Here is a 115,343-nt window from a genome sequence, read left to right as displayed (position 1 = left end):
TCCAGTCGAGTTTTCTCTCATTTACACGCTTTTACCTGCCTTTAGTTAGGCATTTAGCGACCCGTCACGTAATATTAAGATACAAATATCATTGCTGACAGGAAGTTAAATATGTTTACGGTCATCCCTGTTCTTATCGTTGTCGCCCTGATTGTGGTGTTCTCTTCAATCAAAATTGTCCCGCAAGGTTTCCAGTGGACTGTCGAACGTTTTGGTCGCTATACCAAAACGCTGATGCCGGGCCTGAATATCGTTGTGCCATTTATGGATCGTGTTGGTCGTAAAATCAATATGATGGAGCAAGTCTTGGATATCCCATCCCAAGAGATCATCTCCCGCGATAACGCCAACGTGGCGATCGATGCGGTCTGCTTTATCCAGGTTATTGACCCGGTGAAAGCCGCTTATGAAGTCAGCAATTTGGAATCGGCCATCATCAACCTGACCATGACCAACTTCCGTACCGTTTTAGGCTCCATGGAGCTGGATGAAATGTTGTCCCAACGCGACAACATTAATGGCCGCCTGTTGCATATCGTTGATGAAGCTACCAACCCATGGGGCATCAAAGTCACCCGTATTGAAGTCCGTGACGTGCGCCCACCTGCTGAATTGATCTCTGCGATGAATGCGCAGATGAAAGCAGAACGTACTAAACGTGCCGATATTCTGGAAGCCGAAGGGGTTCGTCAGGCCGCAATTCTGCGTGCTGAAGGTGAGAAGCAATCACAGATCCTGAAAGCGGAAGGTGAGCGTCAATCTGCATTCTTGCAGGCGGAAGCCCGTGAACGTGGCGCTGAAGCTGAAGCTCAAGCCACCAGAATGGTTTCTGAAGCCATCGCTGCCGGTGATATTCAAGCCATCAACTACTTTGTGGCGCAGAAATATACCGACGCACTGCAACACATTGGTTCTGCCAATAACAGCAAAGTGATCATGATGCCGCTGGAGGCCAGCAGCCTGATGGGTGCTATCGGTGGTATTGCAGAACTGATTGGTGAGAGTAAAAACAGCCGGGGTAAATAACCATGCTGGAGGAAATTGCAGCGAATCCAAGCTGGTTTTGGCTATCACTCGGCGGGCTATTACTCGCCGCTGAGATGCTAGGTGCCAGTGGTTATATGCTGTGGAGCGGTGTTGCCGCCGTGGTGGTGGGTGCTTTGGTCTGGCTATTTCCCTTTAGCTGGGAGATGCAAGGTGTGCTGTTTGCCATCCTGACGGTGGTCGCCGCCTTCCTGTGGTGGTATTGGTTAAGTAAACGCACCAAACCGCAACCGGCGATGCTCAACCAACGTAATCATCAATTGCTGGGGACGCGAGCCACCCTGACCGAACCGACGATTGATGGCTATGGCCGCATGAAAGTCGGCGACAGCAGTTGGCGTATTTATTGCGCTAATGAGCTGAGTGTTGGCACTGAAGTTGAAGTGATATTAGTGGAAGGCAATACCTTGCATGTGCGGGCTGTTCATCACTAATTATTGATATAAAGGCGTATTTATCTCAATACGCCTTTAGCTATATTCCATACCCACTGTTTTATTCCACATCCACAATTTTCCATCCCAACAGTATCCCCCCTAATAATATTCCCCCCATCAACCCACTTTCTGCTGATCAGCCATGTGGCAACATCCCGCCAGATTATTGATAATCGGGCAATCAGCGCCATCATCCCCCGGACACTCATCCGCCAGGGCCAACAACCGCAAGCGCATCTGATTGAGATCATTAATATGTTGCTCAATTTCCGCTACTTTTAGCAAAGTTGCGGCTTTTACATCTGCGCTGTGTCTGGCCGGGTTATGGAACAGTGCCAACAACTCGCGACACTCATCCAATGTGAAGCCCACCTGCCGCGCCTGACGCAATAGTGTTAGCTCTTCAATATGTTTGGCGCTGTAGCTGCGGTAACCGTTATCGGTACGGATGGGTGCGGTCACCAGTTTTTTTTCTTCGTAAAAACGTATGGCTTTGCTGGTTAAACCCGTTTTTTTTGCGACATCACTAATGTTCATACTCCCCCTTGACCTTCCCCTTGCTGGAAGGTTTAACCTCCATAATTAGTGAAAATGACGTTGTCAGTCAAGCGGAATAAAAGCTGTACAGCCCTGAGTTACCGATTAGTTGATTATTGCGCAGGCTGCAATATACGACCAGGAATACCGACTAAACTTATGCCGACGAAATTAACGGATAAGTTGCTACTCGATAAGGAGTTAATTATGTTGCAAACCACAGTGCTGGCCTTAAACGGGCTCTCCTGTATGAGTTGTGCCAAACGCGTGAAAACGGCGTTAGAGAGCCGCGAGGATGTTCATCATGCAGAAGTGAATGTTCACTATGCCAAAGTGACCGGTGAAGCCGAGACTAAGGCGCTGATTGATGCGGTTCAACAAGCGGGTTATCAAGCGCAAGTTGCTCAAACACCTGATGTTGAGTTGCAGCTCTCTGGTTTGAGTTGTGGTCACTGCACCGAAACCACCCGCAAAGCACTGGAAGCGGTTCCCGGTGTGATTGCCGCGGATGTCACCCTCGAGAGCGCCAAAGTCTACGGTAAGGTTGAGGCACAAACGCTGATTGACGCGGTGGAACAGGCGGGCTATCACGCCACACTGCCTGGGGCGCAATCCCCAAAAACTGAGCCGCTGACTCACTCAGCCCCATCTCAGCCGGAATATCAGGCAGCGGCCTCTTCACCTATCCAAGCAGTAACAACTATTCCGGCAACCACCGCTACTCCAGCGGCAAGCAGCACTCCGGCCACAAATGATGCTAACAAAACAGAGATAACCCCAGCCGCCCCAGTGACAGATAGCGATAGCGTGCAGTTATTGCTTAGCGGGATGAGTTGCGCCAGCTGTGTATCCAAAGTACAACACGCGCTAGAAAATGTTGATGGGGTCGAGGTGGCGCGGGTCAATCTGGCCGAGCGCAGCGCATTGGTGACCGGAACCCCGAGTCATGACGCCTTAATTGCTGCGGTCAAGGGCGCCGGTTATGACGCCGAGATCATTGAGGATGAAACGGAGCGACGCGAGCGCCAGCAGCAGATGTCGCACGCCAGTATGAAGCGCTTCCAGTGGCAAGCAGCACTTGGCCTGCTATTGGGTATCCCATTGATGGGATGGGGGTTATTTGGCGGCAGCATGACGCTGACACCAGAAACCCAGACGCCATGGCTGATTGTCGGGGTCATTACCTTGTTGGTGATGATATTGGCGGGCGGCCATTTTTATCGTAATGCATGGGTTAGCCTGAAAAACGGCAGCGCCACTATGGATACCCTGGTGGCGTTAGGGACGGGGGCGGCGTGGCTCTACTCCATCACGGTCAATATCTGGCCAGATGTTTTCCCGATGGAAGCTCGCCACCTCTATTATGAAGCCAGTGCCATGATCATCGGCTTGATTAACCTCGGCCATGCCATGGAACAGCGGGCCAGACAGCGCTCATCCAATGCGCTAGAGCGGCTATTAGATCTGACGCCACCGACCGCGCGGGTTGTGACGGATCAGGGTGAGAGAGTGATCCCACTCGCGGATGTCCAACTGGGGATGACCTTACGCCTGACCACCGGTGACCGCGTGCCAGTTGATGGCGAGATAGTGCAGGGGGAGGTGTGGATGGATGAGGCCATGCTGACCGGTGAACCTATCCCGCAACAAAAATCAGCCGGTGATGAGGTGCACGCCGGGACTCAAGTACAGGATGGTTCGGTGCTGTTCCGCGCCAATGCCATTGGCAGCCAAACCACCCTGGCGCGCATCATCAAACTGGTCCGTCAGGCGCAAAGCAGCAAACCAGAAATCGGTAAGTTGGCGGATAGGATCTCGGCGGTGTTTGTGCCGACCGTGGTCGCGATTGCCCTGTTTGCGGGGCTGATCTGGTACTTCTTCGGCCCGCAGCCGCAGTTGGTCTACACCTTGGTGGTCGCCACTACCGTGCTGATTATCGCCTGTCCTTGCGCACTGGGGCTGGCAACACCGATGTCGATTATCTCTGGCGTCGGTCGCGCTGCCGAATTTGGTGTCCTGGTGCGTGATGCTGATGCATTACAGCAGGCCAGCAACCTCGATACCTTGGTGTTTGATAAAACCGGCACCTTGACGGAAGGGCATCCGCAAGTGGTAGCTATCCACACCTTCAACGGCGTGAGCGAACAGCAAGCGCTGGCGTGGGCGGCAGCACTGGAGACTGGCTCCAATCACCCGCTGGCCCGGGCCATTTTGCAGCGTGCAGAAGGGGTGACACTGGCGACGGTTAACCAGTTCCGCACCTTGCGCGGTTTGGGGGTCAGTGGTGAAGTTGACGGTACTCCGCTGTTACTGGGGAACAACCGCCTGCTGGAAGAGCAGCACATTGATACCCATGAGTTGCAATCACTGATGCAGCAACAAGCTGAAAGTGGCGCGACTCCGGTCATCCTGACCGCTAATGGCAAACCGGCGGCACTGCTCTCTATTCGCGATCCACTGCGCAGTGACAGTGTCAGCGCCCTGCAACGACTGCATAAACTGGGATACAACCTGGTGATGTTAACCGGTGACAACCCAATTACTGCCAATGCTATCGCCAAAGAAGCCGGTATTGATCAGGTCATCGCCGGTGTCCTGCCCGATGGTAAAGCGCAAGCTATCAAGCAGTTACAAGCGGCTGGCCATAAAGTGGCGATGATAGGTGACGGCATCAATGATGCACCCGCACTGGCGCAAGCCGATGTCGGCATTGCCATGGGGGGCGGCAGTGATATTGCGATTGAAACCGCCGCTATCACCCTGATGCGCCACAGTCTGCATGGGGTTGCCGATGCGGTGGAGCTTTCCAAAGCCACATTGCGCAATATGAAACAAAATCTACTGGGGGCATTTTTCTACAACGCGCTGGGAATTCCGATTGCCGCGGGTATCTTGTTCCCGTTCACCGGAACCTTGCTCAGCCCAGTGGTAGCAGGCGCGGCGATGGCATTATCATCTATCACCGTGGTCAGTAACGCCAACCGATTACTGCGCTACAAACCCAAACAGTAATCTTGCCCGAGAACCTATGGCGCACAACACTTTCTTGTGCGCCATTTAGCGTTTAGCATGTTAGGAAATGCTGATAAGGGAATAACATGGGCCAATTATTACGCCGCATAGCAACACTCCTCGGGATTAACGCGCCGACGACTTACACCTACCCCGCGCTGGATATCACCTTACCCGGTGAGCGCCACTTCCATATGGTCGGTAGTATCCATATGGGAACCGATGGCATGTTCCCCCTCCCCCATGAATTGCTGAATAAGTTGAATCAGGCCGATGCACTCATTGTCGAAGCGGATATCACCGAAGCTGCCCCCTCTTTTGCTCAGGCCCCTCTAACTGAACCCCTAGTCGATAGATTGTCTGAGGAGCACTATCAACAGCTGTTGCAGCGCTGCGAAGAGCTGGACAATGACCCGCTGTCGATGGCTTTTCTGCCCGCATGGCAAGTGGCCTTGATGCTGCAAGCTCGCCAGGCCCAACGACTAGGGTTGCGGGGCGAATATGGCATCGATTATCAATTGTTGAGAGCGGCCGCCGCGCAGGAGAAAAAGATTATTGAGCTGGAAGGCGCGCAGATGCAGCTCGATCTGTTGGCGACACTACCTGACAACGGCCTCTCTTTACTGCTTGATACCCTAACTCATTGGCACACCAATGCCCGCCTACTGCAAACCATGATTGGCTGGTGGCTGGAACATCATCCGACCACGGATCTGACAACGCTAGCCCCCACCTTTAGCCAAAACCTCTATGAGGTACTGATGATTCAGCGCAACAAGCATTGGCAACAACAGCTAGAACAGTTACCCCCCGGGCGCTATGTGGTAGCCGTCGGCGCGTTGCATTTATATGGCGAAGGGAATTTACCGGAATTATTGAAACCGGCTATCAGTCATCAACAATAGCTGTAATCAATAACAATCATAAAAAAATGGCCGATATCACTATCGGCCAGTCAAAGAGGAATTTTCATTATTTTAGTTAGTTAGCGCCCACACTCCTTGCGGATAATATGAGCAGCAGGTACAGGGTAGCAACCTGACGATTAGATTAGCAACTGACATTCATCGCCCTCGCGAAACTAATCATCATGATGCTGATTTCATTAGGTTAAATTTAACCCCATTCGCACTAATTGGGTGTAGGATAATTCACCTGAATAAATTTTCATTTTTAACTGGACGTTTATTATGACACCTGCGGTCATTTTGCTGGAAAAACAAAAAGTTCCTTTCACATTACACCCTTATCATCACGACGCGGCTGAAACCAATTTTGGCGATGAAGCGGTTAAAAAGCTGGGGCTTAATGCTGATCAGGTTTATAAAACACTGCTGGTCGCGCTAAATGGTGATGCCAAAAATCTGGCGGTGGCCGTCACACCAGTGGCAACTCAACTTGATCTGAAGAGGGTTGCGCGGGCATTGGGGGCCAAAAAAGCGGAGATGGCCGACCCACAATTGGCGCAGCGAACCACCGGATATTTAGTCGGCGGCATCAGTCCACTCGGGCAGAAAAAGCGCTTACCCACGGTGATTGATACACTGGCACAACAGTTCCCGACGATATTTGTCTCTGGCGGTAAACGTGGTCTGGATATTGAATTAGCGGCTGCGGATTTATGCCGATTATTGCAAGGCACATTTGCCGATATCGCAAAGCGGGACTAATTGATTCAGTTATTGAATCAGCCAAGGCAGGGCGCGGGTTATATGATTAAAATAGACCGGGCAATTAACCCGGCCAATATCTGAGGTAGCAGCGCCCACAGGCCATATTGACTTCAGCACACTCTCGGCAATACCTTGAAGCTATATCTATCACACAGGATAATACTTCCCATGGCTAGAGAGACCCCCTTTAAACCCATCGCCATAGCTTCCCTCTTTATGATTGCACTTACCCCGTCATTATACGCCTCAGCGGCGAGTTTTGACTGTAAGCAGGCTGCTTCTGTAGATGAAAAAACTATTTGTGCAGATCGTACGCTGAGCGAAAAGGATGTTCAAATGACCACAACATATAATTTGCTCAAAGGGCTGTTATTAATGGGCGCTCGCGGTGCCTTGCAGGATGATCAGGGCAAGTGGCTCAAAAAGCGGCAGCAGTGCGGCACAAACTCTACTTGCCTGTCGCAATTATATGACCAACGCATTGGCACTCTTATGGACGAATATAACAAAACGGCCCGAGCCATTAATACCGATTAGCAGCACTCTTGACGCCCAGTACCTCCCGGTTACACGTTGTAGACTCATTTCACGACAGAGGTAAGATCTGATGCGTCAATTATCAATCGGTGTACTGCTGGTGTCGATGCTGAGCTTTGGGGCCATGAACGTAATGGCGGCACCAACAACAGAAATTTTGTCATCATCGTCTGTCATTGCACCCACGGTTAAAGCAAAAAAAGCAGATATTCCGGCAGAAAAAAATACCCTGGAACAAAAAGTGAAAAAAACAGGCAAGAATAAAGCCAAAAAGAGAGCTATTCAGAATGCCGAGAAGTCAGTGCTACGTTCATTACGTAAGTAACCTTATACCCACCGGCGCAGGGGATATTATTAGCCCCTGTCGCCGCTACCTCTCTTCCTTACAAGTGAGACTAAAAAATGAACAAGTTAGCCATAAGCACTTTACTAGGTATGTTGCTGGGATTGGGTGGAGTAACGACGCAAGCCAGCGCAGATACATCGACAGCAATTACGCCACCTATCGCACGCGGCCCTGGCCCGGTTATCAACCCTGAAAACTCACAATACATTGAAGAGAAAAATGCCGCAGCGAAGGTAAAGGATAAGGTTAAACCGACCAATCACCACGGCAAGAAGCATCATAAGAAAAAACGGTAATCAGCCATTCTCAATACTATTACAGCTACTTATAAACAATCTCACCTTTCGGCTGATACTGACTGGCATCCAGTGGAGAGTGCTTTTCAATATACTGTTTCAGCACTTCTGCATCGATAAAACCGGTATTGACGTAACCCGGCAGCGTATCAATTTTCGGATAGCCATCACCACCTAACGCATTGAAATTCAAGGTCGCCAGGCGATAAGTTTTATTCGGATCTAGCGGCTGACCTTTTATTTTTACATCGCTGACACCATTGCCATCGGCAACCAGACTCACATTAGCGAATTGCGCATAAGCACCTGAATCGACTTTCTTATTAGCGACCACCGCCAGATATTTCTCAACCTCACTACCTTTCATATCTGCGTAAACCAGCGTATTGCCAAATGGCTGAACCTTGAGCACATCTTTATAGGTGATATCACCGGCGTCAATTGAGTCACGGATACCGCCGCCACTCATTACAGCAAAGTCAGCGCCCGCTCTTTCCATTTGCGCAGCCAATAAAACACGCGCCAAATTGGTCTGCTCGAAGCGCACTTTACTGCGGTCGCCCTCAAGCTTGCCATTCACGCTGCCCACTTTGACATCCAGTTGCGCCTTACCCTGCTCTTCAAATGGCGTCAGCAGTTTCAACATTGATGGGTCTTCGGCAATCTCTTGCGTATAAAAGACCCGCTCGCTGGTGCCATCCGCCTTCTCAACTTTTTTCTTTAAATTGATCGGGATTAGCTGATAGCTCACCAGCTTCAGTTCGCCGTTACGGAATTTGAAATCAGCCCGACCAACGTATTTACCCCACTCATGGGCCTGAACAATCCAGGTTCCATTCTGCCGATCCGGCGCACAAGGGGTGCCGGGAACATAATCAGCTTGCTTATGGTTCTCGCTCGCCATACAGACGGGGTCCTGTGAGTGACCACCCACTATCATATCCAAATAGCCTGCCGGTAAGCTGCGGGCCATCTCGACATCACCCGGCGCATTAGATCCATGCTTGCCGTCATCATAATGCCCCATGTGGGTCGCGGCGATAATGATGTCAGGCTTTTCCGTTTTCCGCAGTTGCTCGACCACTTGCTTCGCTTCTGCCGCTGGCTGCCGGAACTCAATATCAGTGAAATACTCGGGATTACCGATCTTAGCAGTATCGTCGGTGGTTAAACCCATCACCGCAATTTTTACCCCTTGTTTATCAAACAGGGCGTAGGGCTTAAATAGCCGCTGTTGAGTGCTTTTCTGGTAGATATTGGCAGACAAGAGAGGGAAAGCAGCCCACTTCTCCTGCTGACGCAGCACACTCAGCGGGTTATCAAATTCATGGTTACCGATAGCCATCGCATCATAACCGACCAATGTCATGCCGCGGAAATCAGGTTCTGCATCTTGTAAATCAGACTCTGGAACACCGGTATTAATATCTCCGCCGGAGAGCAATAACAGGCTCCCTCCTGCTGCGGCAACTTGTTTGCGGATGCTATCTACCACTGTTTTTTGTGCCGCCAGACCATACTCGCCGTGATCGTTTTGCCAGAAGTGTCCATGGTGGTCATTGGTGTGCAGTATGGTGATATCGTAAGTTTTATCTTTTTCCCAGGCAGCAGCCCATCCCGGTGCAAACGCCAGCGACACAGCCAAGGCACATGCTGTGGTCGGTAATGAAAAACCCATGGCAAATCTCCATATTATCGTTAAAGCCAGCTCGATAAATGCCAGCTTAATCAGTGAAAATGGTGTAATGCATAGCAATAGCACGATAAATCAAGGTCATACTGTGATACGCCTCGTATTGTCATGTGGTAACGCACTGATACATTTCAGAACTTTGGAATATATATCAAATTGTGTCATATGTAGTAAAAATCATTCGATCTGCATAATATGTCTTCATTACCAATACACTATTAACAGTGAAATTATTAGGCGAATACTCACTATGACCGATCGTTCTGAGACCGTGCTTCCCCCAGCCGTTAATGCATCTGTAAAACGTACATCCTTCTCAATTCTGGGGGCGATTAGCGTATCTCACTTACTCAACGATATGATCCAGTCGTTGATTCTGGCGATCTATCCTCTATTGCAAGCCGAGTTTTCACTGAGTTTTGCTCAGATAGGGCTAATCACACTGACTTACCAGCTTACGGCTTCATTATTGCAACCACTGATTGGCCTGTATACCGATAAGCATCCGCAACCTTACTCCCTGCCAATTGGCATGGGGTTCACATTGTCGGGCATATTGTTGCTCGCAGTGGCCACCACCTTCCCGGTGGTTTTACTGGCCGCCGCGCTGGTTGGCACAGGTTCATCGGTGTTCCATCCGGAGTCATCACGGGTCGCCCGCATGGCATCCGGTGGCCGTCATGGCATGGCTCAGTCGGTATTTCAGGTCGGTGGTAACTTTGGCAGCGCACTCGGCCCTTTACTGGCAGCAATCTTGATTGCACCTTATGGCAAGGGCAATGTCGGCTGGTTTTCACTCGCGGCACTGCTGGCGATTGTCGTGCTATTGCAGGTCAGTAAGTGGTATCAGCAGCAACAAAGATCCACACATGGGAAAGCCATAAAAATCTCATCGGCAAAAATGCTGCCAAAAAAGACAGTTATTAAGACGTTAGCTATCTTGATGGTGCTGATATTTTCTAAATACTTCTACTTGACCAGCATCAGCAGCTATTACACCTTCTATTTGATGCATAAGTTCGGTGTTTCGGTACAAAATGCGCAAATACACTTATTTGTATTCCTGTTCGCAGTCGCCGCTGGCACCATTATTGGCGGCCCTCTAGGAGATCGAATAGGGCGAAAATATGTTATTTGGGGCTCTATATTGGGTGTAGCACCCTTTACCCTTATTTTACCCTACGCTTCTTTGTACTGGATGGGCATTTTAACCGTGATCATCGGTGTCATCCTCGCCTCAGCCTTCTCGGCGATCCTGGTCTATGCACAAGAGCTGATTCCGGGGAAAGTGGGGATGGTATCTGGGTTATTCTTCGGTTTTGCTTTTGGTATGGGGGGTTTAGGTGCGGCAGTACTAGGGTATGTTGCTGATTTGACCAGTATTGAATTGGTTTATCAAATATGTGCATTCTTACCATTACTCGGGATATTCACTGCCTTACTGCCTAATATAGAAGATAAGTAATAGTAATAACCCTATAATCCCGACTGAGATATCTGTTTCAGCCGGGAGAGTTGCATATGCCATCATAGCAAAATCAGCAAATCCACCACAAATAACCACTTCAAACAATTTCCATGCCAAAGCTGCCTTTTATCGATAAAAAATGAATTTTTATCGCGCATTGATCGCATAAATGAAATAAACTGATGCTATTGCTGTGAAATGCTTACTGCCCTGGATCTGCCCAATAGATTGCAAAATGCAAGAAGGCGGCAAACAGGGGCCGGGTCACGAACACAGCCAACATACCCGCAACTTGAAAGATAGCGGGTATCACTAGAAGGAGTCTGGATGCACCACTCAACACCCTTAATCACCACGATCGTCGGAGGCCTTGTTCTCGCCTTCCTCTTGGGCACACTGGCTCACCGCCTGCGCATCTCACCACTAGTGGGATACCTTGCCGCAGGGGTGCTTGCCGGGCCATTCACGCCAGGTTTTGTTGCTGATACATCATTAGCACCCGAACTGGCTGAGATTGGTGTTATTTTGTTGATGTTTGGTGTCGGACTTCACTTCTCGCTTAAAGACCTCCTCGCGGTAAAATCGATCGCCATACCGGGAGCCATTGCGCAAATTGCCGTCGCGACCTTATTAGGGATGGGGCTATCTCACTTATTAGGCTGGGATTTGATGACAGGATTTGTCTTCGGTCTTTGTCTGTCAACCGCCAGTACCGTGGTATTACTGCGGGCATTGGAAGAGCGGCAACTGATTGATAGCCAACGAGGACAAATTGCCATTGGCTGGCTAATTGTTGAAGATTTGGCGATGGTGCTGACATTGGTGCTACTGCCCGCCTTTGCTGGCGTTATGGGTAACGAAACCACCAGTTTGAGCCAATTATTCACTGAGTTAGCTATTACCATCGGTAAAGTGATCGCATTCATCACATTGATGATTGTCGTCGGTCGTCGATTAGTACCATGGATACTGGCTAAAACCGCCAGTACTGGCTCGCGTGAACTATTTACACTGGCAGTACTGGTGTTAGCGCTCGGTATTGCTTACGGGGCTGTTGGGCTGTTTGATGTATCCTTCGCCCTCGGTGCATTCTTCGCCGGAATGGTATTGAATGAATCTGAGCTAAGCCATCGCGCGGCACAAGATACCTTACCGCTGCGTGACGCCTTCGCGGTGCTGTTTTTCGTGTCAGTGGGTATGCTATTCGACCCAATGATCTTGCTACATGAGCCGCTAGCCGTGCTGGCGTCATTAGCTATTATCATCTTCGGTAAGTCATTGATAGCTTTTGCATTAGTACGGATGTTTGGTCACTCAAAACGCACCGCACTTACCATTTCCGTCAGTCTGGCACAAATCGGGGAGTTCGCCTTTATTCTGGCAGGACTGGGGATCTCACTTGGTTTAATGTCTGACCATGGTCGTAATTTGGTACTGGCGGGGGCGATTCTCTCCATTATGCTCAACCCGCTACTGTTCACCCTGTTGGATCGCTATTTAGCCAAAAACGAAACTATGGAAGATCTGATTCTGGAAGAGGCGGTCGAAGAGGAGAAACAGATCCCTGTCGACTTGTGCAACCATGCATTATTGGTGGGTTATGGCCGGGTCGGGAGCTTATTAGGGGCAAAACTTCATGCCGAAGGAGTCCCATTGGTCGTCATCGAAAATTCTCGGCCAAGAGTGGAAGCGCTGCGTGAACAAGGTATTAATGCCGTATTAGGTAATGCTGCAAGCGCCGATATTATGTCGTTGGCGCGTCTGGATTGCGCGCGTTGGTTATTACTCACTATCCCAAATGGCTACGAAGCCGGTGAAATTGTTGCATCAGCCAGAATTAAGCGGCCCGACCTCGAGATAATTGCGCGCGCCCATTATGATGATGAAGTGGTTTATATCTCAGACCGTGGTGCGAATCAGGTTGTTATGGGGGAACGCGAAGTGGCTAACAGTATGCTGAATATGCTGAAAATAGACCGGCTTACAGAAGAAGATAAGCGTCCAGTTTGCCCCATCTAAATCTATTTCGATCATTCAGTGCGCGATAAAAATAAGCAGGGCCAGCAAATTTGCCGGCCCTGCTTTTATCTCTATTACTTCTACGGCTAATTAGCGCTCCCAGTAGGACTCTTCCAAACTATCTTCCCGCTCAGGTAAACCGCGAGTTAAACGCGGTGAATGCTGATTCAGTACCTGATAACTGACCCGGTTTGCGTATTTACACACTTGTGCCAATGAAGAATAACTGAGATAGCTACGGACATGTTTACTGGAGTTAGGAACATTATTACGGTGATAGCCATTGGCGGCAATATCATGTAGCACAGCAGATAGTGCGCCGTCCCCTGCCCCATTAGTATTCATTATTTTCTCAGGCCCGCCCATATAAGGCGCGATATGAGAATAAATACGCAATGGATTATCACAATACTCTTTGCGCATCGCCCGACTGAATTCGTACAGATTAAACTCTGCAATCGCACCAGGTAATAACGGATGTTGAGTCTGGCGCTTATTCGCCTCTTCGGTATAGCCCGCCATATAAAGCCCATTAGGGCCTGCGGTACACAGCACTAAATCAACCCAGTTCAGTGCCATATCAGAGGCCATCAAGGGATCATTTAGCCCTGTCAGCTCATAAGCCTCATCTTCATTCATTGCTAAAATAGAAACATGATCGCTAAGAAAATCACGCCACCACTGCGGATTATCTGCAATGACATATTTAGTGCCTAGCGTCATCACCACCGGAACATTATGTCTCTTCGCATAACTGATGGCCTGCATAGTGGCATCTGGCATCGGCTCACCCGATTTACAACGCACCAGATAAGCGGTGAGTACCAAAGCCGATGCCCCAGCAATCACCTCTTCAGGAATACTCGCTGGGCGTAGTTGATTCATTTGGCCGGGGCTAATCGCAAATGTCCGCTCACCATTATCAGTAATCAAAGTAAAACAGCGACCAATAGCACCATCAACCGCCTGCAAATAGTTAAGATCAGTCCGACTGGAGGTATTACACAGATAGCGATAGGCATAGCTACCAATCTTGATATTACTGCACATGGTGCCCAATAGAATGGAGCGGTCATCAGCTAACACTGAATAGTTGTGTAATGTATTACCGATAGTTCCGCCCGCAAACTCATGAGTAATTAACCCATTAAGTGTTAGCTCCTGATAAAGGCGCTCAGCAACATCATCCTCAATGACCAATGAGTGCCCCTGGCTAAGACCATAACGGGTGATAAAATCCTCATCGACCTTCGCTTCAATATCGACCAGCGTCTGATCAATGCCAACGATATAAGAGGTACTCACCTCATTTTCAGCCTGCGCCGGTTGCAATAATGGATCACGGGCATTAACAGGAAAATAGTGCTTAGATTTGCGCTTACCAGGAAATTTCATGGTCTTAGGTTACAAATATAGAAATGGGAAGATACAGAATTTTAGCACATTTAGGGAGGAGGAACAGGGAGGGATAAACCGAGCTATCAGGCTGCCAGCTCAAAATAGCAAATGACTAGATAAATTATGGTTATTAAAAAAGGCAGCAGACTTATTGTTCTACTGCCTTTTATCATTAATCTAATAAAAGTTACTCTTTCGGTAAGTTAACTAATGTATTTTGACGTTCACGCACATAATGGCGAACCAAGACAAAACCAATAGAACCGACCAAACCAACAAACCCAAATAGAATAATAATCAGAAGTCGTTTCTTAGCATCTTGCTGCACAGGATCTGATGGCTGCTGTATATAACTAAATGACTGGATATCAATAACGGCTGGTTGCAATGCATTAATTTTATCAAGATAAAGTTTTTTATTTAATAAATCAGCATTAACAGTAGTAAGGTCGGTTATAGATTTTTCAATTTCTAACTGACGATTCAAGGCATCATAGCCCAATGATATTGGGTAGTTATCATTATCTGCAGAAGTACCAAATGCATTACTAGCCGGTCTCTGCAAACCTGCGGCCTTAGCTATTGAAACAGCATATTCTAGTCGCTGAACTCTGACTTTCTGCTCGTTTTTTGCTTTTTGCAAAGCTAATTCATACTCCTCGGCAGCTATCTTCTTCGTTGTTTCTATCACTAACTTAATTTGACGATTAACATCATTATTAACTTGCTCGTTAACATAAGTAATGTAGCCAGATAACGTATCTTTCATGCCTGAATCAATGTTAGAGCTGTAATTGAGGACATAGTTATTCCTGTTCTCAAAATAACCATTAGCATTTTTATCAGTAACTAATCTTACAACCGCGACACTTCCTGTAGGCTTAATCTTTAAACTATCAAAGTAATTATTAAATAGATCCCGAGAGGAATAGTATCTCCTGAACTCTTCAAAAAAATCATCTTGATGTATATTGGCATCAACATTTAGTAGCGACAGTGAAGCATTTATAGAGTCGATAGATTGAAATTGGCGATCAGACATAAGAGTAACTGTGGCAGAGCTTACCCAATTTTTGGGGGTGAGTAATATGATGCCAATGCCAAAACAAACAAATATAAAGATAACGAAAGCAACTAACTTATATGATTTTACAATAATAGATACTAGTTCTATTAGATCTATCTCATCTTTAGTCGAAGATAAGTTACATTGCTCAAAGGAAGATAATTTCTTATTATCTAGAGATCTGCCAATCATCAATTTTTATCCATTTCTATTAAAGTAATAACTCATTAATTACTAAGGAAAAACCATTAATTATAACCATTTGGATTCATCTCTTGCCATCTCCAGGCATCCATAAGCATGTCAGATAAATTCCTTTTTGCTTTCCAGCTCAATTCTACATTCGCAAGTTCGGCACTTGCCCAGCACTCAGCTATATCACCAGGTCTACGAGAGACAATTTCAAATGGAATCGTCACCCCTGTAACACGCTCGAATTCTCTAATAATCTGCAAAACAGAATAACCTATACCAGTACCCAGATTATATACATGGAATCCAGAAGCCAAGCTATTTAAAGTGCTAAGATGCCCTTCAGCTAAATCCATAACATGAATATAATCCCTTACACCAGAACCATCTGGTGTATCGTAGTCATTACCATACACGAGTAATTTTGATAATTTACCAATAGCGACTTGGGTAATAAATGGCAATAGGTTATTTGGTTTTCCATTCGGGTCTTCACCAATCAAACCTGAAGAATGAGCACCTACTGGATTAAAATACCGCAGCGCTGTTATCGAAAACGTAGGATGAGCTAAAGAGAAATCTTTTAGTATTTGCTCTACCATCACTTTTGAAGTGCCATATGGATTAGTCGTTCCACCAATTCGAGCATTTTCAGTCAATGGAACGAACTCAGGTTCGCCATATACTGTCGCTGAAGAGCTAAATATTAATTTCTTAACATTAGCAGCAAGCATTTCTTTAAGTAAGATAATAGAGCCTGTAACATTGTTTTGATAATACTCAATAGGTTTCTCAACAGACTCGCCTACCGATTTCAAACCCGCAAAATGGATCACTGAGTCAATTTTATGATTTAAAAAAATATACTTAAGGCAAGATTTATCAAGTACATCACCTTGATAAAACTTAGGTTCTTTACCACAAATTTTTGATACTCTAACTAAGGACTCTGGTGAAGAGTTAGCTAGATTATCAAGAATAACAACATCTCTTCCTTGTTCTAACAATGTGAGTACTGTATGGGAACCTATATAGCCTGAACCACCAGTGACTAAAATAGTCATTTCTCACCCTCGATTAATAAATTAGCACATTAAGTTCATTATAAATAGCTTAGTGCAGATTGCTTTAGTCCTATTAATTACCAAAAACAATCTTGTTGTATTCTTCTTTTTTATTATTAATATCGAATTTGTTTTTTCTATTTTTTGCAATCGAATAAAATTGTTCATAATTAGTAAAGATACTTTCTAATGCTGCAGATAGATTCGTTTCCGAATTAGCAATAAGCAAGCCATTCCCATCAATAACTTCGTTACAGCCACCAACATCACTTAATATAAGAGGCACTCCAGCTGTTGCTGCCTCTAATGCAGACATGGGCAAACCTTCACTGTCAGATGTTAGGACAAAAACATCATATTGATTAAACGCGTTAAAATTCTCTATCTCACCTAAAAAACTTATATTATTGTAATCAGCATACTTATTGAGTAAGGAGTCAGTATACTCTCCAGCTCCAACAACATCCAATTTATATTCCGGGTTATCAGCAACAACCTTACAAATCAATTCAGGTCTTTTAGGGTGAGTTAATCTACCTAAAAATAATATTTTATTTTCGCATCCCCGATCATCACGAGGTGATAAGGGTGTAATAGAATTTAGTGATGTCACTATCTTACATTTCTTTATTCCAATATCATTAATGGCTTTTATTTCATCACTTTTTGACACACACCATATTACATCGGATAAATGTGATAATATACGTTCAACATAACAAAATATAGATTTTAAAAACTTGCCATTATATAAACAAGACCAACCATGAGAAACATAAATACATCTAAATTTCATGAAAATACGAGTAAGCCGACTATATAATCCTGCATTAGCGGAACTAGCAACAACAATATTGATATTGTTTTCTTTTAGTACTTTATACATTAGATATATAGCTTTAATACTAGTCATACTTCTTAATTGAGGGATGATTACAATTTTATCACACGAAATAGATTCAGTTAACCAGCCATGTTCAGATGTTATTAATATTACCTTACAATCATTCCGAAACAGTCTCACTTGTTCCGCAACCCAACTTTGGGCTCCACCAATTTCAGACTTAGTTATTACAAATGCAACATTGTGCATTTCCACCTCTCAAACAGAATACAAATTTAATGATTAAGTCCAGAAAAAAATAAATTATTTTTTATTCATAAACTCTTGTGAAATTGTTTTCACAACTGCATCTTTCAGAGAATAAGGAGCTGAGAAATTATAATTATTAATATTGTTAGAACTAAATTGGGTTTTTGCGCAAAACTTTTTAATTCGAATGCTACTTATTGGTAACTCTTTGCCACTAACTTTAGCCAAAATATCAAAAGCATAACCTGCGCATACCCCAATAAAATATGGCAGTCTAATTATTTTACTCTTTTTCTGAAGACAGCTATAAATGACAGTAGATAATTCATTCATTGTAAAGTCTGGCTTATCTACATAATTTATTAAATGATACCCTGCAGAAAATGAAAGAGTAAGTTCTAAAAAAGCAGCTATATTTTCGACGTAAGCCATGGACTTTTCATTTTCGCCACTACCGATCATCAAAAATTTTCCTGATGCGATCTGCTTAAATAAGTTGTAAACATTACCTCTATTACCAACCCCAAAAACAACGGTAGGGCGAATAGTAACTAATTTTTTATCTGAGTAGGAATTAAACCATGCATCATAGATCTTTTCAGCTTCTAACTTGGATTTTCCATAATGATTAAAAGGAGCATATTCTCCACTTTCATCGGTCTCTTTTTCCACAAAGCCATATACAGCAACGGAAGATGTAAAAACAATATTTTTTATACCAAGAAATTCCGCTGCCTTACAAATATTTTCAGCCCCATCAACATTGACTTTATAATAAAGGTCAATGGGTCTAACATTATCTTTATGTTCAGCGGCTAAGTTGATGATCAAATCATGTCCATCTAATACCTTAATTAGAGTATCATATTCTGTAACATCACAATATTGCCACTTATCTGGATACTTATCACTCTTAACCTTATCGAGAATTGTGAATTCGACATTTTTATTATTGAGTAATTCAGCCAAATTTGTGCCAATAAAACCTGACCCGCCAACTATTGCAATATTCATAAAATACTCACATGTTATTAATCTATCAAAATATGGGATTTAGTTACTTATTACAAAGAAGAAGTACATAATAAATTAGAGATACTCATCTCATATAACATTTAGCTTTCGACTCATTGATACAAGCAAGCACCAATAGAGGATAGAAATATATTAATGGAGTTATATTTTGCTTATACCTTATTGCTGCGCCGGGATTAAAAACACCAAATGGATAATGAATCATTAATACAATTATCACAGCAGGGATAAATGCTATATAGAAATACTTTCTATACAATACATTTATTTCCGTAACCTTATAAAACCTATAAAATATATAGATCATTAGCGTCAAGCTAATAATCCCTTCAATAAAGAAAGGAGCATAAACAATTCTATTTAATGTTTCATAAAGTGTCGGTCCAATAATAGAGACCCAAAAACCCCACGCTATATTATAAAAATAATCTGCAACTCCCCCCCATTGTATATAATATCGATTAGCATATGCTGTATCAGACGATAAGAAGTAATTCTTAATTATAACCAACACTGCTAAAAATTTTTCGCTCCACAAATCAGCAGTTACTGCCAGTATCAATGCCAATATGATAGACATTATTGCTAATAATAAAATATAAAACCATTTTGAAAAATTCGCAAACTTAACATTACTTAATATAATAATACTGCTCGCGAGGTAAGCATATGCAATACCATAATGAGGTCGGAGTAGAATGCCAAAAAAGACACCCACCAAAAGATAGATTATTCTATTTTTTCTACCAAACTGTATGTTCACAATCCATTTTACAAAAAAAAGCAACCCAGCTATAGCTATAATTTCCTTACCTGCCACACTGGTCCAAATTTGAAAACTTGGAAGAAGAAAACATATATATAATAGCTTTTTATCTATAAAATTAAGAAGATCTTTGAATACAAAATAAAATGAAAACCCAAATATTATAGATATAAAAATATTTACTAGGAGCTTACTTGAAATTAAGCATCGTAAAAGTGAAAAAATATTATCTACAAGTTGAGTTCTATCTAAAAAATTATTTAAATCCATTGTTGCATTTAAATATCTTTCAGAGTCAGCTAAATGCGAAAAATGATTATAGACAAAAACTGCAAATAGTGTAAAAAGAATCTTTACTATAATTATTGAAATAAGTTCTTTTTTATATATCATATTACTCTCAGCGTACACTGACTTAAATCATCAAAAATAATACTCATATACAGTTCATTGCAATTATATATTGATAATTATGATTTCGTATCAATCGCCTTGATTATAAAAAGGATTGAAGTTATAAATAAAACTCAAATTTTCTTTTTTGAAGAAAATCATATATAGGTTTACCATATATTTTTTTACATATAACATTAACCATAAATAAGTATGATCGTGGAGATTTTATCATTATTTTCAAAAGAAAAGCTCTTGTCTTTTGCAAGGTATTACCATATCTAATATAGATACTCATAACTCTTCCTGCATAAGCATCCACTTTATCAGCACACTCCGGATCTATTATTTTGTTGAATGCCAATTGAGCAATTAAAAATTCAGGAATAGATAACCCTTCCATAACTGTATGAATGGACCGTTTTCTTAATCTAGCATTTGATAATACATCAGGCAAAAAAAGCAAATTAAAAGAAGATGATTGCAACCAGCAATCCATGCGATCAGGTTTTTGCCATTCAACAATACTTTCGCCTGATAATAAAATATGACAATTATTTTCTAAAGCGCAATAGACGGGAGCTAAATGTGGTGCATTAACAAAACATCCCCAATATGTGAATTTTAGAAAAGGTCGAAAAGCTTTCATGTTGAATACATTATTTGAAATAAGCAAATGGTTACTAAAATTTTTTCCAATTGAATTTAAGTATTCATCAAAAGACCTACATACAGAATCAACTCGCTTAGTTTTTAAAAGCTCAGATGAGAAATTTATAAAATCAACATCCCCCTCACCAATATATTTTTTTATTATACTTAGCGCATTTGGTTTTACACAATCATCATCGCTCAGTAGCCACATCCAATCATTCTCTACCAACTCAAAGCACTTTGCTATATTAGCGTTTGCACCAATATTTTCTTTATTCTGATGGAAGTATATTCTTGGCTCATTTTTGAAAAAGTTGATAATTTCAACATCAAAGTTTTCAGTAGCATTATCAGAAATAAATAATGTGTCTATTTTACTCATTTGTGGTAATAACTCAAAGATACGACTTTTTAGTTTTTCTATCCTATTATAGGTAGGGATAACAATTGTTATACTAATGTCTGATTTAGAATTCATTTCATAATGCCTATCTACACTGACTAGTAAATTTAAAATTATTATTTTAGGTAGGTTAATATATTGTCATTTACAATCGTAAACTACTTCAAGTAAAATTTTATTGTCCTTTTAAATCCAGAAATTACGTCATATTTCGGCCTCCATCCAAGAGATCGTAATTTAGTTGTATCTGGAACAATACGATTTATTTTGCTTAAAATATAGTTGTTGTCATTATTTGAGATTATAACTCTTGAATTATTATTACTTGATAATTTGTTCACCAAAAAAGCCAAATCACGAATATTCATTTCACATCTTTCGTTTCCAACATTATATGCTTGTCCTATATGACCACAAAGCAAAACTTTGAAAATAGCATGAACTGCATCAGATAGATAACAAAAAGTACGTATGGCTGAACCATCACTTTTCATATCTATATTTTTCCCCTGAACAGCACAGCTTACAAAATCAGCAAAGACTCGACCATCATTTAGATCCATTCCCGGCCCATATGTATGAAATATTCTTACAATTTTGCATGGAACCGAATATTGCTCCCCCCATGAAATACACATTGTCTCGCCCATTCTCTTGCTTTCAGCATAACAAGCACGTAACTCACTGCAATCTAGTGAGCCAAAATCATTTTCTAAGACATATTGAATATCTTTACTTAGATTTCCATAAACTTCAGCGCTACTAAAAAAAATACTCCCTCAATGCTTTGGATATTACGTCGAGCAAACTCAAGTATATTATAAGTTCCTTTTGTATTTGCTAAAAGAGTTCCTACAGGGTCTGTCTTATAGTATTTTTAGCTGGCTTGGCTAGCCGCATGCATAATGTAGTTAACTGTAGTATCTATTTTAATTTCTTATGTAACATCTTGGCAGATGAAGTTTAACCAACCAGTATTTAAAAGATGACTAAACCTCTTTTTAGCTTTTATTTAATTTCTGGCTAATGCATACACTTTAATGTTTAGATCATGGTTTTTATTTAATACGGCAATAGTTTCAACCATATAAGCAGGAATAAAGCCGCTTGCTCCTGTAATTAATATAACTTTGTTTTTTTAATGTCATCAAATCTTGGCATGAGCTAATGATATCATTTACATCCTGAGAAATTATTTCTTTATTTATTTATTATTGTCTATCATGTCATTAATTCTATCTATATATAAATGCCGCAATACACATTTCTGAAATATACTCATCAGTATACGGCACACCTAATCTCTAACACATATAAAGGCAAAAGAAGATACTATACCTATCTAATTACCTTTAATCACACCATGATTGTAATACTTACGGAATAATAAATAGCACCATGGTAATGATACGAAAATCATTATAGAACCATAGCTTGCAATAGTAGCAAATGAACTAATTTGCGAAAATATATAAATAAGTGGAAGCGCTATAAAACCAGTTGATAATGAATTCCATATCATAGGTTCTTCCTTATGACACCTCATATAAGCCGCCATTGAAAATATTGCATGATTAGCCAGAGAAATAGTAAATAGCAATACTATAACTTCAATGCTGGCAACTCTGCTCACTATATCGATACTATATGTTTTCAGTAAAAGAACGAAAATCAAGAATGAAATAGAAATCAAAAAATTCAATATTCCTGATTTCATTATTAAGGATATAAATAATTTATTCAATTCTATCTTTTTATTTTCTGCGATCAATCTAGCCATTGTTGGACTTTTGGCTGTAACCCAACTCATTGATAGAGATAACATTGCACTAAATATTGCCAATGTTAAACCTATTCTTCCTGCCTCAATTGCACCTTGATGTGCAAATAGCATTGGATTAAATAATTGAAAAATGAAATAGCCACTTAACCAGCTTAAAGCGATTCTCCATTGGAAGGGAAAAATTTCTTTATACCAAGATATCTTTTCATTAAAAATAAAATTGCCAGAACCGGGTCTAAATAATAACCTGCCATATTTCTTTAATATTAGAATTGTCGAGAATAGCGCCGCGGCTCCCGTAATAGCGGGTATAGCTATAAGTCCTAACTTACATATAAGTAATATTGAAAGAACGGAATAGCCAACTATCGATTGTATTAACCTTATCGTAGCTACTTGACCAACAAAGCCCATTCCTTCCAATACAGCTAAAAATGGACTAATAAAGAGATTTATCGAGGAAAAGAAAACTAGCAGTGCCCAGCCAGGTAACCAATCATGAACAGCCAAGCTCCCATTATGTTTAAAGAAATAAAATCCTGCAAAAAAAACGGCCACAAAGAAAGCCAATGAAATAACTGTATACCATCTCTTTAATAATGAGATAAGTGAGTAAATGCGACTGATGCTATTACTATTTCCTTCAAGGCTTCCACTATTATTAATAGTGACATGAGCCATTTCATGACCGATAAACTGGACAACTACATAATTAAATCCGAGTTCAAAAAACACCTGCATCGCAATTAAGCTTGCAAAGGTAAAAAAATAGCCTTGTTCAGGCGCCGTCAGATAAAGTGGAATTAATACTATTAATATACCACCGGCAGCAATAGTCCATAATCTAAGTAATAAAGTAACTCCAACATGGTAATCAATTGAAGTTTTTTCTGATATTTTAGATGCTAGGGTTTGACTATTTTTCATATTATTTAAAATAAAATCACTTTTATAAATTCATTTAAGGATAACAATTGCGCACATTAGATAGATATTAGAACAACCATCGGCTTTGTTGAATAAATCGAACTTTTACTGAGTTAAAGGATCAGATCACGCATCATCCGGCAACACTGGTCGTCCCATGACAAAGCAGAAGTTTAAAGTCACTAACTGGCGCAACTACAACAAGGCCCTCATCAACCGCGGCTCCGTCACTTTCTGGCTTGATGACGAGGCTATTCAGGCCTGGTATGAGCCCGCCACACACACATCGCGGGGACGGCCTCAGCACTATTCTGATCTCGCCATCACCACTGTCCTGGTCGTTAAACGTGTATTCCGCCTGACCCTGCGAGCCGCACAGGGCTTTATTGATTCCATTTTTGCCATGATGGATGTTCCTCTTCGCTGTCCGGATTACACCAGTGTCAGCAAGCGGGCAAAGTCGGTTAATGTCAGTTTTAAAACGCCCACCCGGGGTGAAATTGCGCATCTGGTTATCGACACCACCGGCTTAAAAGTCTTCGGTGAGGGGGAGTGGAAAGTCAAAAAGCACGGCAAAGAGCGCCGTCGTATCTGGCGAAAACTGCATCTGGCTGTTGATGCGAGTACGCATGAAGTCATCTGCGCGGACCTGTCGCTGAACAACGTCACGGACGCTGAAGCTTTCCCGGGACTTATCCGGCAGACCCACCGAAAAATCAGGTCAGCGGCGGCGGACGGAGCTTACGATACACGGCGATGTCATGACGAACTACGTCGCAAGAAAATCAGCGCGCTCATTCCTCCCCGGAAGGGAGCTGGCTACTGGTCAGGTGAGTATGCAGACCGTAATCGTGCTGTTGCGAATCAACGGCTGAGCGGGAGCAATGCACGGTGGAAATGGACAACAGATTACAACCGTCGGTCGATAGCGGAAACGGCGATGTACAGTATAAAGCAGTTGTTCGGTGGTTCGCTGACGTTGCGTGACTACGATGGTCAGGTTGCAGAGGCTTTGGCCATGGTGCGTGCGCTGAACAAAATGACGAAGGCAGGCATGCCAGAAAGCGTGCGTATTATCTGACAACTGCAACCGGCTACGAAGATGCTTGCCCAAAATCTGATTTATTCAACAAAGCCTGTTGGTGGTAAACGCAGCGTTAAAATAGCAATATCACTGCCAATAAGTTCAATATTATCGAGTTTGCATGGATAGGTTTTTTTCGTTATATGACTTAACTCTGGATAATATTTCACATTGATTTCTATATCGCTTTTAGGCTTTGAGCAGCAGGTCAGAATTACTCTATTAGCCATATCTTCACTTGTTAGTGAAGTATTTTCACCCTGCTCTATTTCACCTGAAATTAATGTTGCCTTACAAGAACCACAGCTGCCATCTTTACAGCTATATTCAATATTAACATTATTCCCTAAAGCTGAATCTAAGATCGTTGTAGCTTCGTCAGCATCAAAAATGATCCCTGATGGCTGTAGTTTTATATTGAAAGACATATTTTAAGCCTAGCTAAATTAGATTTCATGGAAAAGTAATAATATGTTATAAGCGAATCAATTCGAACTAAAGGACTGCAAATTAGCAATTGTTAAATATCAATAGGTTATGATGATTATTCACGCTAAAAACCATGCTACCGCCCTTGGCTTACAGTAGCCAATGCACTGATGTATAACACAGACTTGTAACACTGCACATAACCTGCATTGATGTGACCTACTGGCTTGACCAAAAGGGGGGTAAATGCACTACCACACTTTCAGCTAAGCTGAAAATATAACTTATGACTATTATATATGGGCTAATTTTCTTACATATAACTCATCATTACAAGAGAAACGTTAAGCATATCATTTTTAGATGTTTCACAATGCATAGATAATTACCATTATAAAAACATAGAAATGTCGTTTCAGTATTATCTGTTTGGAAGAATAAAAAGCATTCACCTCATATTATTCAATGAGAACAATGCTAATTTAGCCATAATTATTTACCTAATATGAATAGAGCCATTCTGTGGCTATTGCCCAATGACACTACAAACACTCTCTAACTAACTGTTCTAACAGGTCTATATGCCCTACATCGTCATTTAGCGCTGGGATATATTCGAACTTCTTGCCACCCGCATGTAAGAAAATTTCTCGGTTTTGCTCTTTAATCTCCTCTAAGGTTTCCAGACAATCGGCAGAGAAGCCAGGGCAAATGACTTGAATATGTTCAACCCCCTGAGCAGGTAGGCTTTTTAATGTCTCGTCAGTATAAGGAGTGAGCCAAGGTTCACGACCAAATCGGGATTGATATGTCAACATGACCTGTTCTGGCGGTAGTGTTAGTTCTGCCCGTAACGCGCGGCTGGTATCTTCACAGCGGATCGGATAATCATCACCTAATTGGTTATAGCGCTTAGGAATACCATGAAAAGAAAGCACTAATCGGTCAGGTTTACCATGTTGTGCAAAAGCATGCTCGACGCTCTGTTTTAGCGCAGAGATATAAGCAGGATGCTCGGCATAATCACGGATAAAAGAGATTGATGGTAAGCGGCGATACCCTTTTAAAATCCGGGCAACAGCATCCCAAACCGCGGCACTGGTCGAGCAGGAGTATTGCGGATAAAGCGGCAATACCACCAACTTTGTTACCCCTTGTGCTAATAGTTTATCAATAGCATCTGGCAGATTTGGTGAGCCGTAGCTCATCCCTAACTCGACGGGAATATCTGGCATACGCGCCGCCAGCGCTTGCTGTTGCCGCCGGCTGTAGACCAACAAAGGCGAGCCATCTTCCATCCACACTGATTGATAGAGTTTAGCCACTCGAGGCGAACGAATCGGCAAAATAACACCGCGTAATAAAGGCCACCAAAGCAGTGGTGATGTATCAACCACCCTGCGGTCACTCAGGAACTCAGCCAGATAGCGTTTGACCGCTTGCGACGTAGGCGCATCTGGAGTCCCCAGATTAACCATCAGTACACCGAGCTTACTTTGCATCATCCACAAGTCCTTTGTTTGGCTTTTACGTGTATTATTCGAGCTAATTATTAAGCTTCCAACGAAATCCGTAAAATACGAAAGGCGACCTCAGGTCGCCTTCGCTATCTTACCATTCAGAACTAACCGAGAATAGTCGCCAGTTCAGCACTGACTTCTGTTACTTTACGGGTTCCGTCCAGTTTATAGTATTGCGTATTACCCGCATCAGCCTCTTTGCGGTAGTAAGAGACCAATGGTGCAGTTTGTTGATGATACTCAATCAGACGTTTACGTACGGTGGCTTCCTGATCATCTTTCCGAATGGTCAGTTCATCACCAGTCACATCATCTTTGTCTTCAACTTTAGGTGGGTTGAATTTAACGTGGTAAACACGACCTGAAGCAGCATGTACCCGACGGCCAACGATGCGTTCGACAATCAGCTCATCTGGAACATCAAATTCCAGTACATAATCAACCTTGATGCCCGCTTCTTTCATAGCATCAGCTTGAGGAATGGTACGCGGAAACCCGTCTAACAGGAAACCGTCACGACAATCGTCCTGTGTGATGCGCTCTTTTACCAATGCGATAACCAGCTCATCGGTGACCAGCTTGCCCGCATCCATAATTTCTTTCGCTTTCAGACCTAACTCAGAACCTGCTTTTACAGCGGCGCGCAACATGTCACCTGTAGAGATTTGCGGAATACCGTATTTCTCCATGATGAATTGAGCCTGAGTACCCTTACCAGCGCCCGGAGCGCCCAGCAGAATGATACGCATTGCGTAAATCCCCTTGCTATGTAGTTTTTCTATGTGTTTTTACTTAAATAAAGCGAAAATGCGGAAAACGAACAACCATACCATTTTCAGGGGGGTTGGCTCAAGGCGTGCGAGGTTGGTTAGCGAGATTGTATTAGCGGGGCTACAGCAAAATTTAAGTTTAACTTACTGAAATTGAATAAAAAAACGCCTCTGATACATTATATACCAGAGGCGTTCTATTACTTAATTAAGCCGTTAATAACTGATTCATTCTGCGAATAAACTGGTTAGGGTCATCTAGTGTTCCCCGCTCAGCTAATAGCGCTTGATCCAGTAATAACTCTACCCATTCAGCAAATTGGGCGTCGTCCGTCACATCAGCAGCTCGTTTTACCAAACCATGCTCTGGGTTCAGTTCGAAGATGTACTTCACTTCAGGTGCCTGCTGGCCCGCAGCTGCAAATAACTTCGCCATCTGCGTGCTCATCTCATCGGCATCTGTCGTGACAATCGCCGGTGTATCCGTCAGACGATGTGTCAGGCGGACATCTTTCACTCGCTCACCTAGCAGGGTTTTAACGCGTTCGATAAATGGCGCCAGTGCTTTGTCAGCTTCTTGCTGCTCTGGGCGCTCTTCATCTGCCAGTTTATCTAGCGAATCATCCGCTTTACTGACCGACTGGAAGATTTTACCTTCAAACTCAGTCAAGTAGCTCATCATCCACTCATCAATACGATCGGATAACAGTAAAACTTCAATGCCTTTTTTGCGGAACAGTTCCAAATGTGGGCTATTCTTCGCCGCCGCGTAGCTGTCAGCAGTGATGTAATAGATCTTCTCCTGCCCTTCGGTCATGCGGCTGACATACTCCTCCAATGAGACGGTCTGTGCTGAGCTGTCACTGTGTGTTGAAGCAAAGCGCAGTAATTTAGCGATGGTCTCTTTATTGCTGCCGTCTTCAGCCGGCCCCTCTTTCAGCGCCATGCCAAACTGCTGCCAGAACTGCTGATATTTCTCAGCATCGTCTTTGGCCAGCTTTTCCAGCATTTGCAGCACACGTTTGGTCAACGCACTGCGCAGATTTTGAGTCACACGGCTGTCTTGCAGAATCTCGCGAGAGACGTTGAGCGGCAGGTCATTAGAGTCTATTAAGCCGCGAACAAATCGCAGGTAGTTCGGCATGAACTGTTCTGCGTCATCCATGATAAATACGCGCTGAACGTAAAGTTTCAAGCCATGCTTGTGGTCACGATTCCACATATCCCAAGGTGCCTGCGCCGGGATATACAGCAGGCTAGTGTACTCCTGCTTACCTTCAACGCGGTTGTGGCTCCAGATTAATGGATCGGTAAAATCATGGGCGATATGTTTGTAAAATGCTTTGTATTCGTCGTCGGTGATATCTGCTTTATTGCAGGTCCACAATGCCTGAGCTTTATTGATTTTCTCCCAGGTAATAGTGCCGTCTTCTTCATTTTTACTTTGCACTTCAACCGGCAACGCAATGTGATCTGAGTATTTACTGATAACCGAGCGCAGACGCCAATCATCAAGATATTCGTCTTCACCTTCGCGCAGGTGCAGGGTAATTTCAGTACCACGATCTTCTTTGGTGATATCAGCAATGGTGTAATCACCCTCGCCTGCTGATTCCCAGAACACGCCAGCATCCGCTGGGGCACCGGCAGCACGGGTGCGTACCGTGACTTTATCGGCCACGATGAAGGCGGAATAGAAGCCGACACCAAACTGACCAATCAGTTGGCTATCTTTGGCTTGATCTGAACCAATAGATTCAAGAAATGCTTTGGTCCCTGACTTCGCGATAGTACCAAGATTATCGATCACTTCTTCACGGCCCATACCGATGCCGTTATCACTTAGGGTCAAAGTACGTTTTTCTTTATCAAAAGATAGACGTACACGCAGCTCGCCGTCGCCTTCAAACAATTCAGGATTAGACAGCGCGCGAAAACGCAATTTATCTGCCGCATCAGAGGCATTGGAGATCAGCTCGCGCAAGAAAATTTCTTTATTAGAATAGAGCGAGTGAATCATCAAATGAAGAAGTTGCTTTACTTCAGACTGGAATCCACGGGTTTCTTGACCTTTCATACTCATTAATTACCTCAATCCAAATTACCGATAGGTACAAAATTGAACAATGAGAATTAGATGGGGCCGACAGGAGAAGGATTCAAGTCTCAACGCAGAAAAAACAGAGGATGAGGGGCGATAAGTTAATGATCACGAATAAAATTATTCAGATGTTAATCAATAGCAAACCCATCGCCCACATGATGATATGGGTTTAATACTTAATGGGATGACGCCCGGCTAACGAATGAGATAGGGTCGTACCATCAACCATTTCCAGCTCCCCCCCCACAGGTACGCCATGTGCAATACGGCTGGCTAATACCCCATATTGACCACACATCTGACCAATATAGTTGGCAGTGGCATCCCCCTCAACTGTCGGGTTGGTTGCCAGAATAACCTCAGTAATGGTTTCAGATTCAAGCCGTTTTTCGAGCAAATCTAAACCAATATCACCAGGGCCAATACCATCCATCGGGGATAAATGCCCCATCAGTACAAAATAGCGCCCGCCAAACTGGCCGGTTTGCTCAATTGCATGGATATCCGCAGGGCTTTCGACCACACAGATTTGGCCATTTTGCTGACGGCGGGGATTGGCGCAAATGGTGCAACGCTCTTGCTCGGTAAATGTACGGCAATCAGCACAGTGGCCGATTTCGGACATCGCTCGGGTCAATGATTGTGCCAGGCGCATCCCACCGCTACGATCACGTTGTAGCAGTTGGAATGCCATCCGTTGCGCTGATTTCGGGCCAACACCCGGCAAGCAGCGCAACGCCTCCATTAATGATTCAAGGAGTGGACTGGTTTGCATCAGAACGGCATCTTAAAGCCTGGTGGCAGCTGCATACCACTGGATACAGAGGCCATTTTCTCTTTTTGCGTTTCATCGATACGGCGAGCAGCATCGTTCAATGCGGCAGCAATCAAGTCTTCCAGCATCTCTTTATCATCTTCAACCAACAGGCTTGGGTCGATTTCAACCCGGCGGCAGTTATGCGCCCCATTAATGGTCACTTTTACCAAGCCCGCGCCAGATTCACCGGTAACTTCTAATTTGGCGACTTCTTCCTGCATCTGCTGCATTTTTTCCTGCATCTGCTGGGCTTGTTTCATTAAATTGCCAATACCGCCTTTACCAAACATAGTCATCTCTCATCGCAAGGGGCCGCGTCAGTGCACCATGCACTTATCGCAGCGGTTAAACTGGCCGGATACTCTCTTCATCCAGTTCGGCGTCGAAGAAACGACGCAGTGTCTGAATATTATTATCCGCAATAATTGACTGACGCGCTTGCGCCAGTTTCTCTTCATAAATGGCCTGCCGCCACTCCAACGGGGTAAGCTCCGCTGGATTATCATCTTCGACAACGCTAAGTGTAACAGCGTTACCTTGTAATTCACTCAGTGCCTCCGCCAACGCCTTTTGCGCCGATGGCGAATTTAAGTGGCGCTGAGCAGAACGCAGGTGAAGGCAAATATTACCTGGTTCTATTTCTTCTTTAAATGCATTCAGCGCAAGCTGCTGCACCAATTTAGGAATTTGTAGCTTATCTATCTCAGCCGCCCAGAGGTCTCGCGCCATCGCCTCTTCGGCTAATTTCGCCGAAAGCTCTGGCGTTTTTTCATGTTCCAGCGCCGAACGCATCGCTTTCGGTGTGGCTATAGGCTCAACTGAGACTTCAGGCTGATTCTGTGCAGTCCAGCGGTAAGCTTCTTTCTTCGCCGGTCTCTTCTCTTCCGTTGATTTGGCGGCCAGGCGCTGCTGGCTGCGCTCAGTCACTGAAGCTAAGCGCTCAAGTGCTGAGTTTGCCGGCCGCGCTTTTCCTGGCGCTGCCGGTTCACTCTTTTTTGCGGTGGTCGTCCCCGACTGTCGCAGTAACTGCGTTCGCGCTTGAAGAAGTTGCGCGGTAGAGTCGGGTAACTGAGCACTCACTGGCGCGGCAGCCCCGAGTGGCGGGGCATCTTGCTGCGGTTCAGCTTGAACAGTTTGCCTATGTTGATCGCGCTGAAGGGCTGGCGTACTGTTATCCATGGCGGCCATCGGCGTCGTGGCGGGCATGATCTGGGGTTCAGCGATGACTGCTTTAGGGTGAAAAGCCAGCGCCCGCAATAGGGTCATTTCAACCCCCATGCGGCGATCCGGTGCGTAGGCCAGCTCTTTGCGGCCCACCAGCAGGGTTTGATAATAGAGCTGAATATCCGCAGGCGGTAATGTGCGGGCCAGTTCGCGTAAACGTGGTTCGATCGTCGCGTAATGATTATCCAGCATAGAGGGTAGCAACTGCACCATCGCAATGCGGTGCAGTAAACTTAAGGTTTCAACCAGTAAGTTTTCCCAATCGACACCACGTGATGCTCCTTGCTCTACCTGCGCCATCACCCGCGCACCATCGGCACTGACCAAAGCTTCAATTATCGCCAGTGGTTGCTCATCATCCAGCGTGCCAAGCATTTGACTGACAGTAGCTGTCGTAATGCTCCCATCACCCATCGCAATGGCTTGATCCGTCAGACTAAGGGCATCACGCATACTGCCATCGGCAGCCCGCGCCAGTAATTGTAGTGCGCGTGCATCACTGCTGATTTGCTCGACCTGCAAGATCTTTTCGAGCAGTGCACGGATAACTTCAACATCGATCACTTTGAGGTGGAATTGCAGACAGCGGGAGAGGATAGTCACCGGCAACTTCTGCGGATCCGTGGTCGCCAGCAGGAATTTCACATGTGCTGGCGGCTCCTCAAGGGTTTTTAGCAGCGCATTAAAACTGTGGCGCGACAACATGTGCACTTCATCGATCAAGTAGACCTTGAAGCGGCCACGGGCTGGGGCATATTGCACATTATCCAGCAGCTCTCGGGTATCTTCTACTTTCGTCCGCGAGGCGGCATCTATCTCAATCAGATCAACAAAACGGCCCTGTTCGATCTCGAGGCAGTTAGCGCAAATGCCGCACGGCGTGGCGGTAATACCCGTTTCGCAATTAAGGCCCTTGGCTAATAGCCGAGCGATAGAGGTCTTGCCAACACCACGGGTGCCGGAGAACAGATAGGCGTGATGAATGCGCCCTAACGAAAGGCTATTGGCTAGCGCCGTCAGAACATGCTGCTGACCAACGACGTCTGCAAAGGTTTGGGGGCGCCACTTACGGGCAAGGGCCTGATAGCTCATTAATACCGGAGAAGTTGGATAATCTAGAGGGCCATGCTAACACAGCCTCGCCACTCACGGCGAGGCTGATATTTTCAGTACAATCAATGGCCACTGAAGGAGACCAGACTGTAGCAAGTAATCCCTTGCTGAGTGAGACGAGCTTCGCCACCCAGTTCAGGCAAATCAATGACAAACGCCGCGTCAGTCACTTCACCACCCAGACGACGAATCAATTTAACCGTCGCTTCAATCGTTCCGCCGGTAGCCAGCAAATCATCAATTACCAAGACCTTATCGTCTGGCTGAATACTGTCGGTGTGGATCTCGAGTTTATCGGTGCCATATTCCAACTCATAACTTTCGCTGATGGTTTCACGTGGTAACTTGCCCGGCTTGCGCACAGGGACGAAGCCAACACCCAGAGCCAAAGCCACTGGCGCACCAAACAAAAAGCCGCGGGCCTCAGTACCCACTACTTTGGTCACGCCTTTATCCAGATAGCGCTCAACCAGCATTTCAATGCTAGAGGCATAGGCTAATGGATCTTCCAGCAAGCTGGTCACATCACGGAACAGTATTCCCGCTTTTGGATAATCGGGGATGGTTTTAATACTGTCTTTAATATATTTAAGCTGTTGTGCTGTATTCGGTGCAGTAGCGGTCATAATTTGTGCCTGATAAAACTGCTGTACATACTAAAGCGCGGCCAACCAATGCGAATGTCGCATCAGCGGAGTAACTTATTCTATCTAGCGATGATGCCCCGATAGTGCAAGTTACCGCATCCTTAACCCTAAGGACGTAACGAGGACTCACCCCGCGCACGAAAACGCTCAAATCTATGCAAACTGATACTAAATTGCAACTAGTGTGAACTACTCAGCGCTTATTTTGTTGCGATAGGTCAATAACTGGCATTCGTAACATAAAGGTCAGCAATACCGTTAATATGATGAGCAATAAGCCCCTAACCCACCAAATTTTCACCCACCAAAGTGAGAGGGCAAAAGTGAGCACGGTGACCAAAATAGCTTTCCACTTAACACCTTGCGGCAATGCACCATGCTGCTGCCAGGTACGGATGTAACTACCAAACCATGAGCGATAGAGTAACCAGTGATGAAAACGGGGGGAGGATCGCGCAAAACACCACGCAGCCAGTAGCAGAAATGGTGTAGTGGGTAGCAGAGGAAGCACCACACCCAGGGTTGCCAATACCACCGCCAGCCACCCTAATATTATTAATAGCCAACGAGACATACACTCCCTTTACTTACACTATAGTGCTCATCAAATGGCTTATCATTAACCCATGCACTGGCTATCATCAACAGATATTCTTACCATTATTAGCCCAGTATCTGTATACCCCACTTATTTAACCGCCCTCTTGCTTGTAACTACAACCATTCGAAGGCAAGCTGGCGGGAAAATGTCCAGGAGCTGCGCCATGAGTACAGAAAAATTATTGCAGGTGCTTGAAAGCCAAATTGAAGCATTGTCGACTCAGGTTGGCCCTCAAGCTAATACTCCCTCCCAACAGGCCCGCTTTGATCTGAATCTATTTGCTAACCATGGTAACCGTTTTCGCGACTATCTACAGGAAGTGCGCAAAAACATGGCGCAGTTGAAACAAGTGGTTGCCGAGAATCGTCCCCAGCAAGTCGCCTTTCTGGCTGAGAAATTGGTCGCACAGATCTCAGCGCTACAAAGAGAGTTGGCCACTCAAAAACTAAGGAGATCTAATCCTGAACCGCGGGATAGTAAATTGGACCCTTATCATAAGTTGGCTGAGCATCAAGATTATGAGCGGCGTATACTGGCCATGATTCAGGATAGAGAGAGTCAACTGGGCCGACAAAGTCTGCTCTCTGAGCAGCAAAAGATACAAAAGGAGCTGGCAGCACTGGAGGGTCGTTTAATGCGTTGCCGACAAGCGCTGATCAAAATAGAGCGCAGTATTGAGAAAAAAGAGAACGGTTTTTGAATATTTGTCACATTTTTTGAATCGTCAGGGTTCCGACAGCCAATAGTTTTCTATAATGTTTTTATACCATCGCCGCTCCAGGTGCAGGTGTGTTGGCTCTGCTCAATCCCCCGAACAACTTACTGATGTAAGCTCATTGGGATCCCCCGGTTGCCGCCTTTCTGCATCTTGGAACCTTTTGGCGAATGGATTGAATCAAGTCAGGTGGAAGTTTGCAGTGAAGCAACCTATTACCCGGCTTTCCTCATTAAACTGAAAACCAAGTGTTGGTCACATTATGTCAGTTGAAAAAGCCTCACCAGAACTGCAACTGGCAGTAGATCTTATCTATCTGCTAGAGTGCAATGAAATCGCGCCAGAAACAGCACTGAAGGCGCTAGAGATAGTACAGCTGGATTACCAGCGTAAGCTCCGCCGCCAAACCTCAGATTGAAATCTATAGGGTATAAATAATTTACCCTATAGATAATCCTGAGTTATTACCTATCCCCAATTTGCTAAATGGCCTCAAGCGAGCGGCTTATTGATATCCGGTAAGTCAGGCTTCGTATCTCCCAGATCAGATTGCGCAGCAGGTAAGCCTTTGGTTTCAAGCGGGCGGTTCACCTCCTGAAGTTGAGTACCATCCGGTTTATGCAAGTACACTTCCAACTGGTTAAAGGCGATATTAATGTCATTCTCGCGACATAATTTATCAATCGCCCTATTCAATTCATCCACTGTATAGCTACGGTCCCGCAGTTCACGGACATACAAACGCAACTCGTGATCAAGGGTACTGGCACCAAAATCCAGGAAGAATACCTGTGGTTCAGGATCACTCATTACCCGTGGGTTCTCATGAGCAGCTTGTAACAGCACCTCTTTCACTTTTGCTAAATCAGAGCCGTACGCGACGCCAACTTTAATAATAATGCGGGTGATCGTATCTGACAGTGACCAGTTGATCAGCCGCTCAGTGACGAACGCCTTGTTCGGAATAATCACTTCCTTGCGGTCAAAATCGGTAATTGTTGTTGCACGAATCCGTATTTTGCTGACATTACCCGAGAAGGTGCCAATAGTGATGGTATCGCCGATACGTACGGGGCGTTCGAACAGAATAATCAAGCCGGAGACGAAGTTGGCAAAGATCTCCTGCAAACCAAACCCCAGACCAACCGAGAGCGCCGCCACCAGCCATTGCAATTTATCCCACGAAACCCCAAGTGAACTTAGGGCGGTTATCCCACCAATGGCGGTAATCAGGTAGGTCAGGATGGTGGTGATGGCGTAAGAGGTGCCTTGGCGTAGTTGTAGCCGCGACAGCACCACCACTTCAAGCAAACCGGGGAGGTTGCGCGTCAGAATATAGGAGACGACCAGTGCCATTAAGGCCACCAGCATATTCCCCAATGTCACCGCCTGCGTCACGCTCGCACCCGCGACTGTTGTGCTGTAATGCCACAAAGAGATACTGTCCAGATAGGAGATAACCGTGATCAGGTCAGCCCAGATCCAGTAGAAGCAGGTGGCGAAAATCAGGAACAGTGCCATGGTGGTCAAACGCAATGACTGTTGGTTAATTTGATCCAGTGCCAGCGGTGGCTCCTCGACTGGCTCCCCGCCTTCAGCCCCCTCTTTCACCAAACTTTGCCGCCGTGCAATCGCCCGACGATAAGCCAGACGCCGCGCCGCGACCCCTAAGCCACGAATCGCCGTCAGATAAACAATGTTCCACAGGAATAGTAAGTACAGGCTGTCAATCCAGCGCCCCGCCAGTTGTAGCGTCGTATAGAAATAGCCAGCAACCATTAATCCAATCAATATGATAGGGGTTACAGCCACTGCGGTAACAATCACTAATCGTACCGCATGGGAGTCTTTCTCCCGCCAGCTATCCCGGCAGAATGGAAAGACAAATAGCGCCAGCAGGGCCAACGCTATCACTATAACAACCTGCCCAATGACATCATCGACCAGCCGAAGTGGGCTTTTCTGCCCCAATGCAGACCAGAAGATGACCGGTAATAAAGCCGCCCCCAAGCGCACCATTTGCCGGCGATAATGTGCACATCTATCGGCCGAGATCATAAAGTGCCGCTCAGTGATCCCCCCCGGAGATAACATGCGATAAGTCAGGTCGAATATCAGCCAGAACAGTGCCAGATGTTGGAAGAAGCTCCAAAATAACTCACTGAGATTAAACTCTGAACGCAGGCACCAGTAGCCGATACCTAAGATAATTAAGCTACCCGGTAACACTTTCAGCAAGGTAAGCATGATGGCATTGGGTGTGTGCATTTGGCTATCGTGCTTTAATTGCCCGACATCGGCGGCAAGCCTATCCAGATGTTTATTAATGATTTTATAGCGTGATCGGATCACCCCCGCCACAATCAGAATAGGTATCAGAAATACCAGTGATTTGATCAGACCAGCCACCACATCCCCCAGAGACAGGGTAAAGTGGAAATTGCTCAGTTCAGCTTTAAGCGCTCCCGGTAAGGCTTTCAGCCAAGACCAATCCATCGGTTTGTTGCTACTAACCCAAAAAATCTGCTGTGTCAGGGTATGTTGTAATGACTCATTGACGCTGAGTAGCTGCTGTTGGTTGATTTGCAGATTAATGGCCAGTGTCAGTTGGTTACCCAACTGCTTATTCAATTGGTCTAACAGTTCACGGCGAATATCAACAATTTGCCCGAGAGCATCTTCCACATCAGGGCTAATCTTCTCTTTGCTATCGCTCATCAGGGTTTGGATATAGTCATCCCCCTGGAATAGCTGGTCACGCTGCTGATTAATTTCAAATTGCTCGAGCCGCAAGTCAGCAATACGTGACGTCATATTGGTAATTAAGCCGGACGCCGGTAAATTGAGTTGCTGCTGGTAGAGAATACGCGAAAGCAGCAGGCTGCCACGTAATACGGTGATTTGCTCTTTTAAATTACGCTCAGATTGCAGGGCGCGGTCTAGCCAATTTTTAACCCTGATATTCTGTTGTACCAGCGTGTTGCCCTCTTTCGTAGCATTAATCAGCCGCTGACTCAGCTCTTTATTAATCGCCAGTTCACGGCTGACTAACGGGTCATTTTGGATGTCCGCTGCATCATTGGGTGCTTGCGCCTCTTTGGCTGTTTTCTCTGAGAGAATTAACCGCTTACCGCTGACCACCTCTTGCAATATCTGGACATAACGCTCCAGTTGGTTAATGTGCGCAGTGGTATAATCCCGCTGTTTTTGCAGCAAATCTTGCAAAGTGGTATTGGCTTCCAGACTTTTACGCTGCAAATCCAGTTGTGCATTTAGCATCACCTGCTCGGTCAATAACTCTTGCTGTTGGCTTGGGCGCAGAATGTCTTGATTTGGCGATAATCCATTGAGTTGATTGCGAATTTGCATTAAACGCATCGACGCGTTATACATCGCACTCTGCACCCGTTCCGGCTGTGTTTGCAGAGAGATAAGTTGGCTGTTATAGGCCGAGAGGTCTTCCTGCGCGGTTTGCAGATCATCCAAGGTTTCATTCAGGCGCGACTCTAACTGGCGCAATGAGTAGTTAGCCAGTGACTCACGGGTCAAGGTATCTGCTGAGCTATCTTTCAGCGAATCCAGTGCTTCAGTTGCCTGGCGTAGCTTCGTCGGCGCCTGCGCCAATTGCTGCTTAAGCTGATTAGCTTCCTGCTTGGTACGCTCAATCGTATCAAGGTATTCCAATGTTTTAGTCAGGTCTTGCTGTGCGAGTTTTTCCGCAGGTGACAATATTTTTTGTTTTGATAAGGCATCTAGCTGGCTCATCACCTCACTGCGGGTTGGTACATCAATGTTGATACTTGATGCCAGAGTGAGTGGCGATAACAGCAATGAAATTATAAGCAGAATAATCATTGTCTGGAGGCGCAAGAGAAATACAGCTGATGCCATCATGGGTAACGAGAGTGGTATGGAATATTGCTTGCGAAATCTGCTGTTCATATTTGAACTTCATTCAACAGAGAGGCTGAAATCCTATCACGTTCAGTCTCGGGTCATAATAAGAAAAGTCTTTCAGCCCGTGAATAGCTGCAATTATGCGGGCAGTTACGCATTTGTTATTGATTAGGATGTAACCGCCAGCAATGTACATTGATGAGCAGGACGTAATCCTCCTGTCATTTAGAATGTCAGCACTTTCTCGGCAGCCAAAGTCCACTGCGCCAGCTCTATCAAGGTACCAATTTCCACACCATCGACCAGTGTTAATCCACTGACACCACGGGCATCTGCGCAGGTTTTGCATAATTTAACCGGGACATTTTGTGCCGTGAGAATTTCCAGCATCTGCTGCAAATTATAACCTTCACGAGGCTGTTGCCCGTGAATACCGACAATAACTGCATCCGACATCAAGAATAGGCGTAAATCGAGATCGGTTTGTTGCTCTTTCAACGTGATGGATAAGCGCAGTGCATTAAATAATGACTCATGGCCATAAGCGGCACCATTGGCAATCACAACCAGTGAACTCATAACGCACTCCTCATATAAGCCGCTCCAGATAATCCTATACCTTGCTATTAGTCTCTTTACGCAATGAAAGGCTGTGGGCTAGCATATCTAAATAGGCATCGATTAATATCGGCGCCTCTTGTTTTATATCAAAACTTTCTGGCATAAAGAGCCAGTTTTCCATCAAACCTGTAATATAAGCTCTCATGATAATCGCAGCGCGACAAGTATCTAGATTGGCGGGCAATTGATGCGCATCAATACAACCTTGCAAAACGGCCTCAATTCGCTCATAACTAGCTAAATCAAGAACTTTACGTGCATCATGGAGTGAGGACATCTCACCGACAAACTCACATTTATGGAAGACAATTTCCATCAATGCGCGGCGTCGACAATCCTCACGAGTGGAAACAAGAACATAGATAAGTATTTCTCGTAAGATTCGGAGTGGATTATCAGGATATTTTATCTGATACTCTGATTCGAGCTGATCAATTTTAGACTCTGATAACTCCCAAATTTCGTTAAACAGGTCTACCTTATTCTTGAAGTGCCAGTAAATTGCGCCACGGGTGACACCTGCGGCGGCAGCAATATCTGTAAGCGAGGTGCCGGAAACGCCATGCGCAGAAAACTCCCGCACTGCGGCATCTAGAATTTGTTGCCGGGTCTCTTCGGCTTGCTGTTTGGTTTTTCGTGCCATAGCGTTGTTTTTTCGAGGGGGTGCGATTTACATACATTCACGAATGTATGTACCATAGCACGCACATATAATTTACGCAGCAATGGGTTTTAAAGCTTGTGATCCATTGAATTAAATTAAAAATCGGACACTTGAGGTTTATCTATGAGCAAAAACAGAGGGGTAATGCCTCTGGCTGCAATTCTGGTTCTTTCAGGCAGCTTAGTACTTATAGGATGTAATGATAAAGATGCGGCGCAAGCCCATGCTCAGCAGGCACCTGAAGTCGGCATTGTGACATTGAAAGCGGCACCACTGAATATCACAACCGAACTACCGGGCCGCACGTCCGCATTCCGTGTTGCAGAAGTTCGCCCGCAAGTTAGCGGGATTATTCTAAAACGTAACTATGTTGAAGGCAGTGACGTCACCGCCGGAACATCACTTTATCAAATTGACCCAGCCACTTATCAGGCCGCGTATGACAGCGCAAAAGGTGATTTAGCCAAAGCACAAGCTGCCGCTGAAATTGCACGCCTGACGGTGAATCGTTACAAACCATTACTGGGTACTAACTACATCAGTAAGCAAGAGTATGACCAGGCGGTATCTAGCGCTATGCAAGCTAATGCGACGGTTCTTGCCGCAAAAGCCGCGGTAGAAACTGCGCGTATTAATCTGGCATATACTCAAGTGACCTCGCCAATCAGTGGTCGTACCGGTAAATCTTCAGTGACTGAAGGTGCGCTAGTGACTAGTGGTCAGGCAACAGCACTGACCACGGTTCAGCAGCTTGATCCTATGTATGTCGATGTAACCCAATCAAGCGATGAGTTTTTGCGTCTGAAAAAAGAGCTGGCTGATGGCACGCTCAAGCAGGAAGATGGTAAAGCCAAGGTTCGTTTGTTACTGGAAAACGGTAGTGAGTACGCTGAAACCGGTACGCTGGAGTTCTCCGGTGTCACCGTGGATGAGACCACAGGTTCGATTACAATTCGTGCCATCTTCCCGAACCCGAATGAAGCCTTGCTGCCGGGGATGTTTGTCCGCGCCCGTTTGGATGAAGGTGTTAGACCTGATGCACTGTTAGTGCCTCAACAGGGTGTGACACGTAATCCGCGTGGCGAAGCAACAGCGATGGTCGTCGGTGCTGATGACAAAGTTGAATTGCGTACACTGGTTGCTAACCAGGCCATTGGTGATAAGTGGTTGGTTACTGAAGGGTTGAAAGCAGGTGATCGTCTTATTGTTTCCGGCTTGCAGAAAATCAGACCGGGCGTACAGGTAAAAGTGCAGGAAGTCACCACTCCAGCACCAAAAGCAGCCCCAGCTGATACAGCGAAGAAGTCTTAAAAGGAGCCGGTAATTCATGGCTAAGTTCTTTATAGATCGCCCTATTTTCGCCTGGGTTATCGCCATCATTCTGATGTTGGCCGGTGCACTTGCGATAATGAAATTACCTGTTGCGCAATATCCGACCATTGCGCCTCCGGCAATTACAATCTCCGCCAACTATCCTGGCGCCGATGCGACTACTGTTCAGAATACAGTGACGCAGGTTATCGAACAGAACATGAACGGTATCGACAACCTGCTATATATGTCTTCCAGCAGTGACTCCTCCGGTAACGTTCAGTTGACGTTGACCTTTAACTCAGGCACTGACCCGGATATCGCTCAGGTTCAGGTCCAGAACAAACTGCAATTAGCCATGCCATTACTGCCGCAAGAAGTGCAGCAGCAAGGTGTGAGCGTTGAAAAGTCCAGTAGTAGCTTCCTGATGGTTGCCGGCTTTATTTCTGAAGACGGCACCATGCAACAGGAAGATATCGCTGACTATGTGGGTTCTAACGTTAAAGATCCAATCAGCCGTACCGCCGGTGTGGGTGATGTTCAGCTATTTGGTTCCCAATACGCGATGCGTATCTGGATGGACCCGCACAAACTGAATAACTATAACCTGACACCGGTTGATGTTATCAACGCGATCAAAGTACAAAACAATCAGGTTGCAGCCGGCCAGTTGGGTGGGACTCCTCCCGTACCTGGTCAAGAACTGAACTCATCAATCATTGCGCAGACTCGTTTGACCAATGCTGAAGAGTTCAGCCAGATCTTGCTGAAAGTGAATACCGATGGTTCGCAGGTGCGCTTAAAAGATGTGGCTATCGTCCAACTCGGCGCTGAAAGCTATAACATCATTGCCCGTTATAACGGCAAACCAGCGGCGGGTATCGGTATCAAGCTGGCGACAGGGGCTAACGCCCTGGATACTTCTGCTGCGGTAAAAGCTGAGCTGGCAAAATTGCAGCCGTTCTTCCCGGCCGGATTGAAAGTCGTTTATCCGTATGACACCACCCCGTTTGTTAAAATCTCTATTAACGAAGTGGTTAAAACACTGGTAGAAGCCATTATTCTGGTGTTCCTGGTTATGTATCTGTTCCTGCAAAACTTCCGTGCAACGTTGATCCCAACGATTGCAGTACCGGTGGTATTGCTGGGTACATTTGCCATTCTCTCCGCCTTTGGCTATTCGATAAACACCCTAACGATGTTCGGGATGGTGTTGGCGATAGGGCTATTGGTGGATGACGCCATCGTGGTCGTCGAGAACGTCGAACGAGTGATGCAAGAGGAGGGGCTACCGCCGAAAGAGGCCACCAAAAAATCCATGGAGCAAATCCAGGGTGCATTGGTGGGGATCGCGATGGTTCTGTCGGCGGTATTTATCCCGATGGCCTTCTTCGGCGGGGCAACGGGTGCAATCTATCGTCAGTTCTCCATCACTATCGTTTCAGCAATGGTGCTCTCGGTGTTGGTGGCATTGATTCTGACGCCAGCATTGTGCGCAACGATGCTAAAACCTATCGCCAAAGGCGAGCATGGGCCAAAAACCGGTTTCTTCGGTTGGTTTAACCGCATGTTCGAGAAAAGCACCCACCACTATACCGACAGCGTTGCCAATATCTTACGCAGCACTGGCCGTTATCTGGTGATCTATCTGGTGATTGTGATTGGGATGGGCGTGCTGTTCCTGCGCTTACCTACATCATTCTTGCCAGAAGAGGATCAGGGCGTGTTCCTGACCATGGTGCAGATGCCTGCCGGTGCGACGCAAGAACGTACTCAGAAAGTGTTAAATCAGGTCACTGACTACTACCTGGACAAAGAAAAAGACGTCGTTAACTCAGTATTTACCGTTAACGGCTTCGGTTTCAGTGGTCAGGGTCAGAACACCGGTTTGGCATTCGTTAGTCTGAAAAACTGGGATGAGCGCCCGGGCGAGCAAAATAAAGTGCCAGCAATTGTGGCCCGCGCATCTGCCGCTTTCTCGCAAATTAAAGACGGTTTGGTATTCGCCTTTAACTTGCCAGCGATTGTGGAGCTGGGTACAGCAACCGGCTTCGACTTCCAGTTGATTGACCAGGGTAACGTGGGGCATCAGAAATTAACTGAAGCCCGTAACGAACTGCTCGGCATGGCGGCGCAACATCCGGATATGCTGGTCGGTATGCGCCCTAACGGCCTGGAAGATACACCTCAGTTCAAAGTGGAAGTTGATCAGGAAAAAGCACAGGCCCTTGGCGTAGCGATTTCTGATATCAATACCACCCTTGGCTCCGCTATGGGCGGCAGCTATGTAAACGACTTTATCGACCGTGGTCGCGTGAAGAAAGTTTACGTACAGGCTGACGCACCATTCCGTATGTTACCGGGTGATATTGATAAGTGGTATGTCCGCAACAGCGCCGGTCAAATGGTCTCATTTGCCACCTTCTCTAGCGCGAAATGGGAATATGGCTCACCACGGCTTGAACGTTACAACGGCTTACCCTCTATGGAAATTTTGGGTCAGGCAGCTCCGGGTAAGAGTACCGGTGAAGCGATGGACCTGATGCAGGAACTGGCGGGTAAATTACCCAGCGGCATTGGTTATGACTGGACGGGGATGTCCTATCAGGAACGTTTGTCGGGTAACCAAGCTCCAGCACTGTACGCCATCTCACTGATTGTGGTCTTCTTGTGTCTGGCGGCGTTGTATGAAAGCTGGTCAATTCCATTCTCAGTAATGTTGGTGGTGCCACTGGGTGTGGTTGGTGCGTTACTGGCAGCCTCACTGCGCGGCCTGAATAACGACGTTTACTTCCAGGTCGGCTTGTTGACCACCATTGGGCTATCGGCCAAGAACGCCATCTTGATTGTTGAGTTCGCCAAGGACTTGATGGACAAAGAGGGCAAAGGCTTGGTGGAGTCAACGTTGGAAGCCGTGCGTATGCGTCTGCGCCCAATTTTGATGACCTCGCTGGCCTTTATCCTTGGGGTTCTGCCACTGGTTATCAGTAGTGGTGCCGGTTCTGGTGCACAGAATGCGGTAGGTACGGGTGTTATGGGTGGGATGATCACCGCCACCGTACTGGCTATCTTCTTCGTTCCGGTATTCTTCGTGGTGGTGCGCCGCCGCTTTAGCCGGAAAAGTGAAGATATAGAGCACGCACATGCCGTTGAGCATAAGGCGAAGTAAACCTTATAGCAGCAGATGATGTGATATTTAAAGGCCGCACTCAGCGGCCTTTTTCTTTGTCGCCCGCCCGCCCCTTCTCTTAGAGAGCCAGCAGAAAACAGCGCTTTATTACCAAGGTAAAGCCATCGATTCGGCCAATATGATTATATTGTGATCAATATACCAAATAGCCTACTGCGCATTTGCAGCGCAACAATAAGTTACTATTATATAAATGTTCATAAAAATGAAGATAAGTAAAAAAATCGGATAATGATAAATGGAAACGAGATTAAAAATTCTTTATGACGCACAGGTTATTGATTCATCGGTTTATATTGGGATGATCAAGGTTATAGAACGTCTGGAGCAACATTGGAAATTATCTCTACGTCACCCTCAGGGAGAGATGCTAATCACTCACATGGCAAATGCCTTGATGCGGGCGAGTCAGGGAGAAGTGATCCCGGCTATCGCCGATGAAATATTAAAAGAAGTTGAAGCAACTGCTGTTTTTGCCGATATTAGGATAATTAACAACGATTTACTTTCTCTGTTTGCTTTCGAGGTCCCTGATCACGAAATAGGCTATTTATTAGCGAACCTATATGGTCTGTATCTTGCTCAACAAACGGAATATTGATCGCATTTATATAAGTTAAATATTCAAAAAAATGAAAATTATGTAGTGATTTAAGGATCTAAAATGCTACTAAAAGCGTTACAAAAACAGAATCCAGCATTGATGGAAGCCGCTCTTTTACTGTGGCAGCAAGGGGCGATAAGGCCTGACAGCTACGTTATTGATGTTGATCAGGTCAGAAAAAATGCAGGTTTATTACTGGAAACTGCCGCTCGCCATGGCATGACACTTTATCTCATGAGCAAACAGTTTGGTCGCAACCCGATGCTATGCAAGTTGCTGCTAGAGTGCGGCTATCAAGGTATCGTGGCGGTGGATTTCAAAGAAGCGCGCCAGCTCTATCAGCATAATCTACCGGTCGCCCATGTGGGTCATCTGGTGCAAATCCCCAGTGGGATGGTGGAAGAGGTGGTCTCTCACCGACCAGAGGTCATCACGGTTTACAGCATCGCCAAGGCCCGCGAAATTGCCAAAGCCGCCGTGCGTCAGGGCACAGAACAGGCATTGCTGCTGAAGGTTTGGCACCCCAATGATCTTATCTACCCAGGGCAAGAAGCCGGATTCGCACTGAATGAACTGCCCGCAGTGATCAATGAGATAAAAACCTTGGGCGGTGTCCGTTTAGTGGGCGTGACACACTTCCCTTGCATGCTTTTTGATAGTGAGAAAGGAGAGACACTGCCTAGCCCGAACCTGAAAACGTTGATTGAAGCAAAGGGCATCCTTGAGCGAGAAGGCATTCACGTGGAGCAGATCAATGGCCCTTCCGCAACCTGTGTTGAAAGCATCCCGCTACTGGCTCGCTATGGCGTAACCCATGCAGAACCGGGGCACGCATTGACCGGCACTATGCCATCCAATCAACAGGGTGAGCAACCTGAGCATGTCGCCATGCTCTATCTGACTGAGATCTCCCATAACCATCAAGGCAGAAGCTATTGCTACGGTGGCGGATACTATCGGCGCGGCCATTTGAGTCACGCGCTAGTGCATGATCAGCAGTGGCATTTGAGCAAGGTTCTGAACCCAGCAGCTGACAGCATCGACTACACCCTCAGTCTCACTGAACCCTTCGCCGTCGGCTGTCCGGTGGTGATGTGTTTTCGTACTCAAATTTTCGTCACCCGCAGTGATGTGGCGCTGGTCGCCGGGATTCATTCAGGCCAACCTAGATTGCTCGGAATTTATGATAGTCAGGGTAGTACCATTCCAAGGTCCACCGGACAGGAGGGGTTATGAGTAAGTTTATCGTACTGGTCATCGATAGCTTTGGCGTCGGTGCTATGCCTGATGTTGCTGAGGTTCGCCCACAGGATATCGCCGCTAATACCTGCGCCCATATTTTGCAAACCTACCCAGATATGCGTTTGCCACATCTGGAGAAGTTGGGATTGATTAATGCGCTGCATATCGGCTCGCCGGATTTCAACGAGAGCATAATGCAAGAGCGCGCGCAGGCCAGTTTTGGCGTCGCCCTATTACAGCATGAAGGCGGCGACACATTTATGGGCCATCAGGAGATCATGGGCACCCTGCCCCGCTCGCCATTATCCATGCCTTTTTCCACCGTAAAATCGCGTGTAGCTGATGCATTGCGCCAACAGGGCTATCAGGTTGAACAGCGCAGTGCGCCTGAAGAGAGCAGCCACCTGCAACTCCTCTGGGTCAATAACGCGGTGGCCATTGGTGATAATCTTGAAGCAGACTTAGGCCAAGTCTTTAATATTTGTGCTAATTTAAGTGCCGTCGATTTTGAGTTGGTTGAGAAAATTGGCCGGATAGTTCGCAGTTGTGTCGCCGTGAACCGCGTGATTGCTTATGGCGGGCAATTAGTGGATAGCCATAAAATCATCAGCGCGGCTGAAGTCAAGCAACAGCAATACATTGGGATTAATAGCCCAAAATCAGGCGTTTACGACAGTGGTTTCCAGGTTATTCATCTGGGCTATGGTGTCGATGCAGCAGTGCAGGTTCCTCACCAGCTTGAGCAAGTTAATGTCCCAACAGTATTAGTCGGCAAAGTCGCCGATATCGTGGCTAACCCCACAGGGCGAAACTATCAGCAATTAGTTGATTCTCAAACCATTTTGGATATCACACTGGCAGAAGTACAACGCGCAGGCAGTGCTTTTATCTGCACCAATATTCAGGAAACTGACCTCGCGGGCCACGGGCAAGATGTAGAACGCTATGCTGAACGCCTGGAATTGGTCGATAACATGTTAGGCAAAATTATGGCGGCCATGGCAACAGGTGATTGCCTGGTCATCATGGCTGACCACGGTAATGATCCGACGATCGGCCACAGTAAACACACGCGGGAACAGGTGCCCCTGCTGGTTTACCACGCAGGGATGACAGATACGCAGCCGCAAGCCGTCCATCTTGGTATCCGCGAAACGATGTCTGATGTCGGCGCTACGGTTTGTGAATTCTTTGCTGCCCCTGCACCACAAAACGGCCACTCCTTCTGGCAGCAACTCATCAATGCCAGTAAATAATGGAATATATTCTGGCCATGCAAAAACATTAAAAATGGAAAAACAGAGATTGCTTAAAATAGCGATTGGCAGGTTTTTTTCATTCGGATCTTGAAACAGGAAAATGAAAAGCGCATAATTATTGTTATAGTATAACATAACAATTGGAGCTTCTATGAAACCTGCCATTCATCCCAACTATCGGACCGTGGTTTTCCACGATACCAGTGCAGATACCTATTTTACTGTAGGTTCAACCATTGCCACCGCACGCACAATTGAACGTGATGGTCAGACCTACCCTTATGTCACGTTGGATATCTCTTCAGCTTCACATCCGTACTACACCGGTAAACAAAAAGAGTTCTCCAAAGAGGGGAGCACCGCCCGTTTCCAACAGCGCTTTGGCAGTTTCTTGACCAAAAAAGCCAGCTAATTCTGAGAGTTAATCATGCAAGTATTGAGTTCATTACGTTCAGCGAAAAATCGTCATCCGGATTGCAAAATCGTCCGGCGCCGTGGTCGGGTATATGTGATTTGTAAAAGTAATCCGCGTTTTAAAGCGGTTCAAGGTGGAACCCATAAGAAGCGCTAAGGATGAGAGTTCGGCGTCACCTGTAGTAAAAGCCCTGTTGCTGCCCAACGGGGCTTTTTTTTTTGCTGACGATCAACCTGTCATAAAGGGATTACTGGCTCAACCCCCGCTAACAATCGGAGGTTGAGCGCTTTTTACGGCACCTATTTCATACTGCCCACCAGGGTATCAACATTGTGTTTGAAAGCTTCAGCATAGGTCGCGGCCGGGCCGTCAGCGGGAGACAATGCTTCAGGGTAGAGCTCTCCCCCCGCTTTAGCACCACTGGCTGCGGCAATCTGTTTGACCAAACGCGGGTCCGTCTGATTCTCAATAAAATAGGTTTTTATTTTCTCTTGCTTGATTTGATTAATCAACGCCGCCACACCGCTGGCACTGGCTTCAGACTCGGTTGAAAAACCCACTGGCGACAAGAAGTTAACCCCATACTCCTGGCTAAAATAGCCGAAAGCATCATGACTGGTCAGGACTTTGCGCTGGTTTGCGGGGATCGCGGCAAACTGCGCTTTTGCATCGGCATCCAGTTTTTCCAATTGCTGGATATACTCCCCGCCGCGCTTGCGGAAATAATCTGCATCTTCCGGGTCTGCGACAATCAATGCATTCATTACGTTATTAGCATATTTAATGCCATTCGCCATACTGTTCCATGCATGGGGATCAGTCACCCTCTTACCCTCGTCATCCATTTTACGGCTATCAACTCCGGTAGAGGCAATGACCACCTGCCCTTTATAACCAGAGGCGCTAATTAGCCGCTCCAACCACCCTTCCAGCCCTAATCCACTGACAAACACCACATCCGCCTTGGACAACTGTTTGCTATTTTTCGGCGTGGGTTCGAAACCATGGGGATCACCATTCGGCCCAACTAAGGTAATCACATTGACATGCTCACCGCCCACCTGCTGAACGATGTCACCTAAAATAGAAAAACTGGCAACAGCTTCAATAGTTTTTGCCATTGCTAATGGGCTTGACAGTAGGGCAGCCACCGCCAAACTAATCGATAAACGCTTCATATAACTCTCCTTTATTAACAGTTACTGCTTAACGGCGCACGGTAACCAAAACCCCACCGCGCGTTCCAAATAAGATAGATAAAAAGAAAATCAGGCTGGCGCTAAGTACAATTGCCGGGCCGGCAGGTAACGAGGCGTAATAGGACCACAGCAAGCCAACGAGGCTGGCAACCATGCCGATCACCATGGCGATACCCAGGGTATGGGGTAAGTTTTTGGCCCAAAAACGGGCACTGGCGGCTGGTAACATCATCAGTCCGACCGACATCAGTGTGCCGAGGATCTGAAAACCCGCCACCAGATTGAGCACCACTAACGACAAAAATAGCGCGTGAACCACCATCAACCAGCGGCCCATGCTGACCCGCAGAAAGAGAGGATCGAAAGACTCAACCACTAGTGCGCGGTAAATAGCCGCTAACGCCAACATCGAGCATGTGGTGATAACACCCACCATGGTCATGGCGTTGGTATCAACTGCCAAAATAGAGCCGAATAACACATGGAGCAGGTCCATACTAGAACCTCGTAGTGAGACTAATGTCACCCCTAGCGCCAGCGAACCTAGATAGAAACCGGCAAAACTGGCATCCTCTTTTAACAGTGTTCGACGGCTGACCCAGCCCGACATCACAGCAACGGCCAATCCGGCAATAAAACCCCCCACCCCCATCGCAACCAGTGACATCCCCGAAATCAAATAGCCTATCGCCGCCCCCGGCAATACCGCGTGAGACAGTGCATCACCCACTAAACTCATTCGCCGTAATAATAAAAAAACGCCTAAAGGGGCTGAACTGAGCGAGAGCGCCAGACAAGCCACCAGTGCACGCCGCATAAAGCCAAAATCGACAAAAGGATCAATCAGTAAATGGATCAAGGTCATAGGTTGATCATCCTCAGCAGTTCGGGCTGTTGCGGCGCGCAGGAGAGTGCGCAAGAAGCACTGTGTGAGCGATGCAATTCGGCTAAAACCTGCTCCGAATGCTGCCAGCAATACCCTTGGGAGGTTAACCACAATGCATCGGGGAAGTGCTCAGCCACCATCGACATATCGTGCAAAACCGCAATAATGGTTCGGCCCTGATGATGTAACTGATGGAGAACATCGAGGAGCAACTGCACTGTTTGGTTGTCGATGCCGGTAAAAGGCTCATCAAGCAAAATCAGCGGTGCTTGCTGCACCCAAAGGCGAGCAAACAATACTCTTTGTAACTGACCACCGGAAAGCGCCCCCACCGGCTGGCGCGCCATACCCTGCATACCAACCATATTAAGTGCCTGTTTTATTCGTTGGCGTGATTGATTATTCATCCCACCAAGTAACCCACTTTGCGGCCAGCATCCCATCGCGACCACATCCTGAACCGCGATCGGAAACTGTTTATCTAACTCGGCTTGTTGGGGAAGATAGGCCATTTGCGGCGCTCGCCCACCGACGAAGGTTAATTGCCCAGTAACAACCGGCTGCAAACCCGCCAGTGTTTTAAGCAACGTGGATTTTCCTGCCCCATTTGCGCCAATAATGGCAGTGAGGGAGCCGGCGGAAAAACAGCCGTCAATGGGCGGTGTCAGTGGATTTCGGTCATATCCGATTTCAATTTTTCTCAAATTTATCATGGCAGTACATTCGCCCAATAAATCGCGCACCACAACAATAGGCAGAGTAAGACGACGGCGCCGATGCGCTGTAATGAGGAGAGTGAGAACAGTGACCAAGCGGGAAAAGGATTCAGCCGGGCAAGGAAAGAGTGTTTATTCATATCAGAGAAAGACAGATTATTTTATGTTATATTATAACATCACATATCATCGGTGAATTCAAGAAAACATCGCTGGCTTATCAGTATCAAAAGTAACAACTGTTAACCCCATGATCCAAATAGCATAGGCCAGCCGACGGAATTGGCCCTCTACTGATAGAAAAACAGGCGGTATCTGCATCATTAGTTACAGTAAATTAAACTTTCCTTACTGATACCTGACTGGTGAACGTGGGCTGGGATTTGGTACTCTGGTAGCAGAATAGGTCGTTAGCACTCTCAACACGATAAATAACACAATAGAACAAAAGTAATGTAGCGACCCTCCTCTTGATCAAACCCGTAGAACACTCTAGATTAATAGAGTGTTGCTAACTTAATCGTGCTTAATAAGCCTAAATATGAGAAATCCTCGTCAGGGTGGTTATTTTATTGCAAAATTGCGTTATTGAAACTTTATGGCCTAAATAACCTCACGAGGTGTTAACTAACCCTATTGGTTGAAAAATCGCATTAGATGCGAATTTTTTCATTCAAATCATGGAAATAGTTGCAGAAATACAGTACATCGCATTTTTTGCGACAATGATCATACAATAATGAATTAATGTTACCACCATAAGCGGACAATTAATGAACAATGAAATAGCTGGCGACTTCACTTCAGGCTGTTACCCGATTTCATTGCTGAAGCGGGTTATCAACAATAATATTCGTGAAATTGAAGGAAGTTTAGTTTCCGGCTTAATGTATTATTCGGAAAATGCCAGATACACAGCTGGTTCATTAGAAATTCTTGATATTTCTCATTTGCAAGACAACCATTATTCAATGAGTTACTGCTACCAGTGGCATATTTTTAACCCTTGTTTGGACATCCATACTGAAGAGTCCCTAACAAATGCTGTAACATTTATTGTACATCCGGAAAAAATCATTTTTGATATCATTAACAATGATCGGCCGTCCACCGCTGACGAATTGTAAGATTAAGTAATAAAGTTGCGCGGTGAACGAAGAAATGATTTATATTCATAGCAAGGCAAGCTTATTTAGGTTAACGATAAGCGTCTGCGCTTATATGATTATCAATCTACTCACATTGTGTTATCAACACCGAATTAAGACTTTACGGAGGGGATGATATGGATGAGTACTCGCCTAAGCGGCATGATATTGCCCAGTTGAAGTTTCTCTGTGAGAGTTTGTATGATGAAGGCATTGCTACGCTTGGTGATAGCCACCATGGGTGGGTCAATGACCCCACAGCAGCTGTAAATCTACAACTTAATGATTTGATCGAGCATATAGCTTCATTTGTGATGAGTTTTAAAATAAAATACCCGGATGACGGCGACCTGTCAGAGTTAGTGGAAGAATATTTAGACGATACATATACTCTGTTTAGTAGTTACGGGATCAATGATCCTGAATTGCGTCGCTGGCAAAAAACCAAAGAGCGGTTATTCAGACTTTTCTCAGGAGAATACATCTGTACCCTGATGAAAACTTAAGGGATAGTTTCCCTATATTAATTTGTATATCGAGAAGAAAAATCACCATGACAAAAACTGACTACCTGATGCGTTTAAGAAAGTGTACGACTATTGATACGCTAGAACGTGTAATTGAAAAGAATAAGTACGAACTTTCCGACGATGAGTTGGAATTATTTTACTCAGCGGCTGATCATCGTCTGGCGGAACTCACAATGAATAAGCTTTATGATAAAATTCCACCTACAGTTTGGCAGCATGTGAAATAGTCCGCTTAACGCTGGTTAAGACACAACAACGTTGAGCCGATAAACACTATCGGCTTCAATGGGCTAGGTGATTTTTACGTTTGTTAATTTGAGATAAATTTCTTAGATAAAACGACGGTATTGAAGGTTAACTTTAATCCCGCGCTATTGCGTACCCGCACTTAGGTGAAATCCTGTGACTTATCAGGATGCTGTAAAAATATTTAAGTAAAAATGATTCAGCGCTCTATTTATTAAAATTTTGTCTGACCGCTAATAGTTTCAAGTCATTATTAATCATATGTCATATTGAATGCATAAATAGAAAGTTCAAACCAATGGGGAATGAGAAGAATCTTATTCTTCTGTTCAATACTCAGCCTGTTCTGCAATGTCTGACGAATAGGATGGGAAGATTTAAAGTAGATAGCTATCAGGGGGGAAGAGACTTCAGATAAGCAGACAAACTCAACAAGATAAAACATCTATACATCAGAAGTGGTGGAGGCCCTGCCAGCTACATCCCGGCACACACCTCGCCTGCTACGGCTGCTTCCTTCCGGATCTGACCGAGTTCACAAGTTAGTGTTGCGGGAGAACCAACAGGACCTCCATTGACGTTAACGGCCCCTTGTACTCTGGAGCGGTGGGCATTATCGACCATGCCCAGCCAAATAGCAAGGTAACACCAGCTAACCGGTGGTTTATTGCGCACTCACACTCAGGTAAGTGCTTAATCTATTCTCTTCAAGCAAAAAAATAGTCGACGATATTATTTATATCGTGCGACGCTATCCTCTATCCAAATAATAGAGCCGCAAGAGGATGTAGTGACATCATCAGAAACCTCCCCCAAAAATCAGGATGAATCTACGACGACGGAATATCAGGATGAGCATGATAGCCCACCGATAATGGACAGTTTTCGTCAGCGGGTATTCCAGGTTGTGGCCGCCATCCCCTACGGGCAGGTCACCACTTATGGTGATATTGCGCGGTTAATTGGTTCCCCACGGGCGGCACGGCAAGTTGGTGGTGTTCTAAAGCGTTTACCGCAGGGGTCTGCATTGCCTTGGCATCGGGTTATTAATCGCCACGGTGAAATATCATTAATTGGTGATAATTATCTGAGGCAGAAAAAGGCATTATTGGCCGAGGGCATTCAAATTGATATCACGGGCAAAATTGATTTACAGCAATATCGTTGGCAGTACCGTTAATCTCAGCGCCACAGCATAGTGGTTATACTGCGGCACTTCGATGGCTACGGTGTGGTCGTAGCGCCTGATATTGTTGCAGCGCCTGATATTGTTGCAGCGCCTGAGGTTGTCGCCGGTGCAGTTTCTATGGCAACGGAGGTCACAGGTACTAGCAGCAAATTAGCCTGAGTCCCGGCTCCACGGTTTATCACCTCCTGAATGGTATCAGTGATAAACATTAACTGACCATTATGGGTGATCGCCGCACTCACAATGATGCGCGCGTTTGGCTGGATATCTGATGGGTTAAACGGCAGGGTAAAGGTAAATGGTGCCTGTTTGCCCTCAGTGCGAACCGCTTTCTGAGCAATGACTCGTGATGGTGCATCAGCCAGTGAGGCATCCGACAGCGTTACCGTAACCACGGAATCGGGTGGTAATGCAATGCGCTCGCGGATGTTAACTGTCCCTTGTACCGCAGGCTGCGCAATAGGTGCTGCTGCGGTTGTCACCCCTGCAGGGGCAGGAACTGGCACATCAGCGCCTTGGTGAGCACACCCAGCCAGACTGACCACTAACGCTGCCCCACCCGCTACCCGCCAAAATTTCATTGATTGCCAAGGTTTCATAGGTCGCACTCCTTCTTATTATTAAGATGCTGACTATTCATAGAATAGGCACGTGTTTAATAAGTGGCTTCAACCACCTAGCACGCTAATTATAGCACAATCTGCTGAGCCTTTCCGTTTGCCCTAAGATTCAGCCATTTATCAGACTATTCCTTAAAAGATGATCATTAGCACAACCGGGATCACAGCAATATATTGACGCCCCCCCAACAGATTCAGCACACTGTAACTGAACTCAACCATCAAGGGCCACAACATGAGCCAGCCATTAGCAAAACTGCTCGATCTACTCCATCTGGAAAAAATTGAAGAAGGGATCTTTCGTGGCCAAAGTGAAGATCTGGGCTTGCGCCAGGTGTTTGGCGGGCAGGTCGTCGGTCAGGCTATCTATGCTGCAAAACAAACCGTCCCCATGGATCGGATTGTCCACTCATTCCACAGCTATTTTTTGCGCCCGGGGGATAGCAGTAAGCCGATTATCTATGATGTCGAAACACTACGTGATGGCACCAGTTTCAGTGCCCGCCGGATCAGTGCTATTCAGAATGGTAAACCTATCTTCTACATGACGGCGTCGTTTCAGAGTCAGGAGGAGGGGTTTGAGCACCAAAACAGCATGCCGGAGGTCCCCTCGCCGGATGGTTTGATGTCAGAGAGTGACATTGCCCGTCAGTTTGCACATTTGATCCCCAAAAAAGTGCGGGAAAAGTTTATTGGCAACCAGCCAATTGAGATGCGCCCGGTGAAATTCCACAACCCGCTGCAAGGTTCGGTCGAAGAGCCAAATCGTTATGTCTGGTTCCGCGCCAATGGCGAAATGCCGGATGACTTGCGGGTTCACCAATATTTGCTGGGTTATGCTTCTGACTTCAATTTCCTGCCAACCGCCTTGCAGCCGCACGGAATTGGCTTCCTTGAGCCGGGAGTGCAGATTGCCACAATAGACCATTCAATGTGGTTCCACCGGCCATTCCGTCTGGATGACTGGTTGCTGTATGCCGTAGAAAGCACCTCAGCTTCCGGAGCGCGGGGTTTTGTTCGCGGGCAGATCTACAACCAACAGGGCGTGCTGGTTGCCTCTACCGTGCAGGAAGGTGTGATCCGTTTGCATCGCTGATACCGCCGCAAAGCGACTTCGATACCCAAAATAAAACAGGGGCGATAGTGAAATCGCCCCTGCTGCTTATCATCATTATTATTAGTTTTCTAACATCTCAGCCTATTTTGAGCCACTGAACTTCTTGCTAAGCTAACTTATTGGTTGTAAGCATTTTCGCCGTGACTGTTAACATCCAGACCTTCGCGTTCTTGCTCTTCTGGTACCCGCAGACCGACAACCAGGTCAGCAATTTTGAAGGCAACGAAGGCAACAACACCAGACCAGACCAAACACACACCGACACTAAACAGCTGTACGCCAACCTGATGGCCCATGGTGACGCCAGCCGCGTAACCGGTGCCCCCCAGTGAAGCAGAGGTGAAGACGCCCGTCAGGATACAACCGATAATCCCGCACACACCGTGAACGCCGAACACGTCGCAAGTATCATCCACTCGCAGCCATTTCTTCAGCAGCACCACACCCCACAGACCAGCAACGCCGCCCACCAGACCGATAATCAATGCGCCCCCCACCCCTACAGTACCTGCCGCTGGTGTGATCGCAACCAGACCGGCGATACAACCGGAGCATGCACCCAGTAAGGAGGGTTTGCCGCGTAAAATCCACTCAGCAAAGACCCAAGAGAGAATGGCACCTGCTGTTGCGACGACGGTGTTCAAGAAGGCAAGTGCGGCAATTTCGTTAGCGGCACTGGCTGAACCCGCGTTGAAACCAAACCAGCCGATATAGAGAATTGCAGTACCGGTAAACACCATCGGTAAGTTGTGTGGTTTGAAAGCTTCTTTGCCAAAGCCAGCACGTTTACCCAGTAAGTAAGCACCTACTAAGCCGGCGATAGCGGCGTTAATGTGCACCACTGTACCACCGGCAAAGTCCAGCGCACCGTCCATTGCCAGGAAGCCGCCGCCCCATACCATATGTGCCATTGGCAGGTAGGAGAAGGTGAACCACAGCACAGCGAAGATTAATACCGCAGAGAAACGAATACGTTCGGCGAATGAACCCACCACCAGTGCGACCGTGATACAGGCGAATGAAGCCTGGAACACCACATGGATGTATTGGTAGAAGGTGCCGCTCAAGCTGGTCAGGCCGATACCTTTCAGCATCGCCATATCGAAGCTGCCGAAGAAGGCATTGCCGGTACTGAAAGCCAGGCTATAACCGTAGAGGATCCAGAGTACGCAGATCAGCGCGAAGGTCACGGTGACCTGGGTCATCATTGATAATACGTTTTTGGAACGCAGCAGGCCGCCGTAGAACAGGGCAATACCGGGCACAGTCATAAACAGCACCAAGGCGGTGCAAATCATCATAAAAGCATTATCAGCTTTGTCAGCTACAGCCGGTACAGCAGCCATTGCCAAAGAGGGCAGCATCGCTACCGAACTTAGGCCCAACACGGATAAAAGTTTTTTCATCATCAACCCATCCCTATTCACTAAATTTGAGCCTGCAAATTACAGTGCTGCTTCGTCGGTTTCGCCGGTACGGATGCGAATAACACGTTGCAATTCAGCAACGAAAATTTTGCCATCACCAATTTTGCCGGTATAGGCGGCCTTACTGATCACATCAATCACTTCATCTAATTGATCATCGGCAATCGCGATATCAATTTTCACTTTAGGTAAGAAATTGACGCTATATTCAGCTCCACGATAGAGTTCGGCGTGTCCTTTCTGGCGACCAAATCCTTTTACTTCGGTTACGGTCAGCCCCTGAATACCCACAGAGGACAAGGCTTCACGCACATCCTCCAGCTTAAATGGTTTGATCACCACGGTAACCAGCTTCATATTTGCCCCTTCTCGAACTAAGTCGAATTTAAGTCTCCACGAGACACCTGTCTGCCACAAAAGAAACAAAGCAAAGGCTATGCCATAAATAAAGATAGCTGAAAATTAGTGTGAAAATGACCAACAGAGGGTCGTTGAGAGAGTCAAGCCCCTGCTGACAGGGCTACACCGCGAGTATTGAGTATTTTTTGTGCACCAAATTAGTGCGATGCGCGTCACAAAAGTGCACCATCGCATTGATGGGCTATTGCGTTGCAAGATTATGGTGCGGGATGTCCGCTCTCTTGCAAACTGTCGCGGTACTGAGGGGGTATATTTGGTGGGTGATGGGGCCAGGAAGCGGCACAGGGCGTGATGCGAGGCCGCCAGGCCCCGCAGATTATCCCTTAATTAACCGCAGTTTCTACCTGGTCAATAGCCGCTAAATCTTCGCTGACCAGTTGCAACTGGTACATTTGATAATAGCGCCCATGGGCCGCAAGCAGCTCTTGATGCTTACCTTGTTCAACTGCCACACCACGGTGCAGCACCAAAATGGTATCAGCATCGACAATGGTTGAGAGGCGGTGAGCAATCACGACCAAAGTGGTATTTTTGCGGATAAGCTGCAATGCCCGCTGAATCGACTGCTCAGTGCCAGAGTCAATATTGGCGGTCGCTTCATCCAAAATCAGAATTTGCGGCGCTTGTACCAATACCCGCGCCATCGCCAGCAGCTGTTTCTGCCCGACTGACAAGGTATTGCCCTGCTCCCCGAGCATACTGTGCAGCCCATCAGGCAGCCCATGGACTAATGGCGCAAGTTGCACCGTCTCCAGCGCTTGCCAAACTTGCTGCTCACTAATATCACGGCCTAAGGTCACATTGGCGAAGAAAGAGTCGGCCAACACCACCGGATCTTGTTGCACCATGGCAACCCCCTGGCGCAAGGTCTGGTGAGATAACCCAGAGAGTGGTCGGCCATCAAGCAGAATCTCCCCCTGCTGCACCGGGTAGTAACCCATCAACAGATTAGCCAGCGTACTCTTGCCACTGCCGGTATGCCCGACCAAAGCAATAAATCCACGCGACGGCACATCAAGAGAGATATTTTGCAGTACCATTTTATCGTGACGATAAGCAAAGCTGACATTCCTCACCTGAATATGGCCACTGGTCAGCGGACGGTCATCGGTGCCATAGCCCTGCTGAACGCGATCCATCAGATCGAAAATACGCTCCCCAGCCACCACCGCTTGTTGCAGGATAGATTGCTGAGATGTCAGCTCAATCAACGGCTCATTTAAGCGCCCCAGATAGTTAATAAATGCATACAGCACCCCCACCCCGACGGAACCTTCTGGGCTGAAACCGAACAGCAACAACAAACCGCATAGCACCATGGCAGAGAACAGACTCAGCAGCGGGCGTAAAAGAAACCCCTCCAGGCGCAAAGTTTGCATCCGCGCCATATAATGCGCGCGACTGGCTGACTCCATCCGCTCGCCGAAGCGCGCTTGCTGGCGAAACTGCTGAATAACACCCATGCCATTAATCACTTCATTAAAGCCGTCGTTGATGTCAGCCAGATAGGCCCGAACCCGCCGCACCACGGGGGTGCTATAGCGCTGATAAATCGCCATCACTACCAATACCGCAGGGAAAATGCAGATTGAAATCAGCGCCATGCGCCAATCCAGACTGAACATCGCCACCAGCATTGCGCCGATTAACGCGGCACTTTTTAGCACTGTAGAGACCACCATCACATATAAATCTTTGATAACTTCAGTGTCATTAGTTACGCGGGAAATCAATTGCCCCACCGGCTGGGTATCAAAAGCACTGAGCGGTTGGCGCAAAGCCGCATCCATCACTTCAATGCGCAACCGCTGAACCACGCCGACTGCAGCACGATTAAACAGCAGCGCCTGAAAATAGTGCAAGGTCGCAGCCAGCAGTTGCAGCAGCAGATATGCCAATGCCAGCCCACTCACCAAACCGAGCGGCAAGGTGCCTTTCGCCACCACGTGGTCAATAAAATAGCTGATCAACAGTGGGCCACTGACTTCAGCGGCAGCGGCAACCCAGAGCATCAAGACCGCCAGCCCTAATGGTTTTCGATACGGCGAACCATAGGAGAGCAGCCGTTTTAGTGTTGGCCAAAGTTGCTGAGGTTTACTCATCGGTTTTGGCCTCCGGCTCACCATCATCTAATGCCGCTTCCAGTTGTTGATAGCGGTACATCTCGCGATACCAACCCGATTGATTGACCAATAAATTATGTGTACCACGCTGCATCACACCGCCATGTTGCATCACCAGAATTTCACTGGCCTCCGTCAAAGCGGAGAGCCGATGGGCGCTAATAATCACGGTGCGATGTTCGCCCCAAAGGCGCAGATTTTTTAAGATTTCATGTTCGGTCTGACCATCAACCGCAGAGAGTGCATCATCAAGAATCAGAATTTCAGTCTCCAGAAGCAGCGCTCGGGCAATGGAAATGCGCTGTTTCTGCCCGCCTGATAACATCACGCCGCGCTCGCCCACTTCAGTGTCATACCCTTGAGGAAGGCGCAAAATATCCTCATGGACACTGGCTAAACGCGCGGCCCGCTCAATTTGTTCTTGAGTGGCATCAGGTTTACCTAACGCAATATTGCCCGCCACGGTGTCAGAGAAGAGGAATGGCGTCTGACTGACTACGGATAAGCGCCCGCGCCAGTCATGCAAACGAAGATCCGACAGCGCATGTCCCTGATAACTAATAGCGCCATCATCAATATCAAATTGCCGCTGAATTAATGCCAGCAAGGTGCTTTTACCGGACCCCGTCGGCCCACATAGCCCCAACATCTGCCCCGGAGCCAACTTCAGCGCGACATCATGTAATGCGGGCTGTTCAGCCCCCGGATAATAGAAATGCCGAATGTTTACCGCTAATGTGCCACGCCCGTTAGATAATTCGATCTCACCATCTTTTACCACCGGCGCCTCTTCCAACAAACTACGGATACGGCTATAGGCCGCGCTGCCGCGTTCGACAATATTGAACATCCACGCCAACGCCAACATCGGCCAGATCATTAACCCCAGATACATCACAAAACTGGTCAACTGCCCTAAGGTAATGCTGTGGTTAACCACCATCCAGCTACCACCGCCGATGGCTAATAAATTAGCGATGCCGATAGCAATATAAATGGTCGGATCAAAACGGGCATCAATGCGCGCAACATACATGTTCTTCGCGCCCGCTTCGGCGGCAACCTGCGCAAATTGCTGTGATTGATTATCTTCCAGACCAAAAGCTTTAATCATGCGGATGCTGGTCAAACTCTCTTGCGCCTGATTATTGAGGCTAGAAAATGCGCCCTGCGCCGATTTAAAGCGCTGGTGCAGTTGGTCGCCATAATATTTGATCACTATCGCCATCACCGGCATGGGTAGCAGCGACAACAATGTCAATTGCCAGCTGATTTGGGTGCTCATCACAATCAATACCACACAGCCCATCACCAGCGAATCCACCAGCGTCAACACCCCCTCACCGGCGGCAAAAACCACGCGATCGACATCATTCGTGGCGCGTGCCATTAAGTCGCCGGTGCGGTGACGTAAATAGAAGCCGGGGGCCTGGCGGCTGAGTTGGCGATAGAAGTTCGATCGTAACTCCACCGCCAATTGGTAGGATGCGCCAAAGAGGAGCACGCGCCAGACATAGCGCAGTAGATAGACCACGATTGCCGTCACCAGCATCACCCCGATCCACATCAGTAGCCTGTCGGTCGACATCTGTTTGGTACTGATGCCATCCACAATTACCCCAACCAGCTTTGGTGGCAACAATTGCAAGATAGCAATAATGATCAGCAGCAACACCGCGCCTACATAGCGACGCCACTCTCGGCGGAAATACCAGCCTAATTGTGCAAACAATCTCACGCAGTCTTATTCCATGGTCTGACACCGAATAGCATCGGTATTCTTCTTGCTATACGCAATCAATGAGGGAGTAGGATACCATCGTTAAAATGACTTTTTATTCAAAAAATTTTTTACTCAGGGATCGGCAACATAGTGGTGTATTTGATCTTTTCCATCGCAAAACTCGATGTCACATCAATCAGTCCCGGCACGCCATTCACCATGCGTTTGTAAAAATTGTCGTAACTTTTCATATCGGCAACCTCTACCTGCATCAGATAGTCATATTCACCCGCCATCCGATAGAACGCCAGCACCTCAGGCATTTTCTGGATGAACTCGACGAATGCCTGATACCAATCGCTATTATGCTGCTGCGTCTTAATCAGCACAAATGCCGTCAGCCCTAAGCCCAACTTTTCACTGTCCAGCAACGCCACTCGCCCACGGATAAAACCCTCATCCTCGAGGCGCTTTAGGCGTTTCCAACATGGCGTGGAGGTCAAATTGACGGCCTCAGCCAAGACTTGCAGTGATTGAGTGCAATCTTTTTGCAACATACAGAGCAGCTTGCGGTCTGTTTTATCTAGCATAGCCATTATCCATGGAATAGTTTTCTATCATTTGGCGATAAAGAAGGAAAAATGGCAACGTTTTTTTCTTTGATAACCGATAATATAACAATCATTAAATTGCTATTGATATCGTAGGCCGCCAAATGACCAACACTTGGGTAAAAAATGCTATCAGTGAAATAGAAGCTGATTTTCAACGCTCCGCTGATACTCACCTGATCCGCCTAAATCTACCTGCTTTTCCCGGCATTTATCTCTATTTGAAAGATGAGAGCACCCATCCTACCGGTAGCTTAAAGCACCGCCTGGCCCGCTCATTGTTCCTCTATGGCCTATGTAATGGCTGGATCACCGAAGGCACCACGATAATTGAGGCCTCTTCCGGCAGCACGGCGGTATCTGAAGCCTATTTTGCTCGCCTGATTGGCTTGCCATTTATTGCCGTCATGCCAAGTTGCACCGCTCGACGAAAAGTTGAGCAAATTGCCTTCTACGGTGGTCGCTGTCATTTTGTCGACCACGCAGGGCAAATCTATGCTGCATCGGAGCAGTTGGCCCGTGAGTTGAATGGCCACTATATGGATCAGTTCACTTTTGCGGAGCGAGCAACCGACTGGCGCGGCAATAATAACATTGCCGACAGTATCTTCCGCCAGATGGCCCGCGAACCCTTCCCTGTCCCGGACTACATTGTGATGAGCGCCGGCACCGGCGGCACTTCCGCCACGTTAGGCCGCTATATCCGCTATCAAGGGCATGATACCCAACTAATGGTTGTCGATCCGGAAAACTCGGTATTTTATGACTGCTTCTGCAACCGTGATCGCACAGTCACCGGCAGTTGTGGTAGCCGCATTGAAGGGATAGGCCGCCCACGGGCTGAACCTTCATTTATTCCAGAGGTAATTGACAGCATGTTGCGTGTACCGGATGCCGCCAGTGTGGCAACCATCCATTGGCTGGAGGGCATTCTGGGGCGCAAAGTGGGGGCATCAACGGGGACTAACGTCTGGGGAGCATTACAATTAGCCAAACAGATGCGCGAGCAGGGAAAAACGGGCGCGATTGTGACGTTACTCTGTGACAGCGGTGAGCGCTATCTTGATACCTACTACGACGCCCAGTGGGTGAGCACTAACATTGGCGATTTAACCCCATTTCGCAATGAGCTAAATAATCTGTAGTTTGCCGATCAAGGGGGCTTGCAACAGCCCCCTTTGAGAAGAAAAAAACCGGATGGTTATCCGGCTGGCTAATAGCCATACCCAAAGTCATTGATGTTGTAGCATCAGAACTCGGGGTATAAACCTCAGAATTCGGGGGAATAGGTGAGGTGTGGTGAACTTAGCCAATGGTGCAAATAGTGCGCGACGCCTTGCTGCTCGCAGCGACCAATAATCTGTAAATGGGGTAATTCTTGCTTCAATTGCGGTAGTGCATTTCCCATCACCAAGCCGCGCCCCACCCGTGACAGCATCTCTTTATCATTCATCGCATCACCAAATGCCATACAATCTGCCAGGGTCAAATCAAGATGATGGCTTAATCGTTCCAATGCCGCCCCTTTATTACAGCCACGAGGGAGCACTTCAAGACATTCGGCGGCGGAGAAACAGAAGTCAGCTTTGCCGCCCATCTGTTGTTCTAGCTGAGTTTTAAGCTCGGTTAACTCTTGGTGTGAGGCAATAAAACAGATCTTGTGATTACCGGTCAGCGGCAATGCATCCAACGTCGTGAGTTGGAACTGGAATCCACTGGTTTTATGGGCGGTTAATAGCGCGGCGTCATTGCAATCGGTAAACCAACCCTCATCGCGGAATAAGTGGATACTGGCATTTGTCTGCCAAGGAGTGCGCAGCACAAACTCCACCAGTTCAGCAGGTAAATCCATGCCATATAACGTGGCTCCATCCAGATCCGCTACCCGCGTACCATTACCGGTAATCAAGTAACCGTTAATTCCTGAATGAGAAAGAATCCCTTTCATATCAATATAGTGTCGCCCGGTAGCGAAGGTCAGAATCACCCCACTCTCGACTAACTGATGCAAGGCATTCAATGTCGCACCACCAATATTATGGTCGCGCATCAGTAAGGTTCCATCCATATCAAAAGCGGCTAAACGGTACATTCAAAACCTCACTGAGAATAAAACTGGTGGTATGGATAAAATTATGGCGTATTATTTACTGAACTAATAGTGAACAAATAATTTAAACTATTCCGGATTTAATTGTGCGCATAATTCACCGGCTCACCCAATATCAACGGTTGTATCAAAAATTTGGCGATCAAGCCGCTGCCACTACAGTTGGTGAACTGGCAGGCTTGCTATTTTGCAGCGAACGACATGCCCGCACTCTGATCCAGCAGCTACAGTCGAATGAGTGGCTCAGTTGGCATTCACAGGTTGGCCGAGGAAAACGTGCGCAGCTGCAATGTCTGAAAAGCCCCGATACACTGCGGGCAACCTACCTGAAAATGTTCCTTGAGCAAGGTGATCATCAGGCCGCCCTTGCCTTGGCCCAGCTTGAACCGGAACGTCTACAAACTTTACTAAACCCTCATATGGGGGGCAGTGGCAAGCAGATAGCCCAATCCTGCGTATTCCTTATTACCGTGAGCTTGAACCCCTAAATCCGATGATAGTCACTGGTCGGGCAGAGCAACATCTGGTTTATACTTTACACGCAGGACTGACCCGCTTTAACACTGGTGACCCGCAGCCAAAACCGGATCTGGCCCATCACTGGCAAGTCAGTGATGACGGCTTAACCTGGCAATTTTTCTTACGCAGCCAATTGCGTTGGCATAATGGCGAGCACATTCGCGGAGAACAATTATTGCAAACACTGGCGCTGCTGCGGAACAATCGACGCAGCCAACCCAGTTTTACCAATATTTCAGCGATCACCCTCCCCCATGCTTTATGCTTGAAATTCACCCTTTCCAAACCTGATTATTGGCTGGCACATCGGTTAGCAGATTTACCCTGCCGACTGTTTCATCCAGACGACCCATTGCTGGGGGCTGGCCCATTTAAGTTGGCGACTTTCGACCAGCATCTGGTGCGGCTGGAGCAACATGAGTTTTATCATTTGCAACACCCTTATCTGGAGATCATCGAATACTGGATAACGCCAAGTCTGGTGGGGCAATCGACTGAAGGTGGTTGCCAGCATCCAGTACGTATCACCATCGGTCAGGAAGAGGATTTTCCGTTGGCCCGCCCAGTCCAGCGCAGCATGAGTCTCGGTTTTTGTTATCTGGCGATCAACCGACACCTCAGTAACATAACACCGCAGCAAACAGCCAAATTACTGATGCTCGTGCAAACTTCCGGTATTTTAGAAGAGCTGTCAGTGCGTCGCGGAGTGATAACCCCCAGCCATGAAATGCTGCCAGGTTGGCCGATTCCGCAGTTTACGTCTGATGATAATCCACCACTACCCACACATCTGATACTGACTTACCAACCACCGATGGAACTTAAGAGTGTCGCCGAACAGTTAAAAACAGTATTGGCGGCACAGGGTTGCACATTAGAGATCCGAGCCAGCCACGATAAGCGGTGGCAAGGCACTCACCAAATTGAAAGCGCAGATCTATTATTAGCTGATCATCTGGTTGGTGAATCTCCCGAAGCCACAATGGAGAGCTGGCTCAGACTTGATCCACTGTGGCGCGGTATTCTCTCTCCTGAGCAATTAATTCAGCAGCAAGAAACACTGACAGATATTCAGCAAATTGAACTAGCACCAGAACGCTTTCGCCAATTACAGGCATATTACAATGATCTGATGCTGTCCGGACTGATTCTGCCGTTATTCAACTACCAATATCAGGTCAATGCCCCACCACGAATTAATGGTGTGACATTGACTGCTTATGGCTGGTTCGACTTCAGCCAGGCATGGTTGCCCCCTGCGACAAATTGATCACTAACTACAATCTGGTCACTAACTACAATCTGATCACTAATTACAATCAGATCACCAACTACAATCTATAGCGCCAACTATAGACTGACCACCAAACACGGGTTGCTACCTTTTAGTGCGCGAACTGAGTACCATACGGCCAGTTCTTAATTCTTGCTGTGGGTTTGCTCTTTCAAAACCACAGCCGTACGAGGTCAGAGTATGAGACGTGCCGTAGTTGTTTTTAGTGGTGGACAAGACTCCACGACCTGCTTAATTCAAGCATTACAGCAATATGATGAAGTCCACTGTATTACGTTCGATTATGGGCAACGCCACCGCGCAGAGATAGATGTTGCTCGCGAGCTTGCCACGCAACTCGGTGCTAAGGCACATAAGGTATTGGATGTTGGTATGCTCAACGAATTAGCCGTCAGCAGCCTGACCCGAGACAGCATCCCTGTGCCGACTTATAATGAAGAAGATACTGATGCAGTTCCCAGCACCTTTGTTCCTGGCCGTAATATTCTCTTCCTAACACTGGCCGCTATCTATGCTTATCAAGTGCAAGCACAGGCGGTGATCACCGGTGTCTGCGAGACCGACTTCTCCGGCTACCCTGATTGTCGTGATGAGTTCGTTAAGGCACTTAATCACGCTATCGATTTAGGTATTGGCCGAGATATCGCTTTCATCACCCCGCTGATGTGGCTGGATAAAGCCGAAACATGGGCATTGGCGGATTATTATCAGCAACTCGATCGTGTCCGTAACGATACCCTCACCTGTTATAACGGAATTCAGGGCGATGGCTGCGGCGAGTGTGCCGCCTGCCACTTGCGCGCTAAAGGACTGGCGTTCTATCTAGCCAATAAGCCCAATGTGTTATTGAGCCTGAAACAAAAAACCGGGCTGGTTTGACTATCTCATCGTCCTGCAACTACTTGCACTGATCACTACCGCGCCCTAAGTTATAGCCTCGCTCTATGGGAGCGAGGAGTCTATCTCTATCAGCAGTAGTTCAATCTCCCACTCATAGACCTCGGTTGACAAATTCTTGCAACTTTTTATGCAATTCACCCTCAATCGGCAACGCCTTCTGGCTACGCAGGTCAATACAGACAAAGGTCAATTCAGCATCCGCGACAGGAATAGAGTCTGGCTCCAGCGAAACCACCTGTTTCATCACACCGCTTTTACCGTTTAGTCTTAACAGTTGGCTATCAATCCGCAACAGATCACCCAATACTGCTGGCCGACGGTAGCTGATATTGATATTAACCACGATAAAAGCAATTTGGTGCTCTGCCATCCATTGAGCTGCCGGCTCTCCATCCAGCCATTCCCAGCGCGCTTCTTCGAGAAACTCTAAATAGCGGGCATTATTAACGTGTTGAAAAACATCAATATGGAAACCCCTGACTTTAATATGTGTATGCATGACGGCGAACTTCTCCAAACAGTGATAAAAGTTATAGGGTAACCAACACAACTGGTATGACCTCAATGCAAGATTAGCAGAGGAAAATAAACTTATAGCGTGCTTACAATATAATCCGGACCAACATCACAGTTTTCCCTGACAGCTGCGGCTTACATTATGAGAAGTTAGCAGCTATTTGTGCAGCGAAAGGGTCAGGCAAATACTCACCAGCACTTACCCGCCCCCTGAGTCTGCTCGCTACAAACTCAGTTATTCGCTACAACTTCGTTTACTCGCGACAAGCCAAGTCTACATTTTAAGTTTGCGGCTGTTGCGCTCCAAGAACGAGGGGCCAATACCGGGAACTTCAAGCAGTTGCTCCGCATCAGTGAAAGGACCAAACTGCTCACGATAAGCAATAATGGCTTCCGCCTTCTTCTTACCAATTCCGCTTAGCTGCTGTGCCAGTTGCTCCGCATTTGCACTATTAATATTGACCTGGCCTGGTAGGTTATCCGATGGATTGCCCGCAGATACTGTGGTACTAGCCTGCCCGCTCCTCTTCTCAGCCGCTTTGGTCAGCGTATTGTTCGCTTTTACCGGACTATGCTTCGCGGCATCACCAGACTGATTGAGCGCCTTATCCTGAGGGGCGCTGGTGGAGCTAGCCGGTGCGGCGTAAGCTATCTGTGGGATATTAATACCGACCAACAATGCCGCTATAACGAACAATTTTCCTATAAATTTCATGCTGTATCCTCCTTGTGTTTGACAGCATGGCTACCTTGCCGCAACAGCTTGTTAATCGCAAAGGGCAGATTTCAGATATGCGAAAGGTCGCCAAAGCGACCTTTCGTTGTTACATCGAGTTGCAAATGAATGCGAGAACTATTGCAGTTATTACTGCGGCTGCTGTTGCTCCGCAGGCCCCATCTTGATGGTGGCCTGTTTGTGCAGGTTCGCCATCAATGCATCAAAGGTCACACCGCTAGACCCTTCCTGCATTTTAGCAATGAAGGTTTTCATTTCGCCTTCCGGTAATTTACCCGCAGTCACCGACAACAGTTCAATCAGTACGATATTGTCCTGACGATCCTGAGACAAGCCATAGACTGGCTGATCTTTTTGCGGATGAGGCAATGTAAAGATCGTCTGCACTAATTGGTCATCATCTGGCGCTCGTGACAAGGTTTTCTTCTCGCCAAAGCTGATACCAGCGGCTTTCATGGCCTCTTCGCCTTTGCCTTGTTTCAGCGCAGTGAGGATCTTCTCACCATCAACACGTGCCAGCTGTTCTGCTTTCTGACGTTTCACTAGTTCAGCGACCTGATCACGAACTTGCTCGAATGGTTCAATGCCTTCAGGTTTATGGCCATCGATACGGATAACGAAAGCACGGTCACCATCAACAGTGATGACATCTGAGTTACTACCCGGTGCGCCATTCTCACCTATCAAGCCACCGTCAAAGATAGCCTGCGCCACTGGTTTGAAATTCACTTCGGCAGGTATTGAATCACGGGTAAACCAATCTGTGTGCTTAGCTTTAGCGCCAGCGGCCTCTTCAGCTGAAGCCAGAGATTCGTTATCGCTGGTTGCTGCTTCACTCACTTTTTGCTGCAACGCGTAATAGGCATCAACAGCTTTTTCCTGCTTAACCTGTTTCGCCAGCGCGTCATGCACTTCTGACAGCGGCTTAACCTGTTCTGGCTTAATGTCGTTTAAGCGAACAATCAGATAACCAACAGAGGATTTAACCACGTCAGATAACTGACCTTTTTCGCTCAACTTCGCTTGTTTCAGCTCATCAGCCGTTGTCTCTGGTTCCAACCATCCCAGATCTCCCCCATTTTTGCGGGAGATGATATCGGTAGATTTCTCTTTTGCCATCGCGGCAAAATCAGCACCTTTTTTCAACTCCTCCAGTGCTGCTTTGGCTTCAGCTTCATTCTTAAATTGAATAACACTGTAGTTACGGCGTTCTGGTTGGGTATAGCTGCTTTTATGCTGATCGTAATACGCGGCGATATCTTCTTCAGTGACAGTAATTTTGTCCTGCATCGCTGCGGCATCCATCGCAATGAAACTGATTTTCATCTGTTCCGGTGCAATGAAGCTATTTTTGTTCTGGTCGTAATAGGCTTTCAGCTCTTCATCAGTGACTTTCTGCTGCGCCTGAAGTGCTTTGAGATCAATCGTTGCCAGACGAACTTCACGTTGCTGCAAAATCAGCTCTGACATTGCCTGTGCTTCGATAGGCAGTACAAAGCCAGTATCCCCAAAGGCTTGTAGCAACTGTTGATTGATGAGTTGCTGACGCTGTAATTGCGCAAATTGATCGGGGGTGTAGCCCATCCGGTTAACCAGTTCGAGATATTTATTATTATCGAACTTATTATCGGTCTGGAAATAAGGTGCCTGACGAATGGCATCTTTGACTTGTTCATCGCTGGCAGTCAGGCCCAGTTTTTTGGCGTATTGGTCAAGTAACATGTTGTTGACCAACTGACCGAGAACCTGCTGGCGCAGTTGCTGCATGTAGCCTTCGTTCGCGGCCAGCGCGGAGAACTGTTCACCTAGTTGCTGCTGCAAGCGGCCACGCTCACTCTGTACAGCCTGTTCTAACTGAGCACGACTAATCTCTTGGCCATTAACTTTGGCTGCAAAGTCGTTGGAACCACCAATCAGATAGCTGCCAACCCCGGTCAGGATAAAGGACAACATGATCAGGGCCAGAAGGATTTTGAGCACGACGTTATTAGCAGCCGCGCGTAAATTGTCCATCATAATGTGACAATACTCCGCTGTAATATGGATTAAAACTGTTGCGCAGGTCTAAATAAACCCAGCATTCCTTGCGACAGCCATTCGTGCTGCTGCGCGTTAAAACTGCTACCTAAACGAAAAAAAGCGCATCAGTAACGATGCGCCTTGTATCTTACCTTACCATCTCAACTGCGTCAGGTTATTGTTTAACACAAACAATATACACCCGTCATATTTGCAGCAGCAGAGATGCTAGCAGCCACTCCAAATGCTTTGGGTAAATACACAGGTGAGAGTTGACGCGGCAATTAGTTTACAGCGTCTTTCAGACCTTTACCGGCGCGGAAGCCTGGTACTTTAGCCGCTGGAATACTGATTTCTTTGCCTGTCTGAGGGTTACGGCCAGTACGTGCAGAACGCTCACGGACTGCAAAAGTACCAAAACCAACCAGAGCTACGTCATCACCTTCTTTCAAAGATTCAGTAACAGAAGCAATAATTGCATCTAATGCGCGCCCAGCGGCCGCTTTAGAAATATCAGCACCAGCGGCAATTTTGTCGATCAGTTGTGACTTATTCACTCTTTCATCCCCTTTAGAATTCTATCGTCGCGCCGAAAATCCCTACGGACAACACGACAGCGCAGCTGTTATATCAATCCTGCCCGACCTTAGCAAGCAACCCAAAGGCTCAAACTTTTACCGGACAGCCGAACTAACTTAGCGGCACAAAAAATAGCTGGCAAGTAGCATTTCACTTACCAGCATCAGTTTTATCAATACTTCTTGCGATACGTCACTATTTTGACGCTACCGGCTGTGCCCCGAAGGCAGGATTTTGCAAAGCAATGGCTAAAACATCATCAATTCGTTTAACCGGATGAATTTCCAGATCAGCAATTACGTTGTCAGGAATCTCTTCCAAATCACGTTTGTTCTCTTCTGGAATTAGCACCACTTTGATCCCACCACGGTGAGCGGCCAGTAATTTCTCTTTCAAACCACCGATTGGCAAGACTAAGCCACGTAAAGTGATTTCACCGGTCATTGCCACATCGGCACGTACCGGGTTGCCGGTCAGGCAAGAGACCAGTGCGGTACACATTGCAATACCTGCGCTCGGACCATCTTTCGGCGTCGCGCCTTCAGGCACATGTACGTGGATATCACGTTTTTCGTAGAAATCAGGATTGATACCTAATTTATCCGCACGTGCGCGCACCACAGTCAATGCCGCCTGAATCGACTCTTGCATCACTTCACCCAGAGAACCGGTGTAAGTCAGCTTACCTTTACCTGGAACGCATGCGGTTTCAATGGTTAGCAAATCGCCGCCAACTTCAGTCCACGCGAGGCCAGTCACTTGGCCAACACGGTTTTCAGTATCAGCACGACCATAATCGACTTTCTGCACGCCAAGGAAATCTTTCAGATTGTCGCCAGTGATCTCAATATGTTTAACCGTTTTATCCATAAGCAGATTTTTTACTGCTTTGCGGCACAGTTTGGAGATTTCGCGCTCCAGACTACGTACCCCAGCTTCGCGGGTGTAATAACGGATAATGCTCATGATGGCGCTGTCATCGATGGTCAACTCGCCCTTCTTAATGGCGTTGCGCTCAAATTGTTTCGGCAACAGATGCTGCTTGGCAATATTGAGTTTCTCATCTTCGGTATAACCGGACAGGCGAATCACCTCCATACGATCCAGCAAAGGTGCCGGGATATTCATGGAGTTAGAGGTTGCAACAAACATGACATCTGACAGATCGTAATCCACTTCCAGATAGTGATCGTTAAATGCCACGTTCTGTTCTGGATCTAACACTTCCAGCAGTGCGGAGGCCGGATCGCCGCGCATATCGGAGGCCATCTTATCGATCTCATCCAACAGGAAGAGTGGGTTTTTCACTCCAACTTTTGCCATCTTCTGGATCAATTTACCCGGCATAGAGCCAATATAGGTACGGCGGTGACCACGGATTTCAGCTTCATCACGTACCCCACCCAATGCCATACGCACATACTGACGACCTGTCGCACGGGCAATAGATTGCCCCAGAGAGGTTTTACCCACCCCAGGAGGCCCTACCAGACAGAGGATTGGCCCCTTAATTTTGCTGACTCGGCTCTGTACTGCGAGGTATTCCAAAATACGATCTTTAACTCGTTCCAGGCCGTAGTGATCGGTATCCAGAACTTCCTGCGCTTTGACCAAATCTTTTTTAACTTTGCTGCGGCTGTTCCACGGAACCTGCAACATCCAATCGATGTAACCACGAACCACAGTAGCTTCCGCCGACATCGGCGACATCATTTTCAGTTTTTGCAGCTCGGCTTCGGTTTTTTCGCGCGCATCTTTCGGCATTTTGGCCGCTTCAATTTTACGCTTTAGCGCTTCATGCTCGTCAGGCGTATCGTCCATCTCGCCCAGCTCTTTCTGAATGGCTTTCATTTGCTCGTTCAGATAGTACTCGCGCTGGCTCTTTTCCATCTGCCGTTTGACGCGGTTACGAATCCGCTTTTCGACCTGTAACAGATCGATTTCTGATTCCATCATCGCCATCAGATATTCCAGACGTTCGGTCACATCGAACATTTCCAGAACCGCTTGCTTATCATTTAATTTCAACGGCATATGTGCCGCGATAGTATCAGCAAGACGTGCCGCATCATCAATACTGTGCAACGAGGCCAGTACTTCCGGTGGGATTTTTTTGTTCAGTTTGATATAGCCTTCAAACTGATTAATGGCTGTGCGAACTAATACTTCTTGTTCACGATCATCCATCACAGGTGATTCAAGGTATTCCGCCTGGGCAGCAAAATGCTCACCGCTATCTGAAAGCGTTGTGATACGCGCACGCTGTAACCCTTCGACCAGCACTTTAACCGTGCCATCAGGCAATTTCAGCATTTGCAAAATCGAAGCTACGGTGCCGACTGAAAACAGATCATTGATACCAGGCTCATCCGTCGAGGCTTCTTTCTGCGCAACCAGCATGATTTTCTTATCATGGTCCATTGCAGCTTCCAGGCACCGAATCGACTTTTCCCGGCCAACAAACAGTGGGATCACCATATGCGGATAAACCACCACATCGCGCAGAGGCAATACAGGGATTTCTATGCGTTCGGAACGCTCAGGGTTCATAGAGCTCTCTCTTAGTTTAGCTTCCGCCAGATTACTGGAAATCTCGTGAAACACGAACCATCACGAGTTTCATTAAATAGGTAATTGAGTATATGGGGACGAATGTCTTACATTCAACGATAACAATGCGAGGAAAAAGAAATGGGGGATAAAATCCCCCATTGTCATACTAACCATCTGGATTATTTGGCTAATTATTCGCCAGAAGCTTGTGCTTCCGGTTGACCGTAAATCAGCATTGGAGCAGATTGGCCAGCGATAACTGACTCATCTACCACCACTTTCTCCACACTGTCCATTGACGGTAAATCGTACATCGTATCCAGCAAAGCGCCTTCTACGATAGAACGCAGGCCACGAGCACCTGTTTTACGTGCCATCGCTTTCTTGGCAATCGCAGTTAACGCCTCATCACGGAACTCAAGCTCCACACCTTCCAGATTGAACAACGCCTGATACTGTTTAGTCAGCGCGTTTTTAGGTTCTTTCAAGATTTGAATCAGTGCGTCTTCGCTCAATTCGCTCAGGGTAGCAACCACTGGCAGACGGCCGATAAATTCAGGGATTAAACCGAATTTAATCAAGTCTTCTGGCTCAGCCTGGCTTAATAACTCACCTTCTGTTGCCTTCTCTGACTTGCCTTTTACCGTCGCGCCGAAACCAATGCCAGTTCCTGTGTTAATACGCTGCCCAATCACTTTGTCCAAACCGGCAAAAGCACCGCCACAGATAAACAGAATTTTAGAGGTATCAACCTGCAAAAACTCCTGTTGTGGGTGCTTGCGACCACCTTGTGGCGGCACGGCTGCAATTGTCCCTTCAATCAATTTCAACAGGGCCTGTTGCACACCTTCGCCCGAAACATCACGGGTGATCGACGGGTTATCAGACTTACGTGAAATTTTATCAATTTCATCGATATAGACGATCCCACGTTGCGCTTTTTGAACGTCGTAATCACATTTCTGCAATAGCTTCTGAATGATGTTTTCTACATCTTCGCCCACATAACCCGCTTCAGTCAGCGTGGTCGCATCGGCCATGGTAAATGGCACATCCAGGAAGCGAGCCAATGTCTCCGCCAGCAGGGTCTTACCGCTACCCGTCGGGCCGATCAGCAAAATATTACTTTTACCCAGCTCGATGCCATTACTGGTATCGCCGTTGCGTAAACGCTTGTAGTGGTTATACACCGCAACAGCCAGCACTTTTTTCGCCGGTTCCTGCCCGATGACATAATCATCAAGGTGACGACGAATCTCGTGCGGAGTGGGCAGCGAACTGCGCTCCCGGTGCGGGGCAACTTCTTTGATCTCTTCGCGAATAATGTCGTTACACAAATCGACACATTCATCGCAGATATACACTGACGGCCCGGCTATTAGCTTACGCACTTCATGCTGGCTTTTGCCGCAGAAAGAGCAATACAGCAACTTTCCAGAACCGTCTTTGCGCTTATCTGTCATCAGTAAACCTCTTTTTCAGTATCTGCCACCCCCTAAATCACGGTGGCAGGGAGACTATTCTCGCTATTTCTGGACACCACGTTAGCCTGCAACGGGTAGCCGATATAATGGGTAGTGTACAAACAATACGCAACTGAACGGGTTCGACGCCACAATTGGCTCTATTGCATACACGACTTGTTCTATTTACATACAATTATAGTATATCGGCTCACAGAAATAAGTCGTTAGTCACGACGGGTGAACACGGAATCAACTAATCCATATCCTACAGCCTCTTCAGCTGACAAGAAACGGTCGCGCTCAGTGTCTCTCTCTATTTCTTCAAGAGATTTTCCCGTGTGAAGCGCCATCAGTTCATTCATGCGCGATTTCACTTTTAAAATCTCTCTTGCATGAATTTCAATATCTGTGGCCTGGCCCTGGAAACCGCCCAACGGTTGGTGAATCATTACCCGTGAATTCGGCAAGCAGAAACGTTTACCTTTAGCGCCCGCCGTCAACAGGAATGCACCCATTGAACACGCCTGGCCCATACAGATAGTGCTGACATCAGGCTTAATGAATTGCATGGTGTCATAAATTGACATCCCGGCCGTAATGACCCCACCTGGTGAGTTGATGTACAGGAAGATGTCTTTTTCTGGATTCTCTGCTTCCAGAAACAGCATCTGTGCCGTAATCAGGTTGGCCATATGGTCTTCAACCTGGCCGGTCAGGAAAATAATGCGCTCTTTTAGCAGACGGGAGAAGATATCGTAAGAACGCTCTCCACGTGAAGTCTGCTCAACCACCATTGGCACCAGAGCCATGTTAGGTGCAAATTGATCTCGTTCGCCACTGTATGACATTACCGTCTCCTAATAGAATTTACTTTGGCGCCATTCATAACCGATTCTACTTGAGATAAGTAATGATGACTATGTTCATGCATCAAGGTGCGTGCAAACAGTCTGGTTATCCAGACACATTCGACAGCGGTAATCAGCCAGTGTTTCATCAACATCTTATGAACGTTTGCTAAGTAAATTGGGGGACTAATCTTCTTTTTCAAGCCCCCTCTCACATTTTTTAGCCTAACAACCGCTCGCTATCCCTGCCAAAATCCCGGCGCCTAATTGATTTTAAGTACATATTTCACTTTTCAAATATAGCGCAGATTACAGAGAAAGATGCCAGATTAATCATACTATTGAGTGATTGTTGTTACCAAAAGAAAAAGCCCGTGGCCATGGGCTACGGGCTTTTTCAATCAAAATACTGGATATGCCCTTTCCAATCTCTTGGAAAATGGGTTATATCCAGTTTGATGCGCTAAAAAACATTACGCAGTCGTGGTCTGATTCATCAGTTCACTAAAGGTAGTTGGTTTTTCAGTTACTTTGGCTTTAGCCAGCAGAGTTTCTACCGCTTGTTCTTCCAGAGCAACGCTACGCATATTGTTCATCAGCTCTTTATTTTTGCTGTAGAACTCAATAACTTCTTGTGGATCTTCGTACGCAGAAGCCATCTCTTCGATCAATTCTTTAACGCGGCTTTCATCAGCTTTCAGCTCGTGCTGGCTGATAACTTCGCCCAGCAGCAAACCAACAACGACGCGACGCTTAGCTTGCTCTTCGAACAGTTCACGTGGCAATTCAGCAGCTTGCTTCTCGTTGCCACCGAAACGCTGTGCCGCCTGACGGCGCAGAACATCAATTTCGCCTTCAACCAGTGCAGCAGGAACGTCGATTTCGTTAGCGCTAACCAGACCGTCGATGGCCTGAGTTTTAACACGGTTACGTACTGCGCCTTTCAGCTCACGTTCCATGTTTTTACGCACTTCAGCACGCAGACCGGCAACTGAACCATCAGCAACGCCGAAACGTTTGATGAACTCTTCAGTCAATTCTGGCAACTCACGCACTTCAACTTTCTTCAACACGATGTCAAATTTAGCTGATTTACCTTTCAGGTTTTCTGCGTGGTAATCTTCTGGGAAGTTTACGTCGATGGTGAACTCTTCACCGGCTTTATGGCCGATAACACCCTCTTCGAAGCCTGGGATCATGCGGCCCTGCCCCATTGCCAGTACGAAATCAGACGCTTTTCCGCCTTCAAACTCTTCACCGTCGATAGAACCGGTGAAATCCAGAGTTGCGCGATCTTCAGCAGTTGCTGCAGCGTCAGTTTCTTTCCAGGTTGCTTGTTGCTTACGCAGAGTTTCCAGCATGGTATCAACGTCAGCGTCGTTTACTTCAACAACTGGCTTTTCTACTTCAATGCTTTCCAGATCTTTCAGCTCAACTTCTGGGTACACTTCAAACTCAACAGAATAAGTAAAATCTTCACCCTGCTTGTATTCACCCGGCACATAGTTTGGTGCGCCAGCTGGGTTGATTTTTTCTTTAATGATCGCGTCAACGAAATTGCGTTGCATCAGGTCGCCCAGAACATCCTGGCGAACAGATGCGCCGTAGCGTTGTTCAACGATGTTCATCGGCACATGGCCTTTACGGAAACCGTCGATACGAACACTTTTAGCGGCTTTCACTAATTCACTTTTTACTGCTTTCTCAATGCTGTCAGCAGCAACAGTAATTGTTACACGGCGGCCAAGGCCTTGAGTGGTTTCAACAGAAACTTGCATCTTGTTACCTCAAAAAAATCACAGTGCTCGGTCAACTCCAGAAGCTGCAAACGAAGCAGCACCATTTACCCTTTCAGGAATGATGCGAACTCTGAAAACACCCTCTAAGAACCGGGACGGCCGCATTAAACAGAACCGAGTATCCCAGATGTCAGAAGCGTCCCGAAACCATTCCGGAAAAATAAGACGCGACATTATAGCGGCGCACAGGGTATGAGTCGAGGAAAGCAAGCGAATGTTGTCGCGGTAAAATTCACGCGTGAATCGTTCCCTCGGCTAAAACTCCTGCGGCGCACTAGTAAAACGATGGTGTCGCCTATACAGAAAAACAAGCGGCCCAGAGGCCGCTTGCGAAATTCTCATCTACTAATACCCTAAATCAGGCCAGAATTACTACTGTTATCCAGCCTGTTTTTGATTAGAGCCGCAGTTTACGCTAATGTCCCAGCTCCGCGACAAGATGGTGAATCCGGTACAGTGTCTTGTAATCCAGCCCACTCTTTTAATGTATAAGTGTGCAAAGCCAGCGCATGAACGCTGCCCGCCAGCTCATCAGCCAACGCACCATAAATCGCACGATGGCGGCTCAGAAAGCGCTGATCTTGAAATTTATTGCTGACGATCACAATTTTAAAGTGACTTTCAGAACCGGCTGGAACATTGTGGCGGTAACTTTCATTTATTACCTCCAGATGATCCGGTTCGAATGCCATTTTTAGTTTTTCTTCAATTTGTTCTCGAATCAAAATCATCATATTCTCCTTACTGCAAGGGCAGAAAACTGCCGACTCTCTTATGCAATCTTAGTTGATTTTCGCTGTTTTATAACATTTCAGATACAAAATAGCCCGCAGATCTCCCTTTAATTGGCTCAAGGTATGAGGCGAATCTGATAGTCCGGTAACAAGGTGACTTGTAAGGTCTTTATGTGAACTTGCGGGTCATTTGGGGAAAAATCGTCTTTTTTGATGAAAATCTCTACATCGGGATCTTCCACCCGTCAATCCCGGTGCTATGATGTCGCGACTGCAAACTCGCAAAATAACATGGCTGCTACCCCGCTCTGATTATTAAAGAATTCCATAACTATTGAGATAAAGTGAACATGCTAAAGAAAATTCTTTTCCCGCTGTTGGCTATTTTTATCCTGGCAGGTTGTGCTGCCAGCAACAACACCTTGAATGTCACGCCAAAAGTGGTATTGCCACCACAAGATCCTACCCTGATGGGGATTACTATCAGCATTAATGGTGCTGATCAGCGCCAAGATGCGGCACTGGCTAAAGTCAATCGCGATGGCCAATTGGTCGTGTTGACCCCATCCCGTGACCTGCGTTTCTTGTTACAAGAAGTGCTGGAAAAACAGATGACAGCTCGCGGTTATATGATTGGCACTGGTGCCCCGGTGGACTTACAAATCGTTGTAAACCAACTATTTGCTGATGTGCAGGAGGGTAATCTGCGCTATAACATCACCACCAAAGCGGATATTTCTATCACTGCAACTGCGAAAAATGGCAATAAGCAGGTTAAAAACTACCGTGCCAGTTACAACGTTCAGGGCGCATTTACTGCGACTAACGAAAAAATCACTGATGCCGTTAATACCGTGTTAAGCGATGTGATTGCAGATATGGCGCAAGACACCAGTGTCAGTAGCTTTATCAAACAAAATGCTCGCTAATCTTCCGTTTGCTTAACATCATTATTACTGCTTAACAGAATGCTCCGCCCTGAACATCGGGGGGAGCATGTAGGTCTCACATGTCCAATCGCTATTCAAACCTTTTTACCCAACGTAATTCGCTTATTCTTCTGTTGTTGGGGTTTGCTTCGGGCCTCCCTTTAGCCCTTACTGGTGGTACTCTGCAAGCATGGATGACGGTTGAAAACGTCGATCTGAAAACCATTGGTATTTTCTCCCTGGTTGGCCAGGCTTACGTCTTTAAGTTCCTCTGGTCCCCATTAATGGACCGCTATACCCCTTCATTTCTTGGCCGCCGACGTGGCTGGTTGTTAATTAGCCAACTATTACTCATCGTTGCTATTATCGCCATGGGCTTTATGGAGCCGGCTAAGCATTTATGGTGGCTGGCGGCTATCGCGGTATTGGTCGCATTCTGTTCTGCATCGCAAGATATTGTTTTTGATGCTTATAAGACCGACTTACTCACAGCCGAAGAGCGCGGTACCGGGGCGGCAGTCTCAGTGCTGGGCTACCGTCTGGCGATGTTGGTCTCTGGCGGGCTGGCACTGTGGATAGCCGATCGCTACCTTGGCTGGCAATCCACTTACTGGTTAATGGCTGGATTGATGTTAATTGGGGTATTCGCCACCCTATTTGCCCCAGAGCCTGACATCCGCATTGCACCACCGAAAACATTGGAAGAGGCGATTGTTGCCCCATTACGTGATTTTTTTGGCCGCAACAATGCGTGGCTGATTCTGTTACTGATCGTGTTATACAAAATGGGTGATGCTTTTGCCGCTAGCCTGAGCACCACCTTCTTAATCCGTGGCGTCGGGTTCGACGCTGGTGAAGTGGGGCTGGTCAATAAAACATTAGGATTGATTGCCACCATTATTGGTGCGCTCTATGGCGGCATTTTGATGCAGCGGTTGAGTTTATTCCGGGCATTGATGATTTTCGGTATTTTACAAGCGATTTCCAATGTGGGTTACTGGCTGTTATCCATTACTGACAAGAATATATTCTCCATGGGCAGCGCTATATTTCTGGAGAATCTCTGCGGGGGTATGGGTACTGCGGCGTTTGTCGCACTGTTAATGACCCTCTGTAACAAGTCTTTCTCCGCCACGCAATTTGCCTTGTTATCTGCACTATCCGCAGTCGGTCGCGTTTATGTCGGCCCGATTGCGGGTTGGTTTGTCGAAACACACGGTTGGCCGTTGTTCTACCTATTTTCCATTGCTGCAGCCATTCCCGGCTTATTACTGCTTTATATCTGCCGTCACACGCTGGAACATACCCAGAAAACCGATGAATTTATGCCCCGAACCGCATTTAAAACCGCTTACCGTTGGGCATTACGCTTCTTAACTATTGGCTGTGTTTTGTTAGCCGCATGGCTGATCTTGCTGATAAGCAACTCACTAAACTGGACCGCAGCACCAGAAATAGCCGATACCTTGCTACTGCGCGGCATCCAACTCAGCGTGGTCGGTATGGTTCTGGGGGGGTTATTGGATTATCTGGCACTCAGGCGGGAAAAACTAGCGTAATCACCTGAGTTAACACTCAAAGGCCGGCACTAATGCCGGCCTTTTTGTATTTATTAGCTAAAGAAATTATTCCGCCCCATAAACAATTTTGAAACCACCTCGCAAAATTAGTGAATCAAGTCACATATATCAGTAACAGTTGCAAAATATTTTTCCAAAAGCGAGATCTACATCACCCTGCGGGCTTTATCCTTTTGTGCGGTAAGACTATGATGTGCGCACTTTTTGTTAAGGACTGTGTCCTTTTGTTTCTCCTGACATCTTTCAACTACACAGAGGCATTTATGCGTAAAACTCTTATCGGCGCTATCGCGCTGGCCACGGTCACTTTGGCTCCCGCCGCACAAGCTGAATACCAGTGGGGTTTCGGTAACATCAGCATGAACTATCTTGACTGGACCCGAAGTACTACGCATAAATCAGGTAACTCCTCGCATAAAGACGACTTTGCTTATATCGAGTTGGAAGGTGGTGCAGGTTATAGCTGGGGCGAGATCTACGGCTTCTTCGATTTAGAAAATCCGTTCAATTCCAAAACGGCGCAACCGGGTGACAACCAACGTTACACTTTCAAAACCACCGGTCGCTACTATCTGGGTGACACCGGCTTCAATCTGTATGGTCACATTTATGGCACCTACTCGCTGCCAAGCGCTGAAGGCAACGATTACAGTAACTTCCACGAAGTGAACACGCTGTATGGTATCGGCTATAACGCAACAGTGGCTGGCGTGTGGATGAAACCTTTCGTGGCACTGCACTATGTTGACCAGACCTATTACTCAGGTAATAACGGTTATGTTGTGGGCTGGGTTGCAGGTTATGACTTTACCGCGTTTGATGAGAAATTTAGCATCACCAACTGGAACGAACTGGAATTCAACCGTGCAGAGCGCTATGCCGCAGGCAACGGTGGCCGTAATGGGGTTAACGGTGCCATCGCACTTTGGTGGACACCGATTAAACAATTTACCACCGGTATTCAGTACCGTTACGCGTATAACAAGTTGGGTGAAGACTTTTTACAAGACGGTATTATTTACTCAATTAAATATAATTTCTAACTAAATGATTCCGGGGTGCCTATTTATGTCACCTCGGAATATAATTTAATTTACTTTTACATCACATATTTTTCACACAAAATAAGCTTACATACGAATTAAAAATCAGTACTTCCCTTGAATAAAGCCCTAATTACCGTTGTTTTTCCTTAACATCCTGGCCTTGCTACTAAGCCATCTCGCCAACATATTGTTGCCATTAGTAAATTGTCACGCCAGTCAACATCTGTGACCCCCTTAACATAAAGTGTCAACAAGCCGCTGACACAATCTTAAGCATGTTTACAGTCCTGCAACCTTCCCGTAAAATGCCCGCACACATGAAACGACAATAGAGCCCTTTTGTAATTGAGGTCGTTAGATGAGACTTAAGAAATACATTAAAAATATGGGTATGTTGTCTTTATTTGCAGCCACGGTAATGCTTAGTGGTTGCGATATGGTATTGATGAATCCCAAAGGCGCAATCGGAGTCGAGCAAAAAACACTGATACTTACTGCTATCGGTTTAATGTTGATCGTCGTGGTTCCGGTTATTTTTATGGCGTTCGCTTTTGCATGGAAGTATCGCGCATCCAACAAAAGTGCGACCTACACCCCAAACTGGTCCCATTCCAACAAAATTGAGCTTGTTGTATGGGCTGTTCCAATCATTATCATCGCTATTTTGGCGACGATAACCTGGAAAACCTCTCACGAACTTGACCCGTTCAAACCGCTTGAAGTGGCAGGCAAAGAGCCTATTACCATTGAAGTGGTTTCCCTTGACTGGAAATGGCTGTTTATCTATCCAGAACAAGGTATTGCTACAGTAAATGAACTAGCGTTCCCTACTGATGTTCCGGTGAACTTTAAAATCACCTCTAACTCAGTAATGAACTCGTTCTTTATCCCTCAGTTAGGCGGGCAGATCTATGCGATGGCCGGGATGCAAACCAAGCTGCATCTGATTGCCAACGAAGCCGGTAAATACAATGGTATTTCCAGCAGCTTCAGCGGTAAGGGCTTCTCTGGTATGAAATTCACTGCGATTGCAACACCAACGCAGGAAGAATTCAACCAGTGGGTCGCACAGGTGAAAAAATCGCCGAACACCCTAAATACCACTGACGATTTCAATAAACTGGCTGAACCGAGTGAAAATAATCCGGTTGAGTATTTCTCCAGTGTTAAACCGGAGCTGTTTAAAGGGATTATTGGCAAATTTATGGGCGATATGAACATGCACCAGAAAGGCGATGATACCCATAAAGGTATGGATATGAGCCAGGGCATGGATATGGGCGAACACGCCGCTCACGCCGGAGCCGAGGAATAAAACGATGTTGGGAAAATTAACACTTGATGCGGTTCCGCTACACGAACCAATCATTATGGTTACCGTTGCTGCAATCGTTCTAGGCGGACTGGCACTTGTCGCCCTCCTGACCTATTTCGGCAAATGGAAGTGGTTATGGAGCGAATGGCTGACCTCTGTTGACCATAAAAAAATCGGTATCATGTACATTTTGGTCGCCATGGTCATGCTTTTGCGTGGTTTTGCCGACGCCATCATGATGCGTAGCCAGCAAGCACTCGCTTCTGCTGGCGAGGCTGGGTTCCTACCGCCTCACCACTATGATCAAATCTTCACCGCTCATGGCGTCATCATGATTTTCTTCATGGCGATGCCTTTTGTGGTGGGCTTAATGAACGTGGTTGTACCGCTACAAATCGGTGCTCGTGACGTTGCCTTCCCGTTCCTGAACTCACTGAGCTTCTGGTTCTTCGTCGTCGGGGTGGTGTTAATCAACATCTCTCTGGGGGTCGGTGAATTCGCGCAAACTGGCTGGCTGGCCTATCCGCCGCTGTCCGGTAAAGAGTACAACCCAGGTGTCGGGGTCGATTACTGGATCTGGAGTCTACAGATTTCCGGTTTGGGCACCTTGCTGACCGGTGTTAACTTCTTCGCCACTATCTTGAAGATGCGCGCACCTGGCATGTCAATGATGAAGATGCCGGTCTTCACATGGGCGGCACTTTGTACCAACATTTTAATTATCGTCTCTTTCCCGATTCTGACAGTCACCGTCGCGTTACTGACCCTGGATCGTTACCTTGGCACCCATTTCTTTACCAATGATATGGGTGGCAACATGATGATGTACATCAACCTGATCTGGGCCTGGGGCCATCCGGAAGTGTACATTCTGGTCCTGCCAGTATTCGGCGTGTTCTCCGAAGTGACTGCGACCTTCTCAAGAAAACGGCTGTTTGGTTACACCTCACTCGTTTGGGCAACCATCGCGATTACCGTCCTGTCGTTTATCGTTTGGCTACACCACTTCTTTACCATGGGGTCCGGTGCCAACGTTAACGCCTTCTTCGGTATTGCCACGATGATCATTTCCATCCCGACAGGGGTGAAGATATTCAACTGGTTGTTCACCATGTACCAAGGCCGAATTCAGCTTAACTCCGCAATGCTGTGGACTGTTGGTTTCATTATCACCTTCTCTATCGGTGGCATGACCGGTGTTCTGCTGGCCGTTCCGGGGGCAAACTTTGTTCTGCATAACAGCCTGTTCCTGATTGCACACTTCCACAACGTGATTATTGGTGGTGTGGTATTCGGTTGCTTCGCTGGCCTGACCTACTGGTGGCCTAAGTCCTTCGGCTTTACGCTGAATGAGAAATGGGGCATCCGTGCATTCTGGTTCTGGATCATCGGCTTCTTCGTTGCCTTTATGCCGCTGTACGTACTGGGCTTTATGGGTATGACCCGCCGTTTGAGCCAAGATATCAATCCAGAATTCCACCCGATGTTAATGGTGGCCGCTGGCGGTGCAGCACTGATTGCATGCGGTATCTTGTGTCAGGTTATTCAGGTCTTCGTCAGTATCCGTGATCGCGAACAGAATCGTGATCTGACTGGTGACCCATGGGGTGGCCGTACGCTGGAGTGGTCTACCTCCTCTCCACCGCCGTTCTATAACTTCGCTGTTGTGCCTGTCGTGACTGATCGTGACGAATTCTGGGACATGAAAGAGAAAGGTGAAGCTTATAAACGCCCGGCGAAATACGAAGAGATCCACATGCCGAGAAACACCGGTGCAGGTGTGATTATTGCTGGCTTCAGCTTGATCTTCGGCTTTGCCATGATCTGGTATATCTGGTGGCTGGCCATTGTTGGCTTCGTCGGCATGATTGTGACCTGGATTGTGAAAAGCTTCGACGAGGATGTTGATTACTATGTGCCGGTTGCAGAAGTTGAGCGCATTGAAGATCTTCATCATGAACAAATCAGCAAAGCAGGCGTGAATCATGTCAACTGAAACTCTGACTAACCATAACGTCGCCCATGTAGAGCATGGGCATCACGATGCAGGAGCCACCAAAGTATTCGGCTTCTGGATCTACCTGATGAGCGACTGTATTTTGTTTGCGACTCTGTTCGCAACCTATGCAGTGTTGGTAAACGGGACCGCTGGCGGTCCTTCAGGCAAGGATATCTTCGACTTGAACTTTGTTCTGGTCGAAACCTTCCTGTTGCTGTTCAGTAGCATTACTTACGGCGTCGCTATGCTGGGCATGAATAAAGGCAATAAAAACCAGGTGAATACCTGGTTGGGTCTGACATTCCTGTTCGGTCTGGGCTTTGTGGCAATGGAAATCTATGAATTCCATCACCTGATTGCTGAAGGCTACGGCCCGGATCGCAGTGCGTTCCTGTCCAGCTTCTTCGCGCTGGTTGCCACCCACGGTATTCACGTTACCGCTGGCTTGGTTTGGATCATCATTATGATGATTCAAGTAGCAAAACGCGGCCTGAATGAAATGAACCGAACCCGCCTGATGTGTCTGAGCTTGTTCTGGCACTTCCTGGATGTGGTTTGGATCTGCGTATTCACCGTTGTCTATCTGTTAGGAGCCATGTAATGAGTCATCCAACATCGAGTCACCCAACAACGACTCACGGTGGAGCCAGCCACGGTAGCTTGAAGTCATACCTTATTGGCTTCATTCTGTCGGTCATTCTGACAGTGATTCCATTTGCGATGGTGATGAGCGGTACTGCCTCTCATACCACTATTCTGGCCACAGTGGTCGGTTTAGCCGTTGTGCAGATTATCGTACATTTAGTGTACTTCCTGCACATGAATGGATCGTCCGAAGAGCGTTGGAATCTGGTGGCGTTCCTGTTCACCGCTATGATTATTGCAATCGTTGTTGTGGGCTCACTCTGGATTATGTACAACCTCAACATCAATATGATGGTTGACTGAAGAGCTGCATGTGATGATTAAGCAATACCTGCAAGTAACTAAACCAGGAATTATCTTCGGCAATTTAATTTCTGTCGTTGGGGATTTCTCCTCGCTTCCAAAGGCGTGATTGATTACCCCCTTTTTCTCGCCACCTTGTTCGGTGTCTCGCTAGTTGTTGCCTCCGGGTGCGTGTTTAACAACTATATCGACCGTGATATCGACCGTATCATGGAGAGAACGAAGAATCGTGTCCTGGTAAAAGGGCTTATCGATCCGAAAGTGAGCCTGATTTATGCTTCAGTGCTGGGTATTGCTGGCATGCTGTTGCTCTATGTCGCCGCCAATCTATTGGCGATGCTGCTGGCAGTCATTGGTTTCGTTATCTATGTGGGGGTTTATAGCCTCTACATGAAGCGCAAATCAGTCTACGGCACCTTGATTGGCAGTTTGTCAGGTGCTGCACCACCGGTGATTGGTTACTGTGCCGTGACTGGGCAGTTCGATATGGGGGCATTAATACTGCTGCTGATCTTCAGCTTGTGGCAAATGCCTCACTCTTATGCCATCGCGATTTTCCGCTTTAAGGATTATCAGGCTGCCAACATTCCAGTACTGCCGGTCATAAAAGGAATATCGGTCACCAAAAACCATATTACCCTTTATATTCTGGCATTTATGGTAGCGACCCTGATGCTGACACTGAGTGGTTACGCCGGTTATAAATACCTGGTTGTCGCTGCGGCGGTGAGTGTCTGGTGGTTGGGCATGGCCTTGCGCGGTTACAAAGCGACCAATGACATCGTATGGGCGAGAAAACTATTTGTCTTCTCCATCATTGCCATTACGTCATTGAGCGTCATGATGTCGGTTGATTTCAATGTTCCCTCCTCGGCAGGGTTACTGACTTACGTCGGGTAACATCAAGCCGATGCTGATATAGAGAGTGGCTGGCGGGCAAATACCCGTCGGCCACTTTTTTCTGCCCTGCCCTGCTTTCCTTCACTTCACTTTTGGTCTCACGCGCGCTTATAACAGTTAGAGCTATTTATTTCATAGACTGTTCTTATTCGAGTCATTCAGCCGCGAGTTTTGCCTAAAATATAGCCTGTAATACATTCTAAGCATCAATAGATTTACCCACCGGCCCTAACATCATTACAATGGCGCAGAATATTTTTTTGAGGTGGTAATGAACGATAATAAAATGACCCCACTAGAGCTGCGGGCTACCTGGGGGTTGGGGACAGTATTCTCACTGCGCATGCTAGGCATGTTTATGGTTTTGCCGGTACTCACCACCTACGGCATGGCACTTTCTGGTGCCAGTGAAGCACTAATTGGCATTGCGATTGGTATTTACGGTTTGGCTCAAGCCATTTTTCAGATCCCGTTCGGGCTGGTTTCCGATCGTATTGGTCGTAAACCACTCATCGTCGGTGGCTTGCTAATATTTGCCTTAGGCAGTGTCATTGCCGCACTAAGTGATTCTATTTGGGGCATTATTCTTGGTCGCGCATTACAGGGTTCCGGGGCAATTGCGGCGGCAGTGATGGCATTGCTATCAGATCTGACCCGTGAGCAAAATCGCACAAAAGCCATGGCGTTTATCGGTGTCAGTTTTGGTGTCACCTTTGCTATCGCGATGGTACTCGGCCCCATCGTCACCCACGCTTTTGGCCTGCAAGCCCTGTTCTGGGCAATTGCCATACTGGCGCTGTTAGGCATTGTCATTACGTTAGCCGTAGTACCGGACGCCGATAGCCATGTGCTTAATCGTGAATCCAGCATCGTAAAAGGCAGCGTGAGCAAAGTGCTCAACAATAGTCGGCTGCTTAAACTTAATTTTGGCATCATGTGCCTGCATATTTTGTTGATGTCGAGCTTTGTGGCATTACCGCAGATTATGGCTAGTGCAGGATTAGCGCCAGCTCAGCACTGGATTGTCTATCTGGTCACCATGTTGGTTTCATTCGCCGCCGTGGTTCCGTTCATTATTTATGCTGAAGTCAAACGCCGGATGAAGCAGGTCTTTATGGGCTGTGTGGCAGTGTTGTTTGCCGCAGAAGTAGTGCTGTGGTCAGCTGGGCAACAGTTGTGGATGATCATTGCTGGCGTGCAGTTATTTTTCATTGCTTTCAATGTGATGGAGGCAATACTGCCATCATTAATCAGCAAAGAGTCTCCCGCCGGTTATAAAGGTACAGCAATGGGGATTTACTCCACCAGCCAATTTATTGGCGTCGCCATCGGCGGTAGTTTGGGTGGTGTGATATTTGGTATGGGAGGGGCAAGTATGGTGTTTGCCGCGGGTGCAGTTATCGCACTACTATGGTTTGCGGTCAGCGCCACCATGCAAGAACCACCTTATGTCAGTAGCCTGCGAATCACATTGTCAGAGTTGGCGGTGAAAGAGTCGGCATTGGAAGAGCGCATCAAGGCTCAGCCCGGCGTAACCGAAGCTGTAGTGGTGACAGCGGAGCGCAGCGCCTACGTCAAAGTGGATACCAAAAAAACCAATCGCAGTCAGCTTGAGCAGTTAGTCAACGCAATATAAGCCTAAATCAGGTACAAAACTTTTGTACCTGATTTGATTAATAACAGATCCCGCGAGATATCAGTCGCGGAAGTTATTGAACTGAAATGGTTGGCCCAGATCAGCGCCGCGAATCAGTGCCATTACACCCTGTAAATCATCACGCGCTTTGCCGGTTACCCGAACTTGCTCGCCCTGAATCTGTGCCTGAACCTTCAGCTTGCTATCTTTAATCAGCTTAACCAGCTTCTTGGCCTGCACACTTTCAATCCCTTGTTTCAGCTTGGCTTCCACACTGTAGGTTTTACCACTGCGATCCATCTCTTCCGGGATCTCCAGTGCCGCACCTTCAATCCCACGCTTGGTCAGTTGAGCACGTAAAATATCCAGCAGTTGTTCAACCTGAAAATCAGATTCGCTGACCACTTTGATGCTTTCGTTCTTCTCATTTAACTCAAAACTCGCCGGAACATTACGAAAATCCCAACGGTTTGCCAGATCACGGGTGGCGTTTTCAACGGCGTTACGCACTTCCTGCATATCGATTTCAGATACAATGTCGAAAGATGGCATATCCCCTCCTCCTGATAGATGAATGGTGAGCATAATAACCGCTTTATCCCCCACAGACAAAGCCAAGCCGCTGACAATTGCTCAACTAACCCGCAGTTATCGCCAACCCTGCGTTTAATGGCTAAAAAGTCTATAATCAAAGCATAACATGCAGAAAGAAGAAGTAAGTTTTCCGCTCAGACCAAGGAGGCCTCAATGAAAATTACTGTGCTTGGTTGCGGAGCTTTAGGGCAATTATGGCTATCAGCGCTCTACCAGCAAGGCCATGATGTACAAGGCTGGCTTCGTGTGCCGCAGCCCTTTTGTTCGGTCAATGTCATCATGCTAAACGGCGAGGCATTCAACCAAAACCTGCCGACTAACGATCCCGAGCATTTGTCGAAAAGTGAACTGCTGCTAGTCTGCTTAAAGGCGTGGCAGGTCTCCAGTGCAGTGACCGCGTTGCTATCTAAGCTTAACCCTAAATGCCATATTTTACTGTTACATAACGGCATGGGAACACAGGAGGAGCTACCTCGGGATGAGCATATTTTCCTGCACGGTGTGACCACCCATGCTGCGCGTCGGGACGGCAACACGATTGTCCATGTCGCCAGCGGCATTACCCATATTGGCCCGCTGTCGCCAGTGACGATGGAGATAACACATCTGGCCGATCTCCTGCATCAGGCACTGCCGGATGTCGCCTGGCATAACGATATTTCATCTGCCTGTTGGCAAAAACTGGCGGTAAATTGCGTGATTAATCCGCTGACCGGCCTATATAACTGCCGCAATGGTGATTTGCAGCGCTACCCTGAGCTTATCGAACGTTTGTGCGCCGAGGTTGCCAGCGTGATGGAGATGGAGGGCTATCATACTTCAACAGATAGCCTGCTCAGTTATGTTAACAATATCATCCAAAGCACGGCTGATAACACCTCTTCGCTGTTGCAGGATTTACGCTGCCAGCGGCACACCGAGATAGATTACATCACCGGCTATTTACTGCGCCGTGCGCGTAGTCATGGCATGACACTGCCAGAAAATACCCGGCTATATGACTTAATTAAACGTAAGGAAAATGAGTATGAGCGTATCGGCGCTGGTTTGCCTGGCTCCTGGTAGCGAAGAGACCGAGGCAGTCACCACGATTGATGTTCTGGTGCGCGCAGGTATTGAGGTCACGACAGCGAGTGTTGCCAGTGATGGCGCATTAGAGATTGTCTGTTCGCGCGGCGTGCGGTTACTGGCCGATACGCGCTTAGTGGATGTGGCCGATCAGAAGTTTGATGTGGTGGTGCTCCCCGGTGGTATCAAAGGTGCCGAGTGCTTTCGCGATAGTCCGCTGCTAGTCGCCACTGTGCGCCAAACCCACAATGAGGGCCGCCTGGTCGCGGCAATTTGCGCCGCCCCCGCACTGGTTCTTGAGCATCATAATTTGTTTCCCGTCGGCAATATGACCGGATACCCGGCGCTGAAAGATAAAATCAGTGCCACCAAATGGATGGATCAGCGCGTGGTCTATGATCGGCGAGTGAACTTAGTTACCAGCCAAGGGCCAGGAACCGCCATCGATTTCGCGTTGAAAATTGTATTCCTGCTACTAGGGCGAGAAAAAGCCGCAGAGATTGCCTGGCAGTTGGTTCTACCGCCGGGGATTTATAATTATCGGGAATAGCATTAGATGGGTGAGTTGGAGAGTGAAGGGTTGACGGCGGCTACTGCGCAAGCCCAGAGTGGCAAAGCGCAGTAGCCATTAAAAATAATAATCTAAGGGCGGTACACTTTCACATTGGTATACCCCTGTTCACGCAGATAAAGTGCCTGCAAACGGCTCATCACCCCGCGATCACAATACAGCAGGTAAGTCTTGCTCTGATCCAGATCGGCGAACTGCGAGCTTAACTTATAGAATGGCAGCGATTTTACCGTCACCTGATCCAGCTTAAGCGGCTTCTCTTCCTGTTCATCCGGCGCGCGGATATCCAGCAGTACATCACTCTCCGCCAGCTCGGCAACGGTTTCAACTTCCACCAGTTGCTCACGGCTCTGCTCTGCAATTTCACGGATATCGACGTTTTTAGCTTCACTAACCACCCGATCCAGGATGGAGAAATCAAAGTGAGACTCCTCCTCCTCAATCTTCGCCTTAACCGCTTTCACCGTTGGGCTTTTTGAGATCACACCACAATATTCCGGCATGGTTTTAGCGAAATCTTCAGTGCCGATTTTCCGCGCCAGATTGATGATGTGCTCTTTATCATGAGAGATCAGTGGGCGCAGAATCAGGGTATCCGAGGCATTATCAATTAAGCGCAAGTTGGTGAGTGTCTGGCTGGAGACCTGCCCCAGCGCTTCACCGGTAACCAGGGCCTGAACGCCATAACGTTCTGCAACCTGCGACGCCGCTCGCACCATCATGCGTTTTAGCACCACGCCCATCTGGCCATCTTCAACTTTTTCGAGAATTTCGCCCACGACCGGTTCAAAATCAATGGCGACAAAGCGTACCCGATGGGAGCTACCGAAGCGGTTCCACAGGTAATGCGCCACTTGCTTAACCCCAATTTCGTGGGCTGAACCGCCGAGATTAAAGAAGCAGTAGTGCACGCGGCAACCACGGCGCATCAGCATGTAGCTGGAGACACCTGAGTCAAAACCGCCTGAAATCAAAGATAAAACATCTTCCTGCGTGCCAATCGGGAAACCACCCAGACCTTCGTGACGCGCCTTGATCAACGTCAGTTTGTCCTGATCAACTTCCAGATGCACGGTGACCTGTGGGTTCGTCAGTTTGACTTTGGCACTGTCAATATGCTGGTTTAGGCCACCACCAACATATCGCTCAACATCGCCAGAGGTAAATTCATGCTTACCACGACGTTTTACCCGCACACAGAATGTTTTTCCGACCAGCGTCTCACGATAAGCCGCCAGCGTCTGCTCGAAAATATTGTGCATATCGGTGTAGCTGCGATCTTCTACTTCGAGGATATGGTGAATCCCCGGTACGCGAGTCAGCGCATCACAAATCTGCGGGCCAAGGTTGTCATCTTTGGTGCGGATTTCAATATGATCCCAATGACGGACAACCGCAAGGCTGTCATCCTCAAGGTTTTTCAGTACGTTGCGGATGTTAGTGGTGAGAATTTTGATGAAGCGCAATCGCACCGATTGACTCTTGATGGTGATTTCTGGGAATAATTTAATGATAAACTTCATGGCGGTTTTTAGTTGTCTGGTTATGGAGTGATGGCGTTGCTATTGGCAGCAACAGTCAATAGACGTTAGCAAAAACATGCAAGCCGTGGAGTATATCACTATATGATGGCCCGCTGCGTACTAAAAACCAGACTTAAACGCCACGATTTCCCCCGCATTATCCGCTAGAATAGCCGGTAATAAGTTTTTCACCTGAAAGTGGTTCTCAGCAAGCAGGAAACGTGACGGGCCATCAAGGTTACGTTTCATAAAAATAGTGAGTCGAATAACAACTATGCCGAAAAAAGCCGCATCACCCGAAACCAAAGCAGCCAGTTTTGAAACATCGCTCAGCGAACTGGAACAGATTGTGACTCGCCTGGAGTCCGGTGAACTTCCGCTAGAAGAGGCGCTAAATGAGTTTGAGCGGGGCGTACAGTTGGCGCGTCTTGGGCAGCAGACCTTATTACAAGCCGAGCAGCGCGTGCAGGTTCTTCTGAGCGACGATGTTGATGCGCCATTAGTCCCTTTCACGCCAGATGCTGAGTAAGTCTAATGTCTAACGCCCACTCATCCACCGATTTTAGCCAGCAACTTGCCGCACACCAGCAACGAGTGAATCAGGCGCTACTGGACTTTATCGCCCCTCTGCCCTTTGGTGAGAGCGATTTGGTCGAAGCTATGCGTTATGGTGCCGTGTTAGGTGGCAAGCGGCTGCGCCCCTATTTGGTGTATGCCACAGGTCAAATGTTTGGCCTGTCGCTGACCGCTTTAGATGCCCCTGCGGCAGCAATTGAATGTATCCATGCTTATTCATTGATTCACGATGATTTACCGGCGATGGATAACGATGATTTACGCCGTGGGCAGCCCACTTGCCACATTAAATTCGGTGAAGCTAACGCCATTCTGGCAGGTGATGCGCTGCAAACGCTGGCCTTCACCATTTTGGCCGAAGCAGAGATGCCTGATGTGGCAGATAAAGATCGTCTGGCAATGGTGGCTGAATTAGCCCATGCCAGCGGTGTTGCAGGGATGTGTGGTGGTCAGGCACTGGATCTGGAAGCCGAAGCCCGCCAGATCTCACTGGCCGAGCTGGAACAGATTCATCGTCATAAAACCGGGGCATTGATCCGCGCGGCAGTGCGCCTCGGAGCATTGGCAGCCGGTGCTCGTGGGCGTGCAGCATTGCCGTTACTTGATCGTTACGCCGAGGCGATCGGCCTGGCCTTCCAGGTGCAGGACGATATTTTAGACGTTATTGGTGATACAGCTACAATTGGTAAACGTCAGGGATCAGATCAGCAACTTGGGAAAAGCACCTATCCCGCACTTCTGGGGTTAGATTGCGCTAAAGCTAAAGCTATGGATCTGTATCAGGAAGCGCTCAGCGCCCTGAATGCCCTTTCAGCACAATCCTATAACATAGCGCCCTTGCAAGCATTAGCCTGCTTTATTATTGAGCGCGATAACTAGAATTATATTGGTCGTTAATAGACGCCTGATATGCCCAAAGCAGTTAGAGTTGCAGGTAGATAGCCAGCAAATAACCCTGCAACTTCAAGGGCCAAGGGTATATAACCACTTTTGATATGAGCATCGAATGAGCCTTGATATAGCCAAATACCCGACATTGGCACTTGCGGAGAATCCTGAAGAGCTGCGCATGTTGCCAAAAGATAGCCTGCCGAAGTTATGTGATGAGCTACGGCAGTATTTGCTCGCGTCTGTTAGCCGCTCCAGTGGGCATTTTGCTTCTGGATTGGGCGTGGTTGAGCTAACTGTCGCGTTACATTACGTCTACAACACACCTTTTGATCACCTGGTGTGGGACGTCGGCCATCAGGCTTATCCACATAAAATATTGACCGGCCGCCGTGAACAAATTGGTACTATTCGCCAGAAAGATGGTTTACATCCATTCCCTTGGCGCGGCGAGAGTGAATATGATGTGCTTTCTGTCGGCCACTCCTCCACCTCAATCAGCGCGGGTTTGGGGATGGCGGTTGCCGCTGAGCGGGAAGGTAAAGGGCGTCGCACCGTGTGTGTCATTGGTGATGGGGCGATTACTGCCGGTATGGCTTTCGAAGCCATGAACCATGCTGGTGATATTCACTCAGATATGCTGGTTATCCTTAACGATAATGAAATGTCTATCTCCGAAAATGTGGGTGGACTAAATAATCATTTAGCTCAGCTATTATCGGGGAAACTCTATGCCAGCCTGCGCGAAGGCGGCAAAAAGGCATTTTCCGGTTTACCGCCAATTAAAGATCTGCTGAAACGTACCGAAGAGCACCTGAAGGGCATGGTGGTACCGAGTACCCTATTTGAAGAGTTAGGTTTTAATTATATTGGCCCAGTCGATGGTCACGATGTGCAGGCACTGACGCAGACGCTAAAAAATATGCGCGATCTGAAAGGCCCGCAACTCCTTCATATCATGACCAAAAAAGGCAAAGGCTACGCACCGGCGGAGAAAGACCCTATCGGCTGGCACGCGGTGCCAAAATTTGATCCCGCCTCAGGTACTTTACCGAAGAGTCAGGGCGTACTACCGACCTATTCCAAAATATTTGGTGAGTGGTTATGTGAAACCGCCGCCAAAGATAGCCAACTGATGGCGGTGACCCCGGCAATGCGCGAAGGCTCAGGGATGGTGCGCTTCTCCCGCGAATATCCGCAGCAATATTTTGATGTGGCCATAGCCGAGCAACACGCTGTTACCTTTGCAGCAGGTCTGGCAATTGGTGGCTATAAACCGATCGTTGCCATCTATTCGACTTTCCTGCAACGGGCCTATGATCAATTAATTCATGATGTTGCCATCCAGAATCTGCCGGTTCTGTTTGCGATTGACCGTGGCGGCCTGGTGGGTGCAGATGGTCAAACCCATCAAGGTGCGTTTGATCTCTCATTCATGCGTTGCATTCCAAATATGGTCATCATGACCCCAAGTGATGAGAACCAGTGCCGTCAAATGCTGCACACCGGCTATCACCATAATGGGCCTGCGGCAGTGCGCTACCCACGAGGTAATGGGACAGGTGCACTACTCGAGCCATTAGAGATCATGCCTATTGGTAAAGGGATAGTGCGCCGCGAAGGTGAAAAAGTTGCCATTCTGTGCTTCGGCACTTTACTGGCACAGGCGCAACAAGTGGCCGATAAGCTGAATGCCACACTGGTTGACATGCGTTTCGTGAAGCCATTGGATGAAGAATTGGTACAAGAGATGGCAGTCAGCCATGAGTTCTTGGTCACCGTGGAAGAGAACGCCATCATGGGTGGAGCTGGTAGTGGCGTTAATGAACTGTTGATGGCGAAACGGCAGTTAGTACCGGTGCTGAATATCGGCTTACCCGATTATTTCGTTCCACAAGGTGAGCAAGATGAGATGCGGGCTGAATTTGGTTTAGATGCCGCAGGTATACAGCGCCAGATTGAAGCCTGGCTGGCGTAATAATATATCAGGCATAACCACTCGGTTATGCCTGAACACTAATAGCGATTTAATAGAATAGATCTATTGGCCAGTAATGGCCGATGACAAAGATAATCGCGGCGGCAATCACCCCAGCAATAATGTCATCAATCATTATCCCCATCCCGCCGTGAACATTACGATCAAACCAGCGAATAGGCCAGGGCTTCCAAATATCAAAAATGCGGAAAACGACAAAACCGGCGACGACCCATTGCCAATCATTTACTGGCAACGCCATCAAGGTAATCCACATTCCGACAAACTCATCCCAGACAATGCTGCCGTGGTCATGAACTTTCATATCTTTCGCGGTGCGATGGCAAATATAAACGCCAATGCAGATACTGAACATCACCACCAAGGAGTAAAGCTGCCAGGGTAGCTGAATCAATAACAGCCAGAATGGGATAGCCGCAATAGAACCCGTGGTGCCCGGTGCCCACGGCGATAAGCCACTACCAAAACCGGTGGCCAATAAGTGCCAGGGATTAGCTAACCGCAAGCGCCCTTTGGCTTCATCCATGGGATTTACCCGTTGAGAAGTGATCAAAACCATGGAAATCCAGATCAACCACTTTTCCTTCGCGGAAGAATTTAACCCCCTCCGTCTGTGGCCCAATCTGACCAATGCAAGTATAGCTTGCGCCGGTATTACTGAGGGCAACATCCAATGCACCACGGTTTATTTCTGGCACCGTAAAGCACAGCTCATAATCCTCGCCACCACTCAATGCCCAGCGCAGCGCCTGCTCGGCATCAACTTGATTTTTCAGCGCATCAGAATATGGCAAGTGATCCAATTCAATGCGCGCACCGCAATGACTGGCTTTTAGGATATGTTGCAGATCAGAGATCAATCCATCAGAAATATCGATAGCAGAGCTGGCAAGTGAGCGCAGCGCCTGGCCCTGCAACACGCGAGGTTGTGGCCGTAAATGGCGGTGGATTAATGCCGCTCGGTCAGCTTCATCATCAACACGCAGCTCATTTTGTAAAATAGCCAAACCCGCAGCACTGTCACCCAAAGTGCCGGTAACATAAATCCAGTCGCCGATCCGCGCGCCAGCACGGGTCAATGCCCGCCCTTCTGGTATCAGACCTTGGATAGTTAGCGTCAGACTCAATGGCCCACGGGTGGTATCACCACCAATCAATTGCATACCGTAATAATTAAGCTGATCAAATAAGCTGTCACTGAAGGATTGCAACCAATCTTCATTGACATTAGGTAGGGTCAAAGCAAGAGATAGCCAAGCAGGATCGGCACCCATAGCCGCTAAATCGCTCAGGTTTACCGCTAAAGATTTGTAACCCAGATCGGCGGGATCGATATCCGCCAGGAAGTGAACGCCAGACACCAGTGTATCTGTACTGATGGCTAACAGCTGTTTCTCTGCCACTGTAAGAAGTGCGCAGTCGTCTCCAATACCCAGCTCTACATCCCGGCGATTACTTCTGAACCGGTCAAAGTAGCGGGCAATGAGGTCAAATTCGCCACATGCCATAATACAATTCCAGAAATGTTAACCGATATATGATTAAGGCCAGTAGCCGGCCTTAATCACACCGGTAGATTATTTTTTCTTACGTACTGTCGGAGCTAGCTTATCCAGCACTCCGTTGACAAACTTATGGCTATCTTCCGCGCCGAAAGTTTTGGCGAGTTCAATAGCTTCATTGATCGCCACTTTATAAGGGACATCTTCACGTTTGCTCAATTCAAACAGCGCAATACGCAGAACCGCTCTTTCAACCTGACCTAATTCTTCGAGCTGGCGAGAAAGCACGGGGGCCATTAACGCATCCAGAGATGCGGCGTTAACAGCAACCCCGGAGAGCAATTCACGAAAATAGGCGATGTCGACATCTTTGACATCCTGCTCCGACAGGAACTGTAATTCAACATCAGCGATGTCGTTTTTAGACAACTGCCAAGAGTAAAGCGCTTGAACAGCGCACTCACGAGCGCGGCGACGAGCAGCAGGTTTCACGGAATTCCCCTTAACTTAACTAAATTCAGCCTTTAATAGCTTTGATTACATTAATCATTTCAAGCGCGGTCAGGGCAGCTTCTGCACCTTTATTACCTGCTTTAGTACCCGCACGCTCAATGGCTTGCTCAATACTCTCTGTGGTCAGCACACCGAAAGCCACTGGGATATCACTGTTCATGGCGACATTCGCTAAGCCAGAACTCGCTTCACCAGCAACATACTCAAAGTGCGCCGTGCCCCCACGGATCACGGTACCCAGTCCAATGACCGCATCGTAACGATTGGTTTTTGCTAGTACATTAGCGACCAACGGCAGCTCATAAGCCCCTGGCACCCAAACAACAGTAATATTGTCATCGGATACCTGACCAACCCGCTTCAGGGCATCGATTGCACCTTCCAGCAAGCTGTTGTTGATAAAGTTGTTAAAACGCGCAATTGCAATCGCCACGCGGGCATTAGGAGTAGCAACAACACCTTCGATAACGTTCATAGCTTTCCTCAATATGGGTTCATACCCCGCAGGGGGGCGGATTCTATCATATTCTTTCACGCCCCGCCCCTGCGCATTTGCAAAACGCGGGCAAGTCGGTGATTAGCAGAGGGAATCACTGCCAGATAAATTAATTAATACTTCGGTTTCAAGCGCAAGCGGAGATCTGGCCCCACCGGTCGTACATCACTGAATACAAACTCGGGCGCTTGCGACAAACTTGTTAATCCAGTCAGTTCGCATAATCCGCGGGCATCACTGCCTAATAGTTTTGGCGCGATATACAAAATTAACTCATCAACTACGCCGGCCTGTAGCAGTGCGCCTGCCAGCTGTGGCCCCGCCTCAACCCAAACTGAGTTAATCTGCCGCTTGCCCAGTTGCATCATCAACAACACTAAATCCACACCATTGCCATGACGAGGTAGCAAGAGTTGCTCTACATTCGCCGGCCACAGCTGCTCATCAGCCTCAACACGGGCCAACCAGCATGGGCCATCTTGCTGTATCACTTTATGATGTGGCGTCACGCGGTTATGGCTATCAAGTATAATTCGGATCGGCTGGCGCAATCTGGCTTGCGGATACCAGCCCTGAGTTTCGCTATCTAACTCATCCCAGCGCACAGTGAGTGAAGGATCATCCGCCAAGACAGTGGCACTGGTACTTAGAATCGCCGCACTTTCAGCCCGAAAACGCTGCACATCTTGCCGCGCCTGCGGCGAGGTAATCCACTGACTTTCCCCCGACGCCATCGCGGTTCGCCCATCCAGGGATGCGGCCATTTTTAATTGCAGATAGGGGAACCCCGTGCGCATTCGTTTTAGGAAACCAAGATTAACCGCCTCAGCCTCCGCCAACATTAAGCCATGATCGACGGCGATACCCGCTTGCTTCAATTTATATAACCCGCGCCCAGCAACCTGCGGATTGGGGTCTTGCATGGCCGCGACAACTCGAATGACCCCTGCAGCAACCAAGGCATCAGCACAGGGCGGTGTACGTCCATGGTGGCTACATGGCTCGAGGGTGACATAGGCGGTGGCACCGCGCGCTTTCTCACCGGCCATGCGCAAAGCATGCACTTCAGCATGTGGCTCTCCGGCTCGCAAGTGATAGCCCTCACCGACAATCTCACCATCGCGAACCAGCACACAGCCGACATTAGGGTTAGGTGGCGTGGTAAAGCGCCCCATTCGCGCCAATTCGAAGGCGCGCGCCATATAGAATTCATCGGGCTGCATGGCTTTCCTTATTGTTGATGTAGGGCAGCTTTAGCTTACTGTGAATACGCTGCAATGAAAGAGAGGGGTAACGCGCTGATTAATCCTGCAAACGGGCAATTTCTTCGCCGAACTCGCGGATATCTTCAAAGCTGCGATAGACCGAGGCAAAGCGGATATAAGCCACTTTATCCAGGCGTTTCAGCGCCTCCATCACCAGATTACCGACCATTTTGGTGGGTACTTCACGTTCACCCGTGGCGCGTAACTGGGATTTGATATGACTTATCGCGGTTTCAACGTCATCAGAGCTAACCGGCCGCTTTTCTAATGCTTTCAGCATACCACGGCGCAATTTATCTTCATTAAAGGGTTCACGTACATCATCACTTTTAATCACGCGCGGCAGTACCAACTCCGCGACTTCAAACGTGGTAAAACGCTCATTACAATCTAAACACTGGCGGCGACGGCGCACTTGCGAACCATCGCTCACCAGACGGGAGTCAATGACTTTAGTATCCACAGCGGCACAAAACGGGCAATGCATAGCGCTTCCTGATAAGTGAACTTAAACTTAGCAGCAGTTTACCGCGAACTGCCGCGACAACAAAGGGTGGATCCGTTGTTGTCGACTATCAATGCAGGCTTGGATTTGGCGGTTCAGGTAAATTTGGCATTGGTGCCACTGACCCAGACCACCAAGTTTTGAACGCTTGTATAATCGGGCCCATGCGATATTTCCACGCCTCCCTCCAACTTACATCGTGGCTAGCTAAGTGGAAATCACCTTGGGATACCAAGCCTTTCATCGCCTTGGTCAGTTGCTCGCTCACTCCACTAGATTCCAACTTGGGTTTACATTTAGTGAAAAGATAGTAGACAGCGGCGCAGCATATCCCGATAGCAATAAAGGGGGCTAGTGGTGCTAAGACGACACTTGAGCTACCTGCAATTAAAACACCGATTGAAAGCGCGGCTACCACAGGGACAACAAGCTTAGCCTTACTAAAAAATCGATTGAAATTTATTGATTTCGATTGTTGTTTGAGCTCAACACATTCAGATGCCATTGCATAGCGCAGAGCTAGTGTGAGGTTCTTCGTTATATCCGCTGGGATAGTGTTTTTAGTAATCAGATCCTCTAATCTTTGGGCCAGTTTTTCTATACGATCGAGCCCTTGATCAACAATTTTATATTCAGGGCTCTTCCTAGCGCTTTTTTCGTAATTCTGAGTTTGTAGATTTGTATTAAAAGACTGCCGCAGCTTTTTTATCGTGACTATTGGGCTCTCACCCGCGACACCAAAATGGGTTTGTGTACTAGCATTACCAAAGAGTTTATCCCAATTAGCCTGTATCCAGCGTTGAGCGAACATAAGACTACCCGGTGGCTCGGTATATGTGGACGAACGAATATCAAAAGCCAACATTTGTTGGTAATAATATACCTGCAACTGCTCAAGGCTAGCATTTACTGGTCTTGTGCCTAAATCACCTAACACTGTATTAATATGCTTCAGATGTTTACTCATAAAAGCCATTAAATCAGTTAAATCATTTATTTTATCATTTACCGAGTCAGGCGTGTCATGATTAAATACCACATGTGACTTGTTACCTGGTAGGGGTTGTAATTGCATATAAGCTCCCAGACCAGAAACTTTCAAATACTCTGCTATTTTTTTACTAAATGTACCATTAAATTCATGATTTTTTAGTAATTCGGTAAGAATCAATGCTATTTTATTATTATCCTTAGGGAAGTTTCTGACAATCACATTGCTACTATTTCCCAACTCAATCGCCAAGTCATCTCTTAATGTTACATTTTTTAAATCTCGCTCTATTTTTTTACGACGCATCATTTTCGACGACCATCCCCCCTCAACTCCACTTACATATTCACTTAACATTGTTTGTAATAGCAATCCATTACTACAAATCTCTTTTATTGGCTTAATATAAAAATCACCCGTAACGCCCTCCACTCTGCCAATTAATTTTGCGACATCTTTATCTCCAACAAATTCAATCAATAATTTATGGGCTTTACTATTTGAATCATTAATTTTATTTTTAATCGAGCTTAGCTTTATGCATAAATCACCTATAGAGTTTATATCATCTCCTAGTTCCAACTCTTTATTGCCTTTAACACACTTTTTTCTATATTTTTCCTCAACTAATTTACTATATATAGTTCTCAACCGTATCAACTCTGGTGGTGCAACCTCCGGTGGCTCATTCTCAAACGGGTTACCTGGTGTTGCCTGCATTGACGCAATAGCAGTTGGTGAAATGGGTGCAATCGAATTTAAAAAATTAATATTCTCTTTAGTGGAGATTGGATTTTGGGGGGGGGCAACCAAATCTATTTTTTTCTTTACTAACTGATAAAATACCTCATCATTCTCCCTTTTATTTATAAGGTCTTTAACATAGTTATCCTTGCTGAATTTATCAAGCGCTTTTTTTAATGTGCTTGAAATGGGATGTTTTATAAGACTATATACACGATTAATTTCACAACAAAAATCTTCCATCGTGCCAAGACCATCTATCAAATTAATATCCTTCTTGTTTTTATACTCCTCAGCCACTATATTATAATATGACTTAACCAATTCTGACACTTCCTCTGATTGCTCCTCAAATGGGTTACCAGAACAAGCAACTCCGGGATCCTTCAGGTAGAAATGGTCATAAAACCCCTTAAAATCATAGTTATCCTTAATCCCTAAACCCTCTTTACTATTAATTAACTCAACGAGTTTCTTACATTTATCTGAAGTGTTATTTTCTTTCAAATGATTATTTAGATTAAATATAATTTCATCTATTGTCTTAGAACTCTTTTTTATTTTTATCAAGTGAGGATAGTCACCATCATTATCAATATAACCCGCATTATATAAAGCATTAGTTATCTTAATATTCACCTCATTAAATAAGCCACCATTATTACCTGAAGTAATATCTTGACATTTATGAAAACCACAAAATATTGGACTAACCGCTGTATCTTTCACTAAATCCTCCTTATTGGTGATTCTTTAATTATTTTACATTTAATCTTGAATGCCTATATCTAAGTGGAGAATAGTGTATAGTTAATAGACAACCTATCAAATAAGTTAGGTAAATCCCAAAACAGTCCACTTTAATGATTTATTTTTCTTATTGATTCATAGAATCAATCAAGTCGATATTTATATACAAAAAGAAAATCATCAATGTAACTATAATAAATAAAGTTAAGTAATAATTGAACGGAGAAAGTGAAGAAGAGAGTTAATCGATAGCGTTTTACTGTGAAAAAGAAGTTTGGCTGATTCAATAACAAAAAGCCCTAACATCGACTGTATCTTCAATAGCACTAAGATACAGTCGGCATCAGGGCTTATATTTTGTACTACCGCTTACAAGCTATTACGGCAGGATTGAAGGCTGATCTGCGCCCTCTTTCTCAACTTTTTGCTGCAACATATGCTCACGTTTCATACCCAGTTTCAACGCCAGCGCGGACGCAACGTAGATGGATGAAACTGTACCGATGGACACACCGATCAGCATCGTCAGTGAGAAGCCTTGCAGCATCGCACCACCGAAGATAAACAGCATCAATACCACCATCAGCGTAGTCCCAGAAGTCATAAGGGTACGGCTTAGGGTTTGGGTCAAAGACACGTTCATGATTTCGTAAGGTGTGCCGCGACGAATTTTGCGGAAGTTTTCACGAATACGGTCAGAGACCACAATGCTGTCGTTAAGTGAGTAACCAATAACTGACATCAATGAAGCGACGATAGTTAGGTCAATCTCGATATGGAATAACGACAAGATCCCCATGGTAATAATCACGTCATGGGCCAGAGCGATAACCGCCCCTAGCGCCAAACGCCATTCAAAACGGAAACCGACATAAACCAGAATACACAGCAACGCCACTAATAACGCCATACCACCGGCCTGGGCTAAATCACTCCCCACACTTGGGCCGACGAATTCGATACGTTTTACCGATGCATTCTTATCAACTGACTCATTGATAACGGATATGACTTTGTTACCCAGCTCCTGCCCGGCAGTCCCGGTTGCAGGTGGCATACGTACCATCACATCACGAGTGCTACCAAAGTTTTGCAGAATTGGCGACTCAAAACCCGCCTTTTCTAGTGTGTCGCGCAGTTGGTCCAGATCAGCAGGTTTTTCCAGGTTAATTTCAATCACCGTACCACCAGTGAAATCAAGACCCCAGTTGAACCCTTTGGTGGACATTACCGCAATTGATGCAACCAACAGCAGCAACGAGATGCCGAAAGCAACGTTATCCCAGCGCATAAAGTCATAGACTCTACGGCCATAGTTCAGTTGTTCAACAGTATAATCCTGTGCCACAACGTACTCCTCAAATAGACAGCTTGTTAATGCGCTTGCCGCCGTAAAGCAGGTTGACGATGGCACGAGTACCGACTATTGCGGTGAACATTGACGTGATAACACCAATGGCCGTTGTAATAGCAAAGCCTTTAATCGAACCAGTACCTACAGCGTAAAGAATAATTGCTGTGATAAGCGTCGTTACGTTCGCATCAACGATACTTGAGAAGGCACCTTTGTACCCTTCATGAATCGCTTGCTGGATCGTCCGCCCGTTTCGGTACTCTTCTTTTATTCGCTCGTTAATCAGCACGTTAGCATCAACTGCTACCGCCAGCGTCAATACGATCCCGGCAATACCCGGCATGGTTAATGTCGCCCCCGGCAGCAGGGACATCACACCCACGATCAACACCAAGTTAGCCAACAGTGCCGTACTGGCAATCACACCAAATTTACGGTAGTAGATCACCATAAATAGAATAGAGACCGCCAAGCCCCACAAGCAGGCTTCCAGACCTTGGGTGATGTTTTGTGAACCCAAAGTTGGCCCGATAGTCCGCTCTTCCACGATTTGGATTGGGGCAATCAACGCACCCGCACGCAGTAATAGGGAGAGCTGACGAGCTTCAGCCGGATTATCAATGCCAGTAATGCGGAAACTGTTACCTAGGCGCGATTGAATGGTCGCAACGTTGATAACTTCTTCCTGCTTAACCAGAATCGCGCGGCCATTAGCATCTTTTTTACCGCTGTCTTTATATTCTACAAACAAAGTCGCCATCGGCTTGCCGATATTGTCTTTGGTAAAATTAGACATCAAAGAACCACCGGCACTGTCGAGCGAAATATTAACCTGAGCCTGGTTATATTCGTCGGTGCTGGAGGTTGAATCGGTAATATGGTCACCGGTCAGGATCACGCGTTTGTACAAGACAACCGGGCGGCCTTCACGGGTATTTTTGACCTCTGAATCGCCCGGCACACGGCCGGTGGCGGCCACAGAGGCATCAACATTGCTGTTTACCAGACGGAATTCCAGCGTTGCCGTCGCACCAAGAATCTCTTTGGCACGTGCAGTGTCTTGGATACCCGGTAACTCAACCACAATACGATCTGAACCCTGGCGCTGAACCAACGGCTCGGCTACACCTAGTTGGTTAACCCGGTTACGCAGGATCGTAATGTTTTGCTGAACCGCATATTCGCGCGCTTCTCGCAGACGGTCATCGGTCATCACAGCTTTTAACGTATTGCTGCCATTAGAACCAATCACCAGATCTCGGTGGCGAGAAGAGAGGTAGCTGATAGCGTCATCGCGGGTTTTATCGTCGCGAAAACGCACTTCAACACCATAGTTATCGAGTTTACGCACTGTCGCATACGGGATATTTTTCTCACGCAGATCAGTGCGCAGGGTATCCATCGTTTGCTCTTGCAGTTTGCCAAGCGCAGTGTCCATGTCCACTTCCATCAGGAAGTGCACACCACCACGCAGGTCAAGACCCAGCTTCATCGGCTCAGCACCCAGCCTGGCAAGCCAAGAAGGCGTTGCCGGCGCCAGGTTTAGCGCGATAACGTATTTATCCCCCATCGCAGCAACAAGCGCCTCACGGGCACGCAGCTGGACGTCAGGATCTTTAAAGCGAGCCAGGATTGCACCATTTTCCAGTGCAATAGACTTGCTCGCTATGTTCTCTTTTTCTAAAACGTCACGGACTTGGACCAGCGTTGTTTCACTGGCGGCGATTCCTCGCGCACCAGTGATTTGAACAGCCGGATCCTCACCATAAAGGTTGGGAAGTGCATATAGCAGACCGACGAAGATCACGACGATCAGCATCAGATACTTCCACAAAGGATAACGGTTTAACACGGCAATTCCCTTCGGGAAAATCAAAAATTACAGAGCCTTCATTGTACCTTTCGGTAAAACGGCAGCAACGAAGTCACGTTTGATCATCACTTCAGTGGTGTCGTTCAGTGCGATGACAATATAACCTGTTTCCGCAACCTTAGTCACACGACCGAGTAAACCACCAGTGGTCAATACTTCATCACCCTTGCCGATAGAATCCATCAGTTTTTTGTGTTCTTTGGCACGTTTTTGCTGTGGACGCAGGATCATGAAGTAAAAAATCAGACCAAATACCACCAGCATAATCACCAGGGAGTACGGGCTGCTCTGAGCCGGAGCCCCAGCGGATGCGACAGCATCGGAAATGAAAAGACTCATTAAAATTCCCTCATTGTTATCAATATCAGTAGTGTGAAATCAGTGCGATAAAATCAGTAACGGTTAATCGTAACTGTTCAATCTATAAAATACCCGCCATCTTTCAAACCGCAGATGTTTTAGCTACTTTCGTTTGCTACCTTCCTGCGCTCGAACTCTTTTGGGTATGTAAAGATGGTAATTTTAGAATCAAACGTTTAATGGTGGAACAGGTTTCCCTATCCGACCATAGAAATCTTCGACGAAGCTCTCTAATTTACCCTCTTCAATAGCCTGACGTAAACCCGCCATTAAGCGCTGGTAATAACGTAGGTTATGAATCGTGTTCAGGCGCGCACCCAGTATTTCGTTGCAACGGTCAAGATGATGCAAGTAGGCGCGGCTATAATTGCGACAAGTGTAGCAATCACAGTGTTCATCTAGCGTTGCAGTATCACTCTTATGCTTGGCGTTACGGATTTTTACCACACCGTCAGTCACGAACAGATGACCATTACGCGCATTACGCGTTGGCATCACACAGTCAAACATGTCGATACCGCGACGTACGCCTTCAACCAGATCCTCTGGTTTCCCCACGCCCATCAGGTAACGTGGTTTATCCGCAGGGATCTGCGGGCAGACATGCTCTAAAATGCGATGCATATCCTCTTTTGGCTCACCTACCGCCAAGCCGCCCACAGCGTAACCATCAAAACCGATATCTACCAGCCCTTTTACCGACACATCACGTAAATCTTCGTAAACACCACCCTGAATAATACCAAACAGTGCATTTTTATTGTTCAGTTCATCAAAGCGTTGGCGACTACGAGCAGCCCAACGTAAGGACATCTCCATTGAGCGCTTGGCATAATCCCAGTCCGCGGGATAGGGAGTACACTCGTCGAAAATCATCACGATATCGGAGCCGAGATCGTTCTGAATTTCCATCGATTTTTCTGGGCTGAGGAACACTTTATCGCCGTTGATTGGGTTTTGGAACGTCACCCCTTCTTCTTTGATTTTGCGCATCGCGCCAAGGCTGAACACCTGAAAACCACCTGAGTCGGTTAGAATCGGGCCGTGCCACTGCATGAAATCATGTAAATCGCCATGCAGTTTCATGATTTCCTGACCCGGGCGCAGCCAGAGGTGGAAAGTGTTACCCAGTAAGATCTGCGCACCACTCTCTTTGACCTCTTCCGGTGTCATCCCTTTTACTGTGCCATAGGTGCCAACTGGCATAAATGCAGGAGTCTCTACTACACCGCGTTCAAATATTAGGCGACCACGACGTGCGCGACCGTCAGTTTTCTGTAATTCGTACTTCACATAACCTCCAGCATCAGAGATACAGTCTGATGTTGTTTTAGCCTGATCACGCACTATATATCTGAAAACATATAGCTATGTGACCTGAAATTTACGGGTGAACCGTCTCTTGCGGTGCCCGTGGATTACGGCTGATGAACATTGCATCGCCATAACTGAAAAAGCGGTATTGCTCTGCCACCGCCTGCTGATAAGCATTCATGGTATTTTTATAACCGGCGAAGGCAGAAACAAGCATTATCAATGTTGATTCAGGTAGATGGAAATTGGTAACTAAAGCATCCACAACCTGGTATTCATATCCCGGATAAATAAAGATACGAGTATCACCAAAGAAGGGAGCAATCAGGCCATTCTCCGTCGCTTTGGCGGCACTTTCCAATGAACGTACTGAGGTAGTGCCGACAGCGACCACGCGCTTGCCACGGGCTTTACAGGCCAGAACAGCATCGACTACCTGTTGGGGTACTTCTGCATATTCGGAATGCATAATATGCTCTTCGATGGTGTCAACCCGTACTGGTTGGAAGGTCCCAGCGCCGACATGCAAGGTCACGAAGGCCATCTCAATGCCTTTTTCCCGCAATGCCGCCAGCATCGGCTCATCAAAATGTAGCCCGGCGGTTGGAGCAGCAACCGCCCCTGGACGCTCGCTGTATACCGTTTGGTACAGCTCGCGATCAGCATCTTCATCAGGGCGATCAATATAAGGGGGTAAAGGCATATGGCCGACTGCATTCAGGATGGTGAAAACATCTCGTTCATCGTCAAACCGCAACTCAAACAGCGTGTCATGCCTTGCCAGCATGGTGGCTCGGATACTCTCATCATCACCTAATAGCAGCTCAGTACCGGGTTTAGGTGATTTTGATGCTTTAACATGGGCCAGAACGCGATGATCATCCAAAACACGTTCGACCAGCACTTCAAGCTTACCGCCACTGGCTTTACGGCCAAACAGGCGAGCCGGAATAACCCGGGTATTGTTGAATACCAGCAGGTCACCTGGCTCTAATTTATCCAGCAAATCAGTGAAAATGCCGTGAGTTAAGGTTCCCGTCGGGCCATCCAGTGACAATAAGCGGCAACCGCTACGCTGGGACTGGGGGTAATGGGCAATCAGAGATTCCGGTAGCTCAAAAGAAAAATCGGCAACACGCATGGCTTTCCACTTCATATCAGGACAGACCCGAACCAACAGAGATGATGGGCAGGTATACAAAAACAGGCCGCTAGTCTAGAGCCCTCAGGAGCAGGCTGCAAGAAATAAGGATAATTGGCGACCATTTGAATTATACTCAGGACATGAACTTCCTCGCCCATCTTCATCTCGCCACGCTGGCTGACAGCTCTTTACTCGGCAATCTGCTGGCAGATTTTGTCCGTGGTAATCCACAGGGTGAATATGCCCCTGATATTGTAGCGGGCATCATGATGCATCGTCGCGTTGATGTGATGACGGATACCTTGTCATTAGTTAAAGAGGCGCGAACCTATTTCAGTGCCGACTATCGTCGGGTTGCCCCTATTACTCTAGATGTGCTGTGGGACCACTTTCTCGCCCGTCATTGGGATAAACTGGTACCTGACTGCCCGCTGCCCGATTTTATCCAACATGCGCAAAACCAGATTTTGCCCCATTTGCAGCAGACTCCCGTGCGCTTTCAGAACCTGAACGCCTATTTGTGGCCAGAGCGTTGGCTGGAACGTTATGCTGAACTACCCTTTATTGCTGATGTGTTACAGGGTATGGCTAACCGGCGGCCCAAACTGGCAGCGCTTGCAGGCTCTTTTCACGATATAGAGCAACACTATCAGCCGCTGGAGCAGCTGTTTTTGGCATTTTATCCCGCCATGATGTTACAGGCGAAATGTCAGCAGATTTAGCCAAAAGCCCATTTTTTCTGCGTGGTTATTGACACTAAGCCACTTGCGCTTTTTGGTAAAATGGGTATCTTAGCAAGACTACGAAACTAAAATCGTTATAACGATAGGTAAAAACTATCACAGCGATTGGTATTTATCCCTTTATTCATTGCACTTAAATACCTATGCTGTGCCGATACTTTTAAGACAACTGGTTAATCCATCCCTATTAACAGGAGTAATTTATGGTTCTGGTAACTCGTCAAGCCCCTGATTTTACAGCAGCTGCTGTTCTTGGTAGCGGCGAAATCGTTGAAAACTTCAACCTGAAAAAACACCTGAACGGCCGCCCTGCCGTCCTGTTCTTCTGGCCAATGGACTTCACTTTCGTTTGTCCTTCAGAGTTGATCGCTTTCGACCACCGTTACGAAGAATTCCAGAAACGTGGCGTTGAAGTTGTTGGTGTCTCTTTCGACTCCGAGTTTGTTCACAACGCATGGCGTAAAACCCCAGTGGATAACGGCGGTATTGGTGAAGTTAAGTACCCAATGGTTGCTGATATCAAACGTGAAATTCAGAAAGCCTACGGCATTGAGCACCCAGATGCAGGTGTTGCACTGCGTGGCTCTTTCCTCATCGACAAAAACGGCGTGGTTCGCCACCAAGTGGTTAACGACCTGCCACTGGGCCGTAACATCGATGAAATGCTGCGTATGGTTGACGCACTGCAATTCCACGAAGAGCACGGCGATGTTTGCCCTGCACAGTGGGAAAAAGGTAAAGCAGGTATGGGCGCATCTCCAGATGGCGTGGCTAAATATCTGTCTGAAAATGCCTCTAAACTGTAATAATCGTTTAGGCTAGCCCTGCTTCGCTCAGGGGATATCAAACCAGTCAGCTCATGCTGAGCTGGTTTTTTTATGCCAAAGCTGCTTAGCTTTAACATGCAAAAAGCTAAATGGTTGCTTGAAAACTGCTACCTGACAACGAAAGGCGGGGATTGCTCCCCGCCTGGTCGCCTTACCGTTCAGATTCGTAAGCTAAAATGGCCGCAACCTCTTTGTTTCCATCTTTTAGGCGTAATTCACATAGTGATTTATGCGTTATTAATGTAAATGCCAACACTGTTATACAAACAATTAGCAGGCAGTAAACAAACGTATTTTGTGGCATATTCAGCCTCCTTGCCTTGCCTTTCGGCGGGTAAAAGGCTACCGTAATGTTGTCGTGCATTAGGGAGCCTCGTGTTGATTAACGTCAGTACGGGGCTTTTTCCTATCTGCTTTATGGCAACATCTGCTCTATTTCAAAGCAACTCTCTATCTGATTCGAACAATGCCCAAAGCAGACAGCTTCAAGCACCCGCCGCAGAGTCTATATAATAATCATTCCTATTCCCAGCTGTTCTATCTTATTCATATCCCTTTATTTTCAATCAGTTGCTTTCTCTTAATTTAATCCCAACCGAACAATACACCACCTATTAGCGTGACAATAACTCATCACTTCGCCCTCCGTAGCCAATTAATTAGCCACTATAAATATTAATTCTGCTATTAATTATTACTGGCGTGTGTTTTGCACATTCCATAAGCAGCTATTTTAAGCTGCCAGACAAAAATGACCGGGTAATCCCTGGCGGGCAGGAAATAACAGGAGTCAGAATGTTTTTGAAAAAATGGAATAAACCCTTGGCTGTTTTGGCTTTACTGGTGAGTGGCACGCTACATGCGGCTTCAACACCAGCAGTAGAAGCAAAAAATGGCATGGTTGTGACTTCCCAATATCTGGCTTCACAGGTAGGGACTGATATTTTAAAAATGGGTGGAAATGCAATTGATGCCGCGGTTGCCGTGGGGTATGCGCAAGCGGTGGTGAATCCGTGCTGCGGTAATATCGGCGGTGGCGGCTTTATGACCATTCACCTTGCTGATGGAACCGATACATTTATCAATTTCCGTGAAACCGCGCCAGCCGCTGCCAGTGCTGATATGTATTTGGATAAAGAGGGAAAAGTGACCAAAGATGCCAGTTTGTATGGCTATCTGGCTGCGGGGGTTCCCGGCACGGTTTTGGGGATGGACAGCGCACAAAAGAGATACGGCAAACTGACCCGCCAGCAAGTTATGGCACCGGCAATCAAGCTGGCTCGCGAAGGCTTTGTATTGACCCGCGCCGACACTGACATTCTGGATACCACCGTCAAACGCTTTCGTCAGGACCCAGAATCGGCACGTATTTTCCTACGTAAAGATGGTGAAGCCCTGCAACCGGGCGATCGTCTGATTCAGACAGATCTGGCGGATACATTGAGCGCAATCTCACAGCGGGGAACAGATGCATTTTATCAGGGCAAAATCCCCCAGGCAGTAGAAGCTGCAGCGAAAAAAGGTGGCGGGATCCTAACGGCGGCTGATTTTGCCAACTATAAAATCACGGAAACTGCGCCCATTACCTGTAGCTATCGTGGTTATAAATTTGTCTCATCCCCTCCACCTAGCTCCGGTGGTGTGACGTTATGTGAAACATTGAATGTGCTTGAGGGCTATGACCTGAAAAGTATGGGCTTTAACTCCGCCGCTTACATTCATACGCTGACAGAAGCGATGCGTCATGCCTATATGGACCGCAATACCTTCCTCGGCGACCCGGAGTTTGTTAAAAACCCAATTGACCGCCTGCTAAGTAAAAGTTATGCCGCTGATATTCGCAAGCAGATTATCGCCAACCAAGCGACTCCATCTGTAGAAGTTCAGCCGGGTATGCAGCCACATGAAAAACCGGAAACGACCCACTACTCCATCGTCGATCATGAGGGTAACGCCGTCTCAACCACCTACACGGTAAATGGTCGCTTTGGTGCCGTGGTCATTGCACCCGGCACCGGCTTCTTCCTCAATGATGAGATGGATGATTTTACGGTGAAAGTGGGCGAACAAAATATGTACGGCCTGGTTCAGGGAGCCACTAATGCCATCGCCCCCGGTAAGCGCCCACTATCATCCATGAGCCCGACACTGGTGACTAAGGATGGTAAGACGTTTATGGTATTAGGTTCACCGGGCGGTTCGCGAATCATCACTATTACCTTACAAACTGCATTGAATGTGATTGATCACGGTATGGCCCCGCAAGAGGCGGTGGATGCCCCGCGCATTCATCACCAATGGTTACCCGACGAAGTTTATTACGAGCAGCGTGGGGTCTCGGTAGACACTCTTAATCTACTGAAAAATATGGGATATAAGATGGTTGAACAGAATCCGTGGGGCGCTACTGAGCTGATTCTCGTCGGCCTGGCTGGCGTTGAGGGTGTCAGCCCTGCCAACTCGGGGAATGACTCTGCCGTCTCCGGTAAAGTGCGCGAAGGCTATCTCTACGGCGCCAACGATGTTCGCCGCCCTGCGGGTGCAGCTATTGGTTACTGACTGTGACTGACAGCTATTGGTGGCTAACCAGCATCTGCGACTGATGCATTGACGTGTAAAACATCCCCCATCAACGTATCGATGGGGGAAATTACTCACTGATTTACATCACAACCACATCTATCACCACGGCAATGTATGTCCTTGATAATCAATGAAACCGTGACCTCCTTTGCCAGCAGCGTGTTCAATTTGGTCAACAACCCCTTTGACACTGGTCGCTATCGTCAGTGGTGCCGCATCCCCGCCCATATCCGTTTTTACCCAACCGGGATGAATAGATAGCACGGTCAGTGTTGGGTCTGCTACCTCAGCCACCAGATTGCGGGTCATCATATTTAGTGCCGCTTTACTGGCGGAATACAGCGGCTTATGGCCGGAAGCATTGTGACCAAGGCTGCCTAACTGCGAAGACATAAAGGCCAGTACGCTATGGGGTGGATTGCGTTGCGCCAGCAGATGCTGAGCAATGCGGATGGGGGAAATAGCATTGGTTTGGAACAGCTCGAGAATCTCTTCGGGTTTTGCATCCACTGCTGATTGATGCTCTGGCCCCGAAATGCCCGCATTAACAAATATCAGATCAAACTTCTGGCCCTGTACCTGTTGCAGGAACTGCTTAATACTTTCTGGCTGATTAATATCTAATGTTAACCAATGGGCGGCATGCGCACCGGTATCTTTCGCCGCGCCGCGTGTCGTCGCCGTCACTGACCAGCCACGGCGATTAAGCTCATCAACTAACCCCAGCCCTAAGCCCCGCGATGCACCAATAATCAATGCCTGTCTTTTAGTTGTGCCCATATCATTTTCCCTTTGGTGAGTTTACCGACCAACTGTTTACACCCGTCTTATACATAGTATCTCACCCAAAGAAAAAGCGGCATTTAGCCGCTGGAATATCTTCTACTGCGCACTAAATACTAAGTTAGCACTCACTATAGCGCTCAACTAGGACTGACCTCGCCACAAAGTGACACTTTCACCTAACAATTGCAGATTGACGCCAGCCTCAGTAACATCCAGTTCGGACAACCCTTCCAGACGCCGCCACTCAGCCACATTCAGCAACGGTGAGGTGGGCAACATTATATTTATGTCGTGATTACGTTGAATTGCCACCATCACACGCTCGCGCTGGTCGCTGCGGATAAATACCAGAGAATCATCACTGGCGTGAATCACCTGACAACCACCGCGGCGCAGCGCTCTACTTTTGTGGCGGAGGGCCGCCATTCGTTGACAGAGTTTCAGCAGTTCACCGTCCCACCGGGACTCATCCCATGGGAAGGGTTTACGGCAGAATGGGTCATTGCCGCCATCTAAACCGATCTCATCACCATAAAATAAGCAAGGTACGCCAATCCAGCTAAACAGCCACACCAGCGCCATTTGCATTCGGGCCTTATCACCATTGAGCAGCGTGATAAAACGAGCGGTATCATGGCTATCCAACTGATTAAATAAGCGCAACTGATGGCTATGAGGCAATCCGGCACGATACTCATCCATCCAGTAGGCACAATCCTCGGCTTTAAGTTTTATCGGATGATAAGCCACATCAATACCCGCCAGGAAGCCGCGTACCGGCAAGGCAAATCCCATGTAATTCATTGCCGCATCTTCCACGCCAGCATGTAACCAATTGCGCGCGTCGCCAAAGTGTTCGCCCAGAATATAGGCTTGCGGGTTCTCCTCTTTCGCGGCCTGATAGATACCAGCCAAATGCGGTAAATTCCCGCAGGCTCCACCCTCCTCCCCGAGCATATGCACCACATCTAACCGCCAGCCATCAATGCTGTAAGGGGGCCGTAACCAATAACGCACCACACTATCATCACCGCGATAAATTTGATTCACCACGCCGTCATTCGCGAAGTTTAGTTTCGGCAAACTGGCATTGCCTTTCCAGTCCAGCGCCCGCCCGTCGGGGAAGAAATTAAACCAGCCACGATAGGGCGAATCCGGATGATGGCAAGCGCCGTTTGTACCTTGCTGATGGCGATCAAACCAATGATGGGAGTCACCGGTGTGGTTAAACACCCCATCGAGCACCAATTTTATTCCCGCATCTCGGGTTGCCGCGCGCAGTTGCAGAAAAGCAGGCTCTCCGCCGAGGTAGGGATCAACCTGATAATAATCTTGCGTATCGTATTTATGCACACTGGGTGCAGTAAAAATCGGGTTTAGATACAGCGCAGTTACACCAAGCTGTTGCAAATAAGGGAGTTTTTGGGTGATACCCGCCAGATCGCCACCATAGAATGTCGAGGCGGCATTCATATCATCCAGCGGCTGCTGCCACTCACGGCGGGAGACGGGATGACCCGCAGCATGGTGGGTATAACTGCCATCCTGCACGCCATGCTCACCCTGACTACTGGCAAAACGATCGGGGAATATTTGATAGAAAACTTGGTCAGCCACCCAATCAGGGCCGCTATCAGGCAGATCAATGGCAAACTGCGCCAATTGCGCCGGGGGAACCACTGAAAATCCTAACGGGCCGAACCACTGTTGGTCGTCACGCCACAGCAGTTTGAAACAGTAGCGCCGGGTAGGCTGGCCAACATCTAGTGGTAAGGTCGCGCGATAACACCAGAAACCATCACGTTGCTGCCCCTTCATCGTGAGCAACCACTCTTCATTATCTGGTTCGCAGCGTAAGAAAACCTGTGTGGGCAGGTTTTCACCTTGCAGCCATAGCGTGATGTGTAATGCGTCGCCCCGCTGACGAACA

General features: G+C 47.1%; 101 protein-coding genes, 1 other RNA gene, 4 pseudogenes and 1 other annotated feature (1 of these 107 cut by a window edge). Of the genes and pseudogenes, 45 read left to right on the top strand and 61 right to left on the bottom strand.

Annotated elements, in window-relative coordinates; all coding sequences use genetic code 11:
• Window positions 1–111 precede the first annotated feature (111 nt).
• Together HRK25_RS11580 and HRK25_RS11575 are read left to right on the top strand one after the other, a co-directional pair.
• Entirely contained in the window at window positions 112–1,026 is a 915-nt protein-coding gene (locus HRK25_RS11580; RefSeq protein WP_004704953.1) for an SPFH domain-containing protein, read from the top strand.
• A 2-nt stretch (window positions 1,027–1,028) separates the two neighbouring features.
• Window positions 1,029–1,478 carry an NfeD family protein gene (locus tag HRK25_RS11575; protein ID WP_005277057.1) on the top strand — a complete coding sequence of 150 codons (450 nt, stop codon included), beginning with the start codon at window positions 1,029–1,031 and terminating at the stop codon, window positions 1,476–1,478.
• Window positions 1,479–1,598: 120 nt separating this feature from the next.
• Here HRK25_RS11575 and cueR read toward each other — a convergent pair whose 3' ends face one another.
• Complete coding sequence (cueR, locus tag HRK25_RS11570) at window positions 1,599–2,018, bottom strand: Cu(I)-responsive transcriptional regulator (protein WP_005277059.1); 420 nt, start codon at window positions 2,016–2,018, stop codon at window positions 1,599–1,601.
• 207 nt (window positions 2,019–2,225) lie between these two features.
• Here cueR and copA point away from each other — a divergent pair, with 207 nt between their 5' ends.
• From copA to HRK25_RS11540, 6 genes are all read left to right on the top strand, one after another.
• Entirely contained in the window at window positions 2,226–5,030 is a 2,805-nt protein-coding gene (gene copA, locus HRK25_RS11565; RefSeq protein ID WP_032898482.1) for a copper-exporting P-type ATPase CopA, read from the top strand.
• An 86-nt stretch (window positions 5,031–5,116) separates the two neighbouring features.
• Complete coding sequence (locus HRK25_RS11560; protein WP_005277062.1) at window positions 5,117–5,935, top strand: TraB/GumN family protein; 819 nt, start codon at window positions 5,117–5,119, stop codon at window positions 5,933–5,935.
• Between the two features lie 285 nt (window positions 5,936–6,220).
• The gene (gene ybaK / locus HRK25_RS11555; RefSeq protein WP_005277064.1) at window positions 6,221–6,700 is read left to right on the top strand and encodes a Cys-tRNA(Pro)/Cys-tRNA(Cys) deacylase YbaK; all 480 of its coding nucleotides are present in this window, start codon (window positions 6,221–6,223) and stop codon (window positions 6,698–6,700) included.
• Between the two features lie 171 nt (window positions 6,701–6,871).
• On the top strand, window positions 6,872–7,240 hold the full coding sequence (locus HRK25_RS11550; RefSeq protein WP_420895947.1) for a lysozyme inhibitor LprI family protein: 369 nt from the start codon (window positions 6,872–6,874) through the stop codon (window positions 7,238–7,240).
• Window positions 7,241–7,310: 70 nt separating this feature from the next.
• Window positions 7,311–7,565, top strand: a complete 255-nt coding sequence (locus HRK25_RS11545) for a hypothetical protein (protein ID WP_005277068.1) — start codon at window positions 7,311–7,313, stop codon at window positions 7,563–7,565.
• Between the two features lie 77 nt (window positions 7,566–7,642).
• Entirely contained in the window at window positions 7,643–7,882 is a 240-nt protein-coding gene (locus HRK25_RS11540) for a hypothetical protein (protein WP_032898483.1), read from the top strand.
• A 25-nt stretch (window positions 7,883–7,907) separates the two neighbouring features.
• Here the strand turns inward: HRK25_RS11540 and ushA are convergent, their stop codons facing one another.
• Window positions 7,908–9,560, bottom strand: coding sequence for a bifunctional UDP-sugar hydrolase/5'-nucleotidase UshA (ushA, locus tag HRK25_RS11535; RefSeq protein WP_138775458.1), 1,653 nt, complete (start codon window positions 9,558–9,560; stop codon window positions 7,908–7,910).
• Window positions 9,561–9,825: 265 nt separating this feature from the next.
• On the opposite strand from ushA, the gene rosA reads away from it, so the two are divergent.
• Both rosA and ybaL read left to right on the top strand, forming a co-directional pair.
• A complete protein-coding gene (rosA, locus tag HRK25_RS11530; protein ID WP_032899001.1) occupies window positions 9,826–11,040 on the top strand; it encodes an MFS transporter RosA in 1,215 nt (404 codons plus the stop codon).
• A 330-nt stretch (window positions 11,041–11,370) separates the two neighbouring features.
• Window positions 11,371–13,062, top strand: a complete 1,692-nt coding sequence (ybaL, locus tag HRK25_RS11525; protein ID WP_032899000.1) for a YbaL family putative K(+) efflux transporter — start codon at window positions 11,371–11,373, stop codon at window positions 13,060–13,062.
• 90 nt (window positions 13,063–13,152) lie between these two features.
• On the opposite strand, the gene HRK25_RS11520 is transcribed toward ybaL, so the two are convergent.
• The 9 genes from HRK25_RS11520 to HRK25_RS11480 form a co-directional block, all read right to left on the bottom strand.
• The gene (locus HRK25_RS11520; RefSeq protein ID WP_005279269.1) at window positions 13,153–14,457 is read right to left on the bottom strand and encodes an inosine/guanosine kinase; all 1,305 of its coding nucleotides are present in this window, start codon (window positions 14,455–14,457) and stop codon (window positions 13,153–13,155) included.
• Window positions 14,458–14,647: 190 nt separating this feature from the next.
• Window positions 14,648–15,718 carry a Wzz/FepE/Etk N-terminal domain-containing protein gene (locus HRK25_RS11515; protein WP_032898998.1) on the bottom strand — a complete coding sequence of 357 codons (1,071 nt, stop codon included), beginning with the start codon at window positions 15,716–15,718 and terminating at the stop codon, window positions 14,648–14,650.
• A gap of 56 nt (window positions 15,719–15,774) precedes the next feature.
• Entirely contained in the window at window positions 15,775–16,782 is a 1,008-nt protein-coding gene (galE, locus tag HRK25_RS11510) for a UDP-glucose 4-epimerase GalE (protein ID WP_049602709.1), read from the bottom strand.
• A gap of 73 nt (window positions 16,783–16,855) precedes the next feature.
• Complete coding sequence (locus HRK25_RS11505; RefSeq protein ID WP_005279263.1) at window positions 16,856–17,875, bottom strand: glycosyltransferase; 1,020 nt, start codon at window positions 17,873–17,875, stop codon at window positions 16,856–16,858.
• Between the two features lie 54 nt (window positions 17,876–17,929).
• A complete protein-coding gene (locus HRK25_RS11500; RefSeq protein ID WP_005279260.1) occupies window positions 17,930–18,889 on the bottom strand; it encodes an NAD-dependent epimerase/dehydratase family protein in 960 nt (319 codons plus the stop codon).
• Between the two features lie 85 nt (window positions 18,890–18,974).
• Complete coding sequence (locus HRK25_RS11495; protein ID WP_005279258.1) at window positions 18,975–20,069, bottom strand: hypothetical protein; 1,095 nt, start codon at window positions 20,067–20,069, stop codon at window positions 18,975–18,977.
• Between the two features lie 121 nt (window positions 20,070–20,190).
• Window positions 20,191–21,201, bottom strand: coding sequence for a glycosyltransferase family 2 protein (locus HRK25_RS11490; protein WP_005279256.1), 1,011 nt, complete (start codon window positions 21,199–21,201; stop codon window positions 20,191–20,193).
• Between the two features lie 83 nt (window positions 21,202–21,284).
• Entirely contained in the window at window positions 21,285–21,854 is a 570-nt protein-coding gene (locus HRK25_RS11485) for an NAD-dependent epimerase/dehydratase family protein (protein WP_244262481.1), read from the bottom strand.
• Between the two features lie 614 nt (window positions 21,855–22,468).
• On the bottom strand, window positions 22,469–23,836 hold the full coding sequence (locus HRK25_RS11480) for an MATE family efflux transporter (protein WP_005279252.1): 1,368 nt from the start codon (window positions 23,834–23,836) through the stop codon (window positions 22,469–22,471).
• Between the two features lie 92 nt (window positions 23,837–23,928).
• Here HRK25_RS11480 and HRK25_RS11475 point away from each other — a divergent pair.
• Window positions 23,929–24,917, top strand: a pseudogene (locus HRK25_RS11475) (IS5 family transposase).
• Between the two features lie 44 nt (window positions 24,918–24,961).
• Here HRK25_RS11475 and HRK25_RS11470 read toward each other — a convergent pair.
• From HRK25_RS11470 to HRK25_RS11430, 9 genes and pseudogenes are all read right to left on the bottom strand, one after another.
• Window positions 24,962–25,348 (bottom strand): annotated as a pseudogene (locus HRK25_RS11470) (2Fe-2S iron-sulfur cluster-binding protein); the annotation flags it as partial.
• Between the two features lie 543 nt (window positions 25,349–25,891).
• Window positions 25,892–26,854, bottom strand: coding sequence for a ferrochelatase (hemH, locus tag HRK25_RS11465; RefSeq protein ID WP_005272670.1), 963 nt, complete (start codon window positions 26,852–26,854; stop codon window positions 25,892–25,894).
• A gap of 119 nt (window positions 26,855–26,973) precedes the next feature.
• Window positions 26,974–27,618, bottom strand: coding sequence for an adenylate kinase (gene adk / locus HRK25_RS11460; RefSeq protein ID WP_005272671.1), 645 nt, complete (start codon window positions 27,616–27,618; stop codon window positions 26,974–26,976).
• Window positions 27,619–27,847: 229 nt separating this feature from the next.
• Window positions 27,848–29,716, bottom strand: a complete 1,869-nt coding sequence (htpG, locus tag HRK25_RS11455) for a molecular chaperone HtpG (protein ID WP_005272672.1) — start codon at window positions 29,714–29,716, stop codon at window positions 27,848–27,850.
• A gap of 196 nt (window positions 29,717–29,912) precedes the next feature.
• The gene (gene recR, locus HRK25_RS11450; RefSeq protein ID WP_005272675.1) at window positions 29,913–30,518 is read right to left on the bottom strand and encodes a recombination mediator RecR; all 606 of its coding nucleotides are present in this window, start codon (window positions 30,516–30,518) and stop codon (window positions 29,913–29,915) included.
• Window positions 30,518–30,850, bottom strand: a complete 333-nt coding sequence (locus HRK25_RS11445) for a YbaB/EbfC family nucleoid-associated protein (protein ID WP_004718772.1) — start codon at window positions 30,848–30,850, stop codon at window positions 30,518–30,520. Before HRK25_RS11445 ends, recR begins: the two co-directional genes overlap by 1 nt.
• 55 nt (window positions 30,851–30,905) lie before the next feature.
• Window positions 30,906–32,876: a DNA polymerase III subunit gamma/tau gene (dnaX, locus tag HRK25_RS11440; protein WP_005272677.1), complete on the bottom strand. Its 1,971-nt coding sequence runs from the start codon at window positions 32,874–32,876 to the stop codon at window positions 30,906–30,908.
• Window positions 31,512–31,576 (bottom strand) — a sequence feature (DnaX frameshifting element). (Overlaps the previous gene by 65 nt.)
• An 83-nt stretch (window positions 32,877–32,959) precedes the next feature.
• Window positions 32,960–33,523, bottom strand: a complete 564-nt coding sequence (apt, locus tag HRK25_RS11435) for an adenine phosphoribosyltransferase (protein ID WP_005272679.1) — start codon at window positions 33,521–33,523, stop codon at window positions 32,960–32,962.
• 214 nt (window positions 33,524–33,737) lie between these two features.
• Window positions 33,738–34,118 (bottom strand): DUF454 family protein, encoded by a 381-nt coding sequence (locus tag HRK25_RS11430; protein ID WP_005272681.1) that lies wholly within the window; start codon window positions 34,116–34,118, stop codon window positions 33,738–33,740.
• A gap of 190 nt (window positions 34,119–34,308) precedes the next feature.
• Here HRK25_RS11430 and priC point away from each other — a divergent pair, with 190 nt between their 5' ends.
• On the top strand, window positions 34,309–34,845 hold the full coding sequence (gene priC / locus HRK25_RS11425) for a primosomal replication protein PriC (protein ID WP_005272683.1): 537 nt from the start codon (window positions 34,309–34,311) through the stop codon (window positions 34,843–34,845).
• 277 nt (window positions 34,846–35,122) lie between these two features.
• Window positions 35,123–35,278 (top strand): pleiotropic regulatory protein RsmS, encoded by a 156-nt coding sequence (rsmS, locus tag HRK25_RS11420; protein ID WP_005272684.1) that lies wholly within the window; start codon window positions 35,123–35,125, stop codon window positions 35,276–35,278.
• A 74-nt stretch (window positions 35,279–35,352) separates the two neighbouring features.
• Here rsmS and mscK read toward each other — a convergent pair whose 3' ends face one another.
• From mscK to acrR, 3 genes are all read right to left on the bottom strand, one after another.
• Window positions 35,353–38,802 carry a mechanosensitive channel MscK gene (gene mscK, locus HRK25_RS11415; protein ID WP_032897177.1) on the bottom strand — a complete coding sequence of 1,150 codons (3,450 nt, stop codon included), beginning with the start codon at window positions 38,800–38,802 and terminating at the stop codon, window positions 35,353–35,355.
• Window positions 38,803–38,982: 180 nt separating this feature from the next.
• A complete protein-coding gene (locus HRK25_RS11410; RefSeq protein WP_005272688.1) occupies window positions 38,983–39,336 on the bottom strand; it encodes a DsrE/DsrF/TusD sulfur relay family protein in 354 nt (117 codons plus the stop codon).
• A gap of 34 nt (window positions 39,337–39,370) precedes the next feature.
• A complete protein-coding gene (acrR, locus tag HRK25_RS11405; RefSeq protein ID WP_005272689.1) occupies window positions 39,371–40,021 on the bottom strand; it encodes a multidrug efflux transporter transcriptional repressor AcrR in 651 nt (216 codons plus the stop codon).
• 144 nt (window positions 40,022–40,165) lie between these two features.
• Between acrR and acrA the strand changes: the two genes are divergently transcribed.
• The 7 genes from acrA to ykgO all read left to right on the top strand — a co-directional run bounded on the left by acrA (window position 40,166) and on the right by ykgO (window position 48,219).
• Window positions 40,166–41,353: an efflux RND transporter adaptor subunit AcrA gene (gene acrA, locus HRK25_RS11400; protein ID WP_032897179.1), complete on the top strand. Its 1,188-nt coding sequence runs from the start codon at window positions 40,166–40,168 to the stop codon at window positions 41,351–41,353.
• Between the two features lie 16 nt (window positions 41,354–41,369).
• A complete protein-coding gene (gene acrB, locus HRK25_RS11395; RefSeq protein WP_005272693.1) occupies window positions 41,370–44,522 on the top strand; it encodes an efflux RND transporter permease AcrB in 3,153 nt (1,050 codons plus the stop codon).
• 259 nt (window positions 44,523–44,781) lie between these two features.
• Complete coding sequence (locus tag HRK25_RS11390) at window positions 44,782–45,144, top strand: PRD domain-containing protein (RefSeq protein ID WP_032897180.1); 363 nt, start codon at window positions 44,782–44,784, stop codon at window positions 45,142–45,144.
• A gap of 63 nt (window positions 45,145–45,207) precedes the next feature.
• Window positions 45,208–46,383 carry a YhfX family PLP-dependent enzyme gene (locus HRK25_RS11385; protein WP_005272698.1) on the top strand — a complete coding sequence of 392 codons (1,176 nt, stop codon included), beginning with the start codon at window positions 45,208–45,210 and terminating at the stop codon, window positions 46,381–46,383.
• Window positions 46,380–47,645, top strand: coding sequence for a phosphopentomutase (locus HRK25_RS11380; protein WP_032897182.1), 1,266 nt, complete (start codon window positions 46,380–46,382; stop codon window positions 47,643–47,645). The genes HRK25_RS11385 and HRK25_RS11380 overlap by 4 nt, the downstream gene beginning before the upstream one ends.
• A 154-nt stretch (window positions 47,646–47,799) precedes the next feature.
• Entirely contained in the window at window positions 47,800–48,060 is a 261-nt protein-coding gene (locus HRK25_RS11375) for a type B 50S ribosomal protein L31 (protein ID WP_032897184.1), read from the top strand.
• Window positions 48,061–48,075: 15 nt separating this feature from the next.
• Window positions 48,076–48,219 (top strand): type B 50S ribosomal protein L36, encoded by a 144-nt coding sequence (ykgO, locus tag HRK25_RS11370; protein ID WP_002208618.1) that lies wholly within the window; start codon window positions 48,076–48,078, stop codon window positions 48,217–48,219.
• A gap of 143 nt (window positions 48,220–48,362) precedes the next feature.
• Here the strand turns inward: ykgO and HRK25_RS11365 are convergent, their stop codons facing one another.
• From HRK25_RS11365 to HRK25_RS11355, 3 genes are read right to left on the bottom strand one after another with little or no spacing between them, the layout of a single operon-like run.
• Entirely contained in the window at window positions 48,363–49,241 is an 879-nt protein-coding gene (locus HRK25_RS11365; RefSeq protein WP_005272701.1) for a metal ABC transporter substrate-binding protein, read from the bottom strand.
• 28 nt (window positions 49,242–49,269) lie between these two features.
• On the bottom strand, window positions 49,270–50,127 hold the full coding sequence (locus HRK25_RS11360; RefSeq protein WP_032897187.1) for a metal ABC transporter permease: 858 nt from the start codon (window positions 50,125–50,127) through the stop codon (window positions 49,270–49,272).
• Complete coding sequence (locus HRK25_RS11355) at window positions 50,124–50,861, bottom strand: metal ABC transporter ATP-binding protein (RefSeq protein WP_032897189.1); 738 nt, start codon at window positions 50,859–50,861, stop codon at window positions 50,124–50,126. Before HRK25_RS11355 ends, HRK25_RS11360 begins: the two co-directional genes overlap by 4 nt.
• 776 nt (window positions 50,862–51,637) lie before the next feature.
• Between HRK25_RS11355 and HRK25_RS11350 the strand changes: the two genes are divergently transcribed.
• The 3 genes from HRK25_RS11350 (at window position 51,638) to ymoA (ending at window position 52,769) form a co-directional block, all read left to right on the top strand.
• Window positions 51,638–51,991: a hypothetical protein gene (locus tag HRK25_RS11350; RefSeq protein ID WP_005272705.1), complete on the top strand. Its 354-nt coding sequence runs from the start codon at window positions 51,638–51,640 to the stop codon at window positions 51,989–51,991.
• A 158-nt stretch (window positions 51,992–52,149) separates the two neighbouring features.
• Window positions 52,150–52,518: an Hha toxicity modulator TomB gene (gene tomB / locus HRK25_RS11345; protein ID WP_005272706.1), complete on the top strand. Its 369-nt coding sequence runs from the start codon at window positions 52,150–52,152 to the stop codon at window positions 52,516–52,518.
• A gap of 47 nt (window positions 52,519–52,565) precedes the next feature.
• Window positions 52,566–52,769: an expression modulating protein YmoA gene (ymoA, locus tag HRK25_RS11340; RefSeq protein ID WP_002208622.1), complete on the top strand. Its 204-nt coding sequence runs from the start codon at window positions 52,566–52,568 to the stop codon at window positions 52,767–52,769.
• A gap of 487 nt (window positions 52,770–53,256) precedes the next feature.
• Here ymoA and ffs read toward each other — a convergent pair.
• Window positions 53,257–53,353, bottom strand: an RNA gene (gene ffs / locus HRK25_RS11335) — signal recognition particle sRNA small type.
• Between the two features lie 309 nt (window positions 53,354–53,662).
• Here ffs and HRK25_RS11330 point away from each other — a divergent pair.
• Window positions 53,663–53,968: an MGMT family protein gene (locus HRK25_RS11330; protein ID WP_086018776.1), complete on the top strand. Its 306-nt coding sequence runs from the start codon at window positions 53,663–53,665 to the stop codon at window positions 53,966–53,968.
• Window positions 53,969–54,012: 44 nt separating this feature from the next.
• On the opposite strand, the gene HRK25_RS11325 is transcribed toward HRK25_RS11330, so the two are convergent.
• Complete coding sequence (locus HRK25_RS11325) at window positions 54,013–54,576, bottom strand: YbaY family lipoprotein (RefSeq protein ID WP_005272711.1); 564 nt, start codon at window positions 54,574–54,576, stop codon at window positions 54,013–54,015.
• A 256-nt stretch (window positions 54,577–54,832) separates the two neighbouring features.
• Between HRK25_RS11325 and tesB the strand changes: the two genes are divergently transcribed.
• Window positions 54,833–55,693 carry an acyl-CoA thioesterase II gene (tesB, locus tag HRK25_RS11320; RefSeq protein WP_005272712.1) on the top strand — a complete coding sequence of 287 codons (861 nt, stop codon included), beginning with the start codon at window positions 54,833–54,835 and terminating at the stop codon, window positions 55,691–55,693.
• A gap of 137 nt (window positions 55,694–55,830) precedes the next feature.
• On the opposite strand, the gene amtB is transcribed toward tesB, so the two are convergent.
• The 5 genes from amtB to HRK25_RS11295 all read right to left on the bottom strand — a co-directional run bounded on the left by amtB (window position 55,831) and on the right by HRK25_RS11295 (window position 61,997).
• Window positions 55,831–57,120 carry an ammonium transporter AmtB gene (gene amtB / locus HRK25_RS11315; RefSeq protein WP_032897241.1) on the bottom strand — a complete coding sequence of 430 codons (1,290 nt, stop codon included), beginning with the start codon at window positions 57,118–57,120 and terminating at the stop codon, window positions 55,831–55,833.
• A gap of 39 nt (window positions 57,121–57,159) precedes the next feature.
• Window positions 57,160–57,498, bottom strand: coding sequence for a P-II family nitrogen regulator (gene glnK, locus HRK25_RS11310; RefSeq protein ID WP_002208627.1), 339 nt, complete (start codon window positions 57,496–57,498; stop codon window positions 57,160–57,162).
• Between the two features lie 386 nt (window positions 57,499–57,884).
• The gene (locus HRK25_RS11305) at window positions 57,885–59,663 is read right to left on the bottom strand and encodes a SmdB family multidrug efflux ABC transporter permease/ATP-binding protein (RefSeq protein ID WP_032897192.1); all 1,779 of its coding nucleotides are present in this window, start codon (window positions 59,661–59,663) and stop codon (window positions 57,885–57,887) included.
• Window positions 59,656–61,422 carry a SmdA family multidrug ABC transporter permease/ATP-binding protein gene (locus tag HRK25_RS11300; protein ID WP_032897195.1) on the bottom strand — a complete coding sequence of 589 codons (1,767 nt, stop codon included), beginning with the start codon at window positions 61,420–61,422 and terminating at the stop codon, window positions 59,656–59,658. The genes HRK25_RS11305 and HRK25_RS11300 overlap by 8 nt, the downstream gene beginning before the upstream one ends.
• Before the next feature lie 113 nt (window positions 61,423–61,535).
• The gene (locus HRK25_RS11295) at window positions 61,536–61,997 is read right to left on the bottom strand and encodes an Lrp/AsnC family transcriptional regulator (protein WP_032897197.1); all 462 of its coding nucleotides are present in this window, start codon (window positions 61,995–61,997) and stop codon (window positions 61,536–61,538) included.
• A 125-nt stretch (window positions 61,998–62,122) separates the two neighbouring features.
• Between HRK25_RS11295 and HRK25_RS11290 the strand changes: the two genes are divergently transcribed.
• Window positions 62,123–63,163: a PLP-dependent cysteine synthase family protein gene (locus HRK25_RS11290; RefSeq protein WP_005272719.1), complete on the top strand. Its 1,041-nt coding sequence runs from the start codon at window positions 62,123–62,125 to the stop codon at window positions 63,161–63,163.
• A gap of 125 nt (window positions 63,164–63,288) precedes the next feature.
• On the opposite strand, the gene cof is transcribed toward HRK25_RS11290, so the two are convergent.
• A complete protein-coding gene (gene cof / locus HRK25_RS11285) occupies window positions 63,289–64,110 on the bottom strand; it encodes an HMP-PP phosphatase (protein ID WP_005272720.1) in 822 nt (273 codons plus the stop codon).
• A gap of 104 nt (window positions 64,111–64,214) precedes the next feature.
• On the opposite strand from cof, the pseudogene HRK25_RS11280 reads away from it, so the two are divergent.
• A pseudogene (locus HRK25_RS11280) lies at window positions 64,215–65,917 on the top strand (SgrR family transcriptional regulator).
• A gap of 204 nt (window positions 65,918–66,121) precedes the next feature.
• Window positions 66,122–66,820, top strand: a complete 699-nt coding sequence (queC, locus tag HRK25_RS11275) for a 7-cyano-7-deazaguanine synthase QueC (protein ID WP_005272722.1) — start codon at window positions 66,122–66,124, stop codon at window positions 66,818–66,820.
• A 112-nt stretch (window positions 66,821–66,932) separates the two neighbouring features.
• On the opposite strand, the gene HRK25_RS11270 is transcribed toward queC, so the two are convergent.
• The 9 genes from HRK25_RS11270 to bolA all read right to left on the bottom strand — a co-directional run bounded on the left by HRK25_RS11270 (window position 66,933) and on the right by bolA (window position 78,088).
• The gene (locus tag HRK25_RS11270) at window positions 66,933–67,340 is read right to left on the bottom strand and encodes an acyl-CoA thioesterase (protein WP_032897201.1); all 408 of its coding nucleotides are present in this window, start codon (window positions 67,338–67,340) and stop codon (window positions 66,933–66,935) included.
• A 291-nt stretch (window positions 67,341–67,631) separates the two neighbouring features.
• Window positions 67,632–68,072: a helix-hairpin-helix domain-containing protein gene (locus HRK25_RS11265; protein ID WP_005272726.1), complete on the bottom strand. Its 441-nt coding sequence runs from the start codon at window positions 68,070–68,072 to the stop codon at window positions 67,632–67,634.
• A gap of 150 nt (window positions 68,073–68,222) precedes the next feature.
• The gene (ppiD, locus tag HRK25_RS11260; RefSeq protein WP_032897204.1) at window positions 68,223–70,109 is read right to left on the bottom strand and encodes a peptidylprolyl isomerase; all 1,887 of its coding nucleotides are present in this window, start codon (window positions 70,107–70,109) and stop codon (window positions 68,223–68,225) included.
• Window positions 70,110–70,396: 287 nt separating this feature from the next.
• A complete protein-coding gene (gene hupB, locus HRK25_RS11255; RefSeq protein WP_004392663.1) occupies window positions 70,397–70,669 on the bottom strand; it encodes a nucleoid-associated protein HU-beta in 273 nt (90 codons plus the stop codon).
• 217 nt (window positions 70,670–70,886) lie between these two features.
• The gene (gene lon, locus HRK25_RS11250) at window positions 70,887–73,241 is read right to left on the bottom strand and encodes an endopeptidase La (RefSeq protein WP_005272730.1); all 2,355 of its coding nucleotides are present in this window, start codon (window positions 73,239–73,241) and stop codon (window positions 70,887–70,889) included.
• Window positions 73,242–73,435: 194 nt separating this feature from the next.
• Window positions 73,436–74,707: an ATP-dependent protease ATP-binding subunit ClpX gene (gene clpX / locus HRK25_RS11245; RefSeq protein WP_004714578.1), complete on the bottom strand. Its 1,272-nt coding sequence runs from the start codon at window positions 74,705–74,707 to the stop codon at window positions 73,436–73,438.
• A gap of 227 nt (window positions 74,708–74,934) precedes the next feature.
• Window positions 74,935–75,558 carry an ATP-dependent Clp endopeptidase proteolytic subunit ClpP gene (clpP, locus tag HRK25_RS11240; RefSeq protein WP_005272733.1) on the bottom strand — a complete coding sequence of 208 codons (624 nt, stop codon included), beginning with the start codon at window positions 75,556–75,558 and terminating at the stop codon, window positions 74,935–74,937.
• Window positions 75,559–76,031: 473 nt separating this feature from the next.
• Window positions 76,032–77,336 (bottom strand): trigger factor, encoded by a 1,305-nt coding sequence (gene tig / locus HRK25_RS11235; protein WP_005272735.1) that lies wholly within the window; start codon window positions 77,334–77,336, stop codon window positions 76,032–76,034.
• Between the two features lie 431 nt (window positions 77,337–77,767).
• Complete coding sequence (bolA, locus tag HRK25_RS11230; RefSeq protein ID WP_072083849.1) at window positions 77,768–78,088, bottom strand: transcriptional regulator BolA; 321 nt, start codon at window positions 78,086–78,088, stop codon at window positions 77,768–77,770.
• A 353-nt stretch (window positions 78,089–78,441) separates the two neighbouring features.
• Here bolA and HRK25_RS11225 point away from each other — a divergent pair, with 353 nt between their 5' ends.
• The 9 genes and pseudogenes from HRK25_RS11225 (at window position 78,442) to HRK25_RS11185 (ending at window position 88,444) form a co-directional block, all read left to right on the top strand.
• Complete coding sequence (locus HRK25_RS11225) at window positions 78,442–79,020, top strand: lipoprotein (protein ID WP_032897209.1); 579 nt, start codon at window positions 78,442–78,444, stop codon at window positions 79,018–79,020.
• A gap of 80 nt (window positions 79,021–79,100) precedes the next feature.
• Complete coding sequence (gene ampG, locus HRK25_RS11220) at window positions 79,101–80,579, top strand: muropeptide MFS transporter AmpG (protein ID WP_032897211.1); 1,479 nt, start codon at window positions 79,101–79,103, stop codon at window positions 80,577–80,579.
• Window positions 80,580–80,863: 284 nt separating this feature from the next.
• The gene (locus tag HRK25_RS11215) at window positions 80,864–81,643 is read left to right on the top strand and encodes a nucleoside-specific channel-forming Tsx family protein (protein ID WP_005272741.1); all 780 of its coding nucleotides are present in this window, start codon (window positions 80,864–80,866) and stop codon (window positions 81,641–81,643) included.
• A 361-nt stretch (window positions 81,644–82,004) separates the two neighbouring features.
• Window positions 82,005–82,961: a cytochrome o ubiquinol oxidase subunit II gene (cyoA, locus tag HRK25_RS11210; protein ID WP_005272742.1), complete on the top strand. Its 957-nt coding sequence runs from the start codon at window positions 82,005–82,007 to the stop codon at window positions 82,959–82,961.
• Between the two features lie 4 nt (window positions 82,962–82,965).
• Window positions 82,966–84,957, top strand: coding sequence for a cytochrome o ubiquinol oxidase subunit I (gene cyoB, locus HRK25_RS11205; RefSeq protein ID WP_004873454.1), 1,992 nt, complete (start codon window positions 82,966–82,968; stop codon window positions 84,955–84,957).
• Window positions 84,947–85,561, top strand: a complete 615-nt coding sequence (locus HRK25_RS11200; protein WP_032897215.1) for a cytochrome o ubiquinol oxidase subunit III — start codon at window positions 84,947–84,949, stop codon at window positions 85,559–85,561. The genes cyoB and HRK25_RS11200 overlap by 11 nt, the downstream gene beginning before the upstream one ends.
• Entirely contained in the window at window positions 85,561–85,908 is a 348-nt protein-coding gene (locus tag HRK25_RS11195; protein ID WP_032812973.1) for a cytochrome o ubiquinol oxidase subunit IV, read from the top strand. Before HRK25_RS11200 ends, HRK25_RS11195 begins: the two co-directional genes overlap by 1 nt.
• Window positions 85,909–85,921: 13 nt before the next feature.
• Window positions 85,922–86,808 (top strand): annotated as a pseudogene (gene cyoE, locus HRK25_RS11190) (heme o synthase).
• 271 nt (window positions 86,809–87,079) lie between these two features.
• Entirely contained in the window at window positions 87,080–88,444 is a 1,365-nt protein-coding gene (locus HRK25_RS11185; RefSeq protein WP_005272745.1) for an MFS transporter, read from the top strand.
• 60 nt (window positions 88,445–88,504) lie between these two features.
• Here the strand turns inward: HRK25_RS11185 and HRK25_RS11180 are convergent, their stop codons facing one another.
• Complete coding sequence (locus HRK25_RS11180; RefSeq protein WP_032897217.1) at window positions 88,505–88,996, bottom strand: YajQ family cyclic di-GMP-binding protein; 492 nt, start codon at window positions 88,994–88,996, stop codon at window positions 88,505–88,507.
• Between the two features lie 195 nt (window positions 88,997–89,191).
• Here HRK25_RS11180 and panE point away from each other — a divergent pair, with 195 nt between their 5' ends.
• On the top strand, window positions 89,192–90,103 hold the full coding sequence (gene panE / locus HRK25_RS11175; RefSeq protein ID WP_005272747.1) for a 2-dehydropantoate 2-reductase: 912 nt from the start codon (window positions 89,192–89,194) through the stop codon (window positions 90,101–90,103).
• A complete protein-coding gene (gene yajL, locus HRK25_RS11170; RefSeq protein WP_032897219.1) occupies window positions 90,066–90,656 on the top strand; it encodes a protein deglycase YajL in 591 nt (196 codons plus the stop codon). The genes panE and yajL overlap by 38 nt, the downstream gene beginning before the upstream one ends.
• A gap of 92 nt (window positions 90,657–90,748) precedes the next feature.
• Here the strand turns inward: yajL and thiI are convergent, their stop codons facing one another.
• Both thiI and HRK25_RS20305 read right to left on the bottom strand, forming a co-directional pair.
• The gene (gene thiI / locus HRK25_RS11165) at window positions 90,749–92,200 is read right to left on the bottom strand and encodes a tRNA uracil 4-sulfurtransferase ThiI (RefSeq protein WP_005272751.1); all 1,452 of its coding nucleotides are present in this window, start codon (window positions 92,198–92,200) and stop codon (window positions 90,749–90,751) included.
• A gap of 120 nt (window positions 92,201–92,320) precedes the next feature.
• Entirely contained in the window at window positions 92,321–92,449 is a 129-nt protein-coding gene (locus tag HRK25_RS20305; protein WP_005272753.1) for a hypothetical protein, read from the bottom strand.
• 25 nt (window positions 92,450–92,474) lie between these two features.
• Between HRK25_RS20305 and xseB the strand changes: the two genes are divergently transcribed.
• The 3 genes from xseB (at window position 92,475) to dxs (ending at window position 95,642) form a co-directional block, all read left to right on the top strand.
• Window positions 92,475–92,729 (top strand): exodeoxyribonuclease VII small subunit, encoded by a 255-nt coding sequence (xseB, locus tag HRK25_RS11160; protein WP_005272755.1) that lies wholly within the window; start codon window positions 92,475–92,477, stop codon window positions 92,727–92,729.
• A 5-nt stretch (window positions 92,730–92,734) separates the two neighbouring features.
• A complete protein-coding gene (gene ispA / locus HRK25_RS11155; RefSeq protein WP_005272756.1) occupies window positions 92,735–93,655 on the top strand; it encodes a (2E,6E)-farnesyl diphosphate synthase in 921 nt (306 codons plus the stop codon).
• A gap of 127 nt (window positions 93,656–93,782) precedes the next feature.
• On the top strand, window positions 93,783–95,642 hold the full coding sequence (dxs, locus tag HRK25_RS11150; RefSeq protein ID WP_005272758.1) for a 1-deoxy-D-xylulose-5-phosphate synthase: 1,860 nt from the start codon (window positions 93,783–93,785) through the stop codon (window positions 95,640–95,642).
• Between the two features lie 49 nt (window positions 95,643–95,691).
• Here dxs and pgpA read toward each other — a convergent pair whose 3' ends face one another.
• The 12 genes from pgpA to queA all read right to left on the bottom strand — a co-directional run bounded on the left by pgpA (window position 95,692) and on the right by queA (window position 108,471).
• Window positions 95,692–96,189, bottom strand: a complete 498-nt coding sequence (pgpA, locus tag HRK25_RS11145) for a phosphatidylglycerophosphatase A (protein ID WP_032897222.1) — start codon at window positions 96,187–96,189, stop codon at window positions 95,692–95,694.
• The gene (thiL, locus tag HRK25_RS11140) at window positions 96,182–97,171 is read right to left on the bottom strand and encodes a thiamine-phosphate kinase (RefSeq protein ID WP_032897224.1); all 990 of its coding nucleotides are present in this window, start codon (window positions 97,169–97,171) and stop codon (window positions 96,182–96,184) included. The genes pgpA and thiL overlap by 8 nt, the downstream gene beginning before the upstream one ends.
• A gap of 69 nt (window positions 97,172–97,240) precedes the next feature.
• Complete coding sequence (nusB, locus tag HRK25_RS11135; protein ID WP_005272763.1) at window positions 97,241–97,657, bottom strand: transcription antitermination factor NusB; 417 nt, start codon at window positions 97,655–97,657, stop codon at window positions 97,241–97,243.
• A gap of 25 nt (window positions 97,658–97,682) precedes the next feature.
• Window positions 97,683–98,153 carry a 6,7-dimethyl-8-ribityllumazine synthase gene (ribH, locus tag HRK25_RS11130; RefSeq protein WP_005272766.1) on the bottom strand — a complete coding sequence of 157 codons (471 nt, stop codon included), beginning with the start codon at window positions 98,151–98,153 and terminating at the stop codon, window positions 97,683–97,685.
• Window positions 98,154–98,287: 134 nt separating this feature from the next.
• Window positions 98,288–99,397 carry a bifunctional diaminohydroxyphosphoribosylaminopyrimidine deaminase/5-amino-6-(5-phosphoribosylamino)uracil reductase RibD gene (gene ribD, locus HRK25_RS11125; protein WP_005272768.1) on the bottom strand — a complete coding sequence of 370 codons (1,110 nt, stop codon included), beginning with the start codon at window positions 99,395–99,397 and terminating at the stop codon, window positions 98,288–98,290.
• 79 nt (window positions 99,398–99,476) lie between these two features.
• On the bottom strand, window positions 99,477–99,926 hold the full coding sequence (nrdR, locus tag HRK25_RS11120; protein ID WP_004707531.1) for a transcriptional regulator NrdR: 450 nt from the start codon (window positions 99,924–99,926) through the stop codon (window positions 99,477–99,479).
• 88 nt (window positions 99,927–100,014) lie between these two features.
• On the bottom strand, window positions 100,015–102,408 hold the full coding sequence (locus tag HRK25_RS11115) for a hypothetical protein (RefSeq protein ID WP_005272770.1): 2,394 nt from the start codon (window positions 102,406–102,408) through the stop codon (window positions 100,015–100,017).
• Between the two features lie 400 nt (window positions 102,409–102,808).
• Window positions 102,809–103,777 carry a protein translocase subunit SecF gene (gene secF, locus HRK25_RS11110; RefSeq protein ID WP_005272774.1) on the bottom strand — a complete coding sequence of 323 codons (969 nt, stop codon included), beginning with the start codon at window positions 103,775–103,777 and terminating at the stop codon, window positions 102,809–102,811.
• A gap of 10 nt (window positions 103,778–103,787) precedes the next feature.
• Complete coding sequence (gene secD, locus HRK25_RS11105) at window positions 103,788–105,635, bottom strand: protein translocase subunit SecD (protein WP_071984896.1); 1,848 nt, start codon at window positions 105,633–105,635, stop codon at window positions 103,788–103,790.
• Window positions 105,636–105,662: 27 nt separating this feature from the next.
• Complete coding sequence (gene yajC, locus HRK25_RS11100; RefSeq protein ID WP_005166605.1) at window positions 105,663–105,995, bottom strand: preprotein translocase subunit YajC; 333 nt, start codon at window positions 105,993–105,995, stop codon at window positions 105,663–105,665.
• A 189-nt stretch (window positions 105,996–106,184) separates the two neighbouring features.
• Complete coding sequence (gene tgt / locus HRK25_RS11095; protein ID WP_032897228.1) at window positions 106,185–107,309, bottom strand: tRNA guanosine(34) transglycosylase Tgt; 1,125 nt, start codon at window positions 107,307–107,309, stop codon at window positions 106,185–106,187.
• A 91-nt stretch (window positions 107,310–107,400) separates the two neighbouring features.
• Entirely contained in the window at window positions 107,401–108,471 is a 1,071-nt protein-coding gene (gene queA, locus HRK25_RS11090; protein ID WP_032897232.1) for a tRNA preQ1(34) S-adenosylmethionine ribosyltransferase-isomerase QueA, read from the bottom strand.
• 143 nt (window positions 108,472–108,614) lie between these two features.
• Between queA and HRK25_RS11085 the strand changes: the two genes are divergently transcribed.
• Together HRK25_RS11085 and HRK25_RS11080 are read left to right on the top strand one after the other, a co-directional pair.
• Window positions 108,615–109,196 carry an ACP phosphodiesterase gene (locus HRK25_RS11085; RefSeq protein ID WP_005272780.1) on the top strand — a complete coding sequence of 194 codons (582 nt, stop codon included), beginning with the start codon at window positions 108,615–108,617 and terminating at the stop codon, window positions 109,194–109,196.
• A 224-nt stretch (window positions 109,197–109,420) separates the two neighbouring features.
• Window positions 109,421–110,023 (top strand): peroxiredoxin C, encoded by a 603-nt coding sequence (locus HRK25_RS11080; protein ID WP_004873480.1) that lies wholly within the window; start codon window positions 109,421–109,423, stop codon window positions 110,021–110,023.
• 172 nt (window positions 110,024–110,195) lie between these two features.
• Here the strand turns inward: HRK25_RS11080 and HRK25_RS11075 are convergent, their stop codons facing one another.
• Window positions 110,196–110,348 carry a type I toxin-antitoxin system Hok family toxin gene (locus HRK25_RS11075; protein WP_005272783.1) on the bottom strand — a complete coding sequence of 51 codons (153 nt, stop codon included), beginning with the start codon at window positions 110,346–110,348 and terminating at the stop codon, window positions 110,196–110,198.
• A 491-nt stretch (window positions 110,349–110,839) separates the two neighbouring features.
• Between HRK25_RS11075 and ggt the strand changes: the two genes are divergently transcribed.
• Window positions 110,840–112,603 (top strand): gamma-glutamyltransferase, encoded by a 1,764-nt coding sequence (gene ggt, locus HRK25_RS11070; RefSeq protein ID WP_099460532.1) that lies wholly within the window; start codon window positions 110,840–110,842, stop codon window positions 112,601–112,603.
• A 123-nt stretch (window positions 112,604–112,726) separates the two neighbouring features.
• Here ggt and HRK25_RS11065 read toward each other — a convergent pair whose 3' ends face one another.
• Together HRK25_RS11065 and malZ are read right to left on the bottom strand one after the other, a co-directional pair.
• A complete protein-coding gene (locus tag HRK25_RS11065; protein ID WP_005272788.1) occupies window positions 112,727–113,407 on the bottom strand; it encodes an SDR family oxidoreductase in 681 nt (226 codons plus the stop codon).
• Window positions 113,408–113,554: 147 nt separating this feature from the next.
• Window positions 113,555–115,343, bottom strand: partial view of a maltodextrin glucosidase gene (malZ, locus tag HRK25_RS11060; RefSeq protein WP_005272789.1) — the 3' portion only. It continues 35 nt past the right edge of the window; the window shows 1,789 of its 1,824 coding nt (coding positions 36–1,824); its start codon lies off the right edge, out of view; its stop codon occupies window positions 113,555–113,557.

The sequence above is a fragment of the Yersinia bercovieri ATCC 43970 genome, from assembly GCF_013282745.1.
Lineage (GTDB): Bacteria > Pseudomonadota > Gammaproteobacteria > Enterobacterales > Enterobacteriaceae > Yersinia > Yersinia bercovieri.
Note: the sequence above shows the minus strand (reverse complement) of the source record. Positions and strands in the feature narration are given on the sequence as shown.

What these genes read in the sequence shown, in the direction of transcription:
- HRK25_RS11290 (WP_005272719.1), top strand. Translation starts at nt 62,123, where the DNA reads ATGACCAACACTTGGGTAAAAAATGCTATCAGTGAAATAGAAGCTGAT.
- pgpA (WP_032897222.1), bottom strand. Translation starts at nt 96,189, where the DNA reads ATGGATGAAGCCAAAGGGCGCTTGCGGTTAGCTAATCCCTGGCACTTA.
- rsmS (WP_005272684.1), top strand. Translation starts at nt 35,123, where the DNA reads ATGTCAGTTGAAAAAGCCTCACCAGAACTGCAACTGGCAGTAGATCTT.
- HRK25_RS11545 (WP_005277068.1), top strand. Translation starts at nt 7,311, where the DNA reads ATGCGTCAATTATCAATCGGTGTACTGCTGGTGTCGATGCTGAGCTTT.
- ybaK (WP_005277064.1), top strand. Translation starts at nt 6,221, where the DNA reads ATGACACCTGCGGTCATTTTGCTGGAAAAACAAAAAGTTCCTTTCACA.
- mscK (WP_032897177.1), bottom strand. Translation starts at nt 38,802, where the DNA reads ATGAACAGCAGATTTCGCAAGCAATATTCCATACCACTCTCGTTACCC.
- HRK25_RS11330 (WP_086018776.1), top strand. Translation starts at nt 53,663, where the DNA reads ATGGACAGTTTTCGTCAGCGGGTATTCCAGGTTGTGGCCGCCATCCCC.
- dnaX (WP_005272677.1), bottom strand. Translation starts at nt 32,876, where the DNA reads ATGAGCTATCAGGCCCTTGCCCGTAAGTGGCGCCCCCAAACCTTTGCA.
- HRK25_RS11305 (WP_032897192.1), bottom strand. Translation starts at nt 59,663, where the DNA reads ATGAGTAAACCTCAGCAACTTTGGCCAACACTAAAACGGCTGCTCTCC.
- HRK25_RS11065 (WP_005272788.1), bottom strand. Translation starts at nt 113,407, where the DNA reads ATGGGCACAACTAAAAGACAGGCATTGATTATTGGTGCATCGCGGGGC.
- thiI (WP_005272751.1), bottom strand. Translation starts at nt 92,200, where the DNA reads ATGAAGTTTATCATTAAATTATTCCCAGAAATCACCATCAAGAGTCAA.
- hemH (WP_005272670.1), bottom strand. Translation starts at nt 26,854, where the DNA reads ATGATGCAAAGTAAGCTCGGTGTACTGATGGTTAATCTGGGGACTCCA.
- panE (WP_005272747.1), top strand. Translation starts at nt 89,192, where the DNA reads ATGAAAATTACTGTGCTTGGTTGCGGAGCTTTAGGGCAATTATGGCTA.
- recR (WP_005272675.1), bottom strand. Translation starts at nt 30,518, where the DNA reads ATGCAAACCAGTCCACTCCTTGAATCATTAATGGAGGCGTTGCGCTGC.
- ribD (WP_005272768.1), bottom strand. Translation starts at nt 99,397, where the DNA reads ATGCAGCCCGATGAATTCTATATGGCGCGCGCCTTCGAATTGGCGCGA.
- HRK25_RS11380 (WP_032897182.1), top strand. Translation starts at nt 46,380, where the DNA reads ATGAGTAAGTTTATCGTACTGGTCATCGATAGCTTTGGCGTCGGTGCT.
- acrR (WP_005272689.1), bottom strand. Translation starts at nt 40,021, where the DNA reads ATGGCACGAAAAACCAAACAGCAAGCCGAAGAGACCCGGCAACAAATT.
- tesB (WP_005272712.1), top strand. Translation starts at nt 54,833, where the DNA reads ATGAGCCAGCCATTAGCAAAACTGCTCGATCTACTCCATCTGGAAAAA.
- ppiD (WP_032897204.1), bottom strand. Translation starts at nt 70,109, where the DNA reads ATGATGGACAATTTACGCGCGGCTGCTAATAACGTCGTGCTCAAAATC.
- HRK25_RS11265 (WP_005272726.1), bottom strand. Translation starts at nt 68,072, where the DNA reads ATGAAATTTATAGGAAAATTGTTCGTTATAGCGGCATTGTTGGTCGGT.
- ushA (WP_138775458.1), bottom strand. Translation starts at nt 9,560, where the DNA reads ATGGGTTTTTCATTACCGACCACAGCATGTGCCTTGGCTGTGTCGCTG.
- cof (WP_005272720.1), bottom strand. Translation starts at nt 64,110, where the DNA reads ATGTACCGTTTAGCCGCTTTTGATATGGATGGAACCTTACTGATGCGC.
- HRK25_RS11505 (WP_005279263.1), bottom strand. Translation starts at nt 17,875, where the DNA reads ATGCACAATGTTGCATTTGTAATAACTAAGTCTGAAATTGGTGGAGCC.
- nrdR (WP_004707531.1), bottom strand. Translation starts at nt 99,926, where the DNA reads ATGCATTGCCCGTTTTGTGCCGCTGTGGATACTAAAGTCATTGACTCC.
- HRK25_RS11385 (WP_005272698.1), top strand. Translation starts at nt 45,208, where the DNA reads ATGCTACTAAAAGCGTTACAAAAACAGAATCCAGCATTGATGGAAGCC.
- HRK25_RS11325 (WP_005272711.1), bottom strand. Translation starts at nt 54,576, where the DNA reads ATGAAACCTTGGCAATCAATGAAATTTTGGCGGGTAGCGGGTGGGGCA.
- HRK25_RS11575 (WP_005277057.1), top strand. Translation starts at nt 1,029, where the DNA reads ATGCTGGAGGAAATTGCAGCGAATCCAAGCTGGTTTTGGCTATCACTC.
- HRK25_RS11540 (WP_032898483.1), top strand. Translation starts at nt 7,643, where the DNA reads ATGAACAAGTTAGCCATAAGCACTTTACTAGGTATGTTGCTGGGATTG.
- HRK25_RS11495 (WP_005279258.1), bottom strand. Translation starts at nt 20,069, where the DNA reads ATGATATATAAAAAAGAACTTATTTCAATAATTATAGTAAAGATTCTT.
- HRK25_RS11390 (WP_032897180.1), top strand. Translation starts at nt 44,782, where the DNA reads ATGGAAACGAGATTAAAAATTCTTTATGACGCACAGGTTATTGATTCA.
- HRK25_RS11480 (WP_005279252.1), bottom strand. Translation starts at nt 23,836, where the DNA reads ATGAAAAATAGTCAAACCCTAGCATCTAAAATATCAGAAAAAACTTCA.
- ampG (WP_032897211.1), top strand. Translation starts at nt 79,101, where the DNA reads ATGTCCAATCGCTATTCAAACCTTTTTACCCAACGTAATTCGCTTATT.
- thiL (WP_032897224.1), bottom strand. Translation starts at nt 97,171, where the DNA reads ATGGCATGTGGCGAATTTGACCTCATTGCCCGCTACTTTGACCGGTTC.
- cueR (WP_005277059.1), bottom strand. Translation starts at nt 2,018, where the DNA reads ATGAACATTAGTGATGTCGCAAAAAAAACGGGTTTAACCAGCAAAGCC.
- HRK25_RS11225 (WP_032897209.1), top strand. Translation starts at nt 78,442, where the DNA reads ATGCTAAAGAAAATTCTTTTCCCGCTGTTGGCTATTTTTATCCTGGCA.
- HRK25_RS11295 (WP_032897197.1), bottom strand. Translation starts at nt 61,997, where the DNA reads ATGCTAGATAAAACAGACCGCAAGCTGCTCTGTATGTTGCAAAAAGAT.
- HRK25_RS11375 (WP_032897184.1), top strand. Translation starts at nt 47,800, where the DNA reads ATGAAACCTGCCATTCATCCCAACTATCGGACCGTGGTTTTCCACGAT.
- HRK25_RS11215 (WP_005272741.1), top strand. Translation starts at nt 80,864, where the DNA reads ATGCGTAAAACTCTTATCGGCGCTATCGCGCTGGCCACGGTCACTTTG.
- ykgO (WP_002208618.1), top strand. Translation starts at nt 48,076, where the DNA reads ATGCAAGTATTGAGTTCATTACGTTCAGCGAAAAATCGTCATCCGGAT.
- tomB (WP_005272706.1), top strand. Translation starts at nt 52,150, where the DNA reads ATGGATGAGTACTCGCCTAAGCGGCATGATATTGCCCAGTTGAAGTTT.
- ggt (WP_099460532.1), top strand. Translation starts at nt 110,840, where the DNA reads ATGTTTTTGAAAAAATGGAATAAACCCTTGGCTGTTTTGGCTTTACTG.
- acrB (WP_005272693.1), top strand. Translation starts at nt 41,370, where the DNA reads ATGGCTAAGTTCTTTATAGATCGCCCTATTTTCGCCTGGGTTATCGCC.
- HRK25_RS11410 (WP_005272688.1), bottom strand. Translation starts at nt 39,336, where the DNA reads ATGAGTTCACTGGTTGTGATTGCCAATGGTGCCGCTTATGGCCATGAG.
- HRK25_RS11180 (WP_032897217.1), bottom strand. Translation starts at nt 88,996, where the DNA reads ATGCCATCTTTCGACATTGTATCTGAAATCGATATGCAGGAAGTGCGT.
- HRK25_RS11075 (WP_005272783.1), bottom strand. Translation starts at nt 110,348, where the DNA reads ATGCCACAAAATACGTTTGTTTACTGCCTGCTAATTGTTTGTATAACA.
- tig (WP_005272735.1), bottom strand. Translation starts at nt 77,336, where the DNA reads ATGCAAGTTTCTGTTGAAACCACTCAAGGCCTTGGCCGCCGTGTAACA.
- HRK25_RS11430 (WP_005272681.1), bottom strand. Translation starts at nt 34,118, where the DNA reads ATGTCTCGTTGGCTATTAATAATATTAGGGTGGCTGGCGGTGGTATTG.
- ymoA (WP_002208622.1), top strand. Translation starts at nt 52,566, where the DNA reads ATGACAAAAACTGACTACCTGATGCGTTTAAGAAAGTGTACGACTATT.
- glnK (WP_002208627.1), bottom strand. Translation starts at nt 57,498, where the DNA reads ATGAAGCTGGTTACCGTGGTGATCAAACCATTTAAGCTGGAGGATGTG.
- HRK25_RS11270 (WP_032897201.1), bottom strand. Translation starts at nt 67,340, where the DNA reads ATGCATACACATATTAAAGTCAGGGGTTTCCATATTGATGTTTTTCAA.
- dxs (WP_005272758.1), top strand. Translation starts at nt 93,783, where the DNA reads ATGAGCCTTGATATAGCCAAATACCCGACATTGGCACTTGCGGAGAAT.
- HRK25_RS11500 (WP_005279260.1), bottom strand. Translation starts at nt 18,889, where the DNA reads ATGAATATTGCAATAGTTGGCGGGTCAGGTTTTATTGGCACAAATTTG.
- ribH (WP_005272766.1), bottom strand. Translation starts at nt 98,153, where the DNA reads ATGAACGTTATCGAAGGTGTTGTTGCTACTCCTAATGCCCGCGTGGCG.
- yajC (WP_005166605.1), bottom strand. Translation starts at nt 105,995, where the DNA reads ATGAGTCTTTTCATTTCCGATGCTGTCGCATCCGCTGGGGCTCCGGCT.
- amtB (WP_032897241.1), bottom strand. Translation starts at nt 57,120, where the DNA reads ATGAAAAAACTTTTATCCGTGTTGGGCCTAAGTTCGGTAGCGATGCTG.
- cyoB (WP_004873454.1), top strand. Translation starts at nt 82,966, where the DNA reads ATGTTGGGAAAATTAACACTTGATGCGGTTCCGCTACACGAACCAATC.
- rosA (WP_032899001.1), top strand. Translation starts at nt 9,826, where the DNA reads ATGACCGATCGTTCTGAGACCGTGCTTCCCCCAGCCGTTAATGCATCT.
- HRK25_RS11350 (WP_005272705.1), top strand. Translation starts at nt 51,638, where the DNA reads ATGAACAATGAAATAGCTGGCGACTTCACTTCAGGCTGTTACCCGATT.
- queC (WP_005272722.1), top strand. Translation starts at nt 66,122, where the DNA reads ATGAGACGTGCCGTAGTTGTTTTTAGTGGTGGACAAGACTCCACGACC.
- cyoA (WP_005272742.1), top strand. Translation starts at nt 82,005, where the DNA reads ATGAGACTTAAGAAATACATTAAAAATATGGGTATGTTGTCTTTATTT.
- HRK25_RS11365 (WP_005272701.1), bottom strand. Translation starts at nt 49,241, where the DNA reads ATGAAGCGTTTATCGATTAGTTTGGCGGTGGCTGCCCTACTGTCAAGC.
- HRK25_RS11185 (WP_005272745.1), top strand. Translation starts at nt 87,080, where the DNA reads ATGAACGATAATAAAATGACCCCACTAGAGCTGCGGGCTACCTGGGGG.
- ispA (WP_005272756.1), top strand. Translation starts at nt 92,735, where the DNA reads ATGTCTAACGCCCACTCATCCACCGATTTTAGCCAGCAACTTGCCGCA.
- copA (WP_032898482.1), top strand. Translation starts at nt 2,226, where the DNA reads ATGTTGCAAACCACAGTGCTGGCCTTAAACGGGCTCTCCTGTATGAGT.
- HRK25_RS11085 (WP_005272780.1), top strand. Translation starts at nt 108,615, where the DNA reads ATGAACTTCCTCGCCCATCTTCATCTCGCCACGCTGGCTGACAGCTCT.
- htpG (WP_005272672.1), bottom strand. Translation starts at nt 29,716, where the DNA reads ATGAAAGGTCAAGAAACCCGTGGATTCCAGTCTGAAGTAAAGCAACTT.
- priC (WP_005272683.1), top strand. Translation starts at nt 34,309, where the DNA reads ATGAGTACAGAAAAATTATTGCAGGTGCTTGAAAGCCAAATTGAAGCA.
- HRK25_RS20305 (WP_005272753.1), bottom strand. Translation starts at nt 92,449, where the DNA reads ATGAAACGTAACCTTGATGGCCCGTCACGTTTCCTGCTTGCTGAGAAC.
- HRK25_RS11580 (WP_004704953.1), top strand. Translation starts at nt 112, where the DNA reads ATGTTTACGGTCATCCCTGTTCTTATCGTTGTCGCCCTGATTGTGGTG.
- HRK25_RS11550 (WP_420895947.1), top strand. Translation starts at nt 6,872, where the DNA reads ATGGCTAGAGAGACCCCCTTTAAACCCATCGCCATAGCTTCCCTCTTT.
- acrA (WP_032897179.1), top strand. Translation starts at nt 40,166, where the DNA reads ATGAGCAAAAACAGAGGGGTAATGCCTCTGGCTGCAATTCTGGTTCTT.
- queA (WP_032897232.1), bottom strand. Translation starts at nt 108,471, where the DNA reads ATGCGTGTTGCCGATTTTTCTTTTGAGCTACCGGAATCTCTGATTGCC.
- clpP (WP_005272733.1), bottom strand. Translation starts at nt 75,558, where the DNA reads ATGTCATACAGTGGCGAACGAGATCAATTTGCACCTAACATGGCTCTG.
- HRK25_RS11520 (WP_005279269.1), bottom strand. Translation starts at nt 14,457, where the DNA reads ATGAAATTTCCTGGTAAGCGCAAATCTAAGCACTATTTTCCTGTTAAT.
- xseB (WP_005272755.1), top strand. Translation starts at nt 92,475, where the DNA reads ATGCCGAAAAAAGCCGCATCACCCGAAACCAAAGCAGCCAGTTTTGAA.
- HRK25_RS11195 (WP_032812973.1), top strand. Translation starts at nt 85,561, where the DNA reads ATGAGTCATCCAACATCGAGTCACCCAACAACGACTCACGGTGGAGCC.
- HRK25_RS11360 (WP_032897187.1), bottom strand. Translation starts at nt 50,127, where the DNA reads ATGACCTTGATCCATTTACTGATTGATCCTTTTGTCGATTTTGGCTTT.
- HRK25_RS11560 (WP_005277062.1), top strand. Translation starts at nt 5,117, where the DNA reads ATGGGCCAATTATTACGCCGCATAGCAACACTCCTCGGGATTAACGCG.
- lon (WP_005272730.1), bottom strand. Translation starts at nt 73,241, where the DNA reads ATGAACCCTGAGCGTTCCGAACGCATAGAAATCCCTGTATTGCCTCTG.
- HRK25_RS11200 (WP_032897215.1), top strand. Translation starts at nt 84,947, where the DNA reads ATGTCAACTGAAACTCTGACTAACCATAACGTCGCCCATGTAGAGCAT.
- HRK25_RS11515 (WP_032898998.1), bottom strand. Translation starts at nt 15,718, where the DNA reads ATGATTGGCAGATCTCTAGATAATAAGAAATTATCTTCCTTTGAGCAA.
- ybaL (WP_032899000.1), top strand. Translation starts at nt 11,371, where the DNA reads ATGCACCACTCAACACCCTTAATCACCACGATCGTCGGAGGCCTTGTT.
- HRK25_RS11080 (WP_004873480.1), top strand. Translation starts at nt 109,421, where the DNA reads ATGGTTCTGGTAACTCGTCAAGCCCCTGATTTTACAGCAGCTGCTGTT.
- HRK25_RS11355 (WP_032897189.1), bottom strand. Translation starts at nt 50,861, where the DNA reads ATGATAAATTTGAGAAAAATTGAAATCGGATATGACCGAAATCCACTG.
- adk (WP_005272671.1), bottom strand. Translation starts at nt 27,618, where the DNA reads ATGCGTATCATTCTGCTGGGCGCTCCGGGCGCTGGTAAGGGTACTCAG.
- HRK25_RS11445 (WP_004718772.1), bottom strand. Translation starts at nt 30,850, where the DNA reads ATGTTTGGTAAAGGCGGTATTGGCAATTTAATGAAACAAGCCCAGCAG.
- HRK25_RS11490 (WP_005279256.1), bottom strand. Translation starts at nt 21,201, where the DNA reads ATGAATTCTAAATCAGACATTAGTATAACAATTGTTATCCCTACCTAT.
- apt (WP_005272679.1), bottom strand. Translation starts at nt 33,523, where the DNA reads ATGACCGCTACTGCACCGAATACAGCACAACAGCTTAAATATATTAAA.
- bolA (WP_072083849.1), bottom strand. Translation starts at nt 78,088, where the DNA reads ATGATTTTGATTCGAGAACAAATTGAAGAAAAACTAAAAATGGCATTC.
- clpX (WP_004714578.1), bottom strand. Translation starts at nt 74,707, where the DNA reads ATGACAGATAAGCGCAAAGACGGTTCTGGAAAGTTGCTGTATTGCTCT.
- galE (WP_049602709.1), bottom strand. Translation starts at nt 16,782, where the DNA reads ATGACTATTTTAGTCACTGGTGGTTCAGGCTATATAGGTTCCCATACA.
- yajL (WP_032897219.1), top strand. Translation starts at nt 90,066, where the DNA reads ATGAGCGTATCGGCGCTGGTTTGCCTGGCTCCTGGTAGCGAAGAGACC.